The sequence below is a fragment of the Mesorhizobium sp. Mes31 genome, from assembly GCF_024519675.1.
Taxonomy (GTDB): domain Bacteria; phylum Pseudomonadota; class Alphaproteobacteria; order Rhizobiales; family Rhizobiaceae; genus Mesorhizobium.
The window spans coordinates 1-110,418 of the sequence record NZ_JALJRL010000012.1; the positions used below are offsets into that span (position 1 = coordinate 1).

General features: G+C 63.1%; 115 protein-coding genes and 1 tRNA gene (1 of these 116 only partly in view). 52 read left to right on the forward strand and 64 right to left on the reverse strand.

Annotated elements, in window-relative coordinates; translation table 11 throughout:
- From NR193_RS20370 to NR193_RS20395, 6 genes are all read right to left on the reverse strand, one after another.
- Positions 1 to 991 (reverse strand): 2-oxo acid dehydrogenase subunit E2 (locus tag NR193_RS20370; protein ID WP_256752570.1); only part of this gene is annotated, 991 nt, incomplete at its 3' end.
- Positions 992 to 994: 3 nt separating this feature from the next.
- Entirely contained in the window at positions 995 to 1,993 is a 999-nt protein-coding gene (locus NR193_RS20375; RefSeq protein WP_256752571.1) for an alpha-ketoacid dehydrogenase subunit beta, read from the reverse strand.
- Complete coding sequence (locus NR193_RS20380) at positions 1,993 to 3,021, reverse strand: thiamine pyrophosphate-dependent dehydrogenase E1 component subunit alpha (RefSeq protein ID WP_256752572.1); 1,029 nt, start codon at positions 3,019 to 3,021, stop codon at positions 1,993 to 1,995. Before NR193_RS20380 ends, NR193_RS20375 begins: the two co-directional genes overlap by 1 nt.
- Positions 3,022 to 3,023: 2 nt before the next feature.
- Positions 3,024 to 4,352, reverse strand: coding sequence for an NAD(P)H-dependent oxidoreductase (locus tag NR193_RS20385; RefSeq protein ID WP_256752573.1), 1,329 nt, complete (start codon positions 4,350 to 4,352; stop codon positions 3,024 to 3,026).
- Positions 4,353 to 4,613: 261 nt separating this feature from the next.
- Positions 4,614 to 5,141 carry a hypothetical protein gene (locus tag NR193_RS20390; RefSeq protein WP_256752574.1) on the reverse strand — a complete coding sequence of 176 codons (528 nt, stop codon included), beginning with the start codon at positions 5,139 to 5,141 and terminating at the stop codon, positions 4,614 to 4,616.
- A gap of 251 nt (positions 5,142 to 5,392) precedes the next feature.
- The gene (locus tag NR193_RS20395; protein WP_256752575.1) at positions 5,393 to 5,947 is read right to left on the reverse strand and encodes a TetR/AcrR family transcriptional regulator; all 555 of its coding nucleotides are present in this window, start codon (positions 5,945 to 5,947) and stop codon (positions 5,393 to 5,395) included.
- Positions 5,948 to 6,092: 145 nt separating this feature from the next.
- Between NR193_RS20395 and NR193_RS20400 the strand changes: the two genes are divergently transcribed.
- The gene (locus NR193_RS20400; RefSeq protein WP_256752576.1) at positions 6,093 to 7,433 is read left to right on the forward strand and encodes an efflux RND transporter periplasmic adaptor subunit; all 1,341 of its coding nucleotides are present in this window, start codon (positions 6,093 to 6,095) and stop codon (positions 7,431 to 7,433) included.
- Positions 7,430 to 10,513 carry an efflux RND transporter permease subunit gene (locus NR193_RS20405; RefSeq protein ID WP_256752577.1) on the forward strand — a complete coding sequence of 1,028 codons (3,084 nt, stop codon included), beginning with the start codon at positions 7,430 to 7,432 and terminating at the stop codon, positions 10,511 to 10,513. Before NR193_RS20400 ends, NR193_RS20405 begins: the two co-directional genes overlap by 4 nt.
- Positions 10,514 to 10,720: 207 nt before the next feature.
- Here the strand turns inward: NR193_RS20405 and NR193_RS20410 are convergent, their stop codons facing one another.
- The gene (locus tag NR193_RS20410; RefSeq protein ID WP_256752578.1) at positions 10,721 to 11,182 is read right to left on the reverse strand and encodes a L,D-transpeptidase; all 462 of its coding nucleotides are present in this window, start codon (positions 11,180 to 11,182) and stop codon (positions 10,721 to 10,723) included.
- Positions 11,183 to 11,534: 352 nt separating this feature from the next.
- On the opposite strand from NR193_RS20410, the gene NR193_RS20415 reads away from it, so the two are divergent.
- Both NR193_RS20415 and NR193_RS20420 read left to right on the forward strand, forming a co-directional pair.
- Positions 11,535 to 11,867, forward strand: a complete 333-nt coding sequence (locus NR193_RS20415) for a hypothetical protein (protein ID WP_256752579.1) — start codon at positions 11,535 to 11,537, stop codon at positions 11,865 to 11,867.
- Positions 11,868 to 11,907: 40 nt separating this feature from the next.
- Entirely contained in the window at positions 11,908 to 12,075 is a 168-nt protein-coding gene (locus NR193_RS20420; RefSeq protein WP_256752580.1) for a hypothetical protein, read from the forward strand.
- 69 nt (positions 12,076 to 12,144) lie between these two features.
- Here NR193_RS20420 and NR193_RS20425 read toward each other — a convergent pair whose 3' ends face one another.
- The gene (locus tag NR193_RS20425; RefSeq protein WP_091578545.1) at positions 12,145 to 12,831 is read right to left on the reverse strand and encodes a response regulator transcription factor; all 687 of its coding nucleotides are present in this window, start codon (positions 12,829 to 12,831) and stop codon (positions 12,145 to 12,147) included.
- Between the two features lie 45 nt (positions 12,832 to 12,876).
- Between NR193_RS20425 and NR193_RS20430 the strand changes: the two genes are divergently transcribed.
- The gene (locus tag NR193_RS20430; protein WP_256752581.1) at positions 12,877 to 13,650 is read left to right on the forward strand and encodes a response regulator; all 774 of its coding nucleotides are present in this window, start codon (positions 12,877 to 12,879) and stop codon (positions 13,648 to 13,650) included.
- Positions 13,651 to 13,792: 142 nt separating this feature from the next.
- Complete coding sequence (locus NR193_RS20435) at positions 13,793 to 15,880, forward strand: PAS domain S-box protein (protein ID WP_256752582.1); 2,088 nt, start codon at positions 13,793 to 13,795, stop codon at positions 15,878 to 15,880.
- 122 nt (positions 15,881 to 16,002) lie between these two features.
- Here NR193_RS20435 and NR193_RS20440 read toward each other — a convergent pair whose 3' ends face one another.
- Entirely contained in the window at positions 16,003 to 16,413 is a 411-nt protein-coding gene (locus NR193_RS20440) for a hypothetical protein (RefSeq protein ID WP_256752583.1), read from the reverse strand.
- Positions 16,414 to 16,927: 514 nt separating this feature from the next.
- On the opposite strand from NR193_RS20440, the gene NR193_RS20445 reads away from it, so the two are divergent.
- Positions 16,928 to 18,130, forward strand: a complete 1,203-nt coding sequence (locus NR193_RS20445; RefSeq protein ID WP_256752584.1) for an aromatic ring-hydroxylating dioxygenase subunit alpha — start codon at positions 16,928 to 16,930, stop codon at positions 18,128 to 18,130.
- Between the two features lie 49 nt (positions 18,131 to 18,179).
- Here NR193_RS20445 and NR193_RS20450 read toward each other — a convergent pair whose 3' ends face one another.
- On the reverse strand, positions 18,180 to 19,598 hold the full coding sequence (locus NR193_RS20450) for an aminotransferase (RefSeq protein WP_256752585.1): 1,419 nt from the start codon (positions 19,596 to 19,598) through the stop codon (positions 18,180 to 18,182).
- Between the two features lie 257 nt (positions 19,599 to 19,855).
- Here NR193_RS20450 and NR193_RS20455 point away from each other — a divergent pair, with 257 nt between their 5' ends.
- The 3 genes from NR193_RS20455 to NR193_RS20465 are packed head-to-tail and all read left to right on the forward strand — an operon-like array spanning position 19,856 to position 22,705.
- Positions 19,856 to 20,773, forward strand: a complete 918-nt coding sequence (locus NR193_RS20455; RefSeq protein WP_256752586.1) for an ABC transporter permease — start codon at positions 19,856 to 19,858, stop codon at positions 20,771 to 20,773.
- Positions 20,770 to 21,594, forward strand: a complete 825-nt coding sequence (locus NR193_RS20460) for an ABC transporter permease (protein WP_256752587.1) — start codon at positions 20,770 to 20,772, stop codon at positions 21,592 to 21,594. The genes NR193_RS20455 and NR193_RS20460 overlap by 4 nt, the downstream gene beginning before the upstream one ends.
- A 37-nt stretch (positions 21,595 to 21,631) precedes the next feature.
- On the forward strand, positions 21,632 to 22,705 hold the full coding sequence (locus NR193_RS20465) for an ABC transporter ATP-binding protein (RefSeq protein ID WP_256752766.1): 1,074 nt from the start codon (positions 21,632 to 21,634) through the stop codon (positions 22,703 to 22,705).
- On the opposite strand, the gene NR193_RS20470 is transcribed toward NR193_RS20465, so the two are convergent.
- The 5 genes from NR193_RS20470 to NR193_RS20490 all read right to left on the reverse strand — a co-directional run bounded on the left by NR193_RS20470 (position 22,669) and on the right by NR193_RS20490 (position 27,798).
- Positions 22,669 to 23,979 (reverse strand): flavin monoamine oxidase family protein, encoded by a 1,311-nt coding sequence (locus NR193_RS20470; RefSeq protein ID WP_256752588.1) that lies wholly within the window; start codon positions 23,977 to 23,979, stop codon positions 22,669 to 22,671. The genes NR193_RS20465 and NR193_RS20470 overlap by 37 nt on opposite strands.
- Positions 23,976 to 25,052 carry an extracellular solute-binding protein gene (locus tag NR193_RS20475; protein ID WP_256752589.1) on the reverse strand — a complete coding sequence of 359 codons (1,077 nt, stop codon included), beginning with the start codon at positions 25,050 to 25,052 and terminating at the stop codon, positions 23,976 to 23,978. Before NR193_RS20475 ends, NR193_RS20470 begins: the two co-directional genes overlap by 4 nt.
- Before the next feature lie 115 nt (positions 25,053 to 25,167).
- Positions 25,168 to 26,250, reverse strand: coding sequence for an ABC transporter substrate-binding protein (locus tag NR193_RS20480; protein WP_256752590.1), 1,083 nt, complete (start codon positions 26,248 to 26,250; stop codon positions 25,168 to 25,170).
- Positions 26,251 to 26,283: 33 nt separating this feature from the next.
- Entirely contained in the window at positions 26,284 to 26,997 is a 714-nt protein-coding gene (betI, locus tag NR193_RS20485; protein ID WP_375162722.1) for a transcriptional regulator BetI, read from the reverse strand.
- Between the two features lie 6 nt (positions 26,998 to 27,003).
- Complete coding sequence (locus NR193_RS20490; RefSeq protein ID WP_256752592.1) at positions 27,004 to 27,798, reverse strand: class I SAM-dependent methyltransferase; 795 nt, start codon at positions 27,796 to 27,798, stop codon at positions 27,004 to 27,006.
- 202 nt (positions 27,799 to 28,000) lie between these two features.
- Between NR193_RS20490 and NR193_RS20495 the strand changes: the two genes are divergently transcribed.
- From NR193_RS20495 to NR193_RS20510, 4 genes are read left to right on the forward strand one after another with little or no spacing between them, the layout of a single operon-like run.
- Positions 28,001 to 29,620, forward strand: a complete 1,620-nt coding sequence (locus NR193_RS20495) for an NAD(P)/FAD-dependent oxidoreductase (RefSeq protein ID WP_256752593.1) — start codon at positions 28,001 to 28,003, stop codon at positions 29,618 to 29,620.
- The gene (locus tag NR193_RS20500) at positions 29,607 to 31,172 is read left to right on the forward strand and encodes an NAD(P)/FAD-dependent oxidoreductase (RefSeq protein WP_256752594.1); all 1,566 of its coding nucleotides are present in this window, start codon (positions 29,607 to 29,609) and stop codon (positions 31,170 to 31,172) included. The genes NR193_RS20495 and NR193_RS20500 overlap by 14 nt, the downstream gene beginning before the upstream one ends.
- Positions 31,173 to 31,175: 3 nt before the next feature.
- Positions 31,176 to 32,435 (forward strand): aminomethyltransferase family protein, encoded by a 1,260-nt coding sequence (locus NR193_RS20505; RefSeq protein ID WP_256752595.1) that lies wholly within the window; start codon positions 31,176 to 31,178, stop codon positions 32,433 to 32,435.
- Positions 32,436 to 32,437: 2 nt separating this feature from the next.
- Positions 32,438 to 32,728: a hypothetical protein gene (locus NR193_RS20510; RefSeq protein ID WP_256752596.1), complete on the forward strand. Its 291-nt coding sequence runs from the start codon at positions 32,438 to 32,440 to the stop codon at positions 32,726 to 32,728.
- A 40-nt stretch (positions 32,729 to 32,768) separates the two neighbouring features.
- On the opposite strand, the gene NR193_RS20515 is transcribed toward NR193_RS20510, so the two are convergent.
- From NR193_RS20515 to NR193_RS20535, 5 genes are all read right to left on the reverse strand, one after another.
- The gene (locus NR193_RS20515) at positions 32,769 to 33,446 is read right to left on the reverse strand and encodes an outer membrane protein (protein WP_256752597.1); all 678 of its coding nucleotides are present in this window, start codon (positions 33,444 to 33,446) and stop codon (positions 32,769 to 32,771) included.
- Between the two features lie 211 nt (positions 33,447 to 33,657).
- Complete coding sequence (locus NR193_RS20520; RefSeq protein ID WP_256752598.1) at positions 33,658 to 34,716, reverse strand: dipeptidase; 1,059 nt, start codon at positions 34,714 to 34,716, stop codon at positions 33,658 to 33,660.
- A 147-nt stretch (positions 34,717 to 34,863) separates the two neighbouring features.
- Entirely contained in the window at positions 34,864 to 35,163 is a 300-nt protein-coding gene (locus NR193_RS20525; RefSeq protein WP_256752599.1) for a GNAT family N-acetyltransferase, read from the reverse strand.
- A gap of 2 nt (positions 35,164 to 35,165) precedes the next feature.
- Positions 35,166 to 35,786, reverse strand: a complete 621-nt coding sequence (locus NR193_RS20530) for an alpha/beta hydrolase (protein ID WP_091578572.1) — start codon at positions 35,784 to 35,786, stop codon at positions 35,166 to 35,168.
- Between the two features lie 4 nt (positions 35,787 to 35,790).
- Entirely contained in the window at positions 35,791 to 36,723 is a 933-nt protein-coding gene (locus tag NR193_RS20535) for a VOC family protein (RefSeq protein ID WP_256752600.1), read from the reverse strand.
- Positions 36,724 to 36,951: 228 nt separating this feature from the next.
- On the opposite strand from NR193_RS20535, the gene NR193_RS20540 reads away from it, so the two are divergent.
- Entirely contained in the window at positions 36,952 to 38,520 is a 1,569-nt protein-coding gene (locus tag NR193_RS20540; RefSeq protein WP_256752601.1) for an alkaline phosphatase family protein, read from the forward strand.
- Positions 38,521 to 38,601: 81 nt separating this feature from the next.
- On the opposite strand, the gene NR193_RS20545 is transcribed toward NR193_RS20540, so the two are convergent.
- Complete coding sequence (locus tag NR193_RS20545; RefSeq protein WP_256752602.1) at positions 38,602 to 39,924, reverse strand: PRC-barrel domain-containing protein; 1,323 nt, start codon at positions 39,922 to 39,924, stop codon at positions 38,602 to 38,604.
- A gap of 286 nt (positions 39,925 to 40,210) precedes the next feature.
- Between NR193_RS20545 and NR193_RS20550 the strand changes: the two genes are divergently transcribed.
- Positions 40,211 to 41,131 (forward strand): diacylglycerol kinase family protein, encoded by a 921-nt coding sequence (locus tag NR193_RS20550; protein ID WP_256752603.1) that lies wholly within the window; start codon positions 40,211 to 40,213, stop codon positions 41,129 to 41,131.
- 29 nt (positions 41,132 to 41,160) lie between these two features.
- On the opposite strand, the gene NR193_RS20555 is transcribed toward NR193_RS20550, so the two are convergent.
- Positions 41,161 to 41,334, reverse strand: a complete 174-nt coding sequence (locus tag NR193_RS20555) for a hypothetical protein (protein WP_256752604.1) — start codon at positions 41,332 to 41,334, stop codon at positions 41,161 to 41,163.
- A 181-nt stretch (positions 41,335 to 41,515) separates the two neighbouring features.
- Between NR193_RS20555 and NR193_RS20560 the strand changes: the two genes are divergently transcribed.
- The gene (locus NR193_RS20560; RefSeq protein WP_375162723.1) at positions 41,516 to 43,027 is read left to right on the forward strand and encodes a sensor histidine kinase; all 1,512 of its coding nucleotides are present in this window, start codon (positions 41,516 to 41,518) and stop codon (positions 43,025 to 43,027) included.
- A 37-nt stretch (positions 43,028 to 43,064) separates the two neighbouring features.
- On the opposite strand, the gene NR193_RS20565 is transcribed toward NR193_RS20560, so the two are convergent.
- From NR193_RS20565 to NR193_RS20575, 3 genes are all read right to left on the reverse strand, one after another.
- Positions 43,065 to 43,523 carry a hypothetical protein gene (locus tag NR193_RS20565; protein WP_256752606.1) on the reverse strand — a complete coding sequence of 153 codons (459 nt, stop codon included), beginning with the start codon at positions 43,521 to 43,523 and terminating at the stop codon, positions 43,065 to 43,067.
- 8 nt (positions 43,524 to 43,531) lie between these two features.
- Positions 43,532 to 43,858 carry a YqjD family protein gene (locus tag NR193_RS20570; RefSeq protein WP_256752607.1) on the reverse strand — a complete coding sequence of 109 codons (327 nt, stop codon included), beginning with the start codon at positions 43,856 to 43,858 and terminating at the stop codon, positions 43,532 to 43,534.
- Positions 43,859 to 43,988: 130 nt separating this feature from the next.
- Positions 43,989 to 44,750, reverse strand: coding sequence for a Crp/Fnr family transcriptional regulator (locus tag NR193_RS20575; protein ID WP_256752608.1), 762 nt, complete (start codon positions 44,748 to 44,750; stop codon positions 43,989 to 43,991).
- Positions 44,751 to 44,969: 219 nt separating this feature from the next.
- Between NR193_RS20575 and NR193_RS20580 the strand changes: the two genes are divergently transcribed.
- A complete protein-coding gene (locus NR193_RS20580; RefSeq protein ID WP_306280369.1) occupies positions 44,970 to 45,290 on the forward strand; it encodes a response regulator in 321 nt (106 codons plus the stop codon).
- 33 nt (positions 45,291 to 45,323) lie between these two features.
- Here the strand turns inward: NR193_RS20580 and NR193_RS20585 are convergent, their stop codons facing one another.
- Positions 45,324 to 45,875, reverse strand: coding sequence for a sigma-70 family RNA polymerase sigma factor (locus NR193_RS20585; protein ID WP_091578588.1), 552 nt, complete (start codon positions 45,873 to 45,875; stop codon positions 45,324 to 45,326).
- A 3-nt stretch (positions 45,876 to 45,878) separates the two neighbouring features.
- The gene (locus NR193_RS20590) at positions 45,879 to 46,082 is read right to left on the reverse strand and encodes a NepR family anti-sigma factor (RefSeq protein WP_091578589.1); all 204 of its coding nucleotides are present in this window, start codon (positions 46,080 to 46,082) and stop codon (positions 45,879 to 45,881) included.
- 224 nt (positions 46,083 to 46,306) lie between these two features.
- Here NR193_RS20590 and NR193_RS20595 point away from each other — a divergent pair, with 224 nt between their 5' ends.
- The 6 genes from NR193_RS20595 (at position 46,307) to NR193_RS20620 (ending at position 49,802) form a co-directional block, all read left to right on the forward strand.
- Positions 46,307 to 47,101: a response regulator gene (locus NR193_RS20595; RefSeq protein WP_256752610.1), complete on the forward strand. Its 795-nt coding sequence runs from the start codon at positions 46,307 to 46,309 to the stop codon at positions 47,099 to 47,101.
- Between the two features lie 212 nt (positions 47,102 to 47,313).
- Positions 47,314 to 47,481, forward strand: a complete 168-nt coding sequence (locus NR193_RS20600) for a DUF1328 domain-containing protein (RefSeq protein ID WP_091578592.1) — start codon at positions 47,314 to 47,316, stop codon at positions 47,479 to 47,481.
- Between the two features lie 182 nt (positions 47,482 to 47,663).
- On the forward strand, positions 47,664 to 48,695 hold the full coding sequence (locus NR193_RS20605; protein WP_256752611.1) for a sensor histidine kinase: 1,032 nt from the start codon (positions 47,664 to 47,666) through the stop codon (positions 48,693 to 48,695).
- Between the two features lie 135 nt (positions 48,696 to 48,830).
- Positions 48,831 to 49,010 carry a hypothetical protein gene (locus NR193_RS20610; RefSeq protein ID WP_256752612.1) on the forward strand — a complete coding sequence of 60 codons (180 nt, stop codon included), beginning with the start codon at positions 48,831 to 48,833 and terminating at the stop codon, positions 49,008 to 49,010.
- 136 nt (positions 49,011 to 49,146) lie between these two features.
- Entirely contained in the window at positions 49,147 to 49,473 is a 327-nt protein-coding gene (locus NR193_RS20615) for a hypothetical protein (protein WP_256752613.1), read from the forward strand.
- Between the two features lie 83 nt (positions 49,474 to 49,556).
- Entirely contained in the window at positions 49,557 to 49,802 is a 246-nt protein-coding gene (locus NR193_RS20620; RefSeq protein WP_256752614.1) for a YMGG-like glycine zipper-containing protein, read from the forward strand.
- 97 nt (positions 49,803 to 49,899) lie between these two features.
- Here the strand turns inward: NR193_RS20620 and NR193_RS20625 are convergent, their stop codons facing one another.
- The 4 genes from NR193_RS20625 to xylF all read right to left on the reverse strand — a co-directional run bounded on the left by NR193_RS20625 (position 49,900) and on the right by xylF (position 55,126).
- Positions 49,900 to 51,522 (reverse strand): CHASE domain-containing protein, encoded by a 1,623-nt coding sequence (locus tag NR193_RS20625; protein ID WP_256752615.1) that lies wholly within the window; start codon positions 51,520 to 51,522, stop codon positions 49,900 to 49,902.
- A gap of 253 nt (positions 51,523 to 51,775) precedes the next feature.
- Positions 51,776 to 52,573 (reverse strand): ATP-binding cassette domain-containing protein, encoded by a 798-nt coding sequence (locus NR193_RS20630; RefSeq protein WP_256752616.1) that lies wholly within the window; start codon positions 52,571 to 52,573, stop codon positions 51,776 to 51,778.
- Between the two features lie 15 nt (positions 52,574 to 52,588).
- Positions 52,589 to 53,941 carry a sugar ABC transporter permease gene (locus tag NR193_RS20635; protein ID WP_256752617.1) on the reverse strand — a complete coding sequence of 451 codons (1,353 nt, stop codon included), beginning with the start codon at positions 53,939 to 53,941 and terminating at the stop codon, positions 52,589 to 52,591.
- A 144-nt stretch (positions 53,942 to 54,085) separates the two neighbouring features.
- A complete protein-coding gene (xylF, locus tag NR193_RS20640; RefSeq protein WP_256752618.1) occupies positions 54,086 to 55,126 on the reverse strand; it encodes a D-xylose ABC transporter substrate-binding protein in 1,041 nt (346 codons plus the stop codon).
- A 349-nt stretch (positions 55,127 to 55,475) separates the two neighbouring features.
- Here xylF and NR193_RS20645 point away from each other — a divergent pair, with 349 nt between their 5' ends.
- Together NR193_RS20645 and NR193_RS20650 are read left to right on the forward strand one after the other, a co-directional pair.
- Positions 55,476 to 56,720 (forward strand): ROK family protein, encoded by a 1,245-nt coding sequence (locus NR193_RS20645; protein ID WP_256752619.1) that lies wholly within the window; start codon positions 55,476 to 55,478, stop codon positions 56,718 to 56,720.
- A gap of 188 nt (positions 56,721 to 56,908) precedes the next feature.
- Positions 56,909 to 57,820 (forward strand): agmatinase, encoded by a 912-nt coding sequence (locus tag NR193_RS20650; RefSeq protein ID WP_256752620.1) that lies wholly within the window; start codon positions 56,909 to 56,911, stop codon positions 57,818 to 57,820.
- A gap of 115 nt (positions 57,821 to 57,935) precedes the next feature.
- On the opposite strand, the gene phoB is transcribed toward NR193_RS20650, so the two are convergent.
- From phoB to NR193_RS20685, 7 genes are all read right to left on the reverse strand, one after another.
- Entirely contained in the window at positions 57,936 to 58,625 is a 690-nt protein-coding gene (phoB, locus tag NR193_RS20655) for a phosphate regulon transcriptional regulator PhoB (protein WP_010911896.1), read from the reverse strand.
- Positions 58,626 to 58,644: 19 nt separating this feature from the next.
- Entirely contained in the window at positions 58,645 to 59,352 is a 708-nt protein-coding gene (gene phoU, locus NR193_RS20660; RefSeq protein ID WP_256752621.1) for a phosphate signaling complex protein PhoU, read from the reverse strand.
- Between the two features lie 25 nt (positions 59,353 to 59,377).
- Positions 59,378 to 60,181, reverse strand: coding sequence for a phosphate ABC transporter ATP-binding protein PstB (gene pstB, locus NR193_RS20665; protein ID WP_256752622.1), 804 nt, complete (start codon positions 60,179 to 60,181; stop codon positions 59,378 to 59,380).
- Complete coding sequence (pstA, locus tag NR193_RS20670) at positions 60,178 to 61,029, reverse strand: phosphate ABC transporter permease PstA (RefSeq protein ID WP_256752623.1); 852 nt, start codon at positions 61,027 to 61,029, stop codon at positions 60,178 to 60,180. The genes pstB and pstA overlap by 4 nt, the downstream gene beginning before the upstream one ends.
- A 3-nt stretch (positions 61,030 to 61,032) precedes the next feature.
- Positions 61,033 to 62,016, reverse strand: a complete 984-nt coding sequence (gene pstC, locus NR193_RS20675) for a phosphate ABC transporter permease subunit PstC (protein ID WP_256752624.1) — start codon at positions 62,014 to 62,016, stop codon at positions 61,033 to 61,035.
- A gap of 65 nt (positions 62,017 to 62,081) precedes the next feature.
- Positions 62,082 to 63,137, reverse strand: a complete 1,056-nt coding sequence (pstS, locus tag NR193_RS20680) for a phosphate ABC transporter substrate-binding protein PstS (protein WP_091578615.1) — start codon at positions 63,135 to 63,137, stop codon at positions 62,082 to 62,084.
- Positions 63,138 to 63,647: 510 nt separating this feature from the next.
- On the reverse strand, positions 63,648 to 68,213 hold the full coding sequence (locus tag NR193_RS20685; protein ID WP_256752625.1) for a PAS domain-containing protein: 4,566 nt from the start codon (positions 68,211 to 68,213) through the stop codon (positions 63,648 to 63,650).
- 205 nt (positions 68,214 to 68,418) lie between these two features.
- Here NR193_RS20685 and NR193_RS20690 point away from each other — a divergent pair, with 205 nt between their 5' ends.
- Entirely contained in the window at positions 68,419 to 68,745 is a 327-nt protein-coding gene (locus tag NR193_RS20690; protein WP_256752626.1) for a hypothetical protein, read from the forward strand.
- A gap of 32 nt (positions 68,746 to 68,777) precedes the next feature.
- On the opposite strand, the gene NR193_RS20695 is transcribed toward NR193_RS20690, so the two are convergent.
- Positions 68,778 to 69,014: a hypothetical protein gene (locus NR193_RS20695; protein WP_256752627.1), complete on the reverse strand. Its 237-nt coding sequence runs from the start codon at positions 69,012 to 69,014 to the stop codon at positions 68,778 to 68,780.
- Between the two features lie 227 nt (positions 69,015 to 69,241).
- Between NR193_RS20695 and NR193_RS20700 the strand changes: the two genes are divergently transcribed.
- The gene (locus NR193_RS20700) at positions 69,242 to 69,457 is read left to right on the forward strand and encodes a hypothetical protein (RefSeq protein ID WP_256752628.1); all 216 of its coding nucleotides are present in this window, start codon (positions 69,242 to 69,244) and stop codon (positions 69,455 to 69,457) included.
- An 87-nt stretch (positions 69,458 to 69,544) separates the two neighbouring features.
- On the opposite strand, the gene NR193_RS20705 is transcribed toward NR193_RS20700, so the two are convergent.
- The 7 genes from NR193_RS20705 to NR193_RS20735 form a co-directional block, all read right to left on the reverse strand.
- Positions 69,545 to 69,913, reverse strand: coding sequence for a hypothetical protein (locus tag NR193_RS20705; RefSeq protein ID WP_256752767.1), 369 nt, complete (start codon positions 69,911 to 69,913; stop codon positions 69,545 to 69,547).
- 282 nt (positions 69,914 to 70,195) lie between these two features.
- Entirely contained in the window at positions 70,196 to 71,074 is an 879-nt protein-coding gene (locus NR193_RS20710) for a glutathione S-transferase family protein (RefSeq protein ID WP_256752629.1), read from the reverse strand.
- 29 nt (positions 71,075 to 71,103) lie between these two features.
- Positions 71,104 to 71,685 carry a VOC family protein gene (locus NR193_RS20715; RefSeq protein ID WP_256752630.1) on the reverse strand — a complete coding sequence of 194 codons (582 nt, stop codon included), beginning with the start codon at positions 71,683 to 71,685 and terminating at the stop codon, positions 71,104 to 71,106.
- Positions 71,686 to 72,026: 341 nt separating this feature from the next.
- Positions 72,027 to 72,398: a hypothetical protein gene (locus tag NR193_RS20720; RefSeq protein WP_256752768.1), complete on the reverse strand. Its 372-nt coding sequence runs from the start codon at positions 72,396 to 72,398 to the stop codon at positions 72,027 to 72,029.
- 20 nt (positions 72,399 to 72,418) lie between these two features.
- Positions 72,419 to 72,493: transfer RNA gene (locus tag NR193_RS20725), tRNA-Glu, on the reverse strand.
- A 90-nt stretch (positions 72,494 to 72,583) separates the two neighbouring features.
- The gene (locus NR193_RS20730; RefSeq protein ID WP_256752631.1) at positions 72,584 to 72,991 is read right to left on the reverse strand and encodes a VOC family protein; all 408 of its coding nucleotides are present in this window, start codon (positions 72,989 to 72,991) and stop codon (positions 72,584 to 72,586) included.
- Between the two features lie 31 nt (positions 72,992 to 73,022).
- Positions 73,023 to 73,412 (reverse strand): fimbrial protein, encoded by a 390-nt coding sequence (locus NR193_RS20735; protein WP_256752632.1) that lies wholly within the window; start codon positions 73,410 to 73,412, stop codon positions 73,023 to 73,025.
- A gap of 26 nt (positions 73,413 to 73,438) precedes the next feature.
- Here NR193_RS20735 and NR193_RS20740 point away from each other — a divergent pair, with 26 nt between their 5' ends.
- Together NR193_RS20740 and rpoH are read left to right on the forward strand one after the other, a co-directional pair.
- Complete coding sequence (locus NR193_RS20740) at positions 73,439 to 74,494, forward strand: RluA family pseudouridine synthase (RefSeq protein WP_256752633.1); 1,056 nt, start codon at positions 73,439 to 73,441, stop codon at positions 74,492 to 74,494.
- Between the two features lie 212 nt (positions 74,495 to 74,706).
- On the forward strand, positions 74,707 to 75,618 hold the full coding sequence (gene rpoH / locus NR193_RS20745; protein WP_091578635.1) for an RNA polymerase sigma factor RpoH: 912 nt from the start codon (positions 74,707 to 74,709) through the stop codon (positions 75,616 to 75,618).
- 151 nt (positions 75,619 to 75,769) lie between these two features.
- On the opposite strand, the gene NR193_RS20750 is transcribed toward rpoH, so the two are convergent.
- The 4 genes from NR193_RS20750 to NR193_RS20765 form a co-directional block, all read right to left on the reverse strand.
- Complete coding sequence (locus tag NR193_RS20750) at positions 75,770 to 76,642, reverse strand: MBL fold metallo-hydrolase (protein ID WP_256752634.1); 873 nt, start codon at positions 76,640 to 76,642, stop codon at positions 75,770 to 75,772.
- Positions 76,643 to 76,914: 272 nt separating this feature from the next.
- Positions 76,915 to 77,574: a peroxiredoxin gene (locus tag NR193_RS20755; RefSeq protein ID WP_256752635.1), complete on the reverse strand. Its 660-nt coding sequence runs from the start codon at positions 77,572 to 77,574 to the stop codon at positions 76,915 to 76,917.
- 162 nt (positions 77,575 to 77,736) lie between these two features.
- Positions 77,737 to 78,099, reverse strand: a complete 363-nt coding sequence (locus NR193_RS20760; RefSeq protein ID WP_256752636.1) for a cell division protein ZapA — start codon at positions 78,097 to 78,099, stop codon at positions 77,737 to 77,739.
- Between the two features lie 19 nt (positions 78,100 to 78,118).
- The gene (locus NR193_RS20765) at positions 78,119 to 78,391 is read right to left on the reverse strand and encodes a DUF4164 domain-containing protein (protein ID WP_006200774.1); all 273 of its coding nucleotides are present in this window, start codon (positions 78,389 to 78,391) and stop codon (positions 78,119 to 78,121) included.
- Positions 78,392 to 78,652: 261 nt separating this feature from the next.
- On the opposite strand from NR193_RS20765, the gene tkt reads away from it, so the two are divergent.
- From tkt to NR193_RS20800, 7 genes are all read left to right on the forward strand, one after another.
- Positions 78,653 to 80,644, forward strand: coding sequence for a transketolase (gene tkt, locus NR193_RS20770; protein ID WP_256752637.1), 1,992 nt, complete (start codon positions 78,653 to 78,655; stop codon positions 80,642 to 80,644).
- A gap of 212 nt (positions 80,645 to 80,856) precedes the next feature.
- Complete coding sequence (gene gap, locus NR193_RS20775) at positions 80,857 to 81,867, forward strand: type I glyceraldehyde-3-phosphate dehydrogenase (protein ID WP_256752638.1); 1,011 nt, start codon at positions 80,857 to 80,859, stop codon at positions 81,865 to 81,867.
- A gap of 218 nt (positions 81,868 to 82,085) precedes the next feature.
- Positions 82,086 to 83,975, forward strand: a complete 1,890-nt coding sequence (locus NR193_RS20780; RefSeq protein WP_256752639.1) for a potassium/proton antiporter — start codon at positions 82,086 to 82,088, stop codon at positions 83,973 to 83,975.
- 112 nt (positions 83,976 to 84,087) lie between these two features.
- Positions 84,088 to 85,284 (forward strand): phosphoglycerate kinase, encoded by a 1,197-nt coding sequence (locus tag NR193_RS20785; protein ID WP_256752640.1) that lies wholly within the window; start codon positions 84,088 to 84,090, stop codon positions 85,282 to 85,284.
- Positions 85,285 to 85,396: 112 nt separating this feature from the next.
- Positions 85,397 to 86,422, forward strand: a complete 1,026-nt coding sequence (locus NR193_RS20790) for a class I fructose-bisphosphate aldolase (RefSeq protein WP_256752641.1) — start codon at positions 85,397 to 85,399, stop codon at positions 86,420 to 86,422.
- 254 nt (positions 86,423 to 86,676) lie between these two features.
- Entirely contained in the window at positions 86,677 to 87,417 is a 741-nt protein-coding gene (locus NR193_RS20795; protein ID WP_256752642.1) for a thioredoxin family protein, read from the forward strand.
- A gap of 62 nt (positions 87,418 to 87,479) precedes the next feature.
- On the forward strand, positions 87,480 to 88,205 hold the full coding sequence (locus NR193_RS20800; protein ID WP_256752643.1) for an SGNH/GDSL hydrolase family protein: 726 nt from the start codon (positions 87,480 to 87,482) through the stop codon (positions 88,203 to 88,205).
- 31 nt (positions 88,206 to 88,236) lie between these two features.
- Here NR193_RS20800 and NR193_RS20805 read toward each other — a convergent pair whose 3' ends face one another.
- The 3 genes from NR193_RS20805 to NR193_RS20815 all read right to left on the reverse strand — a co-directional run bounded on the left by NR193_RS20805 (position 88,237) and on the right by NR193_RS20815 (position 91,041).
- Entirely contained in the window at positions 88,237 to 88,398 is a 162-nt protein-coding gene (locus tag NR193_RS20805) for a hypothetical protein (RefSeq protein WP_023757423.1), read from the reverse strand.
- A 101-nt stretch (positions 88,399 to 88,499) separates the two neighbouring features.
- Positions 88,500 to 89,990: a glycosyltransferase family 39 protein gene (locus NR193_RS20810; protein WP_256752644.1), complete on the reverse strand. Its 1,491-nt coding sequence runs from the start codon at positions 89,988 to 89,990 to the stop codon at positions 88,500 to 88,502.
- Positions 89,991 to 90,087: 97 nt separating this feature from the next.
- A complete protein-coding gene (locus NR193_RS20815; protein WP_256752645.1) occupies positions 90,088 to 91,041 on the reverse strand; it encodes a ring-cleaving dioxygenase in 954 nt (317 codons plus the stop codon).
- Positions 91,042 to 91,352: 311 nt separating this feature from the next.
- Here NR193_RS20815 and NR193_RS20820 point away from each other — a divergent pair, with 311 nt between their 5' ends.
- The 4 genes from NR193_RS20820 (at position 91,353) to NR193_RS20835 (ending at position 93,482) form a co-directional block, all read left to right on the forward strand.
- Entirely contained in the window at positions 91,353 to 91,520 is a 168-nt protein-coding gene (locus NR193_RS20820; protein WP_256752646.1) for a hypothetical protein, read from the forward strand.
- A gap of 96 nt (positions 91,521 to 91,616) precedes the next feature.
- A complete protein-coding gene (locus NR193_RS20825; RefSeq protein WP_256752647.1) occupies positions 91,617 to 92,207 on the forward strand; it encodes a DJ-1/PfpI family protein in 591 nt (196 codons plus the stop codon).
- Between the two features lie 74 nt (positions 92,208 to 92,281).
- Positions 92,282 to 92,689 (forward strand): hypothetical protein, encoded by a 408-nt coding sequence (locus NR193_RS20830; protein ID WP_256752648.1) that lies wholly within the window; start codon positions 92,282 to 92,284, stop codon positions 92,687 to 92,689.
- Positions 92,690 to 92,762: 73 nt separating this feature from the next.
- On the forward strand, positions 92,763 to 93,482 hold the full coding sequence (locus tag NR193_RS20835; RefSeq protein WP_091578656.1) for a YafY family protein: 720 nt from the start codon (positions 92,763 to 92,765) through the stop codon (positions 93,480 to 93,482).
- A 63-nt stretch (positions 93,483 to 93,545) separates the two neighbouring features.
- Here the strand turns inward: NR193_RS20835 and NR193_RS20840 are convergent, their stop codons facing one another.
- The 3 genes from NR193_RS20840 to NR193_RS20850 all read right to left on the reverse strand — a co-directional run bounded on the left by NR193_RS20840 (position 93,546) and on the right by NR193_RS20850 (position 96,123).
- Entirely contained in the window at positions 93,546 to 94,241 is a 696-nt protein-coding gene (locus tag NR193_RS20840; protein WP_256752649.1) for a DUF1013 domain-containing protein, read from the reverse strand.
- A 439-nt stretch (positions 94,242 to 94,680) separates the two neighbouring features.
- Positions 94,681 to 94,821 (reverse strand): DUF1127 domain-containing protein, encoded by a 141-nt coding sequence (locus tag NR193_RS20845; protein ID WP_091578925.1) that lies wholly within the window; start codon positions 94,819 to 94,821, stop codon positions 94,681 to 94,683.
- Positions 94,822 to 95,112: 291 nt separating this feature from the next.
- Entirely contained in the window at positions 95,113 to 96,123 is a 1,011-nt protein-coding gene (locus tag NR193_RS20850) for an NAD(P)H-quinone oxidoreductase (RefSeq protein ID WP_256752650.1), read from the reverse strand.
- Positions 96,124 to 96,246: 123 nt separating this feature from the next.
- On the opposite strand from NR193_RS20850, the gene NR193_RS20855 reads away from it, so the two are divergent.
- The 3 genes from NR193_RS20855 to NR193_RS20865 all read left to right on the forward strand — a co-directional run bounded on the left by NR193_RS20855 (position 96,247) and on the right by NR193_RS20865 (position 98,073).
- Positions 96,247 to 96,441, forward strand: coding sequence for a DUF1192 domain-containing protein (locus NR193_RS20855; protein WP_256752651.1), 195 nt, complete (start codon positions 96,247 to 96,249; stop codon positions 96,439 to 96,441).
- Between the two features lie 89 nt (positions 96,442 to 96,530).
- Positions 96,531 to 97,778 (forward strand): MFS transporter, encoded by a 1,248-nt coding sequence (locus tag NR193_RS20860; RefSeq protein ID WP_091578927.1) that lies wholly within the window; start codon positions 96,531 to 96,533, stop codon positions 97,776 to 97,778.
- Between the two features lie 31 nt (positions 97,779 to 97,809).
- Positions 97,810 to 98,073, forward strand: a complete 264-nt coding sequence (locus NR193_RS20865) for a helix-turn-helix transcriptional regulator (RefSeq protein ID WP_256752652.1) — start codon at positions 97,810 to 97,812, stop codon at positions 98,071 to 98,073.
- A 115-nt stretch (positions 98,074 to 98,188) separates the two neighbouring features.
- On the opposite strand, the gene NR193_RS20870 is transcribed toward NR193_RS20865, so the two are convergent.
- The 4 genes from NR193_RS20870 to NR193_RS20885 form a co-directional block, all read right to left on the reverse strand.
- Positions 98,189 to 98,653, reverse strand: a complete 465-nt coding sequence (locus NR193_RS20870) for an SRPBCC family protein (RefSeq protein WP_256752653.1) — start codon at positions 98,651 to 98,653, stop codon at positions 98,189 to 98,191.
- 11 nt (positions 98,654 to 98,664) lie between these two features.
- Complete coding sequence (locus tag NR193_RS20875; RefSeq protein WP_256752654.1) at positions 98,665 to 99,000, reverse strand: helix-turn-helix transcriptional regulator; 336 nt, start codon at positions 98,998 to 99,000, stop codon at positions 98,665 to 98,667.
- Between the two features lie 5 nt (positions 99,001 to 99,005).
- Positions 99,006 to 99,662: a glutathione S-transferase family protein gene (locus NR193_RS20880; RefSeq protein WP_256752655.1), complete on the reverse strand. Its 657-nt coding sequence runs from the start codon at positions 99,660 to 99,662 to the stop codon at positions 99,006 to 99,008.
- A gap of 103 nt (positions 99,663 to 99,765) precedes the next feature.
- Positions 99,766 to 100,623 carry an alpha/beta fold hydrolase gene (locus NR193_RS20885; RefSeq protein ID WP_256752656.1) on the reverse strand — a complete coding sequence of 286 codons (858 nt, stop codon included), beginning with the start codon at positions 100,621 to 100,623 and terminating at the stop codon, positions 99,766 to 99,768.
- A 100-nt stretch (positions 100,624 to 100,723) separates the two neighbouring features.
- Here NR193_RS20885 and NR193_RS20890 point away from each other — a divergent pair, with 100 nt between their 5' ends.
- The 3 genes from NR193_RS20890 (at position 100,724) to NR193_RS20900 (ending at position 102,194) form a co-directional block, all read left to right on the forward strand.
- Positions 100,724 to 101,245 (forward strand): helix-turn-helix domain-containing protein, encoded by a 522-nt coding sequence (locus tag NR193_RS20890; protein WP_256752657.1) that lies wholly within the window; start codon positions 100,724 to 100,726, stop codon positions 101,243 to 101,245.
- A gap of 77 nt (positions 101,246 to 101,322) precedes the next feature.
- Positions 101,323 to 101,556, forward strand: a complete 234-nt coding sequence (locus NR193_RS20895) for a hypothetical protein (protein ID WP_256752658.1) — start codon at positions 101,323 to 101,325, stop codon at positions 101,554 to 101,556.
- A gap of 206 nt (positions 101,557 to 101,762) precedes the next feature.
- Positions 101,763 to 102,194 (forward strand): heme-binding protein, encoded by a 432-nt coding sequence (locus NR193_RS20900; protein ID WP_256752659.1) that lies wholly within the window; start codon positions 101,763 to 101,765, stop codon positions 102,192 to 102,194.
- Between the two features lie 18 nt (positions 102,195 to 102,212).
- Here NR193_RS20900 and NR193_RS20905 read toward each other — a convergent pair whose 3' ends face one another.
- From NR193_RS20905 to NR193_RS20915, 3 genes are all read right to left on the reverse strand, one after another.
- A complete protein-coding gene (locus tag NR193_RS20905) occupies positions 102,213 to 102,614 on the reverse strand; it encodes a hypothetical protein (protein WP_256752660.1) in 402 nt (133 codons plus the stop codon).
- A 331-nt stretch (positions 102,615 to 102,945) separates the two neighbouring features.
- Positions 102,946 to 103,128: a 50S ribosomal protein L32 gene (gene rpmF, locus NR193_RS20910; protein ID WP_008834724.1), complete on the reverse strand. Its 183-nt coding sequence runs from the start codon at positions 103,126 to 103,128 to the stop codon at positions 102,946 to 102,948.
- Between the two features lie 140 nt (positions 103,129 to 103,268).
- A complete protein-coding gene (locus NR193_RS20915) occupies positions 103,269 to 104,030 on the reverse strand; it encodes a transglycosylase domain-containing protein (protein WP_256752661.1) in 762 nt (253 codons plus the stop codon).
- 78 nt (positions 104,031 to 104,108) lie between these two features.
- Between NR193_RS20915 and NR193_RS20920 the strand changes: the two genes are divergently transcribed.
- Positions 104,109 to 105,026 (forward strand): polyprenyl synthetase family protein, encoded by a 918-nt coding sequence (locus NR193_RS20920; protein ID WP_256752662.1) that lies wholly within the window; start codon positions 104,109 to 104,111, stop codon positions 105,024 to 105,026.
- Between the two features lie 45 nt (positions 105,027 to 105,071).
- On the opposite strand, the gene NR193_RS20925 is transcribed toward NR193_RS20920, so the two are convergent.
- Positions 105,072 to 106,304, reverse strand: a complete 1,233-nt coding sequence (locus NR193_RS20925; RefSeq protein ID WP_256752663.1) for a hypothetical protein — start codon at positions 106,302 to 106,304, stop codon at positions 105,072 to 105,074.
- 554 nt (positions 106,305 to 106,858) lie between these two features.
- Between NR193_RS20925 and NR193_RS20930 the strand changes: the two genes are divergently transcribed.
- From NR193_RS20930 to NR193_RS20945, 4 genes are all read left to right on the forward strand, one after another.
- Positions 106,859 to 107,425, forward strand: a complete 567-nt coding sequence (locus NR193_RS20930) for an OsmC family protein (RefSeq protein ID WP_256752664.1) — start codon at positions 106,859 to 106,861, stop codon at positions 107,423 to 107,425.
- Entirely contained in the window at positions 107,425 to 108,720 is a 1,296-nt protein-coding gene (locus tag NR193_RS20935) for an NAD(P)-binding domain-containing protein (RefSeq protein WP_256752665.1), read from the forward strand. The genes NR193_RS20930 and NR193_RS20935 overlap by 1 nt, the downstream gene beginning before the upstream one ends.
- 216 nt (positions 108,721 to 108,936) lie before the next feature.
- The gene (locus tag NR193_RS20940) at positions 108,937 to 110,202 is read left to right on the forward strand and encodes an NAD(P)/FAD-dependent oxidoreductase (protein WP_256752666.1); all 1,266 of its coding nucleotides are present in this window, start codon (positions 108,937 to 108,939) and stop codon (positions 110,200 to 110,202) included.
- A gap of 130 nt (positions 110,203 to 110,332) precedes the next feature.
- A protein-coding gene (locus NR193_RS20945) for a MaoC family dehydratase (RefSeq protein WP_256752667.1) crosses the window boundary here: on the forward strand, positions 110,333 to 110,418 show its 5' end (the start). The gene runs 367 nt beyond the window's last position; the window shows 86 of its 453 coding nt (coding positions 1–86); it begins with the start codon at positions 110,333 to 110,335; the stop codon falls past the right edge of the window.

Here is a 110,418-nt window from a genome sequence, read left to right on the forward strand (position 1 = left end):
CGGGAATCGACACCGCAACGCCGACATCGGCATGCTTGTGCTTGACCATGGCGCTCTCGGTCCACGAGGCATTGGCATCCGGCACCGCCTTCAGCGCCAGCGCCATCGCCTTGATGACCATGTCGTTGACCGACAGCTTGTAGGCCGGCACCTCGCCCTTTTCGGTCTTCTTCATCGGCGCCGCCGCATTGATCTGCGTGCGTAGCGCCAATAGCGCATCGAGCTCGCAGTCGAGCGTCAGGTAGAAATGCGGGATGGTGGTCTTGGCCTCGACCAAGCGGCGCGCGATGGTCTTGCGCATGTTGTCATGCGGGACGAGCTCGTAGGAGCCTTCCTCGAACAGTTTCAGCACCTGATCGTCCGACATCGCCTTTACTGGCACGGCCGGAGCAGCGGCCGGAGCCCCAGCGGGCGCAGCCTTCGCGGCAGGCTTGGCGCCACCGCCGGCAATCGCCGCGTCGACATCGGCCTTGACCACCCGGCCATGCGGGCCAGTGCCCGATATGGCTGAAAGGTTCAGACCCGACTCACGGGCAAGACGACGAGCCAGTGGAGTCGCGCGGGTACCCCCTTCACCCTCCCCCTTGTGGGGAGGGTCGGCCGGCCTTCCGGCCGGGGTGGGGGTTGCGGCGGTGGGTTCACCCCCACCCGCGCCTGCGGCGCGACCTCCCCCATCGGGGGGGGAGGTGGGTGCTTCGGCCTTCTCCCGCTTCGCGCTATCGTTATCTTTTGCGCCCGTCCCATACGCTTCATCGTCGGCATAGATCCAGGCCACCGGCGCTCCGACCGGGATATCGACACCCTCCTTGCCGGTGACGTTACGCAGGACGCCACTGGCCGGCGCGTCGATCTCCATCGCCGCCTTGTCGGTCTCGATCTCGAACAGCACATCGCCCTTCTTGACCCTGGCGCCTTCCTCGGCAAACCAGCGCGAGATCTGTCCGGTCGCCATGTCCATGTCGACCTTGGGAAGAATGACTTCGGTCGGCATCGCTCAGCGAACCCCTTTCACGAGGTCGCGCGCGGCGGCAATGATGTCGGGGACCTGCGGCACCGTCGCCTTTTCCAGTTCGGGATTGTAGGGGATCGGCGTTTCGGCGCCGCCCAGCCGCACGATCGGCGCGTCGAGGTAATCGAACGCCTCGCTCTCGGCGATCATGGCGCTGACCTCGGCGCCGATGCCCAGCGTCTTGACCGCTTCGTAGACACACATCAGCCGCGACGTCTTCTTGACGCTATCGATGACGGTCTGCTTGTCCATCGGCCGGATGGTCCTGAGATCGACGACTTCGATGTCAATGCCTTCGGCCTCGAGAGCCGCGGCGGCTTCGAGCACCTTGTGCACCATGATCGAGGTGGCGACGATGGTGAGATCACGGCCCTCGCGACGGATGTCGGCCTTGCCGATCGGCACCGTGTAGTAGCCTTCCGGCACCGGGCCTTTCATCTTGTAGAGCAGCTTGTGCTCGAAGATCATCACCGGATCGGGATCGGCGACCGCCGCCAAAAGCATGCCCTTGGCATCATGGGGCGTCGCCGGCTGGATGACCTTGAGCCCGGGCACATGGCCGAGCCAGGCCTCGAGGCTCTGGCTGTGCTGGGCCGCCGCACCGGTGCCGGAGCCGGCGGGAAACCGCATTACCACCGGAACCGAAACCTCGCCGCCCAGCATGAAGCGCATCTTCGCCGCCTGGTTGACGATCTGCTCCATGGCGAGCGTGGCGAAATCGGAGAACTGGAACTCGAAGATCGGCCGCATGCCGGTGACGGCGGCACCCACCGCGACGCCGGCGCCGCCCAGCTCCGAAATCGGCGTGTCGATCACCCGCTCGGTGCCGTAACGCTCGACCAGATCGCCGGTGACCTGGAAGGCGCCGCCATAGACACCGATATCCTCGCCCATCAGGAAGACGCGTTCATCCATGTCCATGGCGATCGCCATGGCTTCCTGGATCGCCTGGGCGTAGCTCAGTTCACGCACCATCGCGTCCATCAAGCCTGCTCCGTATAGACATAATCCTGAATGGTGCCGATATCCGGAGACGGGCTCGCCTTGGCGAACTCGATGCCGTCGGCGATCTCTTGCGCCACCGCGTCACGAATGGCCTCGATGCCCTTGTCGTCGATGAAGCCGAATTCGCGCAGCTCGCTTTCGAACAGGGTGATCGGATCTCGGTTCGACATCCAGTCCTCGATCTCCTCCTTGGAGCGATAGCGATTGCGGTCGCTCTTGGAATGACCGCGATGGCGATAGGTCTTGGATTCGATCAGCGTCGGCCCCTCGCCAGCGCGGGCTCGGGCGACAGCCTGGTGCGATGCCTCGGCGACTTCGGAGAAGATGTTGCCGTTGACGATGACGCCGGGCATCGAATAGGCGGCAGCGCGGTCGGCTATGTTCTTGACGGCGGTCGAGCGGGCCGTCGATGTCGACATGCCGTAGCCGTTGTTCTCGCAGACGAAGATCACTGGCAGCTTCCAGATCGCGGCCATGTTCAAGGCCTCGTGGAAGGCGCCTTCATTGTTGGCGCCGTCGCCGAAGAAGGAGACCACGACCTTGCCGGTCTTCATCATCTTGGAGGACAGTCCCGCGCCAACGGCGATCGGGATGCCGCCGGCAACGATGCCATTGGCGCCGAGATTGCCCTTGGCGACATCGGCAATGTGCATCGATCCGCCACGACCCTTGCAGTAGCCGGTGGTCTTGCCGAAGAACTCGGCGAACATGCGCTTGACCTCGGCGCCCTTGGCGATGCAGTGGCCATGGCCACGATGCGTCGAGGTGATCTGGTCGTCTTCGGCAAGCGGCATGCAGATGCCCATCGCGCTGGCTTCCTGGCCGATCGACAGGTGCATGGTGCCGTGGATCAGGCCGCGCGTGTAGCACTCCTCCGCGCCCTCTTCGAAGCGGCGGATGAGGTACATCTTGTGCAGCACCTGCTTGAGCTGCTCGGCGCTGTACTGGCGATAGACGAAGGGCAGGTTGGCACGACTGTCCGCGACGGCTTTGCTGGCTCCGGCCATGATCACGCTCCCACGGTACCGTAGACGAGTTTGTCCTGGCGGGCGCGCAGTTCGGCGATCTTGGAGCCCGCCACGGGGGCGGCGTTCGCATAGGTGATGAGCTCGCCCTTCTTGATCGGCGCGGTCACCGAGCCGCCTTGCAGCAGGCCGCAGGGAATTGCCTTGGCGGCACGCGCCTCCGGCGCCGTCATGATCCAGGCGCGGTAGCAATATTCGCCGATCGCATCGAGCTTCTCGCCGGGCTTCATGTCCTTCTTGGCCACCGCGCAGACTTCGGCCACGGGCTTCGCCAGCGGCACCATGTCCGCCTTGCCGTAGAGCACGACGCGGGCGCAGGTCAGCGGCACTTCGAGCGAGGTCAGGTGATAGGGACGGTGGAAGGTGAAATACGGGCCCTTGCCCATCTTCAGATCTTCCATGCGCTCCGAGATGCGCGGATGCGACATGTCGGCGACGACGAACACGCCGGGCGCCACACCCTTGCCGATCGAGTAGTCGACGACGCCGACCCTCGACAGCACGCCGCCATCCTTCTTCGGCACCAGGACCTTGGACAATTCGCCGAGCGTCGCCGCCGGGCCGTGCATGCCGGCCTTGTCGGGAACCAGCCCGGTGGCGTTGGCGATCGCCGCCATCTCGACCATGGTCTTCGACCCGTCGACGAATTCGACCAGCATGCGCACGTTCATATGCCGCCGCTTCGCTTCCTCTTCATAGTCGGGCGGCGTGGCATCGATGTTGAGCGGATTGTTCTTGCCCTTGCCGGCGGCGACGATCGGATGGCCCATCGCCGAAACGAACTCGATCAGTTCCATGCAGGAGGACGGCTCGTCGCCCGCACCCAGCGAATAGGTGACGCCAAGCCGGTCGGCCTCGCTCTTCAGATAGGCGCCGATGGTGACGTCGGCCTCGACATTCATCATCACCAGATGTTTGCCGTGCTCCATGGCGCGCAGGCCAATCTCGGCGCCGACTGCGGGAACGCCGGTGGCGTCGATCACCACATCGATGAGGTCGTTGTTGATGACCAGGCTGGCGTCGTTGGTGACCGCAATCTTGCCGGCCTCCATCGCCGCCGTCATCGCCGAAGCGTTCGACACTTCGCGCGCATGACCGGTCTCCTGGAAGGCGATATCCACCGCCCTGCTGGCGGCGGGCAGGTTCAGTTCGGAAATGGCGCCGATCTCGATGCCGGACATATGGGCGACGCGGGTGACGATATCGGTTCCCATCTCGCCGGAGCCGATCAGGCCGATGCGGATGGGCTTGCCCGACTTGGCGCGATCCTCGAGATCACGGGCAAGGCCCGTCAACGAAACATTGGAAGCCATACCGCTCATTCCTCCCACATTGCAGGCTGTTCAATTGCCTGACGGGTATTGAACATCTGTATTTCTGTCAAGACTAATGTCCAATTTGCATGCGTTTAAGGCACTTTCCGGCGGCCCGGTCCGGGGGCAAAAAAGCGACTGGGAGAGCCTGGTCTCGTGCGACCCAACGGTTCGCTGGAAAGCGCGCGGCCCTGACGTCAAGTCAGGCGTCTGAATGCCGTCATTCCCGGCAAGGACAGCCGGAACTTGTTCGCTGGGCTGTCAATGCGCAAAGGCGGCGTCGATTGGGAAATCGTGGAAATGCACGACCACGCCATCCGCGTCGATGAAGATCACGGCATAGGCGGGCGGCTCGTGACCCAGGCTCCAGCTCTGCGAGAAATCGAGCGCGGTCTGGTGGTTGGTGCTGCGCAGCGTGCTGACGACTATGCCTCGCCAGCTGCCTGCGATCAGCCGATGGACGTGCCCGGCGAAGATATGACGGACATTGCCGTGGCGCAGCAGAATCGCGTGCAAGGCATCGGCATCGGCGAGCCTGACACGGTCGAGCTCGGGGATGTGAATCCTGAACGGAGGATGGTGCATGAAGAGAAAGGCCGGCTGATCGCGCGCCTCTTGCAGTCGCTCGTCGAGCCATTCCAGGCGCGCCGCGCAAAGCCTGCCCTCGACATGTCCGCTGTCCAGCGTGTCAAGCAGGATCAGACGGCCCTCGCGACTATCGACGACGCTCTGGACGAACCCGTTCCCGGTAGCGGCTCCCGGGAACATCTCGAGAAACCCGGTCGTCATGGTTGCCGAGCATCAGCCGGCAAGGCGGAACGAACCCTGCCAGTCTTTCCCTGAGCGCCGCATAGGCGGCGCGCTCGCCGTCATTGGTCAGGTCACTTGAGAGCCGGCGGCCTTTCAGGCGCCACCCGATCGCGTCTTCATTATCGCCGAAAACAGCGGATCGAAGGCACGGCTGATCGGTGCCGCCGCTGAGGTCGAGATGCTGGTAGAGCGAGGCCAGCGACGCGCGATGGGCCGCCGTCGGGAGCGCTTCAGGGAAGCATCGGCGACATAGAGCCGGCGATTTCCAGCAAGGACGATACGAGCAACTGGCGTTCGTCTTTCGACAGGACATCCGAATCGAAGAGGTTCATGCTGCGCAACCCCTCGATGGCGAGATAGCAGACCAAAAGCGACTTGAGGTCCGGCGTCTCTCCCTTCAGCCGCTCGAACAGCTGCCGCTTGAATGTCTTTATCGGCGTCATGAAATCGGGATCCTCGGCGATCGCCGAAAAGATCCAGGATGCGGACGGCTGCGTTTCCTCGCAGTCATTGGCCGACAGCCTGATATAGACGGCGAGCGGGTTTTCGCCCCTGTCGTTGGTGCGGGCGGATTCGAGCGCCTGCTCGAACTCGCGCAGATACTCCTCGACCAGCCCCTGCATCAATTTGGCCTTGGTCGGGAAATTGTAGAGGAGCCCGCCTTTCGATACGCCGGCGCGGCTGGCGACCGCATCCAGCGACAGGCTGCCGGGCCCGGTTTCGCGGGCAACATCGGCCGCCGCGGCAAGAATTTTCTCGCGCGAATTCGATCTTCGGGCTTTCATGGCGCCTCCCATCGCAAGCTTAGGCCCAATTGACAAGACCGTCCAGACGGTACAGTAAGACCGCCGTCATTTGAAATCGGGACCCGCAGTCGATATGTGTCCCGATGTCCGCGCTTCGCGCCGGATTTCGACCGAGGGGACTTCCTTGTTTAAGCGCATACTCCGTATCTTTCTCATCGTTCTGGTCCTGGCCGTGCTCATCGTCGTGGTCGGCGGCATTGTCGGCTTCAACTTCCTGCGCGACAACGGCATCAAGCAGTATTTCGCCTCGATGAAACCGCCGGCGGCGACCGTGTCGACGACGATCGCCAAGCCGTCGAGCTGGATGCCGGGCGTCGAGGCGATCGGTACGGTCAAGGCGGTGCGCGGTGTCGACCTGACGGTTGAGACCACAGGCATCGTCAAGGACATCCTTTTCCATGCCAACCAGAAGGTGGCGGCCAACGCGATCCTGCTGCAGCTTGACGACGCCGTCGAGCGTGCCGATCTCGACGCGCAGAAGGCGCAGGCCGCGCTCGATCAGACATCGCTGGCTCGCGCCATCGAACTGACCAAGCGTGGCGTCGGCTCCGACAGCACGCTGGACACCGCGCGTGCGGCTGCCTCGGCCTCCGCGTCTCAGGTCACCAAGCTCCAGGCGGTGCTCGAACAGAAGCAGTTGACGGCACCGTTCGGCGGCACGGTGGGCATTCCGAAGATCGACATCGGCCAGTATCTGGCGCCCGGCACCGCCGTGGTGACGCTGCAGGATCTCGACACGATGCGGGTCGATTTCTCGGTCCCCGAACAACAGCTGCCGCTGCTCAAGATCGGCCAGACGGTTCGATTGGGCCTCGGCGGTGGGGATATGCCGTTTGCCGGCGCCGTTCGCGGCATCGACCCGAAAATCGACGCGACCAGCCGGCTGGTGAATATCAGGGCGGAAGTCGCCAATCCTGACGGCAAGCTGACCCCTGGCCAGTTCGTGCAGGTGCGTGTCGAACTGCCCGAGGAGCAGAACGTGCTGACGCTGCCGCAGACGGCACTGACCACGAGCCTCTATGGCGACTACATATTCGTGGTACAGCCGGCAAAGCCAGCAGACGCGCCGGCAGCGCAGACGGCCAAGCCGGAAGAAAAGCCCGCCACGCCGGCGGCCGACAAATCGGCGGATACCAAGCCAGCAGATGCCAAGCCGGCCGACGCCATGAAACCGGCGGCCGATGCCGCGAAGCCTGCCGCCGACGCGGCCAAGCCCGCCGACAAGGCGGCCGCCGATGCGGCCAAGCCGGCGGCGGAAGGTGAGAAGCCTGCCCTGGTGCTATCGCAGGTGTTCGTCAAGCCTGGCCGCCGCAATGAAGGCATGGTCGAGATCATCGAGGGGCTGAAGGCTGGCGACGAGGTCGTCACCGCCGGACAGAACCGTCTCTTCAATGGCATGTCCGTCGCCGTCGACAACACCATCGACCCGACCAAATCGGCGAACAAGCAGGCCGACCAGCAATGAGCTTTTCCGATCTCTTCATTCGCCGGCCTGTCCTTTCCACGGTCCTTGCCTGCATGATCCTGCTCCTGGGTTTCCAGGGCATCTTCAACCTGTCGATCCGGCAGTATCCGAAGGTTGATGAAACGGCGATCACCATCACCACGGCCTATCCGGGCGCCAGCGCCGACCTGATCCAGGGCTTCATTTCCGCCCCGATCGCGCGCGCCGTCGCCTCGACCGAGAACATCGACTACGTCACCTCGTCGAGCCGACCGTCTTCCAGCACCGTGACGGTGCAGATGAAGCTCGGCTCCAACCCGGACGTCGCGCTCACCGAAGTGCTGTCCAAGGTCCAGGGCGTGCGCGGCACCTTGCCGGACGCCTCCAAGGACCCGGTCATCGTCAAGGGCACCGGCCAGCAGTTCGCGATGATGTACATCTCGATGCAGAATCCGAACATGACGAAGGAGCAACTGACCGAGTATATCGAACGCGTCATCAGGCCACGCATGTCGACGGTCGAAGGCGTCGCCGACGTGCAGATCTTCGGCGCGCAGGAATACTCGATGCGTGTCTGGATCGATCCCGTCAAGCTTGCCGCGCGCGGCGTGACGGCATCGGATGTGCTGACGGCGATCAACAATTCCAACTTCCTCTCCGCGCCCGGCAACACCCAGAACGAATATGTCGTCTCCTCGATCACCGTCCGCTCGACGCTGCAGACGCCGGAGGCGTTCGCGGAGCTGCCGCTGCGCTCGATCGACGGCAATGTGGTGCGCCTGCGCGACGTGGCTCGCGTCGAACTCGCCGCCGCGAACACCGATACCAGGGTCAGCTTCAACGGCAAGCCCGGTACCTTCCTGGCCATCTTCCCGACCCCGGCGGCAAATCCGCTGACCACGGCTGCGGCGCTCACCAAGCTCGTGCCGCAGATTCAGGAGACGCTGCCGAAAGGCATGACGATCGAGGTCGTCTACGATGCGACCGGGCAGATCAGCGCCTCGATCGAAGAAGTGTTCAAGACCATCGCCGAAGCGGTTGCCATCGTCGTCGTCGTCATCCTGCTCTTCCTTGGCTCTTTCCGATCGGTGATGATGCCGATCATCACCATCCCGCTGTCGCTGATCGGCGTCTGCTTCCTTTTGTTTGCGGTGGGTTATTCGATCAACCTTCTGTCCCTGCTGGCCATGGTGCTGGCGATCGGCCTTGTCGTCGACGACGCCATCGTCGTGGTGGAGAACATCCATCGCCACATGGAGGAAGACCACATGTCGCCTATGCAGGCGGCATTCAGCGGCATGCGCGAAATCGCGTCGGCCATCGTCGCCATGACGATGACGCTTGCTGCCGTGTTCGCGCCGCTGGCCTTCACCGGCGGCCTGACCGGCGCGCTGTTCCGCGAATTCGCGGTCACACTCGCCGGCTCGGTGGTGCTGTCGGGCGTCATCGCCATCACCATCACCCCGATGATGTCGGCACGCCTCTTGAAGGCCGGCACGCCCGGCCGCTTCCAGCGCATTGTCGACGGCACCTTCGCACGGGTCGAGCATGTCTATGAGCGGGCCGTCACCGGCTCGCTGAACTATCGTCCGTTGACCCTGATCATCGTGCTTGCGCTTGTCGGCGTCACGGGCTTCATGTTCACCAAGACCTCGACCGAACTGGCGCCGGAAGAGGATCAGGGCTTTCTGCTCTCGATCGTGACCGCGCCGCGCTATGCGACGTCCGACTACACCGAGACATACGTCAACCAGATTCTCGGCCTGGTGAAGGACATTCCGGAGACGCGGGCGCAGTTCTCGGCCGTTGCCTTCGGCGGCACGACAAACAGCGCCTTCGTTGGCTTTGCCTTCAAGGACTGGGCGGAGCGCAAGCGCAATTCGAAGGAACTGCAGGCCGACATAACGGCTCGTATCGCCAAGGTGGCGGGTGTCCAGGCCTTCGTCTTTGCGCCGCCGACGCTGCCGGGCTCCGGTGGCGGCCTGCCCATTGCGATGGTGGTGCGTTCGACCGGCGATGCCTCCGAGGTCTACGAGGCGGCCGAGCAGATCAAGAACAAGGCGCAGGCCTCCGGCCGCTTCATCGTCGTGCAGAATTCGATGGCCTATGACGCGCCGCAGGTGACGGTAACCATCGACCGTGACCGCGCCGCGGCGCTGAACCTACCGATCGCTGATATCGGGCGGACGCTGACATTGCTGGTCGGCGGCGCCGAAGTGGCACAGTTCGACCGCGACTCCAACAGCTACGACATCATCCCGCAGGTGCCGCAGGAGTTCCGCGACAATCCCGAAAAGCTGGGCCAATACTTCGTGCGCAGCGTGACGGGCGAGATGGTGCCGCTGTCGGCGGTGGTGAAGATTTCGACAAATGCCTCGCCGGCCGCGATCGAGCAGTTCAACCAGCTGAATTCGGCGACGATTTCCGCGCTTCCGCTGCCCGGCGTCACCACCGGCGATGGATTGAAAGCCCTCGAGGACATCGCCAGGGAGAGCCTGCCCGACACCTTCTTCATCGACTACTCGGGCCAGTCCCGGCAGGAGAAGGAACAGGGCAATACCATCCTGATCGCCTTTGCCGCCGCCGTTCTCGTCATCTATCTGGTGCTGGCGGCGCAGTTCGAAAGCTTCCGCGACCCGCTGATCATCATGATGGCGGTACCGCTGTCCATCTTCGGCGCGATCGTGCCGCTCAATCTGGGTCTGGGCACGCTCAACATCTACACGCAGGTCGGCCTGATCACGCTGATCGGCCTGATCACCAAGCACGGCATCCTGCTGGTCGAGTTCGCCAACCAGCAGCGCGAAATCCACGGCATGCGGCGGCGCGACGCCATCATCGCCTCGGCCAAGGTGCGCCTGCGGCCGATCCTGATGACGACGGCCGCGATGGCGCTTGGCGTGGTGCCGCTGATCGTTTCCAGCGGTGCGGGTGCCGCGGCCCGCTATTCGATGGGCCTGGTCATCTTCACCGGCATCCTCGTCGGCACCATCTTCACGCTCTTCGTCGTGCCCATGTTCTACACCTTCATCGCCAGCAAGGACCTGCCTCATCTGGCCGAGAAGCCGGATCCCAAGCTGATGCCTGCACTGCCGACCTAGGGCAATCTCAGGAAAAGTGCGTGGCGGTTTTTCCGTCCGGAATTGCGTAAGGACAGACGACAAACAAAAAGAGGCCGGAAAATTCCGGCCTCTTTTTTTGGCTGGGCTCGATACCGCCGGTTTGAGCTACGCCCAATACCACCGGTTTGGACACTTCCGGCGGGAGCCATGAGAAGCGCACGGCGGTAAGCCGGCCTTCGCAGCCTGCTACTTGACGATGACGATGCTGGTGTTGGTCGGCCCGAACGTTTCGACAAGCTGGTAGAAATCGGCGGCGTTGTCGGGATGCAGCCGCACGCAGCCATGCGAAGCCGGCTGGCCGAGACGTTTGATCGCGTAGGTGGCATGCACCGCATAGCCGCCGCTGAAGAAGACCGAGTGCGGCATCGGCGCGTTGTCGTACTTCTTCGAATACCACATCTCGTGCATGCGCGTCGGCTTGAACGAGCCGGTCGGCGTCACATGCGCCTTGTCGCCAGTGGAAACCTTCCACGCGAAGGTCGGCCGGCCATCGACCGAGACTTCCATGATCTGCTGTGAAAGCGAAACGCGCGCCACGATCTTGTTGGCGGCGTGGGCAGCGCCTGAGCCGGCGCCGAACAGAAGTGCAGCACCCGTCAGGGCGGCGGCGGTGATGTGGATGAGCTTGGCGGAAATGGCGGCGTTCATGATGTCCCTCTCTCTGCCGGGCTTGGCCGGCTCCAAATTCGATGGCCGCTTATCCCGGCGTCATGTTTCGGGCAGATTTCGCAAAATGCTCGTTTGTGTTTCGAATATGTTTCCCGTGGTTAACAAACGGAACTGTTCGCGGCGTCGAAAAGAGAGGATCGATGCCATCTGCCGGCGAGAGCCGAGCCAGGAACATAGTGACTTGCCCTTAAACGAAAGTGCGAATTTCCTGCATACGAAAGAATCACCGTCAGTTTCGAAACCAAACTGCAACAAAGCGCAGCTTCAGGCGGCATGATCTGGAAACAGCGCGCCGTCAGAGTTGACGTAACGAAAGCAGACGGCAACGACCATGGGAACGAAATCGAACACGCAGTCCTGGTTTCTCAGGATCAGCATCGCGGCAGCAGCCATTGGCGGCGTCGGCACGATCGCCGGCAGCCCGGCTGGCAAGCTCGCGGCGATGACCTCGAGCGAAGTTTCAACCCTGCACACCGCCCTGTTTTTCGCCACGGTCTGGATTGTTTCCAGCCTGCGCATCACCCGGCTCAAGGCCCTCTGGCGGGTCGGCCTTTGGCTGATGAGAATGCGCGGCCCCTCCGGCTACTTGCTGCCGAGAGGACCGAGTGCCCGCGCCGCGATGGGGGGCTCCACCGGCGGCGCGGGCACTTCGGAGGTTTCCTGAAGCGACCTGCAACACATTCATTTTTTGGGGAATTGCCACGATGAAAACGAAATTCGCAGCTTCGGTGCTTTCCGCATTGCTTTACGCGCAGGGCCTGCTCGGCTTTGCCGGCCTCGCCACCGTGCTCCTCAGGGACCGCGCCCATGCCAGCGAACTCACCATGGGCAACGCCATGCCCATGGGGCCATCGCTTCTCGTGGTGCGCTAAGCTTCGGCGGCATCGGGCCAAGTGGAAAATCCGATGCTCAGCCAGGGAAATAGCGCGAGCGCCCGGCGGTCAGTCGTCGAATTGCCGCGGCGGATCGAACCGGTAACCGGCGCCGCGTATGGTGATGATGGTCTCGGTATCGAGCTTGCGGCGCAGCCGCACGATGCGCGAATCGATCGAGCGGTCGAAGGCGTCGGCGTTTTCGGCTGGCGCCGCGGCGATGATGTCGTCACGCGTCAGCACCTTGCGCGGACTGGCCAGGAACAGCCTGAGCAGCGCCACCTGACCCGGCGAAAGCTGCTCCTCCGTGCCGGAGCGATGCATGACCATGGCCGACCTCAGATCGACGGTCGCATTTTCCAGCACAATCAACTCCTGGGCGGGCCTGCCGCGCCGCGCAAGCAGGCCGCCGACACGGGCGGCAAGCTCCCTGACATTGAGCGGGCTTTCGACGACATCGGCCGCACCCAACTCGAGCGCCAGCACCTTGTCGACAAGATCGGCCGGCCGGCAGATCAGGATGAAATCCGGCCCGTCCTCGCCGCCATGGCGCCGCAGCAGATCACGCCCTTCCGCCTGGCTGAGGCTGTCGCCAACGACGACGACCTCGATGCCTTTCCCCGAGAGCAGCGATTCGGCTTCCCACGGCTGCCGCGCCTGCCGCACATCGTGGCCACGCCGCTCGAGATGGTCGGCGAGTTCGGTCGCGACCACTTCGGCAACGGAAACAAGCGCGATGACGGATCGTGCGGCCATGTTTTCCAACCGTTCCCTGGCAACCAGATATGAGTGCTGGACATCATGTTTATACCCAATCTACTTTCCACTGAAAGTGGGAGCGAGAGCATCGTGCGGGCAAGAATTGTCATCGTCGAGGACGAGCCCGATCTGAGGGACGCGGTCGCCGAGTATCTCGGCGCCGCCGGCTTTGACACGGCCACCGCTGAAAGCGCTGCCGCGGCGCGGACCCTGCTCGAAACGCAGTCGTTCCACCTTGCCATTCTCGACATCGCCATGCCGGGCGAGGACGGGCTCTCGCTCGGCCGCTGGCTGCGCTCGCGGCTGCCGATCGGCATCATCTACGCGACCGCCGCCGGCACCGCGCTCGACCGCATCGTCGGGCTGGAACTCGGCGCCGACGACTACATCGTCAAGCCATACGAATTGCGCGAGGTGCTGGCGAGAGTCCGCAGTGTGCTGCGCCGCGTCCCGCAGCCGGCGGAGCTCCAGGACAAGAAGGCCAGGACGGACCGCCGTTCCGTTTCTTTCGGTCCCTTCCAGGCCGATCTCGACGGCAGGCTGGTCACCGGCGCCAACGGGGCGGTAATCGACATGGCCAAGAGCGAATTCGACGTGCTGGAGGTTTTCCTGACGCGCGCCAACCGGCTGCTGACGCGTGCTGCGATCTCCGAGGCGATCGGCTTCACCGAGGACCCTGAATCATCGCGCGCGGTCGACATTCGCATCATGCGCCTGAGGAAGAAGATCGAGACCGACCCGGCCAACCCGAAATTCCTGCGCACGGTGCGCGGTGAAGGCTATATCTTCTCGTTGCCGGCCGGCGACGGCAACTGAGCCGCGCAACGGCTGGGTGAGAAGGTTTGGCGTTCAGGCGACCTTGGCGGGTCCCTGCGCCGGGAATTTTCAAATCCGGACCCACCAAATTCCAAAGTTTGCTAATGTGGATCTCGATGACGGCTGACCATGACTGCTGACCATGACCGCTGACGCAGCACGCACGGACATGCACGGCGCCCGGCAGGGCGCGGCGATGGCGGCCGTGCGTGTCGTACGACGGCTTCGCGAGGCCGGCGACTGGCAGCGCGAGATGGAGGGCATCCTCGAAACGCTGTGCCGCGCCATGGAATGCCAGCGCGGCATCCTGTTCCGCTTGCGCGAGCTGCCCGGCCAGGGTTTCGCCCAGTCGGTCGCCGCCTACTGGATCGACCCCGATTTCGGCGGCGAACTGGCGTCGCCCACCGTCATCATGCAATCGATCGTCAATTCGGACCCGCTGCTGGAGCGACTGGCCGAGGACGAACGGCAAGGCAAGATCTTCTCCGGGCACACGCGCAATCTCGAAGGCTTCCTGAGAACCGATTTCGAAAAGCAGAACATCAAGTCGTTCCTGTCGGTTTCCGTCTTCGCGCATGGCCATCTCTGGGGCACTCTGGCCGTCAACGATTGCGTCGACGAGCGAGAGTGGACCGACGAGGAAGAGGCGACGCTGCACATCATCGCGCTCGCCATCGGCGACGCCATCGAACGCTCGCCCTCCGACGCCCATGCCAGCGAGGTCATCCGCCGCACCATGCTGCAGGCCTCGCTCGACGCCATCATCGTCATTGACGAGGCCGGATCGATCATCGAATTCAACCCGGCCGCCGAAAAGATGTTCGGCTTCCAGCGCAGCGACATCCTCGGCAAGGACCTGCTCGATACCGTCGTGCCGGAATACTACCGCAAGGGCTATTCGTCGGGCGCCGACTATATGTCGGGCCGCGGCGCGCCGATGGTCGGCCAGCGACTCGAGACCGTGACGCAGAATGCCGCCGGCGAGGTGTTTCCGATCGAGCTGACGGCGACCGAGATGCGCGTCGCCGACCGTCGCCTAATCTTCGGCTCGATCCGCGACCTGCGCGACAGGCTGCGCGCCGAGGAGGAGATCAACCGGCAGCGCGAAAAGCTGCATCAGAACGAGAAGATGGCGGCGATGGGCTCGCTGCTGGCCGGCGTCTCGCACGAGCTCAACAACCCGCTGGCCGTGGTGGTGGCGCAATCGACGCTGCTGCACGAATTCGCCTCGGATCCGCAGACCAAGGTCCGCGCCGAGAAAGTGCGTGCCGCCGCGGAGCGCTGCGGCCGCATCGTCAAGAGCTTCCTGTCGATGGTCCGCCTGCATCCTGCGGCGCACGCCGAGACCGATCTCAACCAGGTAATCCGCGCGGCACTCGAGGTGACCGCCTATGGCGCGCGATCGAGCGGGATCATTATCGACACCGATTTCGCTGCCGGTCCGCTGCTGGCGATGGCCGACGCCGATCATGTGACACAGGTGGCGGCCAATTTCCTCATCAACAGCCAGCATGCGCTGGCCGGCGTAGCCGGCGACCGGCTGATCAAGGTGCGGACCTTCCGCAGCGAGCTGGGCAAACCCGGCTTCTCGGTCGAGGACAATGGCCCTGGCGTGCCGGAAGCGATCCGCAACCGCATCTTCGAATCCTATTTCACCACCAAGCCGGTCGGCGTTGGCACCGGCATCGGCCTGTCGATCTCGAAATCGATCATCGAGCGGCACAATGGCAATGTCTGGTTCGAGGAAGTACTGCCGAGAGGGGCGCGTTTCGTCGTCCAGCTGCCGGCCATTTCGGCTGGCATCGTCATTGCCGGCGAGAACCAGCCGCGCTCGAGCGGCTTGCGCCATGCCTTGATCATCGATGACGAGCCGGATGTCGCCGGCTCGCTTTCCGACATTCTCGAATTGATGGGCATCAAGTCGCGGATCGCGCCCGTCTGGGAATCGGGGGCAGCCACCCTGGACGGCCATATGCCGCCGGACATCGTCTTTTCGGACCTGCGCATGCCCGGCACCAGCGGCATTGCAATCTATCGGGAGCTGCTTGCCGAAAGGCCTGGATTGGCCCGGCGTTTCGTGCTGGTCACCGGCGACCTGATCGGCGCGAAAGCCGAAATCGAGGCCCTGCCGGCGCAGCAGCGGCCGCAGATCCTGGAAAAGCCGTTCAGCACGCTGGATGTGCGCAGCGTGCTGTCCGCCATTGCCGAACAGGCGACATCCACGGGATAGAAAAAAGGCTCCCGGCCGACATGCGGCGGGAGCCGAAGGGAGCGCTGGAGGAAGCGCTCGGGGAGGTCAGAGCATGGTCCCCGAAGTGGGAACCGAATTTCGGGATCATGCTTCGACAAAAATCAGAAAATATTCGGCGTGTTGGTCAGCGGCGCGGCGTTGGCGATCATGCGGATGGCGCGGGCCTTGTGCGTGCCGGACTGCTCGGCGATGGCGCGCAGGCAATCCACGCTCTCGGCGCCCCAGGACTGCCCCTTGCAGGCGAAATCGATCGCCGGCACCGGCAGGCGCGCGGTCTTCGTCGTTGTCGATGCGCCTTCGACGATGTTGGCTGGCGGATTCAAGGAAGCGAAGGCTGGCCCGACCGTCGGGGTGAACGCCATGCCGGCGAAGGCGCAAGCAGCCAGCGCCATGAACATCGCCATGGGGTGGTCGCTGGCGCGCTGGCGCAGTGCCAGTTTCGGGCGGCGGTCAGCGCGCTCTGGAGCCTGGAAGCGGCGCTCGGCGCTGGCGATCTGGACTTTCGCATGCATCGTCGTTCCCTTCGTCAATTTTCTTTTTTCTATAAAACGAATTTAACCGCACTTGGTAACGGGCGAATGATACGTAAGGGATGCCCGTGTAACAGTTCCGAAACAATGAATACGGGCATATCCGGGCAAAATCGGTCATTTTCCGATGCATTGGTTCGTTTGCGAAGCTGTTTCATGTGCGCGATCAAGATGTTGCTGAGCTATCGATCTCAGGTAGCAAAGCCCAAACTCAGCCAGTCGAACTATGAGCGACCTCACACTCCTGCCAGCGAAGCACATTTTTTTTGCGGGAAACGGGCGAGATTTTTCCCACATCGAGCGTTGATCCCGACGCAGAAAGCTCGCTCCACAACTCATGTTAAGGCTCGGAATTCCCGGGGTTTTCCTCGGCCGCGCCGGTTTCAGGGTGGGCCCAATGAGAGCTCAGGCGAGCTACGTATTTCCACAAGCCATTGCATTTCAATGAAAAATATGATTTTATTGAATAGTCATTCAATAAAAAGAAGACCCACCCATGAACCCGCACCTCCGTGACGTGGCGATCCCCAATGATTGGGACAGGCGAGGCCTGCCGGGCTGGAGTTATCACTCCGACGCCCTTCTCGAACTCGAGAAGGAGCATGTCTTCCGCAATCACTGGCAGATCGTCGGCCACGTCTCCGACCTGCCGAATGCCGGCGACTATCTGACCATGGACGTGGTTGGGGAGCGGGCATTGATCGTGCGCGGCAAGGATGGCGTGGTGCGCGGCTTCAACAATATGTGCCGCCATCGCGGCAGCCGCGTCGTCGCAGACAGCCAGGGCAATTGCAAGAATGCGCTGGTCTGCCCTTTCCATGGCTGGGTCTACAATCTCGACGGCACGCTGCGCGGTGCCGCGCGCCCGCGCTCCTTCCCCGATCTCGACAAGACCGAGTTCGGCCTGATGCCGCTCGACCTCGAAGTCTGGATGGGCTTCATCTTCATCCGCTTCCGCAACGGTGGCCCACAGCCGTCGGTCGCCGAACTGATGAAGCCGATCGAGCCCGAATTCGCGCATTACAAGGCCGCCGACATGGTGCCTTCCTGGGGTATCTGGACCCAGAAGACCCCGGTCAACTGGAAGTCGGTGCGCGACGTCGACAATGAAGGCTACCATGTCGCCATGGCGCACCCCGCCTTGCAGGACCTCTACGGCGCCACCTATTTCGACGAACCCTTCATCAATGGCGTGTCGCGCTCCTTCGCCACCTACAACCCACATGCCGGCCGCCGCTGGAGCGTCAGGAACTATGTCAAGATCGCGCCGGAGCCGGCGCATCTGCCGGACTATCTGAAGAAGGCCTGGGTCTATTACGGCATCTTCCCCAATGCGGTTATCTCGGTGATGCCGGAATCGGTGCAGTTCTATCAGGAGTTTCCGCTGTCGACGGGTGAGACGCTGCTGCGCGGCGCCATCTACCGCTACCGCGACGAGAGCCGCGAGCAGGCCGCCGCCCGCTACCTCTCCTTCCGCATCGACCGCGATACGATGTCGGAAGACGTGCAGCTCTCGGTGTGGTCGAACGAATCCATGCTGTCCGAGGCCTTCGAGGGCTTCTACCTCTCGGATCTCGAATACGGCGTGCGCACCCACCACGACCACCTGCGCAAGATGCTGCCGGTGCTCGGGCTGGAGACCGCGCCCGAGGAGAAGGACATGTGGAATTTGAACGACGCGCTCAGGTCGCGGTCGTAGTCACGAAGGGAAAGCTGGCGATCTCCCCCACGCGGGGGGAGGCCGTCCGTCATCCCCGCCACACCCCTTCTTTCCTGAGATCGTCCATCGTGCGCGAAATGCCTTCGCGCAAGATGCCGACCATGTCGTCGATCTGCTCTCGCGAAATGATCAGCGGCGGCGACATCACGCACATGTTGATCAGCGGCCGCACCAACAGGCCGAGTTCATGGCAATGCGCGTCGATGCGCTTGCCGACATCCTTGTCGAGCTGCAGCGGATCCTTGCTTTCGCGGTCCGCAACGCATTCGACGCAGCCCATCAGCCCCATGCCCCGCACCTCGCCGACCAGCGGCAGCTCTTCCAAGGTCTTCAGTTGCGCCTGGAAATAGGGCGCGACCTCTCGCGTGTGGGCAAGCACACCCTCCTCCAGCAGATCGAGGTTCTTCAGCGCCACGGCGCAGCCGATGGGATGACTGGTGTAGGTCAGGCCATGGCCGAACATCGCGTCCGGATGGTTCGAACGCCGCAGTTCCTCCAGCAGACGCTCCGAGATGATGACGCCGCCGAGCGGGAAGTAACCCGAGGTAACGCCCTTGGCGAAGGTGATCATGTCCGGATCGATGCCGAACGCGTCGCCCGAGGCGAAGACATGGCCTAGCCGGCCAAAAGCCGTCACCACTTCGTCGGAGACATAGAGGATGTCGTTGTCGCGGCAGATCTCGCGGATGCGCTTGAGATAGCCGTCGGGCGGCACGACGACGCCACCGGATGCCTGCACCGGCTCGCCAACGAAAGCGCCGATCCTGTTGGCGCCGACGCGGGCAACCGTATCGCGGAACTGATCGACGAGGAAATCGGTGAAGGCGGCAAGGGCCATGCCCTTCGGACGGCGGAACGGATCCGGCGAAGACAGCTTGATCACCAGTTCGTCGGCGCCGTCCATCCAGTCGCGGTCGCGCGGGCGGCCGTTGAGCGAGGCCGACAGATAGGTCGAGCCGTGATAGGCGCCGCCCCGGCTCAGGATCAGCTTCTTTTCCGGCCGGCCACGCACATTGTTGTAGAACTGCATGAAGCGCAGCGCCGTCTCGACGGCCGAGGAGCCGCCGGTGGTGTAGAAGACGTGGCTGAGATCGCCCGGCGCATGGCCGGCTATGCGCATGGCAAGTTCGGCCGACGGCGCGTTCATCGTGTACCAGGGCGTGTTGTAGGACAGCGCCATCGCCTGGTCGTACATCACCTTGGCAAGCTCCTCGCGGCGGTGGCCGACATTGACGCACCACATGCCGGCAGGCCCGTCGATCAACCGTTTGCCGGTGCTGTCGGTGATGTAGATGCCGTCGCCTTCGCCGATCAGCGCGCGCGCCTCGGCACCGACCGAGCCGGCGAACGGCCAGGGCTGGATGAGATGGCGCTTGGCCAGTTCGACCGCATCGTCACCGCCGACCTCGGTGGTTTCCGTCGCTCTCAGATCCCGTACAGCTGCCATCATTGCCTCGCATGCCCAGTGACAAATCTCCATCAAGACGAAGGTCGGCGCCAAGCTCTGAGATGCCGGCTTTCTTCACTTCATTTTGAATGGTCGTTCAATCAATATCGCAGAATTAGCGCTTGATTTCAATGCGCGGATGCGCGCATGATCAAAGAAAGCCGGCAAGGGGAACAGAGAGCCGGCACCAGCACGATGGGATGCCGCATGGCGGGAAAGTCCAGGCCAGCAACCGCGATCACCCCCGGAGCCCTGCAATGACGGCGGCTGCGGAAGGGTCGCCCCCGTTGCGCATGACGCGGGCCAGACGAAATGCCCTTCTGCAGTCCGAACCCGTGCAGGGTCTTGCCCTGATCAGCCCGACCCTTGTCTACGCGCTCATCCTTCTGGTCCTGCCGATCCTGGTGGTCATCGCCCATTCCTTCTGGACGCAGCACTACCTGACCATCGACCGCAGCTTCACACTGGAGAACTACCGCATCGCGCTGACCGAGCCGATCTACCGGGATCTGTTGTGGCGCTCGCTCTACATCTCGCTGACGGTCAGTCTGCTCACCGTCCTGCTGGCCTATCCGATCGCCTATTTCATTTCCTTCCATGGCGGCCGCCACAAGAGCCTGTGGCTGTTCCTCATCACCATCCCGTTCTGGACCAGCTATCTCTTGCGCGTGATGTCGTGGAAGGTCATCCTCGGTTACAATGGCGTCCTCAATTCCGGCCTGATGGGCCTTGGCATCATCGACGAGCCGTCGACGGCGCTGCTTTACAATTCGAGCGCCGTCATCATCACGCTCACCCATGCCTGGGCGGCCTTCGCCATCCTGCCGATCTTCGTTTCGCTGGAAAAGGTCGACCGCACGCTGGTCGAGGCGGCCAAGGACCTTGGCGACGGCCCCTTGCGTTCGTTCCTGCGCGTGACCTTGCCGCTGTCGGCGCCGGGCGTCATCTCGGCGGCGCTGATCGTCATGATCCCGACCGTCGGCGATTATGTCACGCCGAAGCTCGTCGGCGGCAAGGACGGCGTCATGATCGCCAATGCCATCCAGGCGCAGTTCGGCAAGGCCTCCAACTGGCCGCTGGGCGCTGCCCTTTCCGTCACCACCATGGTGATCGTGACGCTGATGGCGGGCGCCACGGTGCTGATCATCCGCGCCATGCAGAGGCTGGCGCGATGACGCCGGTGCGGCGCTTCCTGGCCGGCGGCTGGCTGCCGGCCTACGCGTTCCTCTATGTGGTCTTCCTCTATCTACCTGTGATCTTCCTGCCGATCTTCTCGATCAACACGGCGGCGACGCCGAAATTCCCGCTCACCGGCTTCACCTTGCATTGGTACGAGGACCTGCCGCGCACCCCGGCCCTGCTCGACGCCGCCTGGAACAGCCTGATCGTCGGCGTGTCCGCCGCGATCCTCTCCACCGTGCTCGGCATCCTCGCCGCCCGTTCGATCACCCGCTACCGCTACCCCGGCCGCCGCGCCATCAACGGCCTGATCATGGCGCCGCTGGTGCTGCCCGAGGTGATCGTCGCCATCTCGATGCTGCTGGTGATGCTGCAACTGGGCTTGAGCCTGTCACTCTTCACCGTGGTGCTTGGCCACGTGCTGGTCTGCATCCCCTATTCGATGACCGTGCTGACGTCCGGCTTCGAAGGCTTCGACCGCAGCCTGGAAGAAGCCTCCGCCGATCTCGGCGAGAGTGCCTTCGGCACCTTCCGGCGCGTGACGCTGCCGATGGTGGCGCCGGCCATCATCTCCAGCCTGCTCGTCTGCTTCACCATTTCGCTCGACGAGTTCATCATCGCCTTCTTCCTGACCGGCACCGAAGCGACGCTGCCGATCTACATCTGGGGCCAGTTGCGCTTCGCGGCGAAACTGCCAGGCGTGCTGGCGCTGGGCACGCTGTTGCTGGTTGCCTCTTTCCTGCTGATGACAATCGCCGAAATCTTGCGTCGCCGTGCCGCCAGACGCACCCAGAGCGAGGGAGGCCTCTATGTCTGAGCAGCCGCAGAGCGAGCGTGCCCAATCGGACCGGCCCATGATCGAAATCCGCAACGTCACCCGCAGCTATGGGGCGTTCAAGGCGCTGGATGATGCTTCGCTGACCATCAAGGAGGGCGAATTCTTCTCCCTGCTCGGCCCCTCCGGCTGCGGCAAGACCACGCTGCTGCGGATGATCGCCGGCTTCGACAACCCGACCAGCGGGTCAATCTCGGTCGGCGGGCAGCCGATGGAAGGCATCCCGGCCAACCGCCGGCCGACCAACATGGTGTTCCAGAGCTATGCGATCTTCCCGCATCTCAATGTCGAGCAGAACGTCGCCTACGGACTGAAGCGGTTGAGGCTGCAGGGCGGCGAAGAGAAGCGCCGTGTCGAGGAAGCGCTGGCTCAGGTCTCGCTGACCGGGCTCGGCAAGCGCCTTGCCACCGAGCTTTCCGGCGGCCAGCGGCAGCGCGTCGCGCTCGCCCGCGCGCTGGTGATGCGGCCCAAGGTGCTCTTGCTCGACGAACCGCTGTCGGCGCTCGACAAGAAGCTGCGCGAGCAGATGCAGGTCGAACTGCGCCGCCTGCAGCAGGCGGTTGGCATCACCTTCGTCCTCGTCACCCACGACCAGTATGAGGCGCTGGCCATGTCCGACCGCATCGCCGTGATGTTCGGCGGCAGGATCGCGCAGGTCGCCTCGCCCAAGGAGATCTACCAGCGGCCGGTCAACCGCCAGGTCGCCGACTTCCTCGGCGGCATGAATTTCGTCAAGGCTGAGATCGTCGAGGAGAACGGCGCCTCATTGGTCGTCGACACGCTGGGCTTCGGTCGCGTCAAGACCGACAAGCCGAAGGCCTTTGTGCGCAACGGCGCCGCCGCCACACTCGGCATCAGGCCTGAACGCCTGCGCGTGCTGTGGGACAATGCGACAGCCAAGTTCGAGGTCGCCGGCAAGGTGGTCGAACGCCACTATTTCGGCGAGATCACTCATCTGATCGTCGAGATACCGGGACTGGAAAAGCCGCTGTCGGTGACCGAGACGAACGACTTCGGCGCCGACGACATTCCGGTCGGCACCTCGATCCGCCTCGCCTATGATCCCGAGGCGCTGGTGGCGATGGCGGACTGAAGCTCCGCCATGACCTTGCGCGCAGCGATGCGCCCGGCAACGATGGCGCCTTCGACGTAACCAGGAAATGATGGCGACAGTTCCGAACTGGCGAAATGGACCGGCGGCGCACCTGCGAGGAGCATGCGCTCGGCGTCGGTCGCCGTCGCATCGACGATGAGATCGCCATAGGCGCCGCCGCTCCAGTGGTCATGCGTCCAGTCGCGATAGCTGAAATCGAGGATGCCGGCAGCTTCGGTACCAAGCGCCTCCACCAGTCTGGCGGCCACTTGGGTGCGCAGTGCCGCATCGCCAAGTTCGCGCCAGCGCAAGGCGAGCGGCCCGCCGATGAAGATCACCAGCGCCGCATGGCCAGCGTCCTTGCCGACATCACAGGCAAAAAGCCCGGGCAGGTCGCGCCACATGACCATGCCGCTGAGACCTTTGGCGCGCCAGAAGGCTGCGGGATAACGCACCAGCACCTTGATCACGGCGCCGCTTTCCCAGACGCCGAGCGCCCCTGCCAAGGCCACCGGCAGCGGTGGCGAAAAATCCAGTTTCGCGGCCATCACCGGCGGCACGGCGATCACCACCGTCCGAGCCTCGATGGTGCCAGCCGTCGAGGCGAGTCGAACCCTTCCCGGCCCGTGTTCGATCACCGTGACCGCAGCGCTCAATCGCAGCCGATCGCCCACATCGTGGGCCAGATCGTCGGCAAGCGAATGCATGGTTTCGCGCACGAAATACTGCAGTTCCGACACCTCATTGGTGATGCGGCGATCATTGTCGATAAGGTGCCAGAGCGGCATCTTTTCCAGTGCCTGGCACCACAGGCCTTCGATCATCGACCGGAACGCCGCCTTGGCCGCTTCAGGGTCGCTCTGACGATCGAGCCATGCGGCGACGCTCAGGCCGGCAATGGCCGGATCGTCGGGTGCGATCGCATTCATGCGGTCGCGGATCACCATCGAGGCGAGATAGGTGCGCTCGGCCTCTCTCGCGGACAGGATTGGCTGGGAGACGAATTCGCCGTCGACAAAAGTCTCGACCAGCGTCTTGCCACGCGCCTGCAGCAGCGCCATCAACTCCGGCATATCCTCGCACAGGAACTGACCGCCGCTGTCGACGCGCTCGCCAAGACCGTTCAATGTCGCCTCGACGCGCCCGCCGACACGGTCGCGCGCTTCGAGCAGGACGAAATCGATGCCGGCTGCCTTCAGCTCAAGCGCGGCCGACAGGCCGGTGAAGCCGGCACCGACGATGACGACGTCGGTTCTTTCCGGTTCGCTCGTCAATAGCCGGCCTTGATCTTCTCGAACTCGGCGACCATCCGCTGCTTGAGTTCCGGCGCCACCGGCTGCTGGAACAGCGTCTTGTCAAGGAACTTGTCGAGATTGTCGAAGCCACGGTCGACCAGCACCTTGTGGTCGATTGCTGCCATGCCGGCGCCATTGCCGTGGCCGTAGCCGAAGGTCTTGACCATGTAGTCCGACACCCCAGGTGCATTGACCGCGCTGAGGAAATCATAGGCCTCATCGAGCTTGCCCGGCGCATCCTTCATCAGCGCATAGCCGCACACCCAGGTCGAAATGCCTTCCTTGGTGTCGCGGTTCATGGCGATCGGCATGCCCTGCCCCTTCAGCGTGACGAATGTCTCGTTCCAGCCCCAGACCAGGTCGACCTCATTGCCGATGAAGGCCTGGTTGAGGTCGGTGTCATCGGTCCAGTAGAAGCGGATGTTCTTGTGCACATCGCGCAGGAAGGCCGACGCCTCCTGGAATTGCGCGTCCGTCATCTTGGTCCAGTCCTTCAGCCCGATGACCAGGCTCGCCAGTGCGTAGGCGTCGTCGACATTGTCGCCGATGGTGACGCGACCCTTGAATTTCGGATCGGCGAAGATCCTGAGCGACTGCGCCTGGTCAGCCGTGACCTTGTCGGTGCGGTAGAGCAGCGAGGTGTTGCCCCAGTCGAACGGCATGAACCACGCCTTGCCGTCGGCGGTGGTGGCGAGATCCTTCATCGCCATGATGCCAGGATTGAGGTCCTTCCAGCCGGCGATCCGGGCGGTGTCGAGCGGCTGCAACATGCCTGCCTCGCGCCATTTGACCACGCTTTGCGAACAGGGGTGGGCAATGTCGGCCTTGAACCCTGCCCGCATCTTTTCGAAGGCCTCATCCTCGTCGCCGAAGAAAGCGAAGGTCGGCTCGGCGCCGTATTTGGCGGTGTAGGCGGGATGCAGCAGCGGATCCTCATAGCCCGACCAGTCGAACACCACGAGATCCCCACCGCCTTCCGCCAAGGCATAGACCGTGCCGGCGCCGATCGTGCACACGGCTGCAAGGGCAAGGCAGCGTACAGCTGACTTCATGGCGCGAAATTCCCCCATCGTGAAAAAAGTTGCTGAGAGGTTAGGAGAATTCCGCTCGCTTGGCGAGCCCGTCCGCCCGCCTTGTCGGTGAGCGAACGGGCCGACGGGACAGGCCTCAATAGCCGGCTTTGATCTTCTCGAATTCGGCGATCATCTTGAGCTTGAGGTCGGAAGGCACCGGCGACTGGAACAGCGTCTTGTCGATGAATTTCTGCACGTCGTCATAGCCCTTTTCCTTCAGCACCGCCTGGTCGACGCCGGCCATGCCCTTGGCGTTGGCCTGGCCATAGCCCCAGTCCTTGACCAGCACCTTGGCGGTCTCCGGATCGTTGACGGCGTTCAGATAGTCATAGGCCTTGTCGATGTTGCCGGGGGCGTCCTTGAACAGCACATAGCCGCAGACCCAGGTCGAGATGCCTTCGTTGGTATCTTTCATGGCCTTGATCGGCACGCCGGCAGCCACCGACTGCACCGTCGCATCATTCCATGCCCAGGCGAGGTCGACCTCGCCGCCGCTCAGAAGCTGCACGACGTCGGTGGTATCGGTCCAGTAGGAGCGCACGTTCTTGTGCACCTGGCGCAGGAAATCGGACGCCTGCTTGAACTGGTCGTCGGTCATCTTGGTCCAGTCCCTGAGGCCGATGGCAAGGCTCGCCAGCGCATAGGCGTCGTCGACATTGTCGCCGATGGACACCCGGCCCTTGAACTTGGGATCGGCGAACGCCTTCAGCGACTGCACATCCTTGGCGTCGATCTTGGAAGAGTTGTAGGTGAGCTGCGTGTTGCCCCAGTCCCAGGGCATGAACCACGCCTTGCCGTCCGACGTGGTGGCGAGATCCTTCATCGCCATGATGCCGGGATTGAGGTCTTTCCAGCCTGATATCTTCGAGGTGTCGAGCGGCTGCAGCAGGCCTGCCTCGCGCCATTTCACCACGCTCTGCGAACAGGGATGGCCAAGATCGGCCTTGAAGCCGGAGCGAACCTTTTCGAATGCCTCGTCCTCGTCGCCGAAGAAGGCGAAGGTCGGCGAGTCGCCGTTCTTCTCGACATATTTCGGATGGAAGCTGGGATCTTCATAACCGGACCAGTCGAACACGATCAGGTCCTTGTCGGCGGCGATCGCCAGTGCGGCGGCCGAGGCCGCCAACGTTCCCGCCAAAGCCAGTGTCAGTGTCAGGCGTCGAGTCAATGTCTTCATTGCTGTTCCATCCTCTGTCTTGTTCTGATTTTCTTATGGCTCCGCCGCGCCGGGGGGCTTCGACGGATAGTGTCTCGGGAATGCCGCCGACAGGAATTCGTTCGCCGCCTGCAAGGCGGTCTCGCGGGTGGTGTCTTCGGTCCCCATCATCAACCGCAGCCACAAACCCTCCAGCATGGCGCTGAGCGCCAGCGCCATGACCTGCGGCTCATAGGCGTAGCCGCCGCTCTGCTTGAGCGTCGCGCACAGGTCGATGAAGATGGTCTGATAGACGGCATCGCGCGCGCTGCTCAGCGCCTGGTAGGTCGGCCGCGACTTGGCCTCGCCCCAGAAGGCGCACCAGGCGGCCAGCTTGCGCTTGTTGCAGATCGACCGGTCGAAATCGGCGGAGACCAGCGCGTGAAGCTGATGGGCGGGATCATCGCCTGCTTTTTGCAGGGCATTGCGCCAATGCGCCGAGTACTCGTCGTACATATGCTGCAAGGTCGCGATGAGCAGCTTTTCCTTGCTCTCGAAATGAAAGTTGACGATGCCACGCGACAGGCCGGCGCCGTCGGCGACATCGGCCATCGTCGTCTCCGAATAGCCACGCTTGGCCAGCGAATCGATCGTCGCCTCGATGAGCTGAAGCTGCCTGACCTCCTTCGAGGCCTTGCGGCCACGCTTTTCGGATTCGTTTTTCCGCGCCGGTTCGAGGCGGGCTTCCCTGGCCTCTGCTGTCTTCATGGGTCTGATGGTCTCCAGCATCGCCAGCTATCCAACCGGCTTTCGACCGCGAAGATGAGTGGGACGGTGCTCGCCACTGTCAAGCACCTTCTGCATGGCTTCCCAGGTTCGTATGTTCTTGTCGACATAGGCCGCGCCAACCGCGGCCGCGACCGTTGGGTAGAGCGGTCCCTTCAACCTTTCCAGCTCGCCGCGCGCGACGTCGCGATACCACGGATTGCGATCCCTGACCGTGACATCGGCAAAGCCGGCGCGGCGCATCGCCTGCGCGTAGCGTGCCGGTGACGCCATGGCGAAGGACAGGCCTTCGGCGGCGACATAGGCCCTCATGTCAGGCGATGGTTCACCGTCATGCGAGATCATCCAGTTGGAGGCAGCGAAAACGCCGCCCGGCTTCAGCACGCGGAAGATCTCGGCGAACAGCGCGTCCTTGTCAGGCACGTGCAGCAGCGCATCCTTGGAGAAGACGGCATCGAAGGCGTGGTCGGCGAAAGGCAGGGGCCCGGGCGCCGCCTGGATGAAACTGGTGCGATCCGCGAGCCCGCGCACGGCGGCGCGCTGCCTCGCCGTCTCGATCACAGGCTGTTCGACATCGAAGCCGGTGACGTGGGCAGCGCCATGGCGTTCGACCAGATGCAGGGTGATGCCGCCGGATCCACAGCCGATATCGAGGATCGTCTTGCCCTCGAGCGAAAGCCCTTCGAGCACCCGGTCGACCTCGTCCGGCCCGCCCGGCGACAGATAACCATCGCCCCACAGCGCTTCGAGGAAGCGGATGGCGGTGTCGTCATACTCCGGCTCGGCATCTGCCGTTTCGATCATCGGCCCTCGGTCCCCAATCGCCGAATTGCGCATTGTCGAATGCCGGCAAAGCGTAGCGCATAGCTGGGAAAACGCAACATCATTTGTTGAACATTCATTCAGAACAGCTGGACAGAATGGCGGACGCCGTGCCAAAATCCGGGCATTCGGGGAGTAGATCACGCAAAAATGAAGTGGCTGCGGACAGGACGAGCGGGCCAGAATGAAAGTTTGGGATGCGATCATCATCGGCGGCGGACATAACGGCCTGGTCAACGCCTGCTATCTGCAGCGCGCCGGGCTCGATGTGCTGGTCGTCGAGAAGAACGACTGGGTCGGCGGTGCCGCCACCAGCAGGGAATTGACGCCGGGCTTCCTCTACTCCAACTGCTCCTATGTCTGTTCGTTGTTCCGCCCCGAGATCATGCGCGACCTTGAATTGCCGCGCTTCGGCCTGCAGGTCATCGCCTATGAGGGCGGCGCGGTGTTCACGCGCGACGGCGACTACCTCGCCAACTACCGCGATCACGACGCGCACCGGCGCGAATTCGCCCGCTTTTCCAAGCGCGATGCCGAAGCCTATGACCGCTACGCCCGCGACGTGACGCGGCAGTGCCGCTTCATCCAGCCTCTCTTGATGCGCACCGCTCCCGACCCGACCAGCTTGCGCCCACGCGACCTCGGCGAGCTTCTCTATCTCGGCAAGAAATTCGCCGGACTGTCGGCGCAGGAAATGGCGCTGACGCTGCGCTTCTGGACCATGTCGATCTCGGAATTCCTCGACGAGTATTTCGAGACCGATGTCATCAAGGCGAACTTCGCTTTATCCGGCATCATCGGCACCGCGCTCGGGCCGATGTCACCCGGCACCGCCTACGTGCTGCTGCACCACTATATGGGCGAGGTCGATGGCTCGGTCGGCGCCTGGGGCTATGCGCGCGGCGGCATGGGCGCGGTGACCAAGGCGCTGGCCGCGTCCTTCAAGGCGTCGGGCGGAACCATCCGCACCGGCGCCGAGGTCGACCATGTGCTGGTCGGCAGGGGCAAGGCCAGGGGCGTGGTGCTGGCCGGCGGCGAGGAGATCCATGGCAAGCTCGTCGTCTCCAATGCCGACGTGAAGCGCACCTTCCTGAAACTGGTCGAGGAGAAGGAACTGCCCGATATCTTCCTGCGCCGGGTCAGGAACTTCAAGATCCGCGGCTCGTCCGGAAAGGTCAACATCGCGCTCGATTCGCTGCCGGAATTCCCGGCGCTGCCGAAGGATTCGCCGGTCTATCGCGGCGACATGCATTTCACCGACTCGATGGAGCGCATGGAGCGCGCCTATGACGACTGGAAGGCCGGGCGCTGGTCGGCCGATCCGTTCCTCGACATGGTCATCCCGACGACGCTCGACCCGACCATGGCGCCGCCTGGCAAGCACTTCATGAGTTGCTTCGTGCAATACGCGCCGCCAAAGGTGAACGGCCGCGAATGGACCGATACCGACCGCGACGGCTTCGCCGAAAGCGTGATCGCACAGATCGCCGACTATTCGCCCGGTTTCCGCGACCGCATCGTCCACATGGAGGTTCGCACCCCGCGCGAAATCGAGGCCGAGGTCGGCCTTACCGAAGGCAACATCTTCCAGGGCGAACTGACCTTCGACCAGCTTCTGTTCAATCGCCCGGTGCCGGGCTACGCGCAGTACCGCTCTCCGGTCGGTGGTCTCTACATGTGCGGCTCCTCGACCCATCCCGGCGGCGGCGTCATGGGTGCGCCCGGCCGCAATGCCGCCGCCGAGATCCTGCGCGACCTCGCCAAGTCCACCTCGCATATGAGCCCGGCCCATGACGTCATTTGATGCCATCGTCATCGGCGGCGGCCACAATGGTCTCGTCACTGCCGCCACGCTGGCGAAAGCCGGCCGCAAGGTGCTGGTGCTGGAAGCCGGTGGCGAAGTCGGCGGCGCCGCGCGCACCGAGGAATTCGCGCCTGGCTTTCGCGTCTCCTCAGTCGCCCATCTGCTGAACCGGCTGCACCCCGAAATGGTGAAGACGCTGGAGCTGGAGAAACACGGACTGCGGTTCGGCCGCACTGACTTCCTGCCGTCGGTTGCGCTGTCGAAGGACGGTCCGCCGCTTGTCCTGCATGGCGCCTATGGCGAGGTGCTGACCGGCGCCAGCGCGTCCGAGCAATCGGCCTGGAAGGAATTGCGCGCGCAATTGCTGCGCTATGCCGGCATCCTGAAACCGTTCCTGTCTCGCCGGCCGCCCGATCTCGCCGGCATGTCGCTGCTTGAGACAGCAGGGCTCGGCCAGACCGCGCTGGCGCTGAAGAAGCTCGGCAAGGAAGACATGCGCGATTTCCTGCGCGTGCTGTTGATGAACGTCGCCGACCTGCTCGACGAGCAGCTTGCCGATATCAGGCTGAAGGGCCTGCTCGCCTTTGATGCCACGCTTGGCAGCCATCTCGGCCCGCGCTCGCCGACCTCGCTGCTCGGCCTCTACTATCGCCTGGCCGGCGAGACCGCCAGTACGGCCGGAGCGCAGGCACTGCCGCAAGGCGGCATGGGCGCGGTGATCGCCGCCATCCGCACCGCGGCGGAAAAGGCCGGCGTGGTGATCCGCGTATCGGCTCCGGTGGCAAAGATCATCGTCGAGAAGGACCGCGCCGTCGGCGTCACGCTCGACAATGGCGAAGTGCTGCACGCCAGGACCATCGTCTCGGCGATCAACCCGGCGACCACCTTCCTCCATCTTGTCGGGCCGCGCGAGATCGACACAGGGTTCATGCGCAAGGTGAAGAATATCCGCATGAAGGGCGATGCGGCCAAGCTCAATCTGGCGCTCGACCGGCCGCCGCAATTCACCGGCGTCGATGCCGCCGGCCACAGGGGCCGGCTGGTCATCGCCCCCTCGCCCGATCACGTCGAGCGCGCCTTCAACCCATGCAAATATGGGGAGTTCTCGCCGGAACCGGTGATGGAGATCACCCTGCCCAGCCTTGCCGACCCGTCGCTCGCGCCGAGCGGCGCCTGCGTGTTGTCGGCGGTTGTGCAATACGCGCCCTACGCGTTGAAAGAAGGCTGGGACGCCGGCAAGCCGAAATTCCTCGAGGCGATCATGGCTCAGCTTGAGTCTTACGCGCCTGGCATCGGCAAGAACGTGATCCATGCCGAGCTTCTGACGCCCGTAGATATCGAGGCGCGCTATCGCATGCCGGGTGGCCACTGGCACCACGGCGAATTGCAGGCCGACCAGATGCTGATCTCGCGGCCGGTCTCCGGCTGGTCCGGCTACGACACGCCGATCGAAGGGTTGTTTCTCGCCGGGGCCGGCTCGCATCCGGGTGGGGGTGTTTCCGGTGCACCTGGCCTCAACGCCGCTCGGCGCATCATTGCGATGAAGGGGTAAGCCATGGCTCAGGCAACCAAAAAGAAGCCCGTTGCAAAGACAGCCGAAGCAGCCGTTTCCGCCCGCATCGATGCGCAGGACCATTTCCGCACGCTGCGTCTCGGCACGCCGTTCCAGCCGCGCATCGACGCACTGGCCAGAACCCAGGACTGGTACAATTGGGCCGGCTACCGCGCGCCGCATTCGCTGTGGGATGAGGAACTCGAATACTTCGCCATCCGCAGCCAGGCCGCCCTGTTCGACATCTCGCCGATGACCAAGTACCGGATCGAGGGGCCAGACGCTGAAGCCTTCCTCGGTCGCGTCACCTTGCGCGATGTCACCAAGCTCAAGCCCGGCCGCGTCCACTATACGGCGTGGTGCGACGACGAAGGTTTCGTCCTCGACGACGGCACGCTGTTCCGGCTTTCTCCGACACGCTTCCGGCTGTGTTCGCAGGAACGGCATCTGCCGTGGCTGCTGGACAGCGCCATTGGCTTCGATGTCACGATCGAGGAAGAGACCGAGGCCGTCGCCGGCCTTGCCCTGCAAGGGCCGACATCCTTCGCCGCGCTGCGCGATGCCGGCTTCGCCGGCGTCGAGAAGCTCCGGATATTCGACGTCGCCGATTTCCCGCATGACGGTAGCACCGTCACCATTTCACGTACCGGCTTCACCGGCGATCTCGGCTACGAACTGTTCGTTTCGGCCGACAAGGCGCTGAGCCTGTGGGACCGGCTGATGATTGCGGGCGAACTACGCGGCATCCGCGCCATCGGCTACACCGCGCTCAACCGCGCCCGGCTCGAAGCCGGACTGATCGTCGCCAATGCGGATTTCACCACCGCCGAGCACGCCGTCCGCGCCGACCGTCTGCGCATGCCCGACGAAATCGGTCTCGGTTTCATGATCGATCTGGAAAAAGGCCATTTCAACGGTCGTCGCGCCATCCTCGAGGCTCGCGCCAAACGCAAGCTGCGCCACGTGCTGGTCGGGCTGGAGATCGAAGGCAACATCCCGGCCGAGCACGCCATCGTCTACTACAAGAAAAGCCAGGAGGTCGGTCTGGTCAGCGCCGCCATGTGGTCACCGATGGCCAAGCGCAACATCGCCATCGCCTCGCTGGAGCGGCCGTCTGGTGATACCATCGTCGAGGACCTCTGGGTCGAGATCTACGCCATGCGCGAGCTGCAATATCAGAAGCTGATGAAGCGGGCCAAGGTGGTCGCGCGACCCTTCATCAGGCTCGACCGCCGTACCGCCAATCCGCCGGCGGACTTCTGACCATGGCCGACGAAGCCGACAAGCAGCAACAAGATGGGCAGCAACAAGATGGGCAGCAAGAAGATGGTGAAGCCGCCGAACAGTGGGAGCTGGTCAACACCCCGCTCGGCGAAAAATGGTCTGGCCGCACGCGCTATGCCGCCGCCATGTTCTTCTACAAGCGCGGCGAGATGAGCGCCGAAGCGCTCGAAGTCTATCGCATCTGCGCGCGGCTCGATTCGGAAGATCCGCTGCCGATCATCCGCGACCGCGGCATCGGCAGGGACTGGCTGAAGCGCATGGGCTTCGAATAGTGGACCTGGAAACCGTTGCCCGGGGGGGATGCCCTCAGCGTCAGAACTTGTAGTTCAGACCGATACGGACGGCGTCGAACTTGGCATCCGACTTGAAGAAGCCGTTTGAGACACCTGTCCATCCCAGATCGACATGCAGGTACTCTGCCTTGGCCGTCCAATTCTGATTGAACGCGTATTCGACACCGCCGCCTGCCGACCATCCTACGTTGGTGCTGCTTGCCTGGAAGCTGGACGAGTTATCGATGCCCGACTTGACTCGGCCAAAAGCCAGACCGCCAGTGCCATAGACGAGCACGTTGTCGAGTGCGTAGCCGATCCTGCCCCGCACCGTCGAAAACCATTCGACCTTGGTGACACAAGCACCGGAGCCGCAGTTCCAGCTGCTACCGTCAGGCTGCCCCAGGTTGCCGGGTCCGAAACTTCCCTTGATAGCGGAATAGGACAAGTCAGCTTCGACGCCCGCGACCCAGTTCTGATGAAACTGGTAATTGTAGCCAACCGTTATACCGCCAATGAAGCCTTTGATATCGAATGAATTTGAATCAACACCGTCATTGAACTTGCTGTCGCCCCAGCCGTAGCCCGCTGTCAGGCCGACATAGGCACCGGACCAGTTGTAGGTCGATGCGACGGGAAGTTCGCTCACTGCGTCCGCCGCAAAAGCGCTGCCACTCGCGGCCAACAAAACCGCGGTTGCGAAAAGAATCGATTTCATCGTCAGAACCCCCAGCAATTGCAAAATCTTAGACGCGCTTGATGGGATTGTGAACTGGTAACCTCTTGCCAATGACCGGAATGCAACCCAGTGTTGCTTTAGCGCCACAAGGTTTGACAAGAGATTGACTCAGCGAACCAGCGCAGTGCGTAGAAAGACTGCCTTGACGGCCGCCGATCGGTCCGGACGAACAAAGCCGGAGCGGCGAACCCTAGCCGATCGTTCTTTCCAGCATGCCCAACCAGTTGCGGTAGGCGATTTTCTCGATCAACGCGCGGCCAAAACCGCGCGCCGCCAATGCGTCGATGAGCTTCGGCAGGCCGGCGACGTCGCCGATGACCGCCGGGATCATGGCGCCGTCGAAATCCGAGCCGAGGCCGACGCCGTCTTCACCCAGCGCTTGCAGCAGTGAATCGACATGGCGCACCATGATGTCGAGGCTGGTGTCGGCATTCATGCGGCCGTCCTCGCGCAGGAAGCCGGTGGCGAAGTTCAGCCCGACCATTCCCCCGGTCTCGCGGATCGCGCCGAGTTGCCAGTCGGTGAGATTGCGCGAATGGCCGCAGATCGCATGCACGTTCGAATGGGTAGCCACCAGCGGTGCATCGCTGAGCGCCGCGACATCGCGAAAACCCTTTTCGTTGAGATGCGAGAGGTCGATCATGATCTTCAGCTGGTTGCAGGCCTTGACCAGTGCCTTGCCGGCATCGGTCAGGCCGGGTCCGGTGTCGGGCGAGGACGGAAAGCGGAACGGCACGCCGTGGCCGAAAGCGTTCGGCCGGCTCCAGACGATGCCGAGCGAGCGCAGGCCGGCGGCATGCAGCACGTCGAGCATGGTGAGTTCGGGATCGATCGCCTCGACCCCCTCGATGTGGAACACCGCCGCGATCGACCCTTGCGCCATCGCGTCGCGCACATCGCCGGCGCTGCGGCAGACGGTCAGCGCTCCGGCCCGTTCCAGCCTGAACAGGATGGAGGCCATCGCGATCGTCGAGTTGAGCGCATCGGCGCGCGGAACCTCGGGCGGCAACGGCTCGGTGTCGCTCGGCGCCAGGGGCACGGCACTGCGCCTGGCTTTCTCGACAGGTGGCGGAAAGATGGCGAACATGCCGCCGGCAAAGCCCCCCGCCTTGGCGCGCGGCAGGTCGATATGGCCGCCCGATTTCCCCTCAATGAACAGCTTTTCGGCGTCCGTGTCCTTCGACTGGTAGAGCCTGAGCAACGTATCGTTGTGGCCGTCGAAGACGGGAACGAGGTCGGATTCGGTCATGGGGGATCATTCGGTTCGTTTGTCGGCGCTACGATCTATCATACCTACTTAGGCAAGATGCGCGAGCCGCGCAAATGACAAAGCCATGCCTGCGGGATGACAGTCGCTTGTCGTGCTGGTTGCTGTCGAACGAATTCCGGCCGATCCCTATTGCTTCAGCACGTCGGCCCATTCCGGGTGGCGCCGGAACTGGGCGTTGGCGAACGGGCAGAGCGGGATGATCTTCTTGCCAGCCGCGCGTGCATCCTCGACGGCGCGGGTGACGAGCCGAAGCCCGGCACCCTGGCCACGAAATGCGTCCGGCACTTCGGTATGGTCGATGATGATCTGGTGCTCGCCGATCTTGGTGAAGGTCATCTCGGCTTCGGCGCCATTGGGCCCGCGCAGGACGTAGCGACCCTTGGAACCGCGATCCTCCAGTTCGACCTCGGGCAGTTGATCCGGCATCGCTACACTCCTTGGGTGGCACCGGCAAAAAGCCGCCGTGCCGCTTCGATCTCGTTTGGCCGCACCTCGTGCCCGCCTTCATGCCACTCCACTGTGACATCGGCGCCGTCGGCACGCAAATAGGCTTCGAGCCGCGTGGTCAGGTTCGGCGGGCAGATCGGATCGCGCTTGCCGGCGGTCACCAGAATATGGCGGCCGGCGAGGCTGCCCTCGACCTGGGGCTCGAACGGTATCAGCGGATGCATCAGCGCCGTGGCGTCGAACAGCAATGGCGCGGCAAACACCACCGAGGCCAGGACGTTGGCGCCGTTGGAATAGCCAAGGCCCAGCACCGCCGACGGCTTCGCCGCCTCGACATGCGCCTTGACGAAGCCCGCCATCTTGTCCGTCGCCCGCGCCAGATCGCCCATGTCGTAGACGCCCTCGCCGGTGCGGCGGAAGAAGCGCGCGGCGCCATGTTCGGAAACATCGCCGCGCGGCGAGATGATGGTTGCCTGGGGCGCGAGATCGCGCCCCAGCGACAGAAGCTGGTTCTCGTCGGCTCCGGTGCCATGGAAGACGAAGAGCAGCGGACCGCCCGGCGAACCGGGCAGCAGCTTGTGGATGTAAGCGTCCTTGCTCATGGCTTCAGCCTTCCAGCTTCTGCAGGTGCTGTTCGAGGTAGGGCCGCAGATGCTGGTGCTGCGTCGGCAGTTTCAGCGCCTCGCCGAGATGAGCGGTATCCTCGTCGCGGTCGAAACCCGGCTCGTTGGTGGCGACCTCGAACAGCACGCCGCCCGGCGTGCGGAAATAGATCGCCCAGAAATAATCGCGATCGATCACCGGCGTCACCTGGTAGCCGGTGTCCATCAACGCCTTGCGCACTTCGAGCTGCTTGGCGCGGTTCTCGACGGCGAAGGCGACATGGTGGACGGAGCCGGCGCCGAGACCAGCGAAGGCCGCACCCGGCAGCGATTCGATGTCGACGATATCGGCGCCGTTGCCGTTCTTCACCGCCAGCCGCCTGACATTGCCTGACTTGTCGACCTCCTCGTAGCCCATGAACTTCAGCAGCTCTTCCGTGGCGCCGCCGTCCTTCAGCCGGAGCGACACGGAATGAAAGCCGCGGATCGCCTCGTCGTCGGGAATGCCGCCCTTCGCCCACGGCACCCTGGCGTCGGCCTTGTCCTCGACCAGCGCGAAGCCATCGCCATCGGGACCGGCAAAGGCCAGGCGCTTCTCGCCGAACGTCTCTCCGCGCGACAGGCCGGTGACGCCTTCATCGGCGAAACGCTTTTCCCAATAGGCGAGCGTGCCTTCAGGCACGGAGTAGACCGTGGTGCCGACTTCGCCGACGCCATGACGGCCCTTGCCGATGTTCGGGAACGGAAAATACGTCATCACCGAACCCGGCGTGCCGGCCTCGTCGCCATAGTAGAGGTGGTAGACGTCGGGCGCGTCGAAATTGACTGTCTTTTTGACCCGGCGCTGGCCGAGTTTTCTGGTGAAGAACTCATTGTTCTGGCGCGCATCCCTGGCCATCGAGGTCACGTGATGCAGGCCCTTGATCTGGTCGAGCATTGTCTTGCTCCTTCCCTTGGTGCTTGTGCGGCCCTCGCCGCTGTCCACGCCAATATGAGAACGCCGCGGCCTGTGGCAAAGGCGGCAAACACAGAATGGACTGTGCTTAGAAAGTGAACAACCAACATGAATTTGTTCACCATTCGACTAACAGGTCCAGGCTTGCGCCGGCGCCAGAATTCGGTTCCATGAGCGGCGTTCGATCATGCAGGGATAAGGGTATCGCGAGTGACTGGAAAAAGCAGGCGCCCGAATGTTCTCCTGATCACCTGCGACCAGTGGCGCGGCGATTGCCTGTCGTCCGCCGGCCATCCGGTTGTCAAGACGCCGAATGCCGACGCGCTGGCGGCAGAGGGTGTGCTGTTCCGGCGGCACTATGGTGGTGCGGCGCCCTGCTCGCCCGCCCGCGCCTGCCTCTACACCGGCCTCTATCAGATGAACAACCGCGTCTGCCGCAACGGCACGCCGCTCGATGCCCGCCACGGCAACATCGCGCTCTATGTCCGGAGCCTCGGCTATGATCCAACGCTGTTCGGCTATACCGATGTGTCGCTCGATCCGCGCCGGCTGGCGCCGGGCGACCCACGGCTGCAAAGCTATGAAGGCGTGCTGCCTGGATTCACGGTGCGCCAGTTGCTGCCCGAGCATCAGAAGCAGTGGCTGTCCTGGCTGAAGCAGCGGGGCATCGATGCCAGCGCCGGATCGCCCGACATCCATCGCCCGGTGAACGACGGCGGCAAGGCCGACGCGAGGGTCAGCAATGCACCGCCCGTCTATTCCAGGGACGAGACCCCGGCCGCCTTTCTAACCGGCGAATTCTCTCGCTGGCTCGGTGAGCAGGAGCGGGATGCACCATGGTTCGCCCATCTTTCCTTCATCAGCCCGCACCCGCCCTTCGTCGTGCCGGAGCCATACAACACCCTTTACGATCCCGCCGACGGTCCCGCCTTCCGGCGTGCGGCAAGTTGGCAGGCCGAGGCGCAGAGCCATCCCTATCTCGCCTATGAGCTCGGCCTGCAGAAGCGGACAAAGTTCCGGCCTGGTGTCGCGGGCAAGGTGCACGATTGGAGCGAAGACGACTTTCGCCGCATCCGCGCGATCTATTACGGCATGATCTCCGAAATGGACGCGCAGCTCGGCCGCATCTGGCAAACGGTCAAGGCCGCTGGCGCGTGGGACGACACCATCATCGTGCTGACCTCCGACCACGCCGAGATGATGGGCGACCATTTCATGCTCGGCAAAGGCGGTTATTTCGACGGCAGCTACCACATTCCGCTGATCATCCGCGACCCGCGTCAGGGCAACACCGCCGGCGCCAGCATCGATCGCTTCACAGAAGCGGTGGACATAGTGCCGACGCTGCTCGACCTGCTCGGCGAAGATCCTCCACCGCACCTCGACGGACACTCGCTGAAGCCGTTCATCGAGGGTGAGAAACCGGAAGGATGGCGCGACGCCGCGCATTGGGAGTTCGATTTCCGCTCGATCGCCAACGGCGAGTCCGAACGGCATTTCGGCATCGCATCACGCCAGTGCAACCTCGCCGTCATCCGCACCGAAAAGTTCAAATATGTGCATTTCGGCGGAGGCCTGCCGCCGCTGCTGTTCGATCTGGAAAGAGACGCAGGCGAACTGAACAATCTCGCCGCCGACCCCACGCATCTCATCGTGCGACTGGAATTCGCTGAGCGGCTGCTGGCCTGGCGGGCCGAACATCTCGACCAGTCGCTGGCGCTCGCCGAACTGACCGAACATGGGGTCGCCGGCTATGTCAGTAAGGGAACAGGGACTTAGGCAGTAGGCAGCTAGAGGGTTACCCTACTGCCTACTGCCTACTGCCTACTGCCTACTGCCTACTGCCTACTGCCTACTGCCCTATCGAACGATCAAGCGCTGCTGGTCGCGCTGCTGGGCATAGCTGCCCTTGTCGTAGGCGGTCTGGGCCTCCAGCTGTTCCTTGGTGAAGGTCGTATAGAGGTACTTGTTGCCATCCTTGTCGGTCATGAATTTGAGGTTATCCATGCCGACCGCGACCTCCTTCTCGCCGATGCCGAGGAAGCCACCGACATCGACGATCACCGCATCGGTCTTCTTGTCGGGCGTCAGTACGACATCACCGATCTCGCCGACCTTGGCGTCATTGGCGCCATAGACAGTCGTGCCCTTCAGGTCATCGCCGCGAATTTCACCAACAGGCATCTCGATCAATGTCGACTTGTCGATCGCTGCCGTCTGCGTCTGGTCGGGAGCCGAGGCATCGGGGGCCGCCGGAGCCGCAGCCGTCTTGTCGGCGGGAGCCGTGGTGTCGGCGGGTGCGGCGGCCGGTGCGGTTGCTGCAGGCTCATTGGAAGCCGTCGTTGCCGGCACCGGATCATAGGCCTTGCGGTTGAAATCCGGCTGCGCCTGCAATTCTTCCTTGGTGGTCTGTGCCACCAACCAGCGGTCGCCGTTCTTCTCGGCCCACTGGGCCTTGCCGAAATCATAGGCGACGTTCTTGGCGCCGAGGCCAAGGAAGCCGCCAACGCCAATGACCAGCGATTGCGCCTTGCCTTCCCTCGTCAGCACGATGTCGTTGACGCTGCCGATATTCTGCGCGTCATCGCCTGTGCCGTTGTAGACGGTTTCGCCGATGATGTTGGTAGCCAGATTGCCATCCGCACGCTTCACGGGCTCGGCCGTGGCCGCATTCATGTCGACGGGCTTCTGTGCGGTGTCCGTTGTCGCTGGCCCCGTCGGAGCCGTTGCATCAGTCGACGCCGCGGGCGCTGGCGCCGGGCCGTACGGCTTGCTGTCGAACTCGGGCTGCGCCGTCAACTCATCCTTGGTCGTCTGGGCAACCAGCCAGCGGTCGCCATTTTTCTCGGCCCACTGCAACTTGTCATAGTCGAAAGCGACATTCTTCGCTCCCACACCGAGAAAGCCACCGACACCGATGATGACGGATTTCGCCATACCATCCTTGTCGAAGACGACGTCGCTGACCTTGCCGATGTCCTCTGCGTCATCGCCGGTGCCATTGTACACGGATTCGCCGATGATGTTGGTGACGATGCTGCCTTCGGCGCGCGCTGCTGGAGCGGCGGCCGGCTCCTGAACGGCAGGGGTCTGCGCGGGCGCCGGAGTTGTCGCATTCTGCGCATGGGCCCCGGTCGCGACCAGCGCTATGAGTGCTGTCGTGGCTAAGAGATTGCGGGTCATGATAGTCTCTCCTCGTGCGTGATTTCGTGCACGCCGCGCCCGATTGAACTGTCGCTAGGGAGATCGGACGCGGCGTCTTGTACAAGTTCACAACGTCGTGACCATGCTGTTGTTCCGACAAAAACGCTGCCGTTTTCGTGACGAGGACGCGCGACAGTTGCGCGCCGGTCAAAATACACGCCGCCGAATTGCGCGGCCTCCTCGGAACTTTTCCTCCTTCGCCGCGTTTCAGCCTGCGGCTGGGCGTGTCCCGGCCCAAATTGGGCTGACAAAAGCGGAGCGGGGCATGAAATTTGCAGCGGTGCTGAACCGGGACGGCGGCACCTTGCGCACCACCGATCTTGCCGCCTTCTCCGACAGGATGCATCAGACCCTGGAGACGGCAGGTCACTCTCTCGCCATTGATATTGTTACCGGCAAGGACGTGGTCGAAGCGCTCGACAATGCCGCTTCGCGCCGCTCCGTCGATGTCGTGCTGGCCGGTGGCGGAGACGGAACCATTTCCGCGGCCGCCGCCCGGCTGATGGGCAAGAAGAAGGCGCTTGCCATATTGCCGGCCGGCACCATGAACCTGTTCGCGCGCGGGCTGGGCATTCCCCAATCCCTCGATGCCGCGCTGAAATCTTTTGCCGATGGCGAAATCATCGCGGTCGACATGGCCACGGCCGATGGCCGGCCCTTCGTCCACCAGTTCTCGATCGGCATGCATGCCAGGATGGTGCAACTGCGCCAGGGGATGGAATTCGGTTCGCGCCTCGGAAAGATCCGCGCTTCGGCCAAGGCAGCCTGGGCGACGATCAACAACCCACCGGCGATGAACGTGACGCTCCGCATCGGCGAAGCCGAGATGACGGCCCGCATAACCGGCATCGGCATCACCAACAATCTGTTCGGCGAAGGTCACTTGCCTTACGCCGACAACCCGGCGGGTGGCGTGCTTGGCGTCTACGTCACGGTGGCGCGGCAGCGCGCCGAACTGGTCAAATTCTTCTTCAACGTGGCGCGTGGCAAGTGGCGCGACAACGAGCATGTCGAAATCCATCAGGCTGACCGAGCGGTCCTGAAGATCCATTCGGGCATCAGGAAATTCCGCGCCGTCATGGACGGTGAACTGGTCGGGCTTGACCGTGAGACGACGATCGAGATCCAGCCTGGCGCATTGAATGTCCTGGTGCCGGCCAGCATCGTCGAGGCAAAGGCTGCCTGATGCGATCCGAACCCATCGCAGCCGACACCCTACTCGCTGGGAGCATTGCCTTGCTGGGTCGTGTCCTTCTTGATCAACTCGCCATAAATCTCGGCGCCGCCCCACGCGACGAAGGCCAGCAGCAACGCTGCGATCAGAATGCGCAGGCCGTGTCGGCCCCAGCGTCCCTGACGAGCTTTGTCCTCAGGAATGATCTTGATCATGGGCGGCCCTCGCATCGTTTCGCGCCAGCTGGCGCGTCCGGCAAAACAACATGGTCGGGTAACGGTTCCTCGCTACGATGGTTCCGGGCCAGCGGGCCGGCGCGGGGCTGGCGGACCGTGAAGCTGCGGCGAAGACCAAGAAGGGGCATTGGGGACCTGGGTGAATAGCAGGACGAAAACAGTGCCGGGTTTGCCGGCCGAAGTTGCGCGTGCGGTAGAGGACGAAGACCGGCTGGCCGTGTTGCACGGGCTGCAGATGCTGGACACGGCGTCCGACCCGGATTTCGACCACATAAGCAGTCTTGCCGCGGTGGTGATGCGGGCGCCTATCGCTCTGGTCACGCTCGTCGACATAGAGCGGCAATGGTTCAAGTCCTGCATCGGCCTGGACGAGACTGAAACCGCGACCGACATCTCCTTCTGCGCCCATGCGATCGCAGCTGGCGACGAGCCGATGGTGGTGGCGGATGCAACGATCGACCCACGTTTCAAGGCCAACCCGCTGGTCACCGGCAAGCATCACGTCCGCTTCTACGCGGGCGCGCCGATGATCGTGGCTGGCGTCCGGATCGGCACGCTGTGCGTGCTCGACCGCAAGCCGCATGCCTTTCCATCCCGCGCGAAGTTGGACCAGTTGAAGGCGCTCGCCGGCCTCGCTGGCAGCCTGTTCACCTTGAAGGATGCCACCCGCAGCGGCGCCATCGCCGAGGCGGCACTGGCGCGCGAGGAGAAACGGCGCGCCATCGCGCTCGATGCGGCGTCGCTGGCCAGTTGGGCATGGGATATCCGCGGCGACGTCATCGAATGTGACACCTTGCTGTCGGAGCTTTTCAACCTGCCGCGCTCGAACCGGCTGCGGGCGCGCGACATCCTCACCGCCATCGATCCCCGCGACGTCTACCAGACCGAGACCCGCTTCCGCGATGCCTTGACCGGCAGCGACGACTATTTTGGCGAATACCGGGTGAAGGGCTTTCATCCGCCGCGGTGGCTCGCCACGCGCGGCCGTGTCATCGAGCGCGATGGCGACGGCAAGCCGACGCTGATTTTCGGCGTCAACTATGACATCACCGAACGCAAGCTTGGCGACGAGCGGCAGCGGCTGCTGCTGCGTGAGCTCAACCACCGCGTCAAGAACACGCTGGCGACCGTCCAGGCGCTGGCGACGCAGACCGTGCGCCATGCCCGCCAACCGAGCGAGTTCCTCGCGGCCTTCGGCGCCCGGCTTCAGGCCCTCGGCATCGCCCACAACCTCTTGTCCGACCGCGAGTGGCGTGGCATCGGCATCCGCGAACTCGTCCAGATCGAGGTGAAGCCTTTCGAAACCGCCGAGCAGCCGCGCATGACGATCTCCGGCGCCGACCTGTTGCTGTCGCCCGACCAGGCCGTCGGACTTGGCCTGATCCTGCATGAACTGGCCAGCAATGCGCTGCAATATGGCTCGCTGTCGGTGGCGTCCGGCAAGGTTGATCTAAACTGGAAGGCGCAAGGCAGGAAGGGTGACCGACGCCTTGTGCTGACGTGGCGCGAAAGCGGCGGTCCTGAGGTTGCCCCGCCCGAGCGACACGGCTTCGGCTCGATCCTCATCCGCCGCAGCCTTGCCAAGGTCATCTCGAGCGAGGTGACGCATGAGTTCCGACCGGAAGGCGTGTTTGCCGAAATATCCATGCCGCTGGAAGATCTGTCGAAGTGACCGGCCTTCATCCCGAAAAGTGGAAAACCGGCTTTCTTTATCTCCGTTCGTCTTCATCCGGGTCGTCGGGTTTCACGTTTTCGCGGTAGATGGCGTAGGCCACGAGCGCCGCCGCCGGCCCCAGAATGAGGCCGAGACCGGCTTTTCCCTTGAGCAGCGCCGGCAGCACGGCGAGCGCGGCGGTGATGCCGATCATCTTCATGTCGGCATTGCGTCGTCTCGCCTCGCGGCGGGCGCGGAAGCCAGACATCAACTGATGGATCAACGGGATCAGCCCGGCGATGATCAGAAAGCCGGCGCCGAAGCCAAGTGCTGCCGCCAGCGATCCGTAGCGGGCCGCCACCCAGATATAGGCCGCGCCGACCAGAAAGCCGAGACCGCAAAGCGCTGCCAGCATGGCCAGCACATAGATGATGGCCGCCGTGCGCGCACGGCGCATGGCGGCTGCGGTTTCACCCGAGGCGAAACCCGAGATCAGGGATACCAGCAGTCCCATCGGCGGGACTAGCGACGCGCGAGAAGCGCGAAGAGGAAGCCGACGCCGGCGGCGATTGCCAGTGACGTTACCGGCTTTTCGCGCACGCTTGCCATCATCTGTGCTTCGATATCCTTGGCGTTGCTGCGCAGGCTGTCAAACGCGGCTTCGCCCTGGGCACGCAACTGCTCGACCCCTTCGGTGGCCGCGCGGCGGGCAGTGCCATAACCGTGCTCGCTGGTCTTGGCCAACTGCTTGGTGAGCTTTTCGATATCGGCCTTCAACTGCCTGATATCGGCTTCGAGATCCGCACTCGCCCGGCCCTCGCTTGCTGTCTTACCTGCGGTAGCTGCCATTGCTTAACTCCTTGTGATTGCTTGATTTCAAACGCACCGCACGTCTCAAGGTTCCGAGACCGGGACAAAGTACCTGAAAACATGAGCGCGCGCACCTGATGCGCCAATCCCTTGGTAAAAAGGTGGTTCGTCAGATCAGCGGCCGGCGCGCCTCGCCAAGCCCGTCCCAGCCGGCGAGCCTCTTGAGTCCTTCATTGTCGATGACCTCGCAACCGCCGTCACGCCAGACGACCAGCTTTCGATCCATCAGCTTGCGGATCGTCTTGTTGGTGTGAACCAGCGACAGGCCAAGCGTATCGGCGATGTGTTGTTGGGTGACCGGTATCTGAATGGATTGCTTGCCGTTCAGCCCGACCACCCTGGCCCGGCTGCCGATGAAGGCGATGAGATAGGCGGCCCGCTCGATCGCGCTACGGCGGCCGATGCTGAGCAGGTTCTCGTCCAGCATGCGTTCTTCACGCGAAGCGATCCAGGTGATGTCGTAGGCCAGCCCCGGATGATTGCGGTAGAGCTCGTGGAGATGCTCGCGTTCGAAAACGCAAAGCAGCATCGGCGACAGGGCTTCGACGGAATGCTGCATCTCGCCCATGACACTGCCTTGCAGGCCGATCAGATCGCCGGGCATGAGATAGTTGAGGATCTGGCGGCGACCGTCCCGCAACAGCTTGTAGCGGAACGCCCAGCCGGAGAGCACGGTGTAGAGGTGAGCGCTATGGCTGCCCTCCACCAGCACCGTGGCGCCCTTGTCGACGGAGAGTTCGCCCTTTTTGAATGTGCTGATGAAGGCCAGTTCCTGTTTTTCGAACTCGCGGAAAACCGGCAATGGCCGCAACGGGCATTTCTCGCACGGATGCTGGCGGCTGGAGACAGCGCGACCGTTCTGGCCCGACATTTCGACCCCTCTTCGAAGCCCGCTCTTTCGAAGAAAGAAGGGCTGAGTTTCAAACGCGTTGCAAGGATCGAGGTTCCGCTCTCGACCACATGTCTTTTTTAAATGACAGCTCGCCAAATAACGATCATGACTCCGTGCGTTTCAAGGAGTCCCCTGCCTGTGCCCCCTTTGCTTGACGGATTGCGGATTCTGGTCCTGGAGGATGAATTTCTCATCGCCATGGATGTCGAGCAGCTTTGCCGCGACCATGGCGCGGGCGAGGTGGTGATCGCCCGCGATCTGGCCGAGATCGATGACCGGCAGGTCGCCAAGCAATTCGACGCGGCCATCGTCGACCTCATGCTGGGCGGCACCTCGACCCTCGATTTCGCCTCGGCCCTGCGCGCGGCGGGCGTCCCGTTCGTGTTTGCTTCGGGCTATTCGGATGCCGATGAAATCAAGGCATCCTTTCCGGGCGTCAGGCTGGTCGGCAAACCCTATTCGGGTGAAGACCTCGTGCAAGCGGTCGCGACTGCCTGCGGGCTCGGTTCTGCTGATTGAAACCCGATCCGGCCTCCTGAGCCAGTTCCCAGGTCAATGGGCCGGCGATCCCGTTACCTGGGCCGAAATCGCATCCGGACCATACTCGTCCTCCCCGGAGATCTTCAGGATCTCCTGCAATCGCGTGCGGGCCCGGCTGACACGGCTCTTGATCGTCCCGACCGCGCAACCGCAGATCTCGGCCGCCTCCTCGTAGGAGAAGCCCGACGCTCCGATCAGGATGATGGCTTCGCGCTGGTCTTCCGGCAATTGTTCGAGGGCGCCGCGAAAATCCTTCAGGTCGAGCTGACCGTGCTGGGCCGGATGAACGGCAAGCCTTGCCGTCATGATGCCGTCACTGTCCTGCACCTCGCGTCCGCGCTTGCGCATCTGCGAATAGAATTCGTTGCGCAGGATGGTGAAAAGCCATGCCTTGATATTGGTGCCGGGCTGGAAGCTCTCATGCTTGTCCCAGGCCTTGACCAGCGTTTCCTGGACCAGGTCGTCGGCCTTGTCGGCATTTTGCGCCAGCGAGACGGCAAAGGCGCGCAAGCTCGGGATTGCCCCAAGCAGATCGGTCTTGAAGCCTTGGGAGACCGCTGCCATGCCTCAGTCCTTCTTCTGTGCGGGTTCGGCCTGTTCCAGTTGGCTGAGCAACTGGGCGAAGCGATCCGGCACATCGTCGGAGACCAGCTCGTCGTAATATTGTTTGAGTTTGCGTCCGATTTCGGAATTCGGCCCAAGCGGGTCACCGGAACCGTCCCGGCGCCTACCCGCGACGCCAGCCAGAATATCTTTCGTCATATCCTTCATTTCGCCCTTGTATTCCCAGCACCAAAGCCGCTCACATCATTACTCGACACAACGCCAGCGGCATCATGGTCTGGTCGCCCATCCCGCACTCAAACGCCGTCCCGGCGCATTAGTTCCATGCAAGGCCGGAACTTTCTTGCGCAACCCGCGTTGTTTGTTGGGGCTTGCAATCAGCTTGACCTGCAACCTATGCAATCACGTCATTCTGAGGGAGACGTCTTACCATGAGCTTATCCGCCACCATCGCACCACATCTGCCGTTCCTGCGCCGCTTCTCGCGGGCTGTTTCCGGATCGCAGGAGAGTGGTGACGCGCTGGTCGCCGCGATGCTCGAAGCCATCATCGCCGATGTCGACATCTTTCCCGAGGCATCGAACGACCGCATCGCTCTATATAAGGTTTTCGCCAAGCTCTTCACATCGGTGGCCATCCGCGTTCCGCAGGAGCAGGCGCAATCGGCATGGGAACAGCGCGCCGCGGCCAATCTGAATGCGCTTGCACCGCGCCCCCGCCAGGCCTTCCTGCTCGTGGCCGTCGAGGGTTTCACGGAGGATGAGGCAGCCGAGATCCTCGATGTCGGCGACCAGGAGTTTTCAGAGCTGCTTGCTCAGGCAAGCAACGAGATTTCCCGCCAGGTGGCAACCGATGTGCTGATCATCGAGGATGAGCCGCTGATCGCCATGGACATAGAAGAGATGGTCGAGAGCCTCGGCCATCGCGTCGTCGGAACGGCGCGCACCCATGCCGAGGCGGTGATGATGTTCGGCAAGATGCGGCCGAAGATGGTGCTCGCCGACATCCAGCTCGCCGACGGCAGTTCGGGCATTGAGGCCGTGAACGAAATCCTGTCATCGACATCGGTGCCGGTCATATTCATCACCGCGTTTCCCGAGCGTCTCTTGACCGGTGAGCGCCCCGAACCGGCCTTCCTGGTCACCAAGCCGTTCAATCCCGATATGGTCAAGGCGCTGATCAGCCAGGCGCTTTTCTTCGATCGCCAGGCGAAAGCCGCCGCATAGCGCGCAGGGCGTTGCCCGCAGCAACGCCCCCGTTTGCCGAACACCCGTAGAAGCGAACCACGCAGCCGAAGCAAGGCATGGGCGGCGGTGCGAACCCGCGCCTGATCTTTATCTCGGCGCCACGGCTCCGCGGGGGGTCGTCTTTTTCGGCAAATGGTGGAACAAACCGCATCTATCCACGTTTTTATTGCACCATTCGAAGGAGATGGATCATGCTCTACTGGGCGCTCGTATTTCTCGTCGTGGCGATCATCGCCGGCGCGCTTGGTTTCGGCGGCATCGCCGGCACCTCGGCCGGCATAGCCCAGATATTGTTTTTCATCTTTCTCGCCTTCCTGATCATCTCGCTTCTTGCCGGCCTGTTCAAACGGGCGTCGTGACGAAGAGGCGACCGAACACTGGAAGCCGCACCCCTCAAACGGTTTCCAGCCACCGCCGGGCGGTATCCTGCAAAGGACACCGCTCGGCGGACCGCTTTTTGCAGCCTGGTTTTCGGAAACCTGTTTTGGGAACCCATTTGACGGTGAGCCGTTCAGCCTGAACTGGGTGGACAGGTTGACCGATGCATTCCAAGACCGGAGACATGAAAGACGACGGGCAGGGCGACGAAGTCATTGCCCTGCATCCCGCCGAGACTGGCATGCAGCTTGGCCGGGCTCTGCTCCACGCGTTGCACAATGCCGGCATTTCCGTTCTCTATCAGGATCGGGAGATGAAAACCGTATGGGCGCGCAACATGCGCGCACCCTGGGTCTCCGACACCACTGACGGCAGCGGCGTCCTGCCGGCGGCGCAGGCCGACCGCATCGGCGCGGCCAAGCGCGATGTCATCGCATCCGGCAATCCACAACGCCTCGAAATCAGTGTTCCCGCCGAAGACGGCTTCCGCTGGTTTCAGGTGTGGGTCGACGCCGATCATGGCGATGGCGGCTCGGTGCAGGGTGTCGTCACCACCATGGTTGAAACGACCGAGCAGAAACGCCGTGAGCAGACCCTGACGACGCTGTTGCGCGAAGTCAGTCATCGTTCGAAGAATCTGTTGGCGATCATTCAGAGCATAGCCACCCAGACCGGGCGCTACTCCGATGGCATCACTGATTTCCTGACACGCTTTCGCGGCCGGCTGCAATCGCTGGCCTCGTCCCAGGACCTGGTAACCTCCTCCAACTGGCGAGGCGCGGCCCTTCACGAACTGGTGTCGGGCCAGGTCGGCCGGAACGGAGTGGATCCGTCGCACGGCCTGCGCTTCCGCGGGGCAAATCCCTATCTCAATCCCAACGCTGCTCTCCATATCGGCCTTGCCATGCATGAACTCGCCGTCAATTCGGTCAGCTATGGCGCCCTGTCGCGGGCAAACGGCTTCGTAGAAGTGACAGCCGATCTGACGGCCGCGGCCGGCGGTACCGCGCTGGCGTTGACCTGGGCCGAAGCGATAGGAACCAACGACACCGAGCGCAACCAGAAGCGCTTCGGCAGCGTCGCGCTCGAGCGTGTGGTGCCCGCGTCACTGAACGGAACGGCGACCCTTGAGATAGAGCCCGGACGCCTCGAATACCGCCTTGTCGTTCCGCACGGCAATTTCGAGACGGAATGAGCGCCCGCGCTCGTCAGTTCCTTAACCGGCTGTTCACCATGAAAGCAGATGCTGTTTTTCCCAGGGACCGCCGGAACTGCAGCATCGCCGAACATTTGCGCAGCAGGGCTTGCGGGACGGTGTGGGAGGGATGCCTTGACGGTTGCCGACATGAACAGACTGGAGCAGGCCGCTCGTGTCTCGATGGGCGAGTTTCAGGACTCCGAAGCATCCGCGCCGCCGCTAGCTCCCGCTCCTCGCGTCTCGCTGCGCCTTGTCGCTATGGTTCTGGCCGCGGTGATCGTCGCGGTCGTCCTCCTCCCGCTGGCCTACTGAAGTCCACTAACGCGGTCCCACCGTGCCGTGATGGCGGCGCCCGCGGCCCGGCGCGCCTCTTAATTCGCTGAACGGCCCGACAGCAGAGGAACTTTGGCGACCATGGACCGTTACTATGGCGAGAGGACATGTCGCCATGGAACACATCGCTGCATTGTTGCTGGTCATCGGCTGCTCGAACACGATGGCCGACTGCCATGAATTGCCGGTGCCTGTAAGCGTTTTCGCAACAGCCGACCAATGCGTTTCGGAGCGGCCGTTCGCCATGGGCGACGTACAGGGCCAGGCAGAGCACATCATTGCCAAATGCCTTGCCGTCGATCCGGCGCTGGAAGACGACTACGATCAGATCGTCTGGAACGTGCGTCCGGATGGCACGCTCGACGCTTCTCTGGCAGTTTCCGACCTGGTGATGGCATCGAACGGAGCGCGCCCAGAAAAAGACTATCTTCGCCAACAATAAATTCCAGCAGCAAAGGCCGATATTTCGTGCTAAATGGCGGCTGGCACTTGCTAAAGTGAGGACACAAAGTGAGGAGTGACTCTATGCGGAAGATGATTATTGCCATGGTTGCGGTGGTTGCCGTCAGCGGCTGCACCAGCACCGAGCAGGATGTCGCTGGCGGCACCTTGATCGGCGCCGGTATCGGCGGCTTGGTCGGCGGCGGCAAGGGCGCGCTGATCGGTGCGGCAGTCGGTGCCGGCTCCGGCCTGCTGGTTCGCAGGCTGCAGAACGGCTATTGCCAGTATCGCGATCATCGCGGCCGGATCTACACCGCCCGCTGCAACTAATTCAGCGATAATCGAAACGTCGACCCGGAGGCCGGCCTTGCCGTCTCCGGGTTTTCGTGGCCGGACGGCATAGTCGTCGATGCCGGCTAACAGGTTTTCAACCCGTTAGCGGAATTCTTATTTCCACGTTCAGCCCATTGGCTTGAAAATCGCGCTTGATCGTGCCTCGCAGCTCGCGCGTGACGTTCAGGTCGATCAGCTTGGTGCCGAAGCCTGTATTGGCCGGCGCTTCGAATTTCTTCTGCCCGGTTTCGCGCCAGTTGAGAGCAAGCGTCCTCTCGTTTCCGCGCCCTTCGAGTGACCAGTCGACCTTGAGCGCGCCAACCGAATTGCCGGCTTCGCCATATTTCAACGCATTCGTCGCCAGTTCGTGGAACGTGAGGCCGAGCGCCTGCGTCGTGGTTTCGTCGAGCAGCACCTCCGGTCCCGACAACAGCCCTTCGGGCAGTTCCTTGCCGAACACCTGACCAAGTTCGATGCGCAGCAGATCGCCGAGATCGGCCTTCTGCCAGCGCGAGCGCGTCAGCATGTCCTGGGACGCCGCCATCGCCTGCAGCCTGGCCGCGAAGGATGATGAAAACTCGTTGACGTCGGTGGCCCGCGAAGCCGTCTGGCGCGCGATCGCCAGCACCCGGGTGATCGAATTCTTGATGCGATGCTTCATCTCCTGCAGCATCAGGTCTTTTTCGATCAGGCTCTTTTCGGTCGTCTCGTGCAGGCGCGAAGCCGCCTCATAGGCCCGCTCCTGATAGCGCGCCACCAGCGCTATGGCGCCTGCCAGCAGCAGGCCGAACAGTCCCAGCATCACCGGAATGGCACGCGACGACGGCTGCGAGAAGGCGCTTGTCGGCCGGAACAGGACGGTCCACGGCCGGCCGGCCACCACGATCTTGCGGGTCACCAGCAGCCTGTCGCCGAACGAGGAAGCCGGCGGCGTCTCCGAGCGGAACAAGAGATTGTCGCCACCCACCGCGCCGTCATAGATCTCGGTATTGACCGGCAGCAGAGGCGAGCGGCTGAGCGCGATCTGGAACAGGTCACGGGCCCGAAACGCCGCATAGAGAAAGCCGGCCGTGGAGGATCTCGACGCATTGATGACCTCGGGTGCGGTTTCGACATTGAGCCGCACGAAGACGAGGAAGCCGGTGAAGGTCTGCGCCGCACCCGTACCCTGGCCCAGTTGCACCAGCCCGCTGGCGTGCTGCTGATCATCGGACATTGCCTTTTCGATCGCTTCGCGCCGCACCGGTTCGGTGAACATGTCGTAGCCGATACTGGTCTGGTTGGACGGATCCAGCGGCTCGAAAAGCACGATGGGCGCGCGCCAGGGCTGTGTGGTGTCCGGATAGACAGGATGGCTGACGCCATGGTCGTGCAGGATATCGCGTTCGATCGCCGCCTCGTCGCCCGCCTTGGCCAGTCTGAGAAAGCCGATGCCACGCAAGCCGGCAAAATTGTTGTCGACATCCAGCGCGTTGAAGAACGCCTTGAACTCGTTCTGCGAAATGTCGCCGTTGCGGGCGTCGAACAGGGCCTGCGTCGACCGCAGCAGCGACAGCTGCAGGTCGATGCGGCTCTCGATCCGGTTGAGTGCGTCGTCGGCCGCCGCTTCGAACTTGATGTGGGCGGCCTCCTGCGTCGCGAAATAGGCAAACCCCGCCATCGTCATGCTGATCAGCGCAACGGCGATGAACGCGACGATTGGGAAAAGCTTCTTCAACGGATGACGCGGTCCCTGAGCAATATCGGACCTTTATGGGCAAGTCGCCGTGCCAACACAATGGCAACGCCAAGCCATCCTGACGCCTGGCACATCACGTCATCGGCAACCAGCGGCCCCCGTCGTTCTGGCAGGGCGGTATTGCTCGCCGCAATCTGGAGCATGATTCCGAAAAATGGAATCCGGTTCTGGAAAAGATCTTGCTCAAACCGCGATAGAGCGCCATCCCGATCCTATCGGGATGGAACCGGCTCTAGGCGGCGATCTTCAGCGCGCCCGGTCCGGGAATGGCGCCGGGAGGACATTTGCCCAGAATGATCATGCCAAGCACCTCGTCTTGGGTCACGTCGGTGGTGCGCGCGGTACCGACTACCTGGCCGTTCTTCATCACGCAGACCCGGTCGGCAAGGTCGAACACATCGTGGATGTCGTGACTGATCAGGAAGATGCCGATGCCGTCGGACTTGAGCTGCTTGACCAGTTCGCCGACCTGCGCGGTTTCCTGCGGACCAAGTGCCGCCGTCGGCTCGTCCATGATCAGGATGCGCGCATTGAACAGGATCGCGCGCGCGATCGCCACCGACTGCCGCTGTCCGCCCGACAGCTTGATGACCGGCTCCTTGAAGCGCTGGAAGCGGGGATTGAGCCGGCCCATAACCTTGCGCGCCTCGGCTTCCATGGCAACGTCGTCGAGCGTGCCCCAGGCGGTCATCAGCTCGCGGCCAAGGAACAGATTGGCGGCGGCGTCGACATTGTCGGCCAGCGCCAGCGTCTGGTAGATCGTCTCGATGCCGTATCTCTTGGCGTCGCGCGGGTTGGAGATCGATGCCTCCTCGCCGTTCACGAAGATATGCCCTGAATCGCGCTTGTAGGCGCCCGACAGGATCTTGATCAATGTCGACTTGCCGGCGCCGTTGTGGCCGAGCAGCGCCACGACCTCGCCGGGGAAAAGATCGATCGAGGCGTCGTCGACGGCGCGAATGCCGCCAAAGGCGATCGAGATGTTGCGCATATCGATCAGCGGCGTGCCGGCGGGAGCGGTCTTGTCCATGGTCGCTTCTCCTCCCTAAACGCGTTTGCGATAGACGGTGTCGAGCCAGACGGCGATGACCAGCACGGCGCCGACGACGATGCTCTGCAACGGCGAGTCGACGCCAAGCAACACCATGCCGGACTGCAGCGACTGCATCAGCAGCGCGCCAAGCATGGCGCCGATGATCGTTCCCGATCCGCCGGCAAGCGACGTGCCGCCAATGACGGCAGCGGCGATGACCAGCAGTTCGTCGAGCGTGCCGAGCACGTTGGTCGATGAATTCTGCCGCGCCGAGGAGATCGCCGCGGCAACCGTCGCCAGCACGCCCATGATCATGAACACCTTCATGGTGATCCAGCGCGTGTTGATGCCGGCGAGGTTGGCGGCCTCGGGATTACCGCCGATGGCAAAGACATAGCGGCCGAAACGCGTGCGGTTGGTGATGAAGGTCATGATCAGGCCGACGGCGATCGCCATCAGCACCGGTATGGCGATGCCATGGGCGATGAACAGGCCGCCTTCGGGAACGGTGATGTTGTTGGCGGCCGCGTATCTGTTCACGATGCCGATCGGCCAGGGATAGGAATTGGCGAGCCACACGGCGCCCATGATGACGGCGCAGGTGACCACGCCAAGCAGCGTTTCGGCCCAGATCGGACGCAGCGGAAAACGAAACCGCTTGCGCTGCACCCGCCCGTTGAACAGCGCAAACACCACGGCAAGGCACGCGACGATACCGACGATCCAGCTCCAGGTTGCGCCGATCGATCCCGCCGGACCGCCGCCCATCAGCTGGAAGGTGGCGTCAAGCGGCGCCACCGTCTGGCCGCTGGTGACCCACCAGGCGGCACCGCGCCAGACCAGCAGGCCGCCCAGCGTGACGATGAAGGCTGGCACCTCGAGATAGGCGATTATGAAGCCCTGAAAGGCCCCGATCAGGAGGCCGAGCGCCAGGCCGATGACCAGCGCCAGGATCCATATCCAGGGATTGCCGAGTTCGAGCCCGACAAACCGCACCAGGAAATGCACTTGCGCAAAGCCCATCACCATGCCGATCAGCCCCTCGGCGGAGCCGACCGACAGGTCGATGTTGCGCATGACGATGACCAGCACCATGCCGCAGGCCATGATGGCGACCGCCGACGTCTGCACCGACAGGTTCCACAGATTGCGTGGCGTGAGAAAGGTACGGCTGTCGAAATCGAGCGGATTGACGCCGAGGCGCAGGCTGGAAATGACATGCAGACCGGTCCAGATCAGCAACAGGGCACCGATCATGCCGAGCATGCGGGTGTCGATCTCGGTTGCCTTGAGAAACCGGGCGACCACGCTGAGCTCCGACGCACGCGCGATGTCGGCCTGCGGGTTGGACGTCGTGTCGGTCATGATTTCCTCCCACCGGCTGGCCGTCTGACGCGGATGCCGTAACCAGCCTAGAAGCTATCCGCACGATGCGGAAACACAAATCTTTTTGAGAAAACGCCGCGGCTTTGGGCCGCGGCGTTGGTATCGAGCAGGAACAGGCCCGGCTTAGTTGCAGGCAGCGACCGTGCCGGCAGCAACGCCCGCGCAGACCTCATCCTTCTTGATCCAGCCAGCGTCGATGACGACGTTGAGATTGTCCTTGGTGATGGCAACCGGGGTCAGGAACAGCGACTTGACGGTGTTGCCGCCGGGCGTCGTGAAATCCTTCACACCGGCGATGTCGGTCATCTTCTTGCCGTCGGCCAGTTGCGATGCGATCTCGGCGGCGTTCTTGCCGAGCTCGCGCGCGTCCTTCCAGACCGACACGGTCTGGGTGCCAAGCGCGATACGGTTCAGCGCGGCGTGGTCGCCGTCTTGGCCCGACACCGGCACGGTGCCGGCCAGACCCTGCGCCGTCAGTGCCGCGACGACGCCGCCGGCGGTGCCGTCATTGGCCGCGACCACGGCATCGACCTTGTTGTCGTTGGCGGTGAGGAACTGTTCCATGTTCTTCTGGGCGTTGGCGGGCAGCCAGCCGTCCGTATAGGCCTCGCCGACATTCTTGATCTTGCCGCTGTCGATGGCCTCCTTGAGCACTTCCATCGAGCCCGAGAACAGGAAGTCGGCGTTCGGATCGGCACCGGAGCCCTTGATGAAGACATAATTGCCTTCCGGCTTGACCTTGAACACTTCGCGGGCCTGCATGCGGCCAACTTCCTTGTTGTCGAAGGTCAGGTAGAAGACATCCTTGTTTTCGATCAGACGGTCATAGCCGACGACCGGAATGCCTTCGTCCAGTGCCTTCTGTACCGCCGGGCCGATGGCCGAGGCATCCTGCGCCAGGATGATCAGCGAGTTGGCGCCCTGCGAGATCAGGCTCTCGACATCGGTAAGCTGCTTGCCGGGATTGGACTGCGCGTCGGCGGAGATATACTTGTCGCCGGCGGCCACGATCGCCGCCTTCATGGCGGCCTCGTCCGTCTTCCAGCGCTCTTCCTGGAAGTTGGACCACGAAACGCCGATGACCTTGTCCTTTGCCTGCGCGACCGACGCGAGCGTCAGCGACATGGCGACACCCGCCAGGATGGCGGCTGTGAATCTCTTCATGTTATCCTCCCTGCGCCGCGTATGGCGCGACCAAACTGACCCGAAGGCCGGCACACAGGCTCTTTTTTTCGAGCCTCGAAAAAATACTGATCCAACACCGGAACGCTGTCAACATCGATTCTGATGGATTTTGATGCCCCTCCGAATTTTTTTCGAGCCTCGGAATAAATAATGACAGGATAATTCGCTTCTGCCAGTATTTGGCTGGCGCGTGTCGCCCAAGGGTGGGCAACGGTTTCGGGACACGACACGCGCGGAAATGACGACCTGGGGCGCGACGCGCTTCAGGCTTCGCCGACGTCTTCGGAGGACACGAAAGGCTGCGGCGACCGGGAGGATGTGAGAAAGCATGTCGGTCGGAATCCGCCACGACGATTTGCGCCGGCGCAACCGGGCAATGGTGATTGCGGCCGTGCGCCGGGCCGGACAGCCGTCACGTACCGAGATCGCCGCGACCACCGGCCTCAGCCACTCGACCATATCGGCGATTTCCTCCGACCTGATCGGCGAAGGCATCCTGGCCGAAAGCAAGCCGAGCGAGCCCGGTTCGCTGAAACGCGGCCGGCCACAGGTCGGCCTCGGCCTCAATCCGGAAGCCGCGGCGGTGATGACCGTGGTGCTGTCGCTGAACTTCCTGTCCGTCGCCGTCATCGACTATGCCGGCCAGGTGATATCAGAGGAACAGCGCCGGCTGGACACGCTGACGATGTCGCGCGACGCGCTGATCGGTGAATGCGTCGCCATCGTGCGGCGCCGCCTCGAAGACCCCGATCTCGATGTCCGCAGCGTCGCCCGCATCGCGCTGGCGATCCAGGGCATTACCGACACCCGTGCTCGCGCCATGCTGTGGTCGCCGATAACGCCGCACACCGACATCGCCTTCGCCGACATCCTCGAGGACGAGTTCGGCATCCCCGCCACCATGGAGAACGACTGCAACATGATGGCGGTGGCGTTGCGCTGGCGCGATCCGCAGCGCTACCGTGATGACTTCATCGCCATCCTGCTCTCGCACGGCATCGGCATGGGACTGGTGCTGAAGGGTCAGTTGTTCACCGGCACCCATTCCTCGGGCGGCGAGTTCGGCCACATGATCCACCAGCCGAAGGGCGCGCTCTGCCGCTGTGGGCGACGCGGCTGCGTCGAGGCCTATGCCGGCAACTACGCCATCTGGCGCAACGCAAGGCAGCTCGGCGAGGACACCGAGCCGGTTGCCGATGTCAGCGACGCAGACATGCGCGCGCTGGCAGCCGCGGCCCGCGAAAGCGACGGGCCCGAGCGTGAAGCCTATCGCAAGGCCGGCGAAGCGCTTGGCTACGGGCTCGGCAGCCTGTTCGCGCTGATCGACCCGGCACCCGTCGCCATGGTCGGTGTCAGCGCCGCGGCCTTCGACCTGATCGAGCCGGCATTGCGCGAGGCCATAGCCCAGACCGCCGGCGGCCAGCACTCGGAATCGATTTCCTTCGACACCGAGCCGAACGAACTGCCGCTGATCCGCGAAGGCTGCGCCATGCGCGCGCTGACCTTCGTCGACCAGGAGATTTTCGCGCCGGGCGCGCAGGCACGACCGGGCGCCGGAAAGAACGTTGCCTGAGGATCCGTGCAAAACCAAATCATTCTGAGCGACCGGTCGACCTGAACCGGGCTTCACGATGGGTATGATGTCAGTCAGGCGCGCCAACTGTTAGGATGCTGTCTAATTCGACGCGTCGGCCAATGCCTCATCGTCTCGTACCCTCAACACTGAAATTTCAGCTGAACCACCATCAGGACCATCAAGAAATGACCGCCTCGCCTCCCTTTCTTGGCTTTCCCGATTGCCTTGCCGATGGCCGTATACCGCGTGCGGTGATCTTTGGAGCCGGTCACGGCACTACCTATCCCGGCAAGGACAGCAGCGGATACGCCTTGGCCGCCGACGCCATCCGCGTTGCGAGCCAGGGCGATGCCACGCTCGTCGAGCACTGGGATTTCGATCTCGGCGGCCCGCTGTTCGACGGCAAGCCGGTCTGCTGCATCGACACCGGCGACATCGCGACCACCATGCATGACAATAGCGGCAACAGGGCGCGGATCGAGGCGAAAACGCGCCAGGTTCTGGCACTACCGGCCGTGCCGATCCTGCTCGGCGGCGACGATTCCGTGCCCATCCCCTTCCTCGCCGGCTTTGCGGATCACGGGCCGGTCTGGATCCTGCAGATCGACGCCCATATCGACTGGCGCGACGAGGTGCATGGCGAACGCTACGGCTATTCGAACCCGATGCGCCGCGCAAGCGAGATGCCGCATGTCGCCGGCATCGTGCAGGTCGGCATCCGTGGCGTCGGCAGCGCTCGCCTCACCGAAATCGAAGCGGCACGGCGCTATGGCAGCCGCTTTGTAACCGCCCGCGAGGTTCACGCCCAAGGCGTCGAAGCCGCTCTCCGGCATATTCCGGAAGGGGCGCGGGTCGTCGTAACTCTCGACTGCGACGGCCTCGATCCCGGTATCATGCCGGGCGTGGCGGCGCGTTCGCCCGGCGGCCTCACCTACACCCAGGTGGTCGATCTGATCGGGGGCCTCGGCAGACGGGCCAGGATCGCGGGATTCGACCTTGTCGAGCTTTATCCTCCCGCCGACATTGACGGCCTGTCGGCCCTGACCGCAGCGCGCCTTCTCGTCAACGTCATCGGCACCGTCGTCCGGCAGGTTTGAGCCCGGACTCTCGCTAGGGCAATTCCAGGAAAAGTGTGAAACGGTTTTCCGTCCGGAATTGCGTCAAAACAAAGAGTTAGAGCGGTTTGCCGTTTCCGTGAAACGGTGAACTGCTCTAGTCTTCCCTGATCGCGTAACCCGCCCCGCGGATCGTGCGGATGACATCGGGCATGCGGCCGTTGTTGACCGCCTTGCGCAACCGGCCGACATGCACGTCCACCGTGCGCTCGTCGATATAGATCGTCTCGCCCCAGACATTGTCGAGCAGCTGGCTGCGCGAGAAGACGCGGCCAGGATGGCGCATCATGAATTCGAGCAGGCGGAATTCGGTCGGCCCGAGCCGGATCTCGCTCTTCTTGCGATAGACCCGGTGCGACTCACGATCGAGCACGATGTCGCCAACCTTGAGCACGCTGGACAGCACTTCCGGCTTGGCGCGGCGCAGCAGCGCCTTGACCCTGGCCATGAACTCCGGTGTCGAGAACGGCTTGACCAGATAATCGTCGGCGCCCGTGGAAAGGCCGCGCACGCGGTCGCTCTCCTCGCCACGCGCGGTCAGCATGATGATTGGCAGCCGCTCGGTCTCGGGGCGCATTCTCAGCCGCCGGCAGAGTTCGATGCCTGAAACCGCCGGCACCATCCAGTCCAGCACCAGAAGGTCGGGGACGTTCTCCTGCAGCCGGATCTCGGCCTCGTCGCCGCGCGTCACCACCTCGACCTGGTAACCCTCGGACTCCAGATTGTAGCGGAGCAGCACACCGAGCGGCTCCTCATCCTCCACGACCATGATGCGTGGCGCGATCATCGGCTGCTTACCCCTGTCGTCATGCCGCCGGCGCGGACATTGCCGTCTCGTCCTGCTTCGGGCGATTGGCGGGTAGCTGTGTGCCGGTCAAAACATAATACGCATTCTCGGCGATGTTGGTCACGTGATCGCCGATGCGTTCGAGGTTCTTGGCGCAGAACAACAGATGCGTGCACGCGGTGATGTTGCGCGGATCCTCCATCATGTAGGTCAGGAGTTCGCGGAACACGGACGTGTACTTGACGTCGATGCGTTCGTCGTCGTTCCTGAGCTTGGCCAGCGCCGCCGCGTCGGCGGCGGCGTATTCCTCGATCACGCCCTGCACCTGGATCAGCACCAGCTGCGCCATCGCATCGATCGAGTGCGAAAGGTCGCGAGGCGTGACGCTGAGGCCAACGGTGCCGACGCGCTTGGCGATGTTCTTGGCAAGATCGCCGATGCGCTCGAGGTCGCCGGCCATGCGGATCGAACCGACGACATGGCGCAGATCGTCGGCCATCGGCTGCCGCTTGGCGATCAGAGTGATGGCGCGGTCGTCGAGTTCGCGCTGGCGCGCGTCCATGATCGCGTCGTCGGAGACAACGCGCTGTGCCAGGGCGTTGTCGGAATTCAGAAGTGCCTTGGTCGCACCGCCGACCATCGAGCCGGCGAGATCGCCCATGTCGCTGATGAGCTTGCTGATCTGTCCGAGATCCTCGTCGAAAGAAGCGACTGTATGTTCGCCCATGATCTTAGTCCTCGTATGTCTGAGCTCAGCCGAAGCGGCCGGTGATGTAGTCCTGCGTGCGCTTCTCGCGGGGCGACGTGAAGATCTTCTCGGTGCGGTCGAACTCGACCAGTTCGCCCAGATACATGAAGGCGGTCTGCTTCGAGACGCGTGCCGCCTGCTGCATGTTGTGGGTGACGATGACGATCGTGTAGTCGGCCTGCAACTCGTCGATCAGCTCTTCGATCTTGGCGGTCGACAGCGGATCGAGCGCCGAAGCCGGCTCGTCGAGCAGGATGACTTCCGGCTTCACCGCCACGGTGCGGGCGATGCAGAGCCGCTGCTGCTGGCCGCCCGAAAGGCTGAGGCCGCTGGCGTTGAGCTTGTCCTTGACCTCGGTCCACAGTGCGGCGCGCTTGAGCGCCTGCTCGACGCGGCCGTCCATCTCGGACTTGCTGATCTTCTCATAGAGCCTGACGCCGAAAGCGATGTTTTCGTAGATCGACATCGGAAATGGCGTCGGCTTCTGGAACACCATGCCGATCTTGGTCCGCAGCAGGTTGAGATCCTGCGACCGGTCGAGGATGTTCTGGCCGTCGAGCAGCACCTGGCCCTCGGCGGTCTGTTTCGGGTAGAGCTCGTAGATGCGGTTGAAGACGCGCAGCAGCGTCGACTTTCCGCAGCCCGAGGGCCCGATGAAGGCGGTGACGCTGCGCTCGGGCAGCGACAGAGTGATACCCTTCAGCGCCTTGCTCTGGCCGTAGTAGAAGTTGAGGTTCTTGACCTCGATCTTGGCCTTGGCGGTTGCCTCGGCGGCGATCGTCATGTCTGGAGACAACATCTGGCTCATTTGTCCTCTCTGCGTCCGGTCAGGCTGCGAGCAAAGATGCTGAGCGCGAGAACCGTCAATGTGATTATGAGTGCGCCGGTCCAGGCCAGTTGCTGCCATTCCTCATAAGGGCTGAGAGCGAACTGGAAGATGGTCACCGGCAGGCTGGCCATCGGTGCGTTGAGATTGCTCGACCAGAACTGGTTGTTGAGCGCCGTGAAAAGCAGTGGCGCGGTCTCGCCCGAGATACGGGCGATCGACAGCAGTATGCCTGTGACGATACCGGAAAGGGCGGCGCGGTAGGCCACCGACTTGATGACAACCCAGCGCGGCGCGCCGATCGCGGTGCCGGCTTCGCGCAAGGCGTTCGGCACAAGGTTGAGCATGTCTTCGGTGGTTCGCACGACGACCGGAATGACCAGGATGGCGAGTGCGACAGAACCGGCAAGGGCCGAGAAATGCCCCATCGGCCGCACCATCAGTTCGTAGACGAACAGGCCGATGATGATCGACGGCGCCGACAGCAGGATGTCGTTGATGAAACGCACCACCGTTGTGAGTTTCGAGAAGCGGCCATATTCGGCCATGTAGGTTCCTGCAAGCACGCCGATGGGCGTGCCGACGACGACGGCGATGACCGTCATCACCACGCTGCCGTAGATGGCGTTGAGCAAACCGCCGGCGTCGCCGGGCGGCGGCGTCATCTGCGTGAAGACGTCGAGGGACAGGCCGGCGGTACCCTTGTGGACCAGCGCGCCGAGGATCAGCGCCAGCCAGGCAAGTCCGATGCCCGCGGCGATGACGCACAGCGTCATCATCACGGCATTCTTCCTCTTGCGGCTCTGGTGAAGCGATGAGGCTGTCGACATCGGTCAGGCTCCCGTGCGGGCGTCGATGCGCATCAGCATGTAGCGTGCGATGGCAAGGATCAGGAAGGTGATGACGAACAGGATCAGGCCGAGCGCCACCAGCGAAGACGTGTAGAGATCGCCGACGGCCTCGGTGAATTCATTGGCGATGGTCGCCGAGATCGTCGTCGCCGGCGCGAACAGCGAGGTGCTGATCCGATGCGCGTTGCCGATGACGAAGGTCACCGCCATGGTTTCGCCGAGCGCACGGCCGAGGCCGAGCATGACGCCGCCCATGATGCCTATCCGTGTGTAGGGAATGACAACGCGGCGGGTCACCTCCCAGGTCGTGCAACCAATACCGTAGGCGGATTCCTTCAGCACCGGCGGCACCGTGTCGAAGACATCCTTGGTGATCGAGGTGATGAAGGGCAGCACCATGATGGCCAGGATCAGCGACGACGTCAAAAGGCCGATACCGTAGGGCGGACCGGCAAACAGGCTGTTGAGGCCAGGAATGCCGTGGAACATGCCGATGATGAAGGGCTGCACGGTCGTCTGCAGGAACGGCGCCAGCACGAACAGGCCCCAGATGCCGTAGATGATCGAGGGGATGCCGGCGAGCAGCTCCACCGCCATGCCGATCGGGCGCCGAAGCGGGCGCGGGCAAAGTTCGGTGAGGAAGATGGCAATGCCGATGCCGAGCGGCACGGCGATCAGGATGGCGATCGCCGAAGTGACGATGGTGCCGTAGATCGGCGCCAACGCGCCGAATTTCTCGGTGACCGGGTTCCAGCTTTCACTGGTCAGGAACGAGAAGCCGAAAGTCGACAGCGCCTGCCAGGAACCGGCAAACAGCGAGATCGCGACACCGCCGAGCAGGACCAGCACCAATATGGCGGCGGCGCGGGTAAGCCCGTGGAAGATCGCGTCGGTCAACGCGAACCGCCTGACAGTGGCATCGCGCGAACCTCGAATGGCTGGCAAGGCTTCCTGGACAGCGCTCATGTGAAGCTCGGCTCTTTGTGTTGAGGAAAAAGGAGCGCCGCGACGCGGCGCTCCTTTAGAGGATGTCACTCGCCAGCGTAGACGGGCTTGCCGTCGGTGACGATATCCGACTTCCACGAAGCCTTGATCAGGTCGACGACGTTGTCGGGGATCGAAACGTAGTCGAGGCCCTTGGCGATGTCCTTGCCGTCCTTGTAGGCCCAGGCGAAGAACTTCAGCGCTTCACCGGTGGCGGCGACATCTTCGGGAGCCTTGTGGATCAGCACCCAGGTCGACGCGGCGATCGGCCAGGTGGCGTCGCCGGGCTCGTTGGTGATGATGACGTTGAAGTTCTTCGCACCCTTCCAGTCGGCGTTCGAAGCAGCCGAGCCGAAGGATTCGAGCGACGGCTCGACAACCTTGCCGGCGGCGTTCAACATCTTGGAGTAGGACAGGTTGTTCTGGGACGCGTAGGCATACTCGACGTAGCCGATGCCGCCGTCGGTCTGCTTGACGGTGTTGGCAACGCCTTCGCTGCCCTTGGCGCCGACGCCGACCGGCCATTCGACCGCCGTGTCGGAACCGATCTTGTCCTTCCAGTCGGGCGACAGCTTGACCAGGTAGTTGGTGAAGTTGAAGGTCGTGCCCGAGCCGTCCGAACGATGCACGACGGCGATAGCGGTCGACGGCAGGGTGAGTGTCGGGTTCAGCGCCTTGATCGCGGCATCGTCCCAGGTGGTGATGGCGCCCAGGTAGATCTGGGCCAACGTCTTGCCGTCAAGAACCAGCTCGCCCGGCTTGATGCCGGTCAGGTTGACGATCGGCACGATGCCGCCCATCACCATCGGAAACTGGACGAGGCCGTTCTTTTCCAGGTCGGCATCGGACATCGGCTTGTCGGTGGCGCCGAAGGTCACGGTCTTGGCGATGACCTGCTTGATGCCGCCGCCCGAGCCGATCGACTGGTAGTTGAGGCCTACGTTGGTGTCTTTCTTGTAGGTGTCGGCCCACTTGGCGAACACCGGATAGATGAAGGTCGAGCCGGCGCCGGAAAGATCAGCTGCCATTGCCGCGGAAAGGGTGAAGGTAGACGCCGTAGCCATTGCAATCGCAACGGCCGCCGAGCGGATGAAATGTCTCATGTGGCCTGCTCCTGTTCGGAAGATGGTCTCTCGGCGCCATTCCTCTCGGCGCCCGCTGAGGCCAATAGCCTTCGATTATTACAGTCGCATGACAGTTTGATGTCACCCCGGTAACGCGTCACTGGGGAAGAGAAGGCGTCAGCCAACGAGTGCTCGCGGGGAAGCCTCGCTTTGCTCCCGGAATCAGGCACTTGCGCCGTTTCAGACCGGGACCGGCATGCCGTTTCCGGGTCGTTGCCCTGGTAAAGAAAATCCGGACGGGAGCGCGTTGCTCTCAGCCAGAGGATGTCTTGGCCGGGCCATCGCCGAAAACAGGTCCGTTGGGGTAGATTGACGCTGTTTCATGCCGGCGGTCGCTGCTCCCGCCCGTAACTGGAAGAGCGGAATTCGAATGTGGCCATTGTCTCGCCTGGGCGCCGCCCTTGCTATGGTGCGATCGCGCCATAGTCTTGCACGCAGGGGTAGCGGCGATTTCCGGTTGATTCCCCCTGCGGATGCGTGGATGCGATGCTAGCCGGCGTTGCGCTGACCCTGGCGACCGGCGCCGATCCAGCGCTCGACCTTCTCGAGCAGGGCCCTGGGACTGATCGGCTTGGGCAGATAGTCGTCCATGCCGGCCTCCAGGCAGCGTTCCCGATCGCCCTTCAGCGCATGCGCGGTGACGCCGACGATCGGCACATGCGTGCCGGTTTCTTCCTCCAGCCGGCGAATGGCGGCGGTCGCCTCCAGCCCGTTCATTTCCGGCATCGAGACATCCATCAGGATCATGCATGGATTGAGCCTGCCGAAAGCGTCGAGCGCCTTGCGGCCATTGCCGACGATCTCGAAACCATAACCGGTCTCGCCCAGGATCTGGGTAAAGACCATCTGGTTCACCTCATTGTCCTCGGCCACCAGGATATCCAGCCTGTCCCCGCCACCGCCGGTCGCCGGTAGCCGGGGGCGCACCGCCGGTGGCTGCAGCAACGCCCGTTGTGCCGACGGCGTCGACGGCGGTGGCCGCGGAGCGTCGTTTCGAGCGCCATCGGTCGCGAGCGGCTCGGCCTCGCTGCCGGTCGCGTGGCGATGCCGCTGGATGGTGGAGACCAGCGTCTCCAGCAGCACCGACGACCGCGCCGGCTTGATCAGCTGGGCATCTATGCCGAGATCGCGATAGCTGGTGTTGGCGAGCGACTGGTCGACCGAGGTCAGCATGATGATCGGCGTGTCGGCAAGGCCGGCGGTGTTGCGCACGATCCGCGCCATTTCGGCGCCGCTCATCTCAGGCATCTGATAGTCAAGCACGACACAGTCGACCGGCACGTCATAGGCGGCAGCGGCGAACAACACCTTGAGGCCCTCGGCGCCGCTTTCGGCCGCGCAGGAATCGAAGGTCCACGATGCCATTTGCTCGGTCAGGATGGCGCGGTTCACGGCATTGTCGTCGACGATCAGCACGCGCGCGCCGGTCACGTCCACGGGCATGATGCGTTGCCCGTCCTGCTGCCCGGCCCTCGGCAGCGTGACCGTGAACCAGAAGGTCGAGCCCTTGCCCTCGGCGCTCTCGACACCGATGTCGCCGCCCATCAGATCGACGAGCCGCGAGGTGATGGCGAGGCCGAGGCCGGTTCCCTCGTGCCGTCTCGTCGAGGAGGTGTCGACCTGGCTGAACTTTTCAAACACGAGTTTCAGCTTCTCCTCGGGGATACCGATGCCGGTATCGGTAACCGAGATCGTCAGTTTCGTTCCCGTCGGTACCCGTTCGCCGGTGACGTCGACCAGCACATGGCCTTCGTCGGTGAACTTCACCGCGTTGCCGACAAGATTGGTGACGATCTGCCTGATGCGGCCGACATCGCCGATGAACATGCTTTCGAGACGAGGTTCGACGCGCACGATGAGCTCGAGATCCTTCTCCTTGGCGCGGGTCGACACCAGCGTCGCCACATCCTCGATCGCCTCGGCGAGGTTGAAAGGCGCCGGATCGAGCACCAGTTGGCCGGCATCGATCTTGGAGAAATCCAGGATGTCGTTGATGATGGTGAGCAGCGCGTTGCCCGATTTCACGATGATGTCGGTGAACGTCTTCTGCTTCGGGTCGAGGTTCGATTTGGCCAGCAGTTCGGCCATGCCGAGCACGCCGTTCATGGGCGTGCGGATTTCATGGCTCATATTGGCGAGGAATTCCGACTTGGCGCGGTCGGCGAGCACGGCGCGCTGACGTGCCTCGCGCAGTTCGGCCTCGCGCATCTTCAGCTCGGTGATGTCGGTGGTCGACCCGATCAGGTAGAGCGAGCCGTCGGACGCGATCATCGCCCCCTTGCGGGCGAACTGGTGGCGCACGCTGCCGTCGGCAAGCGTCACGGTTTCCTCGACCTCCTGCGTTTCGCCGCTGCGCAGCACGGCGAGATCGCTGTTGACGAAGGCTTCGCCATCCTTTCCGAAAATCTCGATGTCGGTCTTGCCGAGCGCATCTTCCCTGCCGAGACCAGTGAGATCGCACCAGCCCTTGTTGACGTAGAACTGCCTGAGGTCTGAGCGCTTGGCGTAGATCGAGACCGGCACGTTGTCGATCAGGCTGCGGAACACCTCATTCTCGCGCATGCTTTCTTCCAGAGCACGCTCGCGCGCCTTGACCTCGGTGATGTCTGTGCTCGAACCGACCAGATGCACCGATCCGTCCAGCGCCACCAGGCGGCTCTTGCGCGTCATCAACTGGCGCAGCGTGCCGTCGCGATGGGTGACCGGCTCCTCGATCTCCCTGACTCGACCGGTGACGACGACCTCGGTGTCGTCGTGGCTGTAGCTTTCGGCATCTTCGGCGCCGAACAACTGGCGGTCGGTGCGGCCGATGACGTCTTCCTTGGCAATGCCGGTCAGCGCGCACCAGGCCTTGTTGACGAATTCGATGCTCAGATCCTGCGCCTTGATGAAGGCGGCCACCGGCAGCTCGTCCATCACATGCCGGAACAGATCGATCTGGCGCATGCTTTCCTGCAGCGCCTTTTCGCGGCTCTTGATCTCGGAGATGTCGACGCGCACGCCGATGAAGGTGCCATCGTCGGTCCGCATGTCGTAGACCTGATACCAGCGGCCATCGGGATTGAGACGCTCATAGGACGAGTTGGGCAAACGGTAGCGGGCGAGAATGCCGTCGAGCCAGCGCTCGGGGTCGCTGTCGTACAGTTTGTCGACTTCGGGATCGCCACTGAGGCGGAAATAGCCGACCGAATGGCCAAGCGCCAAAGCCTCGCGGAAGGTGCGGCCTGCCTGCCATGCAGGCTTCAGGTCAGGCAGCGTGTCCTGCAACTTGCGGTTGGCGAAGACGAACTTGTCGTCACGGTCATAGATGATGACGGCGGCCGGCAGCGATTCCAGCACGGTCGCGAGATTCTTGCGTGCGTCCTCGGCTTCCGTCTCGCGGCGCTTCATGTCGGAAATGTCGAAGATGAAGCCGGCGACATAGTTGCGGCCGCTGGCCATGCCGACGCGGCTCTTCCTGACGATGCGCGAGCGGCTGGCGCCATCGGCCTCGAAATTTTCTTCCACTTCGTAGGGCCGTCCGGTGGCCAGCACGTCCCGTTCGCTCTGTTCGAAAAGCGCGACATCGTTCAGCGTGAGGAAATCGCCGCCGGGCTTGCCGAGCATGGCCCGAGGCGTCTGTCCGAACAAGGTGGCGAAGGCCTCGTTGACGAACACGAAGCGCAGATTGTCGTCCTTGACGAAGATCGGATCCTTGACGGCGTTGATGACCGCTTCCGCCAGCCGCGCTTTCTCCAGCGCGTCGGCAAGTTCGGCTTGGCGGTTCTTCATGTCGGTGACGTCGACATAGGAGATCAGCCGCCTGCCCCCGGCCAGCGGCGCCATCGACGAGATCAGCGTGCGGCCGTCATTGCGCGGGAACTGCCGCGATCCGGCCGTGCCGGCCCTGATTTCCGCCTCCCGATCGGCGATATGCCGCTGCCACGTCGCGTCGTCGGAGCCATACGGGTCGACGTCGCGGCTGGCGTCCATCAGATCGCGGAAGTTGCAGCCGATCTCGGCGCGCCGGGCGTCGATCTGCCAGAAATCGTAGAAGGCACGGTTGATGACTTCGGCGCGCATGTCGGCATCGAGGACGAGGACACCGATCGGCATCTGGTCGACCATGGTGCGGAGATTGGCGAAGGTTTCGGCGATTTTGGCGTTGGCGCTCTCGATCTCGGCATCGTGACGCTTGACCTCGGTGACCTCGTAGTAGGTCAATAGCCGCTTGCCCCCGGACAGCGCCGTCACCGAGAACATCATCGTCCTGCCGTTGGCATGGGAAAACTCGCGTGGCGCGACGGAGCCGGCGCGAATCTCCTCGATGCGGGTGGCGAGGTAGCGCTGCCATTGCTGTTCGTCGAGATCACCGTAGATGCCGTTGCGGCGGTTGAGTTCCATCAACAGGCTGAACGGAGCGCCGACGGTCACGGCGCCGTCCGGAATCCTGGAGAGGTCGCGATAGGCCTTGTTGACGATCAGCGTGTCGAGCCGGGCGTCGAGCAGCACGACCCCCATGTGCATGGCGTCCATCGTCCGCTCGAGATCGGCAAGAAGCTGGGCCGGCTCGCCGCCCGCCGGCGGCTCCTGCTCCAGCTTCTCGAAGGCGCCGGCCAGCGCCGTCACGTTGCGGCCGATGCCGCGATAGCCGGTGAATTGTCCCGCGTCATCAAACCTCGGAAAGCCTGATATCAAGACCCAACGGCAATCGGCGGAGCCACCTTTCAGCTCATAGACGAAGTCGCGAAACGGCCGGTGCGCCTGCAGATCCTCCAGATGCGCGGCGGCACTGCGGTCGCCGTTCAGGACCCGCTTGAGGAAGTCGAAGCGGAACCGGCCAAGCACATCAGCTGGATCGATGCCGGTGGCTGCCTGGTAGTTTTGCGACAGCCACGAGAATCGCAGCTCGGCGTCGGTCTCCCATATCCAGTCCGAACTGGCCTCGACCAGTTGGCGAAGCGCGTCGGCCGAATCCATGTCCGCGGCGCACGATGGTGCACCGTCGCCGTGCGATGTCGATTTGCGGGTCCCACGTTTGCCGCGCGTGCCGATTGCTTCGTCCGCTTCCGCCATGCCATCCCCACCCCGAAAACCAAGGCCGAACCCTCCTCCGCGGCTCGTCGGCGGAATGTGCCCGAGAAGCATTAACGATCCGCTAACCTTAACGGCTGGTTAGAGAGCGATGTGCCGGCCCGGCCTGAGTTATTCCGCCCGGTTGTCGGGGAGCCCGTAGCCGCTATATAAGCGCCTAGGGGTGTTGCTAATGTTCGGACGGTTTTTGCCTTTTTTCGTGGGCGTGTCGCTGCTTTCTGGCAGTGGCTGCTCGCGCACCTATGATGGCACCGTCGTCATCCCGAGACCGCTCGATGTCCGGCGTTTCTGGGATCGGCCGCCGCCGAATGTCGAATACGGACAGTCGCAGGCCGAAAGCGGCGCCTTTCCGGTGGCGCCACAGCCGCCGAGGCGCTTTTCCGAGGCCACCGCGCCGAGACGGCACCAGACGAGGGTCTCGACGCCGCCCTCGCAGTCTTCCGGCCCCGAGAAGCCGCTGGCATGCAGGAATGTCAGTGAACCGGGCAAGCGAATTCGAATGGTCTGCGACTGACGCTCCGGAAAAGTCCTTTCAGGGAATTGCCTTTACAGCGAGGCCGCACCCTTTTTGGGTTCTGTCGCACCCAACTTGTCGAGCGCAAGCCGAACCTGGCGCAAATCGTCCTGCCAGCCGTCATCGTCGTTCATCGGGCTTTCCGACGCGGCTCGCTGCAATCCCCGTGCCTCGGACTCGATCTCGCGTAACCCGGCGATCTTCTGCTCGTAGGTCAGGGCGTCGTCCTCGACGATCTCCAGCACCCTCATTTCCCTGAATGTGGCCATGGCGTTTCTCCTGGCTGATGTCGATGACAACGCCGTGAGCGCCCCTCCGTTCCAGGCGGCCGGGCCGACCACGCGCACCGGCCGCTGGCTTCGATTGACTGGTGCTGGGCGGCCTCGGATTGCCGGTGGCTGACGGTTCGACGAAGCCGCGATCAAACCATCGTTACCGGCCGCCCTCCTGAAACCTTTGCCCGACCTGCGGCGTTGATGGCCGAAGGAGAACGCAGATGTCGATCCATTTCACGGTCTCGGACCTGACGAGAAACCTCTTTCACTCGCTTGGGCTGGATCACGAACGCGCGCCAAGGCCTCTTAACCCCGAGCAGAAGCTGCTGCTGGAATGCTATCTGGCGGGCCAGATTCCGGAATCGGCCTGGAATGACTATGTCTTCGAGACGCCCGATCTTGCCCGCCATGCAGATGCCAGGCGCAGTCATCACTGAGCCCGCCATCCGCGTAGTGATCACCAGCCCGAAAGCCCGAATGGGTCAACGGGTCGTGCACGCCCGCCGGTGCATGCCCGCTTCGGCCTAATTTTTGGGAGAGGTGAATTGCAAGGTGAACACGTTGCCTGCCATGCCTTGCGCCAGCGTCGGCGAGAAGGATAAGGGCAGGCAGTTCTGCAGGGCCGTGGTGGCGGCATCGACGAATGATTTCTTCGCCTTGGCGTCGCCGTCCACCTTGATTGCAGTCGGCCTCGGTGGGCCGATCAGCGTGCCGTCGCGCTTGAAGCTGAAGCTCAAGGTGACGCTGGCATTTCCGGCGTCGACCGGCGGCGTCCAGCATGCCTGGATCGCGGCCCTCACTTCATTCATGGTGTTGAGCGGCGCGGCAAACGACGGGCAGCAGATGCCTGCCGACATCACGCCCGCAATCGCAAGTTTGGCCACGCTTTTCATCGCAATCCCCACGTCTCCACCGTCAATCGACAGTCCCTGCCGGACTGCCGAAATGGATGGTAAGGCCAACACCGGCAATGACAATATCTCACGGTAAAAAGTTGATGCCGAAAAACGCTTGCGCCGCCTGCCCGCCTCATTGCCATGTCCCGACGATAGCGTGCGAAAAAGCAAAAAGGCCGGCATTGCGCCGACCTTTCCTTTCACTCGGCGCCAGTACATCCGTGGTCGCGGGGTGAATTACCGGCAGTAGACAGGGTTTTGGTTAACGAGTCCTTAACCTCATGCCTTGGGCTGCGACCGCACATAGGCGATGTAGCCGCGCACGTCGGCGGCCGGCTCGGCATAGGCCTTGCCGAGCTTCTTCTCGATCGCCTCCACGTAGTCCTTCGCCCATTTGGGCAAGGGGTAGTCGATGACGGCCAGGAATTCGAGCGTCGCCGCCAGGCGGATGTCGGCGATCGAAGGGCTCGTGCCGCCGATGAACGGCTTGCCGTCCCTGAAGAAGCTGTGGAAGACCTCCAGCGGCTCGGCGATGGCGGCCATGGCGGCCTTCTGGGCTTCGGACTTCTTGTCGGGGTGGGCGTCGCTATGGCCAACCTCGCCGGCATATTGCGGGAAGCCGAGCGCCGGATAGGTGGCGCGTGCGACATAGGGGTAGAGCGTTCCGATCAGATAGAACATGGCGCTGTCGATCATAGCTCGCTTGGCCGGTGCTTTCGGATAGAACTTCTCCAGCCCATGCTTGTTGGCGAGATACTGCATGATGGCGCAGCTTTCCCACAGAACGCCGCGCGGCAGGCCCTTGTCCTCGATCATTGGCGTCAGATGCGCCGGGTTGCGCGCCATGTATTCGGGCGAGCGCGTGATGCCCCAGGCGTCGGTCTCGGCATGATCGAACCCGGCCGCTCTCGCAAACACCCGAACGGTCATGTTGTTGACGCTCGGTTTCAGCATGCTGAGCTTCAGCATCGGTTTCTTCGCGGACTTCGCCTTGGCCTTCGGTGCGGTCTTGGTGGAAGCCTTGGCTGCAGGCTTTGCCGCCGCCTTCGCGGCCGCTTTTGGCGCTGGCTTGGCTGCCGGCTTCGCAGCCTTCCCCGCCGGCTTTGCGGCTGCCTTGGCCGCCGGCTTCTTTGCGCTCTTGGTAACAGTCTTTGCCATTGTGTTCCTCCCTTTTGTTTTGGCTATCGTCAGTATGGGTTCTTCGGCGCCCGGTCGTCCGACAGGGTGGCGCGGGAACGCTCGACGAGCGCCTGGATCGCATCGGCAAGATGCACTTCCGCGATGTTGTAGTCGCCGCGCGCGACGCGCAGTCCGTGCGCTTCCATCAGCACGTCGGCATGGGTGAAGCCCGCCGGCGGCTCGAAGCGGTAGGAGGCGAGCTCGATCAGCAGGCCGAGCGGATCCTCGAAATAGATCGAATCCATGAAGCCGCGATCCTTGACGCCGCTGTGCTTGATGGCGCGCTCGTCGAGCCGGGCGACCGCCTGCAGGAAGGTGACGCGCGACACCGCAAAGGCGATGTGGTGGACGCAACCCGGATCGGTCGGCGTGCGCCGCTTCGGCGGCGTGCGGCTCTCGTCGGTGAAGACGGTGATCAGCCGGCCATCGCCGGGGTCGAAGTAGAGGTGGCTTTCGCTCGCCTTGTCGAGGTTGGGCTGCTCGAAGACGAACGGCATGCCGAGCACGCCTTCCCAGAAATCGATCGAGGTCTGGCGCCCGGCGCCGACCAGCGTGATGTGATGCACGCCTTGCGATTGCAGTTTCCGCATTGGTCTCCCTCCCGAGGCATCGACTGCCCGTCCGGATCTGCTCGGGCAACGGCGTTCTGCGCGCCGCTCTAGCCGGGGATCCATTACGCGATGCTAATCCAATCAGCCCCGCTGCGCCAGAAGCGGCGAATGCGATCTAGATTGGACGATTGGTGGAAAGCTCTGAGAGAGGTATGCCCGAGGCGCAGCACGCCAAAAAGCCAAAAAGGCCGGCACTGAGCCGACCCTTTTCTTTCGATGTTCGCACCGGTACATCCGTGGTCACGCGCCGAAAGCAAATTGCCTCCGGTAGATAGGCGATTGGGGAACGAAACGTTGATTTCGGCCGCGCGGCAAAATCGTCAGTCAAGAAAGATGATTTTCTTGAACGCCATCATCTCTCCCATGACGTTGCCGCTATCATCGACCTGCTGCCCTTGCCCGACCGTAACCGTCACGCGTTTTCCCTTGTAGCGAGACGGCATTACGGTTTGCTCGTTCCAGCTTTCGCACTCGGGTGCGGCACACAAGCCAACTTGCTCGGCCTTCTTGCGGTCAACAATGGTTAGATAACAATTGTCACCACATTCGAAGCCTCGAATGGTACCCGTGATCTTCCTGTCCTTGGAGAAGGACGGGTTACACTGGGCAATCACGGACACGGAGACGAGGAGAGCCAAAGCCAGTTGTTTCATGCGGCCAACTTGCTGCAACAGGCCTCGCTGCGCAAGCATCACATCTGGCAGAAAATCCTTGGTACGCCCAAGGGGAATCGAACCCCTGTTCCCGCCGTGAGAGGGCGGTGTCCTGACCGCTAGACGATGGGCGCGTTCAAGAACCGGCGATATAGGCTGACGGCTGGGAAAAAGCAACTGGGGTTCGGCCGCTTTCCCTTCTCGGGGAAAAGTCGGCTGCGGGCCTACCGTTTCGGCTCGATCAGGTCCCAGAGATTGCCGTGCAGATCGGCGAAAACCGCCACCGTGCCATAGGGCTCGAAGCGCGGCGCCTCGCGGAATTCAACGCCCTTGTCCAGCATCGCCGCATGGTCGCGGGCAAAGTCGTCGGTCTCGAGGAACAGAAACACGCGGCCGCCGGTCTGGTTGCCGACGCTTTTGCTCTGAGCCTCGTCGGAAGCCTCGGCCAGGAGCAGCCTGGCGCCTTGCCCGTTGGCCGGCGCGACGGTGACCCAGCGCTTGCCGCCGCCGAGATCGACGTCCTCGACGAGCAGAAAGCCGAGCCGCTCGACGTACCAGGCGATCGCCTCGTCATAGCTGGCGACGACCAGCGCTACCGTCGCGACGCGACGATGTTCGGCGAACCCGGTCATGCCCGAGGCCTACGCATTTGTTGCGGCCGGCTCATTTGTTGCGGATCGCAAACCGGCCGATCAGGCGGCGCTCGGCGATGTCGTAGACGAAGATCGTGCGGCTGCCGTCGGCAAGCTCGGCGTCGATCGAGACACGGTTGCCGGACAGCGACTGGCTGATCACCTTGGCACCGACCGGCAGCACGATGTCGCCGCTGACCGGCTCGCCAGCAGGCACCTGGATGTCGCCTGCCAGCGGCGGGGTCGCGGGCGGTGCGTTGCGCGCTTTGTAGACAAGGGCTCCGATCACCACCATAAGGGCAAGAAACAGCAGGCCGAGATTGATCCCGACGAAGCGGACGAGTTTCTTGCGCACCTTTTCGACCTCCGGGTCGAGCGGCTTCTCCCGACCTTCAACTGGGTCTTCCTCGGCGATGGCCATGGCAAAGCATTCCGGAACGATTTTCGATGAGCGCTCATAGCGAAGAGGCCCCTGAATTGATAGAGGACCAATTCATGGAGGCAGCACCCACCGTGCTGGTCGCGGGTGCGGATGCGACCGGCCAGCGCCTCGACCAGTGGCTGGCCGCCAGCCTCGGTCCGGACATGTCGCGCAGCCGCGTGCAGATGCTGATCAGGCAGGGCGCGGTCAGGGTCGACGGCAAGCCTGTCGACGAGACCAAGCGCAAGATGACCGCGGGCGAAAGCGTGTCGGTCGCCATGCCGGAGCCGGAGCCGGCCGAGCCGCAAGGCGAAAACATCCCGCTCGATGTGCTCTATGAGGATGACGAACTGATCGTCATCAACAAGCCGGCCGGGCTTGTCGTGCACCCTGGCGCCGGCAACTGGACCGGCACGCTGGTCAACGCGCTGATCCATCACTGCGGCGACAGTCTTTCGGGCATTGGCGGCGTGCGGCGGCCGGGCATCGTCCACCGCCTCGACAAGGAGACCAGCGGCGTCATGGTGGTCGCCAAGACCGACCGCGCCCACAAGTCGCTGTCCGAGGCCTTCGCCGATCACGGCCTGACCGGCGACCTCGAACGCGCCTATCTGGCGCTGGTCTGGGGCATCCCGCAGCGGCCGACGGGAACGGTCGATGCACCGCTCGGCCGCGCCGCCGACCGGGTGCGTCGCGCCGTGGTGCCGGAAGGGCGCGACGATGCCCGCCATGCCGTCACCCACTTTGCCGTGCAGGAGCGTTTCGGCGAGAAACAGCAGCAATTCGCCACGGCAAGCCTGGTCGGATGCCGGCTGGAGACCGGCCGCACCCATCAGATCCGCGTCCACATGGCGCATATCGGCCATCCGGTGATCGGTGACCCGGAATACGGCCAGGCCTTCCGCACCAAGGCCAATCGGCTGCCTGAACCGTTGAAAAGCCAGGTCAAGGCATTTTCCCGGCAAGCTTTGCATGCCTGGCTCCTTGCATTTCGTCACCCGGCTACCCATCTAACGATGAGGTTCGAGGCGCCGTTGCCGGGGGACATGGAGGAACTCGTCGGCGGCTTCCGCAAACTTTGAACCCTGTCACCAACAACCCTTCAAGCTAGCCTTCAAAACCTGACCCGCATTGTTCACTTCAACGTGACACACTGTTTCGTGTTGAACAAACGCCTGTCTTTTCTGGTTTTGTTCCTGTATAACAACTGACGTCGCGAGCGAGCCTTTTGGTGCTCGTGTCATATGCCCGCCGCGTTTCGGGGGCATCACTCCAATAGAGAGGGGGCGCTATCATGGCCCAGTCATTACCCAGTATCGTTTCCGGCGAAGGCGGCCTCAGCCGCTACCTGGAAGAAATCCGCCGCTTTCCAATGCTGCAGCCGCAGGAAGAGTACATGCTCGCCAAGCGTTACGCCGAGCATGAAGACACCACCGCGGCGCACAAGCTCGTCACCAGCCACCTCAGGCTCGTCGCCAAGATCGCCATGGGCTATCGCGGCTATGGCCTGCCGATCGGTGAAGTGATCTCGGAAGGCAATGTCGGCCTGATGCAGGCCGTCAAGAAATTCGAACCCGAGCGCGGCTTCCGCCTCGCGACCTATGCCATGTGGTGGATCAAGGCCTCGATCCAGGAGTACATCCTGCGCTCGTGGAGCCTGGTCAAGATGGGCACGACCGCCAACCAGAAGCGTCTGTTCTTCAACCTGCGCAAGGTGAAGGGCAAGATCCAGGCGCTCGACGATGGCGACCTGAAGCCCGATCAGATCACCGAGATCGCCACCAGGCTGAACGTCTCCGAAGCCGAAGTGGTGTCGATGAACCGCCGCCTTTCGGGCGACGCCTCGCTCAACGCACCGATCCGGGCAAGCGAAGGCGAGTCCGGCGAATGGCAGGACTGGCTGGTCGACGACCATGAAAGCCAGGAAGATATGCTGATCGAGCAGGACGAGCTGGAAAACCGGCGCGGCATGCTGTCAGGCGCTCTTGCCGTGCTCAACGAGCGCGAGCGGCGCATCTTCGAGGCCCGTCGCCTCGCCGAAGAGCCGCTGACACTGGAAGAGCTGTCGGCCGAGTTCGACATCAGCCGCGAGCGCGTGCGCCAGATCGAGGTGCGCGCCTTCGAGAAGGTGCAGGATGCGGTCAAGGCCGCCGCCAAGCGCCAGACCCAGGCGCTGCGCACCATCGAGGCACAGCCGGCGGCTTGAAGCCAGCTTCGGCACGAAACAGAACGGCGGCGCCAGGAGACTGGCGCCGCCTTTTTTCTGTCTTAGCATCGGCGCTGGCGGTTGGTGAAGACGAGGTTACAGCCAATCTCCCCTTGCGGGGGAGATTGGCTGTTTCAGCAACGGCGTACCCTCAAAGCGAATCCAGCGGGAACTTCAGGTATCGCCTTCCATTGGCTTCCGGCTCCGGCAGCCGTCCGCCATTCATGTTGACCTGCAGCGCATGCAGGATCAGCCTCGGCATGGGTAGCGTCCTGTCGCGGGCTTCTCGCAGGGCGACGAAATCGGCCTCGGCACGCGCGGCAACGAGGTGGATGTTGGTGGCCTTTTGCATCGCGATCGTGCTTTCCCACAAGGGTTCGCGCCCACCGGCCTGATAGTCGTGGCCGACGAAGACGCGCGTCTCGCCCGGCAGCGCCAGGATGCCCTGGATCGAGTGCCAGAGCCGCGCGGCGCTTCCGCCGGGAAAATCCGCTCTTGCCGTGCCGCTGTCGGGCATGAACAGCGTATCGTGGACGAAGGCGGCATCACCGATCACATAGGTGATCGAGGCCAGCGTGTGCCCGGGTGAGAAAAGCACCTTGACTGGAATGGTTCCGATCCGGAACGTCTCGCCCTCCCCGAACAGCCTGTCCCATTGCGAGCCGTCGGCGGGAAAATCCGGCCAGTTGTAGATCGCCTTCCACAGTTTCTGGACTTCGACGACCCTGTCGCCGATGGCGGTGGGTGCCCCGGTCTTCTGCTTCAGGTAATGCGCCGCCGAGAAATGATCGGCATGCGGATGGGTGTCGAGGATCCACTCGAGCTCGAGCCCGTTGTGCCCGATGAAATCGAGCAGGGCGTCTGCATTCTTCGTACCGGTCGCGCCAGACTTCTCGTCGAAGTCGAGGATCGGGTCGATGATGGCGCATCGCTTCGTCGCCTGGTCGGCGACGACATACTGGATGGCCCCGGTCGGCTTGTCATAGAAGCCGCTGACCTGCGGCCTGGCCAAAGCTACGTCCAATTTCGGCTTCCCCAAACCCCTGAAGCAATTCCAGGAAAAGCGTGACACGGCTTTCCCGGGAAAAGCGCACAGCACTTTCCCTTCGGAATTGCGTCGAAACAACGGGTTAGAGTGGTTCCACAGTTCCGCGAAACGATGGACCGCTCCAGCCGACAGGAATGATTTTCTCTGGCGGCACCCGAGAGGAGCATGGTTGTCCACTCGGGTGGCTCAGTCAAGCATCCCTTGGCTCACAAGGGCAAGAAAGCCAAAAACCGTTCCGAAGCGCTGGGTCAGGCGGACGGCTGCTTGGTCTTCCTGAGATAGGGCAGGATGGTCTCGAAGGCGCCGAAACGCTTGATGGCGTCCTCGTTGGAAACGGCGGCGGTGATGATGACGTCCTCGCCCTGCTTCCAGTTTGCCGGCGTCGCCACCTGGTGCTTGGCGGTCAGCTGCATGGAATCGACCGCGCGCAGGATCTCGTCGAAGTTGCGGCCCGTGGTCATCGGGTAGGTCAGCACCAGCTTGACCTTCTTGTCCGGCCCGATGACGTAGACCGAGCGCACGGTGGCGTTGTCGGCGGGCGTGCGGCCTTCCGAAGTCTCGCCGGCACCGGCGGGCAGCATGTCATAGAGCTTGGCGACCTTGAGGTCCTTGTCGCCGATCAGCGGATAGTGCACCGAATGGCCGGTCGCCGTCTTGATGTCGGCCTGCCACTTGTCGTGGCTCGCAACCGGATCGACGGAGATGCCGATGATCTTGACATTGCGCTTCTTGAACTCGCCTTCCAGCCCGGCCATCGTGCCAAGCTCGGTGGTGCAGACCGGCGTGAAGTTCTTCGGGTGGCTGAACAGGATCGCCCAGCCGTCGCCGATCCAATCGTGGAACTTGATCGTCCCTTGCGTGGTCTCGGCGGTGAAATCCGGTGCGATGTCGTTGATACGAAGGCTCATGTCCCTACCCCTATGAAATGCCGCCGGCTGGCGGGTTCGGACCCTTTTACCACTCCGGCGGCGACCTTCAAACGCCGCGGCCACTGGCAGCGACCCAGGCCGCGAAAAATTTTCGCCTTTTGCGGGAGAATGCGGAAATTTACCTGCCGACGGCGGTGAAGCCTAGGACTTCACGGCCAATGTCGACGTCAGGTCTTCCATCCGCTGCGCCAGCGCACCGAGCGCATTGGTCAGCACGCTGTCGTTCTTGTCGGCCTTGGTGAGCGCGTCGTCGCGCGTCTTGCGCAGTGTCAGCACTTCGCTTTCCATGCCCTTGACGCGCTTCTGGAGCTCGGAGAGTTCGTCCATCACCATGATGCCGGCCATCACGGTCAGCCGCTGGTCGCCGATCTCGCCAAATGAGTCCTTCAGATGCGAGACGTAGCGGTCGAAGCGTTCGGCCAAGTCGATCAGGTGCTCTTCCTGGCCTTCGTCGCAGGCCATCCGATACTGCTTGCCGTCGATTGAAACCGTGACCTGTGCCATTGGCCTACCTGTCCAGCCCCTACCTGTCCAACACGGCGCGGATGGTTTCCATGGCGGTCACCAGCCGTCGCGACACTTCCTTGTTGGCGTCCTCCAGCCGTTCGGCGCGCGCTTCGGAATTGTCGAGTTCCTGTGCCAGCCGGGAGCGGTCGGCATTCATCCGCTGCACCTCGGCCTCGGCTTCCGAGTAGTCGCGTTCGTGCTCTAGCTTGGCCGCGACGGCATTTTCCAGCCCCTCGATGGCTTTACCCAGCCTGGCGATCACTTCCTTGAGCGTGGTTTCCCCGGTCATGGCCTTCGTCCTGTGCCCTGCCCATCACCGAATCGTTCGCGTTCAGAACGCGTTATGTCAGAAACATTAGGCACCGGGTGAAGGCAACGTCAACAAAGCTCTCGCGACTGTCCCCCGCTAACGCTAATGTAGATCCGTCAGCGGCATCGCAGGGCCGGCAAATGCGCACCGGTTTGTTGACTAAAAGCCCGCGCCTGCTATGTGTCGCGCACCCCTTTCAAGGCCTCTCCCAAGGCCCCAAACCCCCACCCCGGAGGTACCATGACGTCGCGTGAACAACATGACCGGATGGCCAATACGATCCGTTTTCTCTCCATGGACGCCGTCGAGAAGGCTCAGTCCGGCCATCCCGGCCTGCCCATGGGCTGCGCCGACATCGCCACCGTGCTGTTCACGCGCTTCCTGAAATATGACCCCAAGGCTCCGCACTGGGCCGACCGCGACCGCTTCATCCTGTCGGCCGGCCACGGTTCGATGCTGCTCTATTCGCTGCTGCATCTGACCGGCTACGAGGACATGACCCTCGACCAGATCAAGCATTTCCGCCAGTTGGGCTCGAAGACCGCCGGCCACCCCGAATACGGCCATGCCACCGGCATCGAGACGACGACCGGCCCGCTCGGCCAGGGTCTCGCCAATTCGGTCGGCTTCGCGCTCGGCGAGCGCATAATGAACGCCGCCTTCGGCAACGACCTCGTCGATCACTACACCTATGTGCTGGCCGGCGACGGCTGCCTGATGGAAGGCGTCTCCCAGGAAGCCATCGCGCTTGCCGGTCACCTCAAGCTCAACAAGCTGATCGTCTTCTGGGACAACAACAACATCTCGATCGACGGCCCGGTCTCGCTTGCCGACAATACCGACCAGGTTGCCCGCTTCCAGGCCTCCGGCTGGAACGCCAGCCATATCGACGGTACGGATCCGGAAGCGATCGCCTATGCCATCGAGGCCGCCCGCCATTCCGACAAGCCGACGATGATCGCCTGCAAGACCACCATCGGCTTCGGGGCGCCGACCAAGGCCGGCACCAACAAGGCGCACGGTTCGCCGCTCGGCGCCGACGAGATCGCCGGTGCGCGCAAGTTCTTCAACTGGGATTCGCCGCCTTTCGAGATTCCGGCCGACATCCTCGACGCCTGGCGCACCGCCGGCAAGGCCGGCGTCAAGGCGCGCACCGACTGGGAAGGCCGCCTCGCCAAGGCCGACGCGAAGCTGAAGGCCGAGTTCGAGCGTCGCCTCGCCGGCAAGCTGCCGTCCAATTTCGACGCCGTCATCGCCGACTACAAGAAGAAGCTCTCGGCCGACAAACCGAAGGTCGCCACCCGCAAATCGTCCGAGATGGCGCTGGAAGTCATCAACGGCGCCGTGCCCGAGACCATTGGTGGCTCCGCCGACCTGACCGGCTCCAACAACACCAAGACCAGCCAGACCAAGAACATCACATCAGACGACTATGGCCAGCGCTATGTCCACTACGGCATCCGCGAGCATGGCATGGCCGCCGCGCTCAACGGCCTGACACTGCATGGCGGCCTCATCGCCTATGGAGGCACCTTCATGTGCTTCTCCGACTATGCCCGTCCGTCGATGCGGTTGGCCTCGCTGATGGGCATCCGCTCGATCTTCGTCATGACCCATGATTCCATTGGTCTGGGCGAAGACGGCCCGACCCACCAGCCGGTCGAGCACCTGGCGGCACTGCGCGCCATTCCCAACCACAATGTCTTCCGTCCGGCCGACGCGGTCGAGACCGCCGAATGCTGGCAGATCGCGCTCGAGTCGGAAAAGACCCCGTCGACGCTGGCGCTGACCCGCCAGAACCTGCCGACCGTACGCACCGAGTTCGTTGCCAAGAACCTGAGCAGCCAGGGCGCCTATGAACTGGCCGCCGCCAGCGGCGAGGCGGCGGTGACGATCTTCGCCACCGGCTCCGAGGTCGAGATCGCGCTTGCGGCCCGCGAGCTGCTGGAAAAGCACGGCCACCCGACCCGCGTCGTGTCGGTGCCCTGCTTCGAACTGTTCGACAAGCAGAGCGACGACTACCGCAGGAAGACGATCGGCAACGCGCCGGTGAAGATGGCGATCGAAGCCGGCATTCGCCAGGGCTGGGATCATCTCATCGGCTCCGACGGCATCTTCGTCGGCATGACCGGCTTCGGCGCCTCGGGCACGATCGAACAGCTCTATCCGCATTTCGGCATCACCGCCGAAGCGGCGGCGAAGGCGGCGGAAGCCCGCCTGCACGGCAAGTAAGGCCCACGCGTGTCGCCCAAAAGTGCGTCGCGGTTTTGGGACAACGACATGCACGAACAAAAATGCTCCCGCTAAACCGCGCACAGCGGTTTCGCGGGACTGGCCCAACCTAATCGATTTAAATCCAGGTGGAGGCGGCTGGATTCTTTGCCCGTCCGCCGCTATGAAGCTGCGGACCAATCATCTGCCTTCCAGCTCCCAGGGAGAGAAAAATGACCGTCAGAGTTGCCATCAACGGATTCGGCCGCATCGGCCGCAACATCCTGCGCGCCATCCATGAATCCGGCCGCAAGGACATCGACGTCGTCGCCGTCAACGATCTCGGCCCGGTCGAAACCAACGCCCACCTGTTGCGCTTCGACAGCGTGCACGGCCGCTTCCCGCATGAGGTTTCGGTTTCCGGCGACCAGATCACCGTCGGCAAGGAGAAGTTCAAGGTCACCGCCATCAAGGATCCGACGCAGCTGCCGTGGAAGGAACTGGGCGTCGACATCGCGCTTGAATGCACCGGCATCTTCACCGCCCGCGACAAGGCCGCCGCGCACCTGACCGCCGGCGCCAAGCGCGTGCTTGTCTCGGCTCCGTCGGACGGTGCCGACCTCACCGTCGTCTACGGCATCAACCACGACAAGCTGACCAAGGACCACATCGTCATCTCGAATGCCTCCTGCACCACCAACTGCCTGGCGCCCCTGGCCGCCGTGCTGCACGAGACGGTCGGCATCGAAAAGGGCATGATGACGACGATCCATTCCTACACAGGCGACCAGCCGACGCTGGACACCATGCACAAGGATCTCTACCGCGCCCGCGCCGCCGCCCTGTCGCAAATCCCGACCTCGACCGGTGCGGCCAAGGCGATCGGCCTGGTCCTGCCCGATCTCAAGGGCAAGCTCGACGGCATCTCGATCCGCGTGCCGACCCCCAATGTCTCGGTCGTCGACTTCAAGTTCATCGCCAAGCGGTCGACCACCGTCCAGGAGATCAATGAGGCCGTGATCGCCGCTTCCAACGGCAAGCTTAAGGGCATTCTCGGCGTCACCCATCACCCGAACGTGTCGATCGACTTCAACCATGATCCGCGTTCGTCGATCATGGCGCTCGACCAGACCAAGGTGATGGACGGCAACTTCGTATCGGTGCTGTCCTGGTACGACAATGAGTGGGGTTTTTCCAACCGCATGTCCGACACGTCGGTCGCCTTCGGCAAGACCATCGCCTGATCGCGGACCTTTCCTTTCGAGACTTCGAACGCCCGGCTTCGTCCGGGCGTTTTTCATGGGAATGAGGGATACTTTCCCGATCTGTGTCCCGAGCGCCAAAACACCCGAAAATCAGCGGCATAGGTCAAAAAGCCACCCCACCGCCTTGCACTGGTCACGTCTTCGCCCCACTCTCCCTTAAACCAGGAGAGAGACGAATTTGAGGGGCTGATTTTCGGATGGAGCATGCGATCTATGTCGTGACGCTGGTCGGCACCGCGCTTGTTGTGGCCGCCGCGTTTTCGAGCCTGATCGCCTTCCGCTTCGGCGCCCCTCTTCTGCTCCTGTTTCTCTGCATAGGGCTCGCCACCGGGACGGACGGCCTCGGCATCCAGTTCGACAATGCCCGCATCGCCTATTTTGCCGGCTCACTGGCACTGGCTGTCATCCTGTTCGATTCCGGTTTCGGCACGCCGCTCAACGCCTTGCGGCAGGCGGCGGGCCCGGCGCTGTCGCTGGCGACCTTCGGCGTGCTGCTGACCACCGGCCTGTTCGGCGCCGCTGCCTATTACCTGCTCGACCTCACCTGGCTCGAATCCTTCCTGCTCGGCGCCGCGGTGGCCTCCACCGATGCCGCGGCGGTGTTTTTCCTGCTGCGCGCCGGCGAGATCAATCTGCGCGAACGCGTGCGCGCGACGCTCGAGGTCGAATCCGGCACCAACGATCCGATCGCCATTTTCCTGACCATCACGCTGGTCGAGATCATCGCCGCTCACGCCAATCCCGAGACCAATGTCCTGGTCACCAGCCTGATCCTCGGCTTCCTCCTCAACATGGGCCTCGGCGCCGTCGTCGGCGTGCTCGGCGGCCTCGCCATCGTGCGCCTCGTCGACCGGCTCAATCTCGACCACGGCCTGCTGCCGATTTTCGTGCTCACTTTGTCGCTGATGGTCTTTGCCGCCGCCGGCGCCATCGGTGGCTCGGGTTTCCTGGCGGTCTATCTTGCCGGCCTGGTCGCCGGCAATTCCGACATCCGCGCCGTCACCATCCTCAAGCGCTTCCAGGACGGCATGTCGTGGCTGGCGCAGATCATCATGTTCCTGATCCTGGGCCTGTTCGCGACGCCTTCGCAATTTCCGGCGATCCTGGTGCCGGCGGTTCTGCTCGGCCTGTTCCTGATGTTCGTCGCCAGGCCGATCGCGGTCTGGGTCTGCCTGATCCCGTTCCGCTTGCCACGCCCCGAGGTCGCCTTCGTCTCCTGGGTCGGCCTGCGCGGCGCGGTCTCGATCCTGCTCGCCATCACCCCGCTGCTCGGCGGACTGGAAAACGGCCGCCTCATCTTCAACACCGCCTTCATCATCGTTCTGGTGTCGCTGGTCATCCAGGGCTGGACGGTCGGGCCGCTGGCGCGCCGCCTCGGCCTCATCGTACCGGCGCGGCTCGGACCGCTGGACAAGGTCGAGCTCGAACTGCCGGGCTCCGCCCATCACGAGCTCCTTGCCTACCGTGTGGCGCCCGGCAGCCCGGTGGCGCGCGGCGAGCGCATCCCGCGCTGGGCGCGACCCTCGCTGGTGCTGCGCGACGGCCGCTCGATGCGCTTCCAGGACATGGGCCGGCTCGCCGCCGGCGATCAGGTCTACATCTTCGTGCCGGACCGCTATCCGCGCCTGCTCGACAAGCTGTTCGCCAGTCGCGCCGTGGTCGATCCCGAGGATGCCGATTTCTTCGGCGCCTTCGCGGTGGACCCTGCCCGCTCCGCCGCTGAACTGGAAGCGGCTTACGCGCCGGGGCTGACCGAAGCGGAGCAAAAACTCACCGTCGGCGCCCTGGTCACGGCACGGCTCGGCGGCCATGCCGAATATGCCGACCGCGTGCTGCTTGGTCCGATCGAGCTGATCGTCCGCGACGTCGACGACAAGGGCAGGATCACCGGCCTCGGCCTTTCCTTCGAGCCGACCGCACCGGTGGCACGGGTGCCGGTTTTCCTGAGCGCCGGCGAAATCGGCGACCGTGTCTCCGCCTTTGTCCGCAACTGGCGCAAGCCGACTGAAACGCAGATGGCGGAGGCGAAGGCCGAGGCGCCTCCGCCCCCGGAGCCTGAGACACAAAAGGCGACAACCGAAGGCTGACCGCGCAGACATAACGGGCTGGATCATTTTTCCGCGCGGCTCGCGTCTGGAGGCTTGCATCATCGTTGGCGCGGGGTATGGTCCCGGCGATTTTTGCGCGAAAGGAACCAGCATGGCCGCCTTCAAGACCCTGGACGATATCGGCAACATCAGCGGCAAGCGTGTTCTGGTGCGTGTCGACCTCAATGTTCCCGTCGCCGGCGGCAAGGTCACCGACGCCACCCGCATCGAACGCATCGCCCCGACCATCGCGGAACTGTCCGGCAAGGGCGCCAAGGTCATCCTGCTCGCCCATTTCGGCCGGCCCAAGGATGGCCCCTCGCCTGAATTCTCGCTGGAGCCGATCGCCAGGGCCACGGCTGACGTGCTCGGCCGTCCCGTTGGCTTTGCCAGCGATTGCGTCGGCGACACGGCGGCGAGCGCCGTCGCCGCCATGAACAAGGGCGACGTGCTGCTGCTCGAAAACACCCGCTTCTACAAGGCCGAGGAGAAGAATGATCCGGCCTTCACCGAAAAGCTCGCCGCCAATGGCGACATCTTCGTCAACGACGCCTTCTCCGCCGCGCATCGCGCCCACTCCTCGACCGAGGGGCTGGCGCATCTCTTGCCGGCCTTCGCCGGCCGCACCATGCAGGCCGAACTCGAAGCGCTGGAGAAGGGGTTGGGAAATCCGGTCCGTCCGGTCGTCGCCATCGTCGGTGGCGCCAAGGTCTCGACCAAGATCGACCTGCTGATGAACCTGGTCAAGAAGGTCGACGCCCTGGTCATCGGTGGCGGCATGGCCAACACCTTCCTCGCCGCGCGCGGCACCGATGTCGGCAAGTCGCTGTGCGAGCATGACTTGGCCTCGACCGCCAAGCAGATCATGATCGAGGCGGCCGAGTCCGGCTGTGCCATCATCCTGCCGGTCGACGGCGTCGTCGCCAAGGAATTCAAGGCAGGCGCGGCCTGCGAGACCGTCGCCATTTCGGACGTGCCAGCCGATGGCATGATCCTCGATGTCGGCGCCAAGACGGTCAAAGCCGTCGGCGAATGGATCGACCGCGCCGCGACGCTGGTCTGGAACGGCCCGCTCGGCGCCTTCGAGATCGAGCCCTTCGACCACGCGACCGTGGCGGCCGCCAAGCACGCTGCGGCGCGCACCAAGGCAGGCAAGCTGGTCTCGGTCGCCGGTGGCGGCGATACGGTGGCGGCGCTCAACCATGCCGGCGTCGCCGACGACTTCACCTATGTCTCGACCGCCGGCGGCGCTTTCCTGGAGTGGATGGAAGGCAAGCCGCTGCCCGGCGTCGACGTGCTGAAGCGCTAAAGGAAAGCGCGCAGGGGCGCCGGAGACTTTCAATCGATTCGAGCTTTCCGATGCCATTCCTTTGGCGGTAGACTTCCGTTAAGCGCGGAACAAACCCTTCAGGAGAAGCACAATGAGCGAACGTCTCGAAGACATTGCCGCCGCGATCGTGGCCGGTGGCAAGGGCCTGCTGGCTGCCGACGAAAGCTCCGGCACCATCAAGAAGCGCTTCGATGTCATCGGCGTCGAATCGACCGCGGACAGCCGCCGCGACTACCGTGAGATGATGTTCCGCGCCTCCGACGCGATGACGAAATACATCTCCGGCGTCATTCTCTATGACGAGACCATCCGCCAGAAAGCCGCCGACGGCACGCCGCTGGTCGACATCATCAAGGCAGCCGGCGCCATTCCCGGCATCAAGGTCGACGCCGGCGCCAAGCCTCTGGCCGGTTTTCCCGGCGACACCATCACCGAGGGTCTGGACGGCCTGCGCGAGCGCCTTGCCGACTACTACAAGCTCGGCGCCCGCTTCGCCAAATGGCGCGCGGTGATCGACATCGACACAACCAGGGGCGTGCCCTCGGCCACCTCGATCGCCTCCAACGCCCATGCACTCGCCCGCTATGCCGCACTTTGCCAGGAAGCCGGCATCGTGCCGATCGTCGAGCCGGAAGTGCTGATGGATGGCGCGCACGACATCGACACTTGTTATGAGATCTCGAAGGCGACGCTGACGAAACTCTATGACGAGCTTTACGCGGCGCGCGTCGTCCTCGAAGGCACGATCCTGAAGCCCAACATGGTGTTGGCCGGCAGGAAATCGGGCAAGGTGAGCAGCCCGCGAGAAGTCGCGGAGAAGACCATAAAACTGTTCCGCGAGACCGTGCCGGCGGCGGTGCCGGGCATCGCCTTCCTCTCCGGCGGCCAGGAGGACGAGGAAGCGACCGCCAATCTAAACGCCATCAATGCCATCGGGCCGCATCCCTGGAAGCTGACCTTTTCCTATGGCCGCGCACTGCAGGCCGCCCCGCAGAAAGCATGGAGCGGCAAGGCCTCGAACGTCGCAGCAGGCCAGGCCGCTTTTACCCACCGCGCCCACATGAATTACCTTGCCGCGCTCGGAAAATGGAAGGCGAGCCTGGAGCAGGCCGCCTGATCGCAGGTCTTCTGTCTCCCCTCGAACCCGGGCCGATGCGCCCGGGTTTTTGTTTGTGGCTTGTCCGGGCTTGGGATGCGGCGTCTGCATCCTTGTTTCCCATTCGGCACTGAGCATGATCCCGAAAAATGGAATCCGGTTTTCTCGGACAAACGGGAGCCCGTTTGTCCAGAGATCATGCTCAAACAAACAGTCGGCGATGTCGGTTTGTGCCCACCCCGAACGTCCTTGGGATGACAGACAGGGAGAGGCTCATGCATCGCAACAAAGTGGTTTCGCGCGAAGACTGGTACCAGGCGCACAAGGCGCATCTGGCGCGTGAGAAGGAACTGACGCGACTTCGCGAACGCATCGCGGCTGAACGGCGTGAACTGCCTTGGCTGAAGATCAGGAAGGACTATGTTTTCGAGACCGAGCAAGGGCCAAGGAAGCTGGCCGACCTGTTTGGCGCCAACAGCCAGCTGATCGTCTATCACTTCATGTTCGGACCGGGGTGCACGCATCATTGCGAAGGTTGCTCTTTCCTTGCCGACCATATCGACGGCGCCAACCAGCATCTGAGGCACCACGACGTGTCGCTGATCGTGGTCTCGCGCGCGCCGCTGGCCGAGCTTTTGCCCTACAAACAGCGCATGGGCTGGAAGTTCGACTGGGTGTCGTCCTACGCCTCGGATTTCAACTTCGATCTGCAGGTCTCCTTCACCGACAAGCAGATCGCCGCCGGTGACACCACCTACAATTTCGAGACCCGTCCCCGGACGTCAAAGGAACTTCCCGGCACCAGTGTTTTCTACCGAGATGAAAATGGCGACATCTTCCTCACCTTCATCTCGCGCGCCCGCGGCGGCGAGGCGTTGATCGGCACCTATGATTACCTCGACATGACGCCGAAGGGCCGCAACGAAACTGGCCCCTATAACGGCCTGATGGACTGGGTGCGGCTGCATGACGAATATCAGGACAGGCTGGTAGCGCCGCCATGTTGCTGCGATTGAAGAGCGTTCATCTTCGGCAAAACATGCGCTAAAGGTGCCGCAGATCATTCCACGGTATTGCCATGCGCTTCCCGGCCCTTCTCACCTGGCTCGCCTTCCCGGTCTACGTCTGGCAAGGCCTCGGCGTGCGCCGTCGCACGACGCGCATGCTGCCTGCGCAGGGGCCGGTCATGCACGATCTCGCGGGCAAGGCGCCGGCGATCTCGCTTCTGGTGCTTGGCGATTCCTCGGCCGCCTCGGTCGGCATCGGCAATTCCGAGGACGGACTTGCCGCGCAACTCGCCGTCCTGATTGCGCAGGGCACCGGCCGCGCCGTGCGCTGGCGGGCAGCCGGCTTCAATTCGGCGACATCAGGCCAGATCCGCGACCATGTCCTGCCCAATCTGTCGGCGGATCAGTGGACGCATATCGTGCTGGCCATCGGCACCAACGACACCAAGAATTTTCATTCGGTGCCGCGCTTCAAGAAGGAGTTCGGCGGCCTGCTCTACGCGCTGCGTGCCAAATGGCCGGAAGCGCGCGTGGTCTGGTCGCCGGTGCTGGAATTCACCCGCGCACCGGCCATGCCCTCGCTGCTCGGCAAGATCCTCGAGATCCGCGCGACCGAGATGAACCGCATGGGCGAACGCCTTTGCCTCGAACGCGGCGCGGTGCCGGCGCCGCGCCTCCCGATCACCAACCCTGAAGCCGGTTTTGCTTCCGACGGTTTTCATGCCTCGGAGGCCGGCTACCGGGCCTGGGCGGAACATCTGGTCGGCCTGGTGCTGGGCGAGCAACGCCCGGTGTAGCGGCGACCGGCAAACACCCGTCGCCACCCCGCTATGCCCAATGCCCCAGCACCGCCGTGATCGAAATCGCCGCCATCGCCAGCAGCGCGAGCTTCCAGAAGTCACTGCGCCGTTTCAGCCCCGGCCAGCCGAGCGGCTTGATCAGCTGGATGACCATGATGCCAACAATGACGAGCGCGAGGAGTTTCGACATGCCGCCTTTGACCAGCAACGCGGCCGGCTGTCAAAACCTGCTTCCAAAACACAGGTCGCAGCCACAAGCTCAATGTCTCCGCATGGACTGGTCCCGGGCGTCTACTGTCCGTTCTCGGGGACGCAGGCTCGCGCATCGCGCAGGTCATAGATCCTGACTGTCGGCGCGACGTAGCCATAGTCGCCATATGGTTTCGAAAATTGCGCTGCCATATGACCATCGAGGCAGCGGAACATGCCGGCAAGCTCATATATTCTCGGGTCTTGCTCGCTCAGCCCCCCGCCACGCAGGTATCGCTGAAATTTCAGCGACACGAGGTAATCGACTGACGAAAGATTGCGGTAGTCCCTGGTTTCTGGGGCCGGTTCTCCCACTGGAAAATCCACCACAAAATGCGTGATGCCTTGCCTCTCAAGGAAGCGCATCGCCGCAAAGCGGGTATCGGTTTCCCGGTCCAGGTTCGCGACATAGGCCATGCCGGCATGCGCACTCGCAACCATGGCGACGAGCCCAAGTGCGGTGGCGACCAGCCGGTTTCGGGGTGCAATCGACCTGGAGCAGGCGATACCGGCCGCCAGCAGCAGATAGATGACCACCGGCAAGATGTAACGCATCAAACCGACCAGCTTGAGCGGCGAGAGCTCGAGCAGGAAGAGCCAATGCAAAGCCGCACCCGCGTAGGTGACGACATATCTGTTGCGGTCGGCGATGATGGCGACGGCGATTGCCCCAAGGGCGATAGCCACGGTCGGGCCGGTCAGGCTGGGAATCAGGTGGTAGCGGAAATGCGTGAGCCCGTAGCCATCCCAGAACCATTCCTTGAGATCGTGGGCCGTTTCAGCGTGCTTCAGTTCCGAGCCAAGGCCTTTGATGACAGTTGAAAGTCCGCTTCCGGTCTCGGTCAACAGCGACACGCCGAGTATCGCGACCACCGTAAGCGCGTCCGTAGCGGCAACGATGATGCCTTGTCTGATACTGAGCCTGCAGCAGACGATCGCCACGATGAAAAGAACGAGGCTGTTGCCGGCGCCCACATATTTCGCCGTAACGGCAAGACCGAGCGCAAACCCGAAATAGACGAGGTTTACCGTGGTGACCTGCTCTTTCAACCGCACCAGTGCATGCAGCCCGACACAGATGGAAAAGATCAGGACAGCGTCTTCCTTGAAATAATGCGCATGAACCGCGATGGCTGGCGACGCCGCGAAAACACAGGCCCACAGGAAGGCATTGATGCCGTCTGCATAGCGTCGCAAGATGACATAGAAGAGGGCGCTTGCCGCGACGCAGGCCAAGGCACTGACGCTCCGGCCGGCCAGCAGGTAGTCGTGTTCATTCGACGCCCTGGAAAGCCACCCGGCAAAGCGGGCCAATACGATCATCAACGGCGGATGCGCGTAATTGTGGTGCTGTCCCGCGGCAAACGCCACTTTGAGTGGCTCGTCCGGCTGGATCCCGAACGGGAAGTCGATGTTGTAGAAGGCGAGCGATGCCGAGATCGTTACCAGCACCAGGATAGCCGGCACCTGGGAATCGGCCCGCTTCGCCAGACCGACCCAGCCAGCCGGCTTGATCGGCTGACCGACGATCATGGGCTGACAGCAGGCGCAAGGAGTTTCGACATGCCGTCTTTTGACCAGCATCACGGCCGGCTGTCAAAGCGCTCCCCGCGCTCGTCCCCGAGAGACGTTATCTCAGCGGCTTCAGCCCTGCCTCGATCGAGGCGCGTTTCGGTTCGAGGAACGGCGGCAGGGCAAGGCTTTCGCCCAATGTTTCAAGCGGCTCGTCGGCGGTGAACCCCGGCCCGTCGGTGGCGATCTCGAACAGGATGCCGTTCGGCTCGCGGAAATAGAGTGAGCGGAAGTAGTAGCGCTCGACCTCGCCGCTCGACGGCAGCCGGAACTCGGCCAGGCGGGCGGTCCATTGATGCAGCGTCTCCTGGTCTGGCGCCCTGAAGGCAACGTGATGAACCGCGCCGGCGCCTTGTCTTGCGGGCGCCAGCCCAGGCTGCACGGCGACATGAAGCTCCGCCGCAGGCCCGCCCTCGCCCATTTCGAAGACGTGGACGTGGCCCTCGCCGTCCGGCGAGGCATAGCCGCGGGCCTTGCGCATGTTCATCACCTTGGTCAGCACCGCCTCGGTGTTGGTGATGTCGGGGACACTGATGACGATCGGCCCGAGCCCGCGGATCTGGTGCTCGACCGGCACCGGGCTTTGCGCCCAGGCATGGCTGTCGCCCTTGCCGCCATCGCTGACCAACCGCAGGAGCTGGCCTTCGGGGTCCTCGAAATCCAGCGACGGATAGCCGCCGATATCGGCAATCTCTCCTGTCACGATGTTTTCGCCAGTCAGGTGCTGCTTCCACCAGGCAAGGCTCTCCCGGCTGCCGACCCTCAGGCTGGTCCGCGCGATGCTGTGCGTCCCGCGCCGCTCGCGGCCAACCGGCCAGTCGAAGAAGGTGAGGTCGGTGCCCGGCGTAGCTTCGCCGTCGGCATAGAAGAGATGGTAGGCCGAGGTATCGTCCTGGTTCACCGTCTTCTTGACCAGCCGCAGGCCCAGCACCTTCGTGTAGAAATGAAGATTGCCCGGCGCATTGGCGGTGATGGCGGTCAGATGGTGGATTCCTGTCAGTTGCAGGCTCATGGTCGTCTCCCTGTTTTTGGGAAAGAATTTTCTCCTTCCATATCAGAACTGCGGTCGTCTCGCTGAAGGTCGCGTATCCCGACAGACCGTCGCCACCAGATGAACAATGGCGGCCCCAGCTGTATTGAAGCGGTGAACAATCGGTACCCTGCATGCACGGCTGCGAGCACGATGCAAAACAGCGGAAACGATGCTTTCGTCGGGCAAACCAGCCGGTCGCAACTATCGTCGCGCGCCCTGCCATCCTCCTGACAGACTGCTGTCAGGAGAGGTATGCGATAGTGTCTCCATTCAAAGAGAGGAGACTAGCCATGAACGGTTTCACCATTCTGCGCGGCATGCAGCACTATGTCGGCAAGATACGCACGATGCGCAACGAGATCCGGACCCAGCGGTTCATGAACTCCCTGCCGGCGGACATCCGCAAGGATATCGGCTGGCCCGACATGTACGCCGACCGTCGCCCTCGCGGCAATTGAGACGAATTTTTCGACACGGCGGTTGGATGTGGGCGCGTCAACGCCCAGATGATAGGCCAGATGGTAGGTTTGGCGCGCGTGGGATGGAGCGAGCTTATGCCTGAACAGAAGACAATCGGCTTTCTTTTCATCGAAGGCTTTGCCGACTGGGAATATGGACTGCTTGCGGCCTCGGCGGTCGAATGGTTCGGCGCCCGCGCCGTGTCGCTGACGCCGGACGGCAAGCCGGTGAAAGGGATCAGCGGTTTCAGGCTGGTGCCCGACCGCTCGGCGGGCGCCGATGAGAATGCCGATCTCGACGCCGTCGCCGTCATTGGCTCCGACCAGTGGTTTGGCAAGGCGCCGCCGGATGTCGCCGAACTGCTCAAATCCGTTGCGTCGCGCGGCGGCGTCGTTGGCGGCATTTGCGCCGGGACGCTGGCGCTGGCCCGGGCTGGCGTGTTCGAAAAGGTCAGGCACACCAGCAATGGCCGTGACTGGATCAACCGTCAAGAAGCCGGCTATGCCGGCGACCTCAACTATCAGGACGTGCCGCATGCGGTGGCCGACGGCACGGTCGTTTCCGCGCCGGGTTCGGCGCCCGGCACCTTCGCTCTTGCCTTTCTGAAGACACTCTATCCCGAAAGAGCCAGCGATCTTGCTCAGATGCGGACGCTGTTCTCCAAGGAGTATGCTGAAGCCTCCTGACAGTATGCTGTCAGGAGCGGCGTGCAATGGTGCAAGCTTCAGACACTGCGCATCGGCGGTCGAAAGGACGATCGATGAAAAGCTGGAATGACAGGCTGAACACGCCTGGTATCAATGGCGTCAAGCCGACACCACGTACGATGGGAGACGTCATCGAGGGGCAGCCGATGTTGGTGCCGACGCCGCGACAGGTCGACGATTTCATCCGCTCGATTCCCGAAGGCGTCGAGATGGATGTGCGCGCGCTGCGCACGGCGCTTGCCGTCGAGCACGGCGCTGAAGTGACATGCCCGGTCACAACAGGCTATCATTTGCGCACCGTTGCTGAAGCGGCCATTGAGGATCTCGAGCGCGGCATGGCGTTGAGCGACATAGCACCCTTCTGGCGCGTGCTCGATGCGAAGACGCCGACAACGAGGAAATTGTCCTTCGGCGCGGAATTCATCGCCGCGCAGCGCAAGCGCGAAGGGCTGAAACCATAGTGCATGCCGCCCAAGAACGGGCACCGGTTTTGGGGCCACGACATGCATGGAAACAACACTGAGGAACCATACGATGCGCCGCGCCGACAGGCTCTTTCAGATCGTGCAGCATCTGCGTGGTGGCCGTCTGGTCACCGCCCAGAAGCTCGGCACGTGGCTCGAGGTTTCCGAGCGAACCATCTACCGCGACATCGCCGACCTGCAGTCGACCGGGGTGCCGATCGACGGCGAGGCCGGCGTTGGCTACATGATGAGGGAGGGTTTCGACCTTCCGCCGCTGATGTTCACGCGTGATGAGATCGTGGCGCTGGTTGCCGGCGCCCGCATGGTGCGCGCCTTTGGCGGCGCTGCCATGGCGCGTGCCGCCGACGAGGCGCTGGTCAAGATCGGCGCCGTGCTGCCCGACGCCGAAAAGGACCGCATCGCCCGCACCGAGATCCACACGCCGATGTGGGTGGTCAGCGATGCCGCACGCGAGGCGATCGACCTGATCGAGCGCGCGGTCGAAAAGCGCCAGGTGCTGACCATCGACTACTCGGACGAGGCCGGACGCGGCACCGCGCGTGATATCCGCCCGCTCGGCCTGTGGTTCTGGGGCAAGGTGTGGACGCTGGTCGCCTGGTGCGAGATGCGCGACGACTTTCGCGCCTTCCGCATCGATCGCATCGCCTCGGTGGTCATCGCCGGCCGCATCTTCAAGCCGGAGCGCGGCAAGCAGCTCGCCGACTTCTACCGTGCCGTTGAGCGCAGCGAGGACTACGGCATGGCGCCGGATCGCGCGGCGCGAACCTGAGACCGCCGGACCGCACAAAAAAGCCCGCTCGAAGCGGGCTTTTTTCTTGCGTGGTCAGAGACCTCACTGGTCGTCGCCGTTGTCCGTATTCTTCGACTTCAATGCCGAGAGCTTGGCGAAGACGGCGTTGGCATCGAGTTCGGCATCCTCGTCCTTCGGCTTCTCGGGAGCCGGCACCAGCCGCTCCGTCAGGGCCGCCGGCAGCAGCGTGTCGCCGACCGGTTGTGCCTGCTCACGGCCGCGCGAAGCGCGGTTGACTTCCATGTCGAGATCGATCTGCGAGGAAAGGCCCAACGTCACCGGGTCCATCGGCTGCAGATTGGCCGAGTTCCAGTGCTTGCGCTCGCGGATCTGCTCGATCGTCGACTTGGTGGTGCCGACCAGACGCGAGATCTGCGCGTCCTTGAGCTCGGGATGGTTGCGCACCAGCCACAGGATTGCGTTCGGCCGGTCCTGGCGCTTCGACAGCGGCGTGTAGCGCGGCCCCTTGCGCTTGGATTCCGGCACCCGCACCTTGGGATCCGAAAGCTTCAGGCGCTGGCTCGGGTCCTTTTCGGCACGCGCGATTTCGTCGCGGGTCAACTGGCCGGTCATGATCGGATCCATGCCCTTGATGCCTTGCGCCGATTCGCCGTCGGCGATCGCCTTGACCTCGAGCGGATGCAGTCCGCAGAACTGCGCGATCTGCTCGAAGGAGAGCGCGGTGTTGTCGACCAGCCAGACAGCGGTCGCCTTGGGCATCAGCAGCGTATTGGCCATTCAAAAATCCTTCTCGTTCGCCCGCGTTCCCGCGCGGGCGGTGGTTTAGAGCCACCAAAATGGGAAATTCGCGGCCTGTATAACCGCTCTCGGGCGGTTTCGCAATGTTTTTGGAAGCAATCGGCCAGAAGCCGGGGACCCTGCGGCAGTCGAAACGGCTCCGCGCTCCTTGGCGGTGCGGCAAGCTGGCTTTGCTGGCGGGTGTCGGTCTGGCGAAAATCCGGCGAGATAGGCACGCCCGGTCTTGATAGTGACGTCGGTGGCAACCGATCCCTCGCCTGCCGAGATTTCCTGCTGGAAACTGAGGCCAACCGGCCCCAAAAAGACAAAACCCGCCGGACAGGGTCCAGCGGGCTCGGAACCGGCGACGGCAAAACCGCCTGCTTCGGCTCTTGCTTCTACAGCTTGGTCCGGTTCTTGGAACGGACCATGCTCGACATCAGATGGCCTTGCGAGCGATTTTTTCGATGTCGGCGCGGTTGATGCCGAGATCGCTGAGCTGACGTGCATTGAGGCGGTTCAGTTCGCGCACGGTCTCGGTGTACATGCGCCAGTTACGGAAAGCGCGGATCGGGTTCATGATAGTCCTCCAAGGATTGTTCGTTTCGATGATGCACAAATAGTGATCATCGATCGGGACTTGAATGACCGATTTTGCATAGCAATGATGCAAATGCTGCATTGCACCATTAAGCTTTTGTTCAGCTTGTAGGCAGGGACCGCTCGGCCAGGACGTCTCGAAATTCAGGTCAGGCCGACTCGAAAATGGTGGCTTCCGAGAACCGGAGCGGAGCGTACTTAAAGTACGTGAGCACCGGAAGCGCAGGAAGCCGTCATTTGCAGGCCGGCATCACCTGAATATCGATACGGCCTAGCCCACGTCGAGCACGATCTTGCCGATATGCTCGCCTTCCTCCATCCGCTCATGCGCCCGCCAGGCCTCGCTGAGCGGGAGGATCATATCCATGACGGGAGCGACCTTGCGCATGCCGAGCAACGGCCAGACTTGCGCTTCCAGCGCGGCCGCGATCGCCGCCTTGAACTCGACCGTGCGCGGTCTCAGCGTCGACCCGGTGTGGGTAAGCCGCTTGACCATGATCTTCGAAAAGTCGGCGCTGGCTACCGCGCCGCCTTGCACGGCGATCTGGACGATGCGGCCTTCTATCGCCGCGGCCTCGTAGTTTCGCGCGACATAGTCGCCGCCGACCATATCGAGGATGACATTGGCGCCCTTGCCGCCCGATGCCTCCTTCACCGCGGCAACGAAATCCTCTTCGCGATAATTGATCGCCCGGTCGGCGCCGAGCTTCAGGCAGGCGTCGCACTTTTCCTTGCTGCCGGCAGTGGTGACGACATAGGCGCCGAAGGCCGAGGCAAGCTGGATCGCCGTGGTGCCGATGCCGGACGAGCCGCCATGGACGAGCAGTGTCTCGCCGCTCTTCAGGCCGCCCCGCTCGAACACATTGTGCCAGACCGTGAAGTAGTTTTCCGGCACCGCCGCCGCTTCGGTGTGGGTAAAGCCGGCTGGCAACGGCAGCACGCTGCCGGCATGAACCTTGACATATTCGGCATAGCCGCCGCCCGGCGTCAGCGCGCAGACGCGGTCGCCGATGCGCCAGCGTGATATGTCGTCGCCAAGGGCAGCCACTTCGCCCGACACCTCGAGGCCCGGCAGGTCCGACGCACCGGGCGGCGGCGGATAGGCGCCCTTGCGCTGCTGCACGTCGGGCCGGTTGACGCCGGCCGCATGCACCTTGATCAGGATCTCGCCGGGTCCCGGCTGCGGCACGTCACGCGTTTCCGGTTTCAGCACCCGGGGACCACCGGGTTCCGAGATCGCAATGGCCGTCATCCTTGCCGGAATTCTCTGTCCGCTCGCCATGAAGTTTCCCGTCTTTCCTCGCCGTTATCCGATCGGCTGTTTGCATCGACGCCCCTGCCCTATGTATGCTCATTGGCAAATCAGGCAAATGGCCAATCTGGTTTGGCGGAGGGAGGAGCGACGATGGCGATCTTCGACGACGAACCCAAGAAGAAGGCGCGCCCGCACGAGATCGGGCAGGACCTGTCGCTGCTTTCGGTCGGTGAATTGACCGAGCGGATCGGCATCCTGCGCGACGAGATCGCCCGGCTGGAAAACGAACTCAAGGCCAAGGACAACACCAAATCGGCCGCCGAGGCACTGTTCCGCCGCGGATAGACGCGTGGGCCTAAGGGTCCGCCGCCGAAAAGCCCGAATGCGACTGTCTTCAGACCCAGCGCCCCGCCAGACTCGAGCCGGATCAAAAAATGTTCGCAACCTACAGACCGATCCTCTCGCTGCTTCGCGGCACCGCCTTCCTGCTCGCGGCGTCTGGATTGCACGGGCTGCTGTTGCCGCTACGCGGCCAGTTGGAAGGCTTCTCGACCGCATCGCTCGGCCTGATGGGCACGGCCTGGGCCGGCGGCTTCGTCACCGGCTGCTTCTTCGCCCCGCGTATCGTGCGCCGCGCCGGCCATGTGCGGGCCTTCGGCGCCTTTGCCGCGTCGGGCGCCATCGTGGCGCTGCTCACCGGGCTGATCATCGATGAATATGTCTGGATCCTGCTGCGCGCTTTTACCGGCTTCACCATGGCCGGCGCCTTCATGGTCATCGAAAGCTGGCTGAACGAGAAGGCAACCAACGAGAACCGCGGCACCGTCTTCGGCCTCTACATGATGGTCACCTACGCTTCGATCATGGGCGGGCAGATGATCGTCGCTGGCGGCGACGTGAAATCGGCGTCACTGTTCATGATCACCGGCATCCTGTTTTGCCTGTCGCTCATTCCGACCGCGGTCTCGACCGCCTCGCATCCCAAGCCGCTGCAGGATGTCTCGCTCGACGTCAGGGGGCTTTATGCGAACTCGCCGGTCTCGGCGGTCGCTTGCGTGTTGATCGGCATTGCCAACGGTGCCTGGGGCACGCTGGGAGCCGTCTACGGCGCCCGCATCGGCATCTCCACGGCCGAGATCGCCTTGATGATGAGCCTGGTGGTCGTTGCCGGTGCGGCCATGCAGCTTCCGGCCGGGCGTCTCTCCGACAAGACCGATCGGCGTTTCGTGCTGGCCGGCGCGGCCTTCGGCGCCGCCTTTTTCGCGCTGGCGATCTTCCTCTTCGAGCCACGCTCCGGCGTCTTTGTCATCGTCTTCACCGCCGCCTACGGCGCGTTCGCATACACGCTCTATTCGATCGCGGTGGCGCATGCCAACGACCACGCCCGATCAGAGGATTTCGTCAAGGTATCGGGCGGCCTGCTTCTGCTCTACGGCTTCGGCACGATGATCGGCCCCTTGCTGGCCGCGGCCCTGATGGGCTGGATGCGCCCGGAAGGCTTGTTCCTGGCGACCGCCTTCGCGCATCTGTGCCTGGCGGGTTATACGCTGCTGCGCATCAGCCGCCGTGCCCCGGTGCCGGTCGGAGATCGCGACGCGTTCACGACGCAACCGGCCGATCGCTCGGTAACACCGGAAGCATTGCGACTTGACCCGCGAAGAAAAGCAGAAGCAGACGGTTGAGATTCGAAAAGCTTTGCCTCACAAATGAGGCATGATCTTTTCCGACGCCTTCATGGCGATTGCCGACCCCCACCGGCGCCATCTTCTGGAAGAACTTCGGCGCGGGCCTAAAACCGTCAACGAATTGGCCGCCGGACTGCCGGTCTCGCGTCCAGCCGTGTCGCAGCATCTGAAAGTGCTGCTCGATGCCGGCCTGGTCAACGCCAGGCCGGAAGGAACAAGGCGCGTCTATGCGGTCAGCAACGCCGGCTTTCTCAAACTCAACATCTGGCTCGATCAGTTCTGGGAAGCCTGACTGAAGCGCGTGGCGCTGAAACGGGTTCAGCCGACGCGTTTCAAGTCTTTGTCTTCTTGTGCATGCCGCTGCCCCAAAACCGCCGCGTACTTTTTGGGCGACACGCAGCACACGATCAGGCTTCGGCACTCAGGAACGCGCCGAGCGCGTCGAGCAACTCACCCGTGCCATGTTCGCGCGTGGCCGAAACATCAGGGCCGTCGAGGAAGGCGCCCTGTTCCGTCATGACGAGCCGTGTGCCATTGCCCTCGGCAACAAGTTCGATCGTTGTCAGCGACACCGAGACACGGGTTTCGCCGAACAGCAGCTCGTAGCTGTAGACGATGCGCTGGTCCGGCACGATGTCCTGATAGACCGCGTTGAAATAATGCATCTGCCCGTCGCTCGGGCAGCCGGCATTGACCTCCTTGCCGCCGACGCGGAAGTCCATTTCATGCCGGCCGGGTGTCGGGTCGTGAGGATCGACGAACCAGCGCCGCTTTGCGGCCGGATTGCTGAGCGCGAAGAAGACCCTCGACGGCGCCGCCGGATAAAGGCGCTCGACGACGAAGGTGGAATGGACGACGGAACGATTGGTCATGATTGCCTCCTTCAGGTCTCATCCCTGGTTTCGGCGAGAAACTCGCCCAGCCGATCCAGCCGGCGCTCCCAGGCGAGCCGCCGCTCATTGATCCAGTGTTCCGCCGCTCTCAACGCCGTGGGTTCGATCTGGCAGGTGCGCACCCGGCCAAGCTTCTGCGTGCGGACAAGGCCGCTCGCCTCCAGCAGGTTCAGATGCTGGACGACGGCCGACAGCGACATCGCCAGCGGCTCGGCCAGCTGGCTGACCGAAGCGGGGCCTCGCGACAGCCGGTCGACCATCTGTCGCCGTGCCGGATCGGCGAGCGCCTGGAACATCAGGTCGAGCTGGGCAGGATCATGCAGCATCGCGATCAGCCATTGTTGTAGGGAAAGAACTTGAAGTAGGGCTGCGCTTCCTCGATCACCCGTGCGAAGGCGGGCCTCTGCACCAGGCGGTCATGATAGCGTTTCACGGCGGGGTATCTGTCGCCGAACGGCTCGACCTTGTTGGCGTAGAACAGCGCGGGAGACGCCGCGCAATCGGCCATGGTGAAGACCTCACCCATCGCCCAGCTCTTCGACTGCATGTCCTGTTCGATGATGGCGTAGGAATTGCGCAGCTGGGCGCGAGCCTGCTCGACGCCGAACGGATCGGTCTTGCCTTCCGGCCGCAACCGGTCGCCGACGATCTTCTGCATCGGCTCCTGGACATAGAAATCATGGAAGCGATCGGCCTGGCGGACTGCCAGCGCCAGGTCAGTGTCGGCGGGAACGAGTTCGACCGGTCCCGGATAGTGCGCGGCCAGATATTCGACGACGATGGTCGATTCCAGCACGGTGCGGTCGCGCGCATCGTCGCGCAGCGCCGGCATCTTGCCGCTCGGCGAAATCTTCAGGAAGGCCGAGCGCGACTCGGCATTGCCGAGATCGACGATGACCGGTGTAAACGGTATGTCGTTCTCGTAGAGCGCGATCAGCGGCTTCCAGCAGAAGGAGGCCAGCGGGTGGAAATGAAGCGTCAGGGACATTTTTTCTCGCCTGTTTCGAGGTTCGTCGGTGGCGGGTGCCTTGCCGATCTGCCAAGGCTAAACACTGAAGCAACTACTTAACTATTGCGATAAGCCTTGCTCGTCAAGACCCGCCCATGCCGCCTCGGCTGGCTCGGGTGTGGGCGACGATTGCCGCCGATATCACCGTCCAGTCGTCCGGATGCAGTTCGTGGCCGCCGCCTTCGATGCGGACAATTTTCGCCCCGGCGACGGCCTCGGCCAGCGCCTCGCCATGTTCGACCGGAAAGATAGGATCCGCCGTGCCGTGGATGACCAGCAGCGGCGCCGTCATCTCGTGCAGGCGGCCCTTCCATGCGTCGCCGCCCTTGAGCATGAAATGATTGGTCGCGCTCTCGAAGCCGCCGGAGCGGTCGTAGTCCTGCTCGACGAAGGCTCTCATCCGCGCCTCGTCGAACGGATGCGCGGTGCTGGCGATCGCCCGCGCGTCCTTGACGATGAAATCGACCACCTGGTCGCGGTTCGACCAGTCGACCTGCACGCCCTCGGCGGAGTGTTCGATATAGGCCGCGGTCGTGCCGGGCAAATGCGACGTGTCCACCCCCATTGGTGAACTGCTGATCACCGTCAGCGAGATGACGCGTGAGGGGTGTTTCAACGCCACCAGCTGGGCGATCATCCCACCCGCCGACATGCCGACCACATGCGCGCCCTGGAGACCGTGGTTGTCGAGAACACGCATCGCATCGTCCGCCATGTCGTCGAACGTGTAGGACGGCTTTCCCGGCGGATACTTGGTCGAACGACCGGTGTCGCGATTGTCATAGCGGATCACGAACAGGCCGGCGCCGGCGAGGTTCCGGCACAGCGCCTCCGGCCACCACAGCATCGAGGCCATCGCGCCCATGATCAGCAACAGCGGTGGATTTGCCGGATCGCCAAAGGCCTCGGAGATGATTTCAGGGCGTTCGATCATCGTCATGGCGCCGTCTCCTCTCCGGCAATACCGATTGCATTTTGCAATCAGTTGCACCATAATCAAACCGATACGATAATGCAACTGGTTTTGCGGAGAGAATTGAATGAGCCTCGATCACCGGTCCGGCTGCCCGATCAACCTGTCGCTGGAAGTGTTCGGCGATCGCTGGAGCCTGATCATCCTTCGCGACATGATCTTCGGCGGCAGGCGCCATTTTCGCGAACTGCTCAACGGATCGATGGAAGGCATTGCCTCCAACATCCTCGCCGACCGGCTGAAGCGGCTGATGGAACTCGGCATGCTGACCAAGGCCGACGATCCCAGCCACAAGCAGAAGGCGATCTACAGCCTGACCGAGATGGCGATCACACTGGTGCCGATCCTCGCCCATCTCGGCGCCTGGGGCCGCGTCTGGTTGCCGACAAGCGAGGAACTGTCGATCCGCGCCGAACTGCTGGAAAAGGGCGGGCCGCCGATGTGGGACAAGTTCATGGATGAGCTGCGCCATGAGCATCTCGGCATGCCGCTCGATACGCCGGCGGAGGCCACCGTGCGCGCGACCTTGCAGGCCGCCTACGAGGCCGTGGTCGCCAGCAAGGCTCTCGGGGCCAGCACGGCCGCTTGACCAACTTATTTTCCCGTTTGGAGCCCGGCTCTGCTAGAAGAAGCGGAAAATCACAATTCACGGGATTGGATAAGGTCTTGGTTGAGAACTCTCGGGATGCTGCCCGCGCGCGCGCCGACCTGCGCTTCAAGAAGCAGGAAGAGGCGGCGACCGTCCGCCAGAAGGCCATGGCCGAATATGTCGCCGAGAGCGACGCCCGCCAGGCCAAGACCAACAAGTTGCGGGCGCTGCGGCTCGCCAAGGAAGCGGAAGACCTTGCCAACCCGCCTGCCGCACCGGCCAAGAAGCCGGCGCGCGCCAAGAAGAAATAGCGCGACCGGCCGCTACCATCGACTGTCGGTCTGGACCATGCAAGCGGCAACGCCATGTCCGGATGGTGTCGGCAAGGGACACGATCCAGGCCATGCCGCCGTTTTCCATTCCACCTCATCACGCGAAGCAATTTCAACCGAAACCGGGATTTCGCCTTGCCGGTCGACGGTCAATGATCGACGCGCTTTTCAACCAGGAGACTGCCATGACCGCACTGCCGCTCGAAAAAGCCATCGAGATCATCGATGCCGCCTTCGCCAGGGGCGCCGATCTCAAGCTCAAGCCGCTCGGTGTCTCGGTGCTTGACGCCGGTGGCCATCTGGTCGCCTTCCAGCGCCAGGACGGCGCCTCGTTCCTGCGCCCGCAGATGTCGTCCGGCAAGGCCTATGGCGCACTGGCCATCGGCATGGGTTCGCGCCGGGTCGAGGCCTTCGCCAAGGAGCGTCCGCATCTTGTCGCCGGCATCTCCGACGTGTCGGGTGGACGCGTGCTGCCGGTCGTCGGCGGCGTGCTGATCCGCGACAAGGCCGGCACCATCATCGGTGCCGTCGGCATTTCCGGCGACACGTCGGACAATGACGAAGCAGCTGCCATCGCCGGCATCGAAGCCGCCGGCTTCACCGCCGATCCAGGCTGAGGCGCCGGAGCCTCGGCTCTAGTTGACGTTGATGTCCCTGCTCGCCGACCGCATCGATACCGCGAAGCCGGCCAGCACATCGAACAGCGCGATCACCATCAGCGTGAAGAAGACGGAATGCGCCGCGCCCTTCACCAGCAGGAACTCGACCAGGAAGGCGACGAAGACCAGCGTCGATAGAAGATGGTCCATGATCGAAGCGCTGGTCGTGCGCACCGACTTCACCATTTCGACGAACAGGAAGATCAGCCCGATCAGCACGATCAGGTCGCCCAGCGTCATCGAGAACACGCCGCCAGACATCATGCTGAACGAGAAGATTTCGCTCGCCCACGGATCGTCACCGCTGCCGAATATCCCCAGCAGGCCAAGATTGTAGAGCACGAAAGGCACGATAAGCAGCGGGACGGCACCGAACATCTGGCGTCTCCATGTGGGGCAATCCTTTGTAGAATGCGCCGCAGGCACGCCGTCAAGATTTTTCGGCTGGAGCGCCGAACACGGTCGAAGACCGCATGCAACAACCGTGTCAGCCGGCTGCCCTGCTGACACGGTTGCAGCTCGACACTTGAATGGACCAGTGCGGTCGCCCTTCACCGCCAAAGAAGGGGTGCGGGCTTCAATCGCAGGGGCTGGAAGGTGCCGGCGATCCCGCCCGAGCTGCGAGACGCAGGCCATCGGGACCGCCAAACGCAAAAAGACCGGCCACTGGCCGGTCTTCGCTAAGTCAAGACTTCAAAAAAAGCTGGTCTCAGCTTTCCTTGGGCGTCAGCACCTGGCGACCGCGATACATGCCGGTCTTCAGGTCAATGTGGTGCGGACGGCGCATTTCGCCGGAATTCTTGTCCTCGACATAGGTCGGGGCCTTGAGGGCGTCGGCCGAGCGGCGCATGCCGCGCTTGGACGGAGAGGTTTTGCGTTTCGGAACGGCCATGGATATGCTCCACTACATGGTCAAAAGCCCCGCCCGCCCTCGTGAAAGGGCCATGTCGGGGCCTAAATCTGAGAAAGTCGGGTGCCTATACACGCCCTGTGCCGTTTTGGCCAGCACTGCCTTGCATTTTTTTGAGCTGGCTACTGCAGACAGCCGACATAGGCGCCCGAGCGGCCGGCGCGCCGTTCGATCAAGTTGGCGAGCCGTCTCAGGCCCGGCCCGGGCTTGGCCGGATTGCGGGCGATCGGATTTGGCAAGGTGACGGCGAGCAGTGCCGCCTGCCGCCGCGACAGCTGTTTTGCCGAAATGCCGAAATGGTGCTGTGCCGCCGCCTCGATGCCATAGATGCCCGGCCCCCATTCGGCGATGTTGAGATAGATTTCCATGATGCGCCGTTTCGACATCACCGCGTCGAAATAGATGGCCAGCGGCAGTTCGACGATCTTGCGCACCGAGCCCAGCGGCCGCGACCAGAGGTAGAGGTTCTTCACCGTCTGCATGGTGATGGTCGAGGCGCCGCGCGTCGCCTCGCCGGCCAGCGCGTCGTCGACGACGCCCCTCAACTCACCGAGATCGACGCCACGATGAAAGCAGAACTGCCCGTCCTCCGACATGATGACTGAATGCGCCAGCACCGGCGCAACGTCATCGATCGAAACCCAGCGGCGGTCATAGCCGGAGAACGTCGCCAGGTCCTTCAGCATCAGCGTCGATACCGGATGCACGAACGATGGCAGATAGAGGAACGTCAGCACCGTCGGTATAAGCGCCAGCACCGCGGCCACGACGATGCCGCGCCGGACCCAGCGTTTGAGACCGCGACGGTTCACGCCTCTCGATCTCGTCGCCATGTCCAGCTTTTCGGTTTCATGATCGACGATCGGTTCCGCCAAGCCGCCCAACCCGTGCTTCTCCCTGCTCCGGCATAATGGCGCTTGGCTTCTTGCGCAACGTCTGAGTGTCGGCTACCGGTCCCGACCATGACGAATGACGACGAAATGGCGTTCGAAATGGCGCTTATTGCACGGGCAGCCGCCGTCGAGGCGCTGCTGCGGCGGCTGCTCGACGACCGCGCGCTTTCGGGCGAGATCACGCGGCCCGACCGTCTGATGGCGGCGATGCGCCACGGCGTGCTGAACGGCGGCAAGCGCCTGCGCCCTTTCCTGGTCATGGAAAGTGCGGCACTTTTTTCCGCCGATGGCGAGGCGGCGCTGCGCGTCGCGGCGGCACTTGAATGCGTGCATTGCTATTCGCTGATCCACGATGATCTGCCCGCCATGGACGACGATGATTTGCGCCGCGGCCAGCCGACCGTGCACAAGGCGTTCGACGAGGCAACCGCCATCCTGGCTGGCGACGCCTTGCTGACGCTGGCCTTCGACATCATCGCCGGCGAGGCGACCGTGTTGCCGGCAGAGCGGCGGGCCGCCCTTGTGCTGGCGCTGGCTCGCGCGGCCGGCGCCGGCGGCATGGTCGGTGGCCAGAAGCTCGATCTCGAAGCCGAGCAAGCGCCGCCGGACGAGGCCGGCATCATCCGGCTGCAGGCGATGAAGACCGGCGCTCTGATCCGCTTTGCCTGCGAGGCCGGCGCGCTCATCGCCGGCGCTGCCGCCGAGGATCGTGAGCGGCTGGCCGAGTTCGGCTCCGCGATCGGCCTCGCCTTCCAGCTCGCCGACGACCTGCTCGACTTGACCGCGGATGCCAGCCAGATGGGCAAGGCGACCGGCAAGGACGCCGCCGCCGGCAAGGCGACGCTGGTGGCGCTGCACGGTGCGGCCTGGGCGCGCGGCCAGCTTAACGGCCTTGTCGAACAGGCCCATGAATTGCTCGAGCCTTACGGCGACAGTGCCCTGCTTCTGAAGGAAGCGGCGAAATTCGTGGCTGCGCGTAACAACTGACCTGGAGAGACGCCGGACATTGCGTCACCTCGGCACCGATTCGCCTCAGGAGTGGGCGGCTGGAACAACCGCATCGGCTTTGACTTCCGGCGGCGCCTCGACCATTCCGGTAGTGGCGGGAGAAGACACGGCAAGTGGGATTGGCGCGGTGTTTGCCGGGCCATCCGCCCATATCGAACGACATTCGTCCGCGGTCAAAATGCCCCGCGTGTCGAGCATCTGCTGAATCCTGGCGATCATCTCGTCGGCATTGAAAGGCCGTCGCTTCAGCTCCCCTGACCGACTGGGCAACCCATACCGGTTCACCATCGACTTGATCTGTTCGTCATTCCCTTTGCCGGCGACATTGGTCAGATGCAGCGCGGACCCTTGCGTCCCGTTCCACGACACCTCGGACCAGTGTTTCCTGGTCTTGACGTAGTCGCTGCCTGCGCGCCGGCCCATCCAGAACAGCCACACATCGTCGGCCTGGGGGCAAAGCTGCATAAAGGCTTCGTCGTCCAGCACATCGGGAGAAAGCGAGCCCGGACCATAAAGAACGCCTCCGACGCCGGTTGGAAATAGCAGGGACCCCTTGCCCGCTGCTTCGTAGCCCCACTTGTCATAGGGCTCGATCTGGCCACTTTCGTCGAATTGGACCGAGTGGGCGCGATGGCAAACGATGGTGCCCTTGCCGGCAAGCTCGACGAGTTCTTCGAGCCACCTGGAAGAATAATAAACATCGTCATCCGCCGTAACGATATAGGAATTGGGAAAAGCCAGGAGCGCCGGTATGATTTTCTTGTACGAGCGGATGTTCTTGCAAAATCGGATTTCCAGTCCCTCATCCCTGAGATCGATGACGGACGCTGGCAGCAGCCTGTAATCCTCCGCGGTGACCCAGAGAATGGTCCTGTCGGCGGAGACGGTCTGCGAAAGCAGGCATCGAAGCGTAAGCGCCAGGCTGGCAAAACGGGGCGGGTACGAGGTCAGGGAAATGATCAATCCCTCCTGCAATCCGCTTGGCCGGCCCTTCCGCCTGAAAAGCCACCTTAGGGAAATCGACTGCTTGGCCATGTAGCCTTTGAGGTAAAGTGACGCATACCGGGCATATGCGTCGAGCCTCCAACCGATTCCATGCCGTATCGTGGCAATGAAGCGGGCCAGCGCACCGATCGGCGTTCTCCGAAACCATGAGGCGAAGTCCGGTGATTGTCGAAACAGGACATAGATCGCGCAAGGGATCGATACGGAAACGACGATGAGGACAATCTCGTTCGACATGGCAAAGTCGAGCAAGATGCCGGCCCTCCTGGCATCAAGCCAAATCTCTCGATCAGCCATATGTTATCCACTACCCCAAATCGCCACCGGCGAACTTGCCCATTGTGCGAGTCGCCGCGACCCCAATCGCCCCGTTAGTCACGACTAAAACAGAGATTGCTGCAGCGCACAATGTTGCACTGCAAAATTTTTCATTCCGCCTTTCGGCTTCGCACGGGAGGACGTGGCTCGCCGTTGTGCGAATGCGAAAACGGCTGGCTGATGTCGGTCCGCACGAACACGCGATAGCCATCGCGGTAGCACCACGCGCTGGCGGTCCACCATGCTTGCGAGCCTAGCTCCCTGACTGTCTGGGTGCGTCGCCTCGCACCGCGTCGCGAGGGTCTTCCGTCAGCGCGTCAAGGCGTCCGCCAGTTCCGTCCACAAGCCGCCGAAACCGAGAGGACACCCGCATATTCCTCGACCAGACCGGATGATTCCACGCCCTCTTCCACGCTGCGTACAACACGGACATGCGAAGTCGCCCCGTCTGCCGATCGATTCGGCCTCATAATCTATGGAGTACACCAATGACCAACCAGACAGAAATCGCCCAGAATGGCGTCAATGTGACAGCCCTGCTTGGCGCTCGCGAGGCGCTAAGAGAAACCCCAGAAGCCGCTCGCTTCAAATGGCGCGCGACCAGCGAATGGGTCAAGGGGACCCATAACCGAGCCACCGTGGATGGATTTTTTGGCTTGGGCGGAGAACACCAGCATCGCCAGAGCTACAAGTTCGACTCTGATCACCCGGAGGTCTTTGCATCCGAGGACAAGGGCGCCACGCCCGTGGAATTTGTACTTGTCGGCCTGGCAGGTTGCCTGACCGCGGGCATCGCAGCGGTGGCGCAAAACCGCAACATCCAGCTCCACTCAGTCAAGGCGACGCTCGAGGCCGGCATGGATCTTCAAGGTATCCTCGGCATTGATCCGGAAGTGCGCAACGGTTTCGACGGCATCAAAGTGCACTACGACATCAAGGCGGATGCCAGTGCGGAGGATATTGCCGCACTCGTGGCACAGTCGCAGAAGCGTTCGGCCGTTTTCGACGTCATCTCCAATCCGACCGACGTCACGGTCACCACGAGCAAGTCGTGATGGCACCCCGCGCATTGCGCGGGGTGTCCGGCATCGTTGACGTAGTCGTCATCGGTGCCGGTCACTCCGGCCTGGCGATGAGCCATTTGCTCGGCCAGCGCTCGCTCAAGCACGTGGTTCTTGAGCGTGGCGGCGTCGCGAACACTTGGCGCACGGAGCGCTGGGATTCAATGAGCCTGCTCACACCCAACTGGATGACGCGACTTCCCGGCTACGGCTACCAAGGAAACGACCCTGACGGCTACATGAGTGTCGGCGAGGTCGGCGATTTCATCTCCTCTTATGCCACGTATATTTCGGCTCCTGTTCTGACGCGCACAGCAGTGACCGGCGTCGTGCGGAGTCGCGACGGCTATCGGGTAGCGACCTCACGCGGAGACTGGCTGTGCCGCGCCGTCGTGCTCGCAACAGGTGCCTTCAACAAACCCACCGTGCCGCGCCTGGCCGCGGCTATGCCTGCCAGCGTCGAACAGCTCTCGGCTCACACCTACCGCAATCCGGAGCAACTCGCCCGGGCCGGGGTATTGGTCGTGGGCGGGTCAGCCACGGGCGTGCAACTTGCGGAGGAGATCCAGCGAAGCGGGCGGCCTGTTACGATCGCGGTGGGAGAGCACGTGCGTTTGCCGCGCGTCTATCGAGACCGCGATATCCAATGGTGGATGCTTGCGTCGGGAGTATTGGACCAGCGCATCGAGGAGGTAGACGAGCCTGACCGTGCCCGAAGGGTACCATCCCCGCAGCTTGTTGGCACGCCCCAGCACGCTACGCTCGACCTCAATGTCCTACAAGGACAGGGGGTTAAGGTGGTGGGTCGCCTTATGGGCATCCGCGACTCCAAGGCACAATTCTCCGGATCGCTGCGCAACGTTTGCGCGCTCGCTGATTTGAAGATGAACCGGCTGCTCGCATGGATCGACCAATGGGCAGAGCGGAGCACTCTGTCGGGCGTTGGTCCCGTCGAACGCTATGCACCTACTGCGGTCGGCGACGCGCCGCGGCTGGAGCTTCGACTTGGCAAGGATGTTCGCACAGTGATATGGGCCACCGGCTTTCGGCCAGATTTTTCTTGGCTGGACTTGCCTGTCTTCGATCGCAAGGGCGACCTGAAGCATGATCGCGGTGTCGTTGACGCTCCCGGAGTGTATGTGCTGGGGCTCCCGTATTTACGTCGCCGGAAATCAAGCTTCATCCACGGCGCTGAGGACGATGTGCGCGAGCTCAGCGCGCATATCGCCGACTACCTTGACAGGTCAACGAGCCAGACAATGTTCCATCTCCGCTCGGTGGCTGTCTAGGGCAGCGCCGAATGCCTCAATATTCTTTAGCGGAATGCGCTTCCAGAAGCAGGGCCTACCAACTGGTGGCGGTGGGCGAGAGGGACACCATCGGTCCGAACCATCAGAGCGATAGCGGTGTTCGTCGAAATCACCCTGCCGTGCCTCTTTCGTTTGGCTTCCGTCGGCGCGGACCCACGATAGCCGCCCAATTTCCCACTCCGAAAGGACACCAAGATGCGCTGCAACCCAGCCTATTCCCACTACGACGCCATCATCGTCGGCGCTCGCTGTGCTGGGGCCTCGACCGCCATGTTGCTTGCACGAGCCGGGCTGCGAATCCTTGCGCTCGACCGCAGGGCTTATGGATCGGATACGCTTTCGACGCACGCACTAATGCGTCCGGCGGTCCTCCAGCTGTCCCGTTGGGGCCTGCTGCAGAGGCTGCTGGACGCCGGCACGCCCCTGATAACCGCGACCGCGTTCCACTATGGCGATGAGGAAATCACCATACCTCTGCGCGCGAGCCCGCAGCTGCCCGGCCTGATAGCGCCGAGGCGCACGTTGCTGGATAGGACGCTGGTCGATGCAGCTCGCGAGGCCGGCGCAGAGGTGCTCCACGACACGACCGTTGCCGATCTTGTCAGCGGCGCTGACGGCAGGATGCGCGGCGTTCGGATCCGCACCTCTGATGGAATGCATTTTACGGTCACAACCGACATCGTCATCGGCGCGGACGGGATTGGCTCGCTGGTGGCGAAGCACTGTGGCGCCCAGACGCTCCGCCGCGGCCAAGTCTCGGCCGCCCATCTCTACGCCTACGTGCCGGCAGAGCCGGAGAGCAGCTATCATTGGTATTTTCGCGACGGCATGAGCGGCTCATTCATCCCGACCAATGATGGCCTCGCCTGCATCGTGGCTTCGGTGCCCACAGAACAGTTCGACGAACGCTTTCGCGGTAGCCACGAAGGCGCCCGCATGACTACCCTGCGCGCGCTTTCTCCTGGGCTGGCCGCGCGGGCCGAGAGGGCGCATGACAATAGTGCGAGCGACGGACGTACGCGTGTGTTCCGCGGCGTGCCGGGCTTCCTACGCCAGGCGTATGGTCAGGGCTGGGCGCTTGTCGGTGATGCCGGGTTCTTCCGCGACCCGATCACCTCGCACGGTATTTCCGATGCGCTGCGTGACAGCGAAAGTCTGGCACGGGCGATCCTGGATGGATCGGCTCAAGCTTTCGCGGCCTATGAACGCGAACGCGATCTTATCGCCGGGCCAATTCTCGACTCCACCGACGCCATCGCCTCGTTCGACTGGACGCTTCTCGACATCGAGAACAGGCACCGGCAGTTCAGCAGCGTGATGAAGGTTGAATTTGAGAGACTGGCCGCGTGGGAGATGCCCGTCCGCCGTATCCCGCCGGTCGGGTGGCAGCCGCCAGCCATCATGCCGTCGGGGCGAACTAGGTCCGGGCCGAACCATGATGGGATCGTATCGATCAGATGATTTCAACGACCACCGGCCGTTTCTGCCAAAGCCAGGTCGCCCCCGGCCGACGCGACCGCCTGCTGCCCGATTTCAAACCGCCGGCTTTGGCCGGCTCAACCACGCAAACCAACCGGAATGGGAGACGATCATGAGCACAGAGACGAAGGATGGCTGGACCGGCGTCGTCAAGGGGCGGCCGCAAGTCGGCGCTTTCGCCGAGCGTTCGCGGCGCAC

What these genes read in the sequence shown, in the direction of transcription:
- NR193_RS20720 (WP_256752768.1), bottom strand. Translation starts at nt 72,398, where the DNA reads ATGCTTGCGCAGCGAGGCCTGTTGCAGCAAGTTGGCCGCATGAAACAA.
- NR193_RS20420 (WP_256752580.1), top strand. Translation starts at nt 11,908, where the DNA reads ATGAAAACGAAATTCGCAGCTTCGGTGCTTTCCGCATTGCTTTACGCG.
- NR193_RS20395 (WP_256752575.1), bottom strand. Translation starts at nt 5,947, where the DNA reads ATGAAAGCCCGAAGATCGAATTCGCGCGAGAAAATTCTTGCCGCGGCG.
- NR193_RS20375 (WP_256752571.1), bottom strand. Translation starts at nt 1,993, where the DNA reads ATGGACGCGATGGTGCGTGAACTGAGCTACGCCCAGGCGATCCAGGAA.
- NR193_RS20405 (WP_256752577.1), top strand. Translation starts at nt 7,430, where the DNA reads ATGAGCTTTTCCGATCTCTTCATTCGCCGGCCTGTCCTTTCCACGGTC.
- phoU (WP_256752621.1), bottom strand. Translation starts at nt 59,352, where the DNA reads ATGGGCGAACATACAGTCGCTTCTTTCGACGAGGATCTCGGACAGATC.
- NR193_RS20830 (WP_256752648.1), top strand. Translation starts at nt 92,282, where the DNA reads ATGAAAAGCTGGAATGACAGGCTGAACACGCCTGGTATCAATGGCGTC.
- NR193_RS20615 (WP_256752613.1), top strand. Translation starts at nt 49,147, where the DNA reads ATGGAACACATCGCTGCATTGTTGCTGGTCATCGGCTGCTCGAACACG.
- NR193_RS20815 (WP_256752645.1), bottom strand. Translation starts at nt 91,041, where the DNA reads ATGAGCCTGCAACTGACAGGAATCCACCATCTGACCGCCATCACCGCC.
- NR193_RS20430 (WP_256752581.1), top strand. Translation starts at nt 12,877, where the DNA reads ATGTTTATACCCAATCTACTTTCCACTGAAAGTGGGAGCGAGAGCATC.
- NR193_RS20590 (WP_091578589.1), bottom strand. Translation starts at nt 46,082, where the DNA reads ATGAAGGATATGACGAAAGATATTCTGGCTGGCGTCGCGGGTAGGCGC.
- NR193_RS20765 (WP_006200774.1), bottom strand. Translation starts at nt 78,391, where the DNA reads ATGACCGGGGAAACCACGCTCAAGGAAGTGATCGCCAGGCTGGGTAAA.
- NR193_RS20785 (WP_256752640.1), top strand. Translation starts at nt 84,088, where the DNA reads ATGGCCGCCTTCAAGACCCTGGACGATATCGGCAACATCAGCGGCAAG.
- NR193_RS20460 (WP_256752587.1), top strand. Translation starts at nt 20,770, where the DNA reads ATGACGCCGGTGCGGCGCTTCCTGGCCGGCGGCTGGCTGCCGGCCTAC.
- NR193_RS20385 (WP_256752573.1), bottom strand. Translation starts at nt 4,352, where the DNA reads ATGGCTTCCAATGTTTCGTTGACGGGCCTTGCCCGTGATCTCGAGGAT.
- NR193_RS20790 (WP_256752641.1), top strand. Translation starts at nt 85,397, where the DNA reads ATGAGCGAACGTCTCGAAGACATTGCCGCCGCGATCGTGGCCGGTGGC.
- NR193_RS20635 (WP_256752617.1), bottom strand. Translation starts at nt 53,941, where the DNA reads ATGACCGACACGACGTCCAACCCGCAGGCCGACATCGCGCGTGCGTCG.
- betI (WP_375162722.1), bottom strand. Translation starts at nt 26,997, where the DNA reads ATGCTGGAGACCATCAGACCCATGAAGACAGCAGAGGCCAGGGAAGCC.
- NR193_RS20510 (WP_256752596.1), top strand. Translation starts at nt 32,438, where the DNA reads ATGGCCGACGAAGCCGACAAGCAGCAACAAGATGGGCAGCAACAAGAT.
- NR193_RS20795 (WP_256752642.1), top strand. Translation starts at nt 86,677, where the DNA reads ATGCATCGCAACAAAGTGGTTTCGCGCGAAGACTGGTACCAGGCGCAC.
- NR193_RS20515 (WP_256752597.1), bottom strand. Translation starts at nt 33,446, where the DNA reads ATGAAATCGATTCTTTTCGCAACCGCGGTTTTGTTGGCCGCGAGTGGC.
- pstB (WP_256752622.1), bottom strand. Translation starts at nt 60,181, where the DNA reads ATGAGCCAGATGTTGTCTCCAGACATGACGATCGCCGCCGAGGCAACC.
- NR193_RS20575 (WP_256752608.1), bottom strand. Translation starts at nt 44,750, where the DNA reads ATGTCGGGCCAGAACGGTCGCGCTGTCTCCAGCCGCCAGCATCCGTGC.
- NR193_RS20630 (WP_256752616.1), bottom strand. Translation starts at nt 52,573, where the DNA reads ATGGACAAGACCGCTCCCGCCGGCACGCCGCTGATCGATATGCGCAAC.
- NR193_RS20905 (WP_256752660.1), bottom strand. Translation starts at nt 102,614, where the DNA reads ATGTTCGGTGCCGTCCCGCTGCTTATCGTGCCTTTCGTGCTCTACAAT.
- NR193_RS20885 (WP_256752656.1), bottom strand. Translation starts at nt 100,623, where the DNA reads ATGACGATGATCGAACGCCCTGAAATCATCTCCGAGGCCTTTGGCGAT.
- NR193_RS20550 (WP_256752603.1), top strand. Translation starts at nt 40,211, where the DNA reads ATGAAATTTGCAGCGGTGCTGAACCGGGACGGCGGCACCTTGCGCACC.
- NR193_RS20685 (WP_256752625.1), bottom strand. Translation starts at nt 68,213, where the DNA reads ATGGCGGAAGCGGACGAAGCAATCGGCACGCGCGGCAAACGTGGGACC.
- NR193_RS20390 (WP_256752574.1), bottom strand. Translation starts at nt 5,141, where the DNA reads ATGACGACCGGGTTTCTCGAGATGTTCCCGGGAGCCGCTACCGGGAAC.
- NR193_RS20875 (WP_256752654.1), bottom strand. Translation starts at nt 99,000, where the DNA reads ATGCTGCATGATCCTGCCCAGCTCGACCTGATGTTCCAGGCGCTCGCC.
- NR193_RS20730 (WP_256752631.1), bottom strand. Translation starts at nt 72,991, where the DNA reads ATGACCGGGTTCGCCGAACATCGTCGCGTCGCGACGGTAGCGCTGGTC.
- pstA (WP_256752623.1), bottom strand. Translation starts at nt 61,029, where the DNA reads ATGTCGACAGCCTCATCGCTTCACCAGAGCCGCAAGAGGAAGAATGCC.
- pstS (WP_091578615.1), bottom strand. Translation starts at nt 63,137, where the DNA reads ATGAGACATTTCATCCGCTCGGCGGCCGTTGCGATTGCAATGGCTACG.
- NR193_RS20380 (WP_256752572.1), bottom strand. Translation starts at nt 3,021, where the DNA reads ATGGCCGGAGCCAGCAAAGCCGTCGCGGACAGTCGTGCCAACCTGCCC.
- NR193_RS20805 (WP_023757423.1), bottom strand. Translation starts at nt 88,398, where the DNA reads ATGTCGAAACTCCTCGCGCTCGTCATTGTTGGCATCATGGTCATCCAG.
- NR193_RS20715 (WP_256752630.1), bottom strand. Translation starts at nt 71,685, where the DNA reads ATGCGGAAACTGCAATCGCAAGGCGTGCATCACATCACGCTGGTCGGC.
- NR193_RS20800 (WP_256752643.1), top strand. Translation starts at nt 87,480, where the DNA reads ATGCGCTTCCCGGCCCTTCTCACCTGGCTCGCCTTCCCGGTCTACGTC.
- NR193_RS20860 (WP_091578927.1), top strand. Translation starts at nt 96,531, where the DNA reads ATGTTCGCAACCTACAGACCGATCCTCTCGCTGCTTCGCGGCACCGCC.
- NR193_RS20755 (WP_256752635.1), bottom strand. Translation starts at nt 77,574, where the DNA reads ATGAGCCTTCGTATCAACGACATCGCACCGGATTTCACCGCCGAGACC.
- NR193_RS20900 (WP_256752659.1), top strand. Translation starts at nt 101,763, where the DNA reads ATGACCGCACTGCCGCTCGAAAAAGCCATCGAGATCATCGATGCCGCC.
- NR193_RS20870 (WP_256752653.1), bottom strand. Translation starts at nt 98,653, where the DNA reads ATGACCAATCGTTCCGTCGTCCATTCCACCTTCGTCGTCGAGCGCCTT.
- rpoH (WP_091578635.1), top strand. Translation starts at nt 74,707, where the DNA reads ATGGCCCAGTCATTACCCAGTATCGTTTCCGGCGAAGGCGGCCTCAGC.
- NR193_RS20425 (WP_091578545.1), bottom strand. Translation starts at nt 12,831, where the DNA reads ATGGCCGCACGATCCGTCATCGCGCTTGTTTCCGTTGCCGAAGTGGTC.
- NR193_RS20810 (WP_256752644.1), bottom strand. Translation starts at nt 89,990, where the DNA reads ATGATCGTCGGTCAGCCGATCAAGCCGGCTGGCTGGGTCGGTCTGGCG.
- NR193_RS20890 (WP_256752657.1), top strand. Translation starts at nt 100,724, where the DNA reads ATGAGCCTCGATCACCGGTCCGGCTGCCCGATCAACCTGTCGCTGGAA.
- NR193_RS20435 (WP_256752582.1), top strand. Translation starts at nt 13,793, where the DNA reads ATGACCGCTGACGCAGCACGCACGGACATGCACGGCGCCCGGCAGGGC.
- NR193_RS20820 (WP_256752646.1), top strand. Translation starts at nt 91,353, where the DNA reads ATGAACGGTTTCACCATTCTGCGCGGCATGCAGCACTATGTCGGCAAG.
- NR193_RS20450 (WP_256752585.1), bottom strand. Translation starts at nt 19,598, where the DNA reads ATGGCAGCTGTACGGGATCTGAGAGCGACGGAAACCACCGAGGTCGGC.
- NR193_RS20855 (WP_256752651.1), top strand. Translation starts at nt 96,247, where the DNA reads ATGGCGATCTTCGACGACGAACCCAAGAAGAAGGCGCGCCCGCACGAG.
- NR193_RS20740 (WP_256752633.1), top strand. Translation starts at nt 73,439, where the DNA reads ATGAGCGCTCATAGCGAAGAGGCCCCTGAATTGATAGAGGACCAATTC.
- NR193_RS20695 (WP_256752627.1), bottom strand. Translation starts at nt 69,014, where the DNA reads ATGGCCACATTCAGGGAAATGAGGGTGCTGGAGATCGTCGAGGACGAC.
- phoB (WP_010911896.1), bottom strand. Translation starts at nt 58,625, where the DNA reads ATGATCGCGCCACGCATCATGGTCGTGGAGGATGAGGAGCCGCTCGGT.
- tkt (WP_256752637.1), top strand. Translation starts at nt 78,653, where the DNA reads ATGACGTCGCGTGAACAACATGACCGGATGGCCAATACGATCCGTTTT.
- NR193_RS20780 (WP_256752639.1), top strand. Translation starts at nt 82,086, where the DNA reads ATGGAGCATGCGATCTATGTCGTGACGCTGGTCGGCACCGCGCTTGTT.
- NR193_RS20525 (WP_256752599.1), bottom strand. Translation starts at nt 35,163, where the DNA reads ATGCCGGATCAACTGCCCGAGGTCGAACTGGAGGATCGCGGTTCCAAG.
- NR193_RS20930 (WP_256752664.1), top strand. Translation starts at nt 106,859, where the DNA reads ATGACCAACCAGACAGAAATCGCCCAGAATGGCGTCAATGTGACAGCC.
- NR193_RS20535 (WP_256752600.1), bottom strand. Translation starts at nt 36,723, where the DNA reads ATGCTCGACCAGATCAAGGGCCTGCATCACGTGACCTCGATGGCCAGG.
- NR193_RS20840 (WP_256752649.1), bottom strand. Translation starts at nt 94,241, where the DNA reads ATGGCCAATACGCTGCTGATGCCCAAGGCGACCGCTGTCTGGCTGGTC.
- NR193_RS20585 (WP_091578588.1), bottom strand. Translation starts at nt 45,875, where the DNA reads ATGGCAGCGGTCTCCCAAGGCTTCAAGACCGATCTGCTTGGGGCAATC.
- NR193_RS20620 (WP_256752614.1), top strand. Translation starts at nt 49,557, where the DNA reads ATGCGGAAGATGATTATTGCCATGGTTGCGGTGGTTGCCGTCAGCGGC.
- NR193_RS20565 (WP_256752606.1), bottom strand. Translation starts at nt 43,523, where the DNA reads ATGGGACTGCTGGTATCCCTGATCTCGGGTTTCGCCTCGGGTGAAACC.
- NR193_RS20865 (WP_256752652.1), top strand. Translation starts at nt 97,810, where the DNA reads ATGATCTTTTCCGACGCCTTCATGGCGATTGCCGACCCCCACCGGCGC.
- NR193_RS20415 (WP_256752579.1), top strand. Translation starts at nt 11,535, where the DNA reads ATGGGAACGAAATCGAACACGCAGTCCTGGTTTCTCAGGATCAGCATC.
- NR193_RS20570 (WP_256752607.1), bottom strand. Translation starts at nt 43,858, where the DNA reads ATGGCAGCTACCGCAGGTAAGACAGCAAGCGAGGGCCGGGCGAGTGCG.
- NR193_RS20520 (WP_256752598.1), bottom strand. Translation starts at nt 34,716, where the DNA reads ATGACCGAATCCGACCTCGTTCCCGTCTTCGACGGCCACAACGATACG.
- NR193_RS20850 (WP_256752650.1), bottom strand. Translation starts at nt 96,123, where the DNA reads ATGGCGAGCGGACAGAGAATTCCGGCAAGGATGACGGCCATTGCGATC.
- NR193_RS20650 (WP_256752620.1), top strand. Translation starts at nt 56,909, where the DNA reads ATGACCGCCTCGCCTCCCTTTCTTGGCTTTCCCGATTGCCTTGCCGAT.
- NR193_RS20600 (WP_091578592.1), top strand. Translation starts at nt 47,314, where the DNA reads ATGCTCTACTGGGCGCTCGTATTTCTCGTCGTGGCGATCATCGCCGGC.
- NR193_RS20735 (WP_256752632.1), bottom strand. Translation starts at nt 73,412, where the DNA reads ATGGCCATCGCCGAGGAAGACCCAGTTGAAGGTCGGGAGAAGCCGCTC.
- NR193_RS20935 (WP_256752665.1), top strand. Translation starts at nt 107,425, where the DNA reads ATGGCACCCCGCGCATTGCGCGGGGTGTCCGGCATCGTTGACGTAGTC.
- NR193_RS20825 (WP_256752647.1), top strand. Translation starts at nt 91,617, where the DNA reads ATGCCTGAACAGAAGACAATCGGCTTTCTTTTCATCGAAGGCTTTGCC.
- NR193_RS20555 (WP_256752604.1), bottom strand. Translation starts at nt 41,334, where the DNA reads ATGATCAAGATCATTCCTGAGGACAAAGCTCGTCAGGGACGCTGGGGC.
- NR193_RS20445 (WP_256752584.1), top strand. Translation starts at nt 16,928, where the DNA reads ATGAACCCGCACCTCCGTGACGTGGCGATCCCCAATGATTGGGACAGG.
- NR193_RS20530 (WP_091578572.1), bottom strand. Translation starts at nt 35,786, where the DNA reads ATGAGCAAGGACGCTTACATCCACAAGCTGCTGCCCGGTTCGCCGGGC.
- NR193_RS20700 (WP_256752628.1), top strand. Translation starts at nt 69,242, where the DNA reads ATGTCGATCCATTTCACGGTCTCGGACCTGACGAGAAACCTCTTTCAC.
- NR193_RS20495 (WP_256752593.1), top strand. Translation starts at nt 28,001, where the DNA reads ATGAAAGTTTGGGATGCGATCATCATCGGCGGCGGACATAACGGCCTG.
- NR193_RS20500 (WP_256752594.1), top strand. Translation starts at nt 29,607, where the DNA reads ATGACGTCATTTGATGCCATCGTCATCGGCGGCGGCCACAATGGTCTC.
- NR193_RS20465 (WP_256752766.1), top strand. Translation starts at nt 21,632, where the DNA reads ATGATCGAAATCCGCAACGTCACCCGCAGCTATGGGGCGTTCAAGGCG.
- xylF (WP_256752618.1), bottom strand. Translation starts at nt 55,126, where the DNA reads ATGAAGAGATTCACAGCCGCCATCCTGGCGGGTGTCGCCATGTCGCTG.
- NR193_RS20475 (WP_256752589.1), bottom strand. Translation starts at nt 25,052, where the DNA reads ATGAAGTCAGCTGTACGCTGCCTTGCCCTTGCAGCCGTGTGCACGATC.
- NR193_RS20940 (WP_256752666.1), top strand. Translation starts at nt 108,937, where the DNA reads ATGCGCTGCAACCCAGCCTATTCCCACTACGACGCCATCATCGTCGGC.
- NR193_RS20490 (WP_256752592.1), bottom strand. Translation starts at nt 27,798, where the DNA reads ATGATCGAAACGGCAGATGCCGAGCCGGAGTATGACGACACCGCCATC.
- NR193_RS20845 (WP_091578925.1), bottom strand. Translation starts at nt 94,821, where the DNA reads ATGAACCCGATCCGCGCTTTCCGTAACTGGCGCATGTACACCGAGACC.
- NR193_RS20455 (WP_256752586.1), top strand. Translation starts at nt 19,856, where the DNA reads ATGACGGCGGCTGCGGAAGGGTCGCCCCCGTTGCGCATGACGCGGGCC.
- NR193_RS20645 (WP_256752619.1), top strand. Translation starts at nt 55,476, where the DNA reads ATGTCGGTCGGAATCCGCCACGACGATTTGCGCCGGCGCAACCGGGCA.
- NR193_RS20580 (WP_306280369.1), top strand. Translation starts at nt 44,970, where the DNA reads ATGGATGTCGAGCAGCTTTGCCGCGACCATGGCGCGGGCGAGGTGGTG.
- NR193_RS20605 (WP_256752611.1), top strand. Translation starts at nt 47,664, where the DNA reads ATGCATTCCAAGACCGGAGACATGAAAGACGACGGGCAGGGCGACGAA.
- NR193_RS20545 (WP_256752602.1), bottom strand. Translation starts at nt 39,924, where the DNA reads ATGACCCGCAATCTCTTAGCCACGACAGCACTCATAGCGCTGGTCGCG.
- NR193_RS20760 (WP_256752636.1), bottom strand. Translation starts at nt 78,099, where the DNA reads ATGGCACAGGTCACGGTTTCAATCGACGGCAAGCAGTATCGGATGGCC.
- NR193_RS20595 (WP_256752610.1), top strand. Translation starts at nt 46,307, where the DNA reads ATGAGCTTATCCGCCACCATCGCACCACATCTGCCGTTCCTGCGCCGC.
- NR193_RS20835 (WP_091578656.1), top strand. Translation starts at nt 92,763, where the DNA reads ATGCGCCGCGCCGACAGGCTCTTTCAGATCGTGCAGCATCTGCGTGGT.
- rpmF (WP_008834724.1), bottom strand. Translation starts at nt 103,128, where the DNA reads ATGGCCGTTCCGAAACGCAAAACCTCTCCGTCCAAGCGCGGCATGCGC.
- NR193_RS20410 (WP_256752578.1), bottom strand. Translation starts at nt 11,182, where the DNA reads ATGAACGCCGCCATTTCCGCCAAGCTCATCCACATCACCGCCGCCGCC.
- NR193_RS20440 (WP_256752583.1), bottom strand. Translation starts at nt 16,413, where the DNA reads ATGCATGCGAAAGTCCAGATCGCCAGCGCCGAGCGCCGCTTCCAGGCT.
- gap (WP_256752638.1), top strand. Translation starts at nt 80,857, where the DNA reads ATGACCGTCAGAGTTGCCATCAACGGATTCGGCCGCATCGGCCGCAAC.
- NR193_RS20705 (WP_256752767.1), bottom strand. Translation starts at nt 69,913, where the DNA reads ATGAAAAGCGTGGCCAAACTTGCGATTGCGGGCGTGATGTCGGCAGGC.
- pstC (WP_256752624.1), bottom strand. Translation starts at nt 62,016, where the DNA reads ATGAGCGCTGTCCAGGAAGCCTTGCCAGCCATTCGAGGTTCGCGCGAT.
- NR193_RS20480 (WP_256752590.1), bottom strand. Translation starts at nt 26,250, where the DNA reads ATGAAGACATTGACTCGACGCCTGACACTGACACTGGCTTTGGCGGGA.
- NR193_RS20920 (WP_256752662.1), top strand. Translation starts at nt 104,109, where the DNA reads ATGACGAATGACGACGAAATGGCGTTCGAAATGGCGCTTATTGCACGG.
- NR193_RS20710 (WP_256752629.1), bottom strand. Translation starts at nt 71,074, where the DNA reads ATGGCAAAGACTGTTACCAAGAGCGCAAAGAAGCCGGCGGCCAAGGCA.
- NR193_RS20505 (WP_256752595.1), top strand. Translation starts at nt 31,176, where the DNA reads ATGGCTCAGGCAACCAAAAAGAAGCCCGTTGCAAAGACAGCCGAAGCA.
- NR193_RS20880 (WP_256752655.1), bottom strand. Translation starts at nt 99,662, where the DNA reads ATGTCCCTGACGCTTCATTTCCACCCGCTGGCCTCCTTCTGCTGGAAG.